Here is a 115,343-nt window from a genome sequence, read left to right as displayed (position 1 = left end):
AACGCGAGCGAAATGCCAGCATCTGGATGATGACGCTTGCTGAATTGCCGATGCTGCACGCGCCCCAGCTCGGTTCGGAGCATAAGCATGCCTGGTACCGATGCTATTTCTATATCAAGCCCGAGATGCTGTCCCCCGGATGGTCGCGCGACGAGTTGATTGCGGCTATCAATGCGGCCGGCGTCCCATGCTTCTCGGGAAGCTGCTCTGAGATCTATCTTGAACATGCCTTCGCGGACGCCGGGGTAGCGCCGCCCGAACGTCTGCCGATCGCACGGCAGCTCGGTGAAACGAGTATGGCTTTTCTGGTCGACCCGTCCTGGACGACCGAGGAGACCATGGCTGCCGCGTCGACGGCGCGGTCAATCCTTGTTACGGCTTCGCGCCAGCTCGAGGCAGCATGACAAAGGAACGCGCGATCAGGAAGGATGAAACCGTTCTAGCGTCTTCTCTGGCAGAGCTGCAGATAGTGACGTCGTCAGCAGCGCGGAACCTCACCCTTGCCCCTACAGAGCGTGGTTTGCTCGGATTCGAACTGCCAGCCGCGGTTCGATTTTATCAGCAGATGATGCTCATCCGGCTCGTGGAGGAGCGCTTGCTCGATCTTTTTTCCCAAGGTCTCCTGTTCGGCACGACGCACACGTCCATTGGACAGGAAGCCAATGCGGTCGGCGTGATAAACGCTCTTGACCGGGACCGCGACATTGTCTGGAGCAACCACCGCTGCCATGGTCATTTCATTGCCTATTCGGGCGAAGTCGAAGGCCTGATAGCCGAGATCATGGGGCGTGTAACCGGCATTTGCGGCGGACGCGGCGGCAGCCAGCACCTGTGCTTCCGCAACTTCCACTCCAATGGCATCCAAGGAGGCATCGCACCCGTCGCAGTTGGTAGTGCGCTGGCGCGAAAGGACGAGGGCGCCGTCGCAGTGGTGTTCCTCGGCGACGGCACGATGGGCGAGGGAGCCGTATACGAGAGCCTGAACCTTGCGTCTGTTTTCGCCGCCCCGGTGGTCTTTGTGATCGAGGACAACGAGATCGCGCAGACGACGCCCAAGCATCTGACCGTCTCCGGTTCGATCGTCGCCAGGGCCGAGCCGTTCGGCGTCCGCACATTCGCCTATGACGGCAACGATCCGATCGCGATATATGAGCTCGCCCAAGAAGCCGTAGGCTATGTACGCGCCGAATCCCGCCCTTGCTGGCTCTACTTGCGAACCGAACGGATCGGCCCCCACAGCAAGGGAGATGATACGAGGCCGGCGGAGCGTCTTGAGCAAGCTCGAGCCAGAGATCCCATACCCCCGATGCGCCAGCGCGTTGCCAACGCCGATGAGATTGACGCCTACTGCCTGAATGTCGTGGACCGCGCGGTCGAATCCGCCGCCGCGGCCGCCTTGGCGCGGGGTTGATCCATGCGTGTCGTCGAATCGATCAATCGCGCGCTACACGATCTCATGGGAGCCGATCTCCGTCTGGTGATTTTGGGTGAGGATGTTCTTGACCCCTACGGTGGCGCCTTCAAGGTCACCAAGGGTCTTTCGTCAGCCTATAAGGACCGTGTCTGGACCACGCCGATCAGCGAAGGCGGCATTGTTGGCATGGCGGCAGGCATGGCCATCAAAGGCCGGCCAGTGATCGTCGAACTCATGTTCGGAGACTTCATAGCCCTTGCTGCCGACCAGATCATCAATCACGTCGCCAAGTTCCGTTGGATGTACAACGACCAGGTTGAGGTCCCCGTCATCATCCGCGCTCCCATGGGCGGACGGCGCGGCTATGGGCCGACGCACTCGCAAAGCCTGGAAAAGCATTTTTGCGGCGTGCCCGGGCTGACGGTGCTTGCCACTCACGAGTATGCCGATCCTGGTACGCTTCTGCATCGGGCCTTCGCGTCGCGATCCCCTCACCTGATCATCGAAAACAAGGTGATGTATTCCAGGCCCGTGCTCGGACCCGACGCGCTTCCACGCCCGGCGGATGCAGATGTCGTGATCCTGACATATGGAGGTTGCGTCGAGCACGCTGTCGCGGCCGCAAAGAAACTCGCGCAAGAGGAGGAAATCGCGACCACCGTGGTGGCCGTCGAACAGCTGTCGCCCTTCCCTGGCGATGAGGTCCGAAGCCAGGTCGGCAACTGCACGCGTGTGGTCGCGGTGGAGGAAGGCTCTCCCGGCTGGGGCTTCGCGTCGGAGTGTGCGCGCGCGCTGATCGGCCGGGTCAGGCACTTCAGCGCATTGACCGGGCCCGATCACCCCATTCCCTCAAGCCGCGACTGGGAGGACGATCTGCTGCCGGGTGTGAACGCCATCCAGGCGGCCTGCATCGAGCTGTTCCAGAAAGGCTAAGCGTACATGACCGTGCTTGTCGAAGCCCCGCGGGTTAACGCCAACGAGGACAATCTCCAGCTCATCGAGATTCGGGTCGCACAAGGTGAAAGGGTCGAACAAGGCACCATTCTTTTCGTGCTTGAGACCACCAAGGCCGCAGTCGAGGTAGATGCTCCGGAGGCAGGAACTGTCGGCCTGCTGGACATCAAGGTCGGTGACTTCGTTCCTGTCGGCGCAACGCTTTGCAAAATCATCGACGAAAATTCGAATGTCGTTGTCGGGGAGACCAGCGCGGCCGATGTCGGGGCCAGCGAAGTCGCGATAACGGCTAAAGCCCGCAAGGCCGCATCCGAGCTCGGGGTCAACCTTGCGGACGTCATTCCGTCCAATGGCCGCATTGGCGAAGCCGAGGTGCGCGCTGCTGCCGGTCGCCGATCCGCCGCCAAGAGAGCCGAACCGGGCGAGCCGAGTTCCGTCGCTTTCTCCAGGCGGGCCGTCATCATCGGCGGCGGCGGCCACGCCGCCTGTTTGATCGATGCTCTCGATGGTGCCGGATACGATATCCTGGGCTGCACCGATCAAGCGTTGCCCGCCGGCCACCACGTCTGCGGCGGTATTTCGGTGATCGGCACGGAAGACTGCCTGGAGCGTTTGCTTGCGGAGGGCACGCGCTATGCTTTCATCGGCATCGGAGGCGCCCAGTCAAGCCAGGTGAGGCGGGCAATGTATGAACGCGCCACCGCAATGGGCTTCGTTCTGCCGCCTGTGATCCATCCTTCCGCGATCGTCTCCAAGGCGACCAGGATTGGACATGGCTGCCACATTCTGGCCGGCGCGAGCATCGGTCCGCGCTGTACGATCGGTAACAACGTCATCGTCAATCAGGGGACTATAGTCTGCCACGACAGCGTCGTTCAGGACAATGCGCACCTGACACCAGGCGCTATCATAGCCGGCGGAGTGGGCATCGGAGCCTTGACCGTCGTGGGAATGGGCGCAACGGTGCTCCTGGGCGTCCAGATCGGCGCCGACTGCCTGATCCACAACGGCGCGCACATCAGCGCCAATGTCGCAGACAACACCATCGTCGACGCGCAGGGCCGCCGCCATCTCCGCTAATGCATGTCGCCCAAGGCGATCTCCGGCTCGAGAAAGCGACATAGCGGGGCGGTTCGACGGGGCGGCTCTCGTGGCTGCGGCCGAGGGTTCGCCAATTCCGATCGGTGTCAGTCAAGCCGTACTTCGGTTGCGGTCCAGCGATCGCCCGCAATCAGCATCGGGCCTGGGTTAAATCAGTCCCGCAATGCGGCTGTTAGTCATCCGGTGGAGTTTTTCTGCGGCAGCCCACTACTTTTGGGCGGGGGTGTCCTTCGAATTCCCGAGCATTGCGAGACCTGGGATGGTGTACGGTGAAATGGTCTGCGGGATCCAACTTGAAGGCTCAGATGACCGTTGCACATCTCCATCCTCAGAACTCATCGGGTCCGCAGCATTTTCCCGTCGAAGCGTCAGCGAAGCCGGCTGGCGACAATTCGTTCAATGTAGCCGCGCATGGGTTGCGCGGCATTGCTTCTCTTATGGTCTTCTTCGCTCACCTCCTGGGCGGCACGGCGGAGCACGTCTACGCCTCCAATTCGGCCTATGTCGACCGCATTACGCCCTTCTGGAATTTCGGCACCTTCGGAGTCTGCCTTTTCTTCGTAATCAGTGGCTTCGTCATCCTGCCCAGTGCGATACGCTATAGTCCCGCTCAGTTTGCTGCCCGACGGTTCCTGCGCCTCTACCCTCTGTTTTTCGCGCTAAGCCTGCTTTTCATCTTGCTGAACGCAACCACCAACTTTTATCCCGAAACCAACAATCTCACAGCGGTTCTGGCAGGACTGACATTCCTGAACCTTGCAACCCATACCGAGCAATTGACGCCGAACGCGTGGAGCCTGACCTTCGAGGTCTGGTTCTATGTGTTTACGGCAGCGTTCGTTTTCCTGACGGTTCGTCGCCCAACCAGACTCGGCACAATTGCGCTCGGTCTTCTCGCGGCGCTCTTTATCGCCCGGTACCCGATCGCCTTGTATTTTCTTGCCGGCGGGCTGATCCGCCTTGCCTACGATCGATTTGAATGGGTAAACCGGGGCCGCCATCGGCTTGCCGAGAGCGGGGCGCTGGCAGCTTGCGTCTTTCTCGCCAGCCGCGGCCATTACGACTATCACTGGTCCGATTTCCAAAATGCCGAGCTTCCCTTGCTCATGGTCGCGACGGGGCTCTACTTCTGCCTTGCAGTGTCGCGGAACAGCTTGACGGCACTACTCCTTGGCAATCGGCTGCTTCGATACTTCGGAACGGTGAGCTACAGCCTGTATCTGGTGCATCCCTACACGTATCTTCTGACACGCTCGCTGTTTTCCCGCGCCCATCTTTTTTCCGGCAATGTTGTCCTATCGATGAGCGCCTTCATTTTGGCGGCGGCGGCGATCACCTGGGTGCTGACGCATTTCGCGAACCGAACGCTTGAGCTGTGGCCCTATGAGTTTGTCTATCATCAGAAGATCTATCGCTCGGCCTCGCAGCCAAGCGCGATGCGGCTTTGGCTGGCGTCAAATGCCAAACGTGCGGCATGGCTAAGGGGGTAGGATCGCCGTTGCGCGGCGGCCTGCGGCTTTTGAGGCGGATAGATAGCAGACTGGTCGTAACCACTGTTGTTAGGCTGCAAGCAGGGATGAGGACGAAATGCATCCATTTGTCATCGACGCCAAGCCTCAACCTATTTCAATTGATCCCGCTGACGCTGCCGTACTCGTCGTGGACATGCAGAATGACTTCGGCTCCAACGGTGGAATGTTCGACAGAGCCGGAATCGATATCTCCGGGATTCAACGGGCTGTAGGCCCTACTGCCAGCGTAATAGCTGCCGCTCGCGAATTGAGCATGCCCATCGTCTACCTGAAGATGGGATATCATCGCGACCTCTCGGACCTTGGAACGTCGGACGCCCCCAACCGTATTCGACATCTCCAGATCTTCGGGGTGGGCGCGAACATGACAGCCCCGGATGGCAGCGAGAGCCGGATTCTGATCCGCGACACCTGGGGAACAGAGGTCGTCAACGGCCTCAAGCCACAGGCAGGGGATGTCGTCCTCTATAAAACGCGATTCAGCGGTTTCTACGAAACCGAACTCGATTCTGTTCTGAAATCCGCAGGCGTCAAACACCTCATCGTGACAGGATGCACGACCAGCGTGTGTGTGGAATCGACAATTCGGGATGCCTTCTTCAGGGACTATCGCTGCATACTGCTGACGGATTGCACCAGCGAGCCCATCGCTTGGGACGCCCCAAGGAGCAATCATGATGCCTCGATCACGCTCGTTCAGATACTCTTTGGATGGATATCGACGTCCGACCAATTCCTGAAGTCGGTCGCAGAGCGAGTTCACGGTCGTCTTGAACTAGCCGAATGAGCAGGCGAAGCTGCCTATCAGTCGCCTTGGAGCACCGCGGCTGCCGCTCAGGGCCAGCGTAGATCAAGCCCAAACACAACCGACGTCCCGACCACTCTCGAAAGGTGCCCCGACGCATCGCCTACGATTTAGTCGTCCGACTTTGCCACAAGATCGGCGATACGGGATACATCAGGCACGTAAAGCTCTTTGGCGTGGCGCAGCACGAGTCCGATGTTTTGCAGGTAGCTCAACTCGCGTGCCACCGCCTCGCGGTGGGTGCCAATGCGGTGGGCCAGATCCGTATGGGTCGGGATAGGAGAAATCCTCGCCGAACCGTCGGCTCCGATGTCTTCAGCGCATAAGCGCAGCAACTCCTTATGCACCCGGGACCGAACGTTGAGCGTCGAAAGCTCAACGATGTGCTCGACAAGCACCTGCTGACGTTCCACCAACAATTGTACAACCGCATGCAGGGCTTCAGGATCCTGCTTGACTATGTCCAGAAAGGCACGACTGCCGATCGAAGCGATAGTGCATGGTCCCGCCGCTTCGACCGAATATGGCATCTGGATGTCGCCGCTCAAGGCAATTCCGTTAACAAGCGAGCCACGATGCGCAGGGGGGAGCGACACAATCTTGCCATTGCGGGTATAAACGAGCGCTCGAAGCTCGCCCTCGAGCAGAAAAAAAAGCCGGTCGACACTTTCGCCGGCCGGGACCAGGACGTCCCCTTCATTGAGATGCAACCAACGACAGCGGCGGTCTATCTCGATCAGCGTGGACGACTTAACATTGCTGAAATGCTCGATATTTTTCAAATCCGGCCCGTGCATATGGTTGGCATCAGCTACGGAGGTGATCTCCCCGTCAGTCTGCGGGCCTGGATATCGAACGGGCGGTTGTTTCATCCTGGGTAGCGCCCCCTTGCAAAGGTTCGCAGCCGCTTCCGTTGCGGCTGCTCCCCAAACTCAAGCAAATCACATCTACTAAAACGGTCCGTCAAGAACCATTACTCGTTGAGTGAGGCGGCACCCATATTTCAATTCCGTATGGCAATCCCTTCATACGGCGTTGTGTTGAGTATGTAGGCGACTTCGGTACGGTTTCTCGCACGAAGTTTTTTCATGACATTCCGAATGTGTACCTTGACCGTACTTTCACACATGTTGAGCTCGTACGCGATGACCTTGTTCGCCTTTCCTCGACGCAATGCCTCGATGACAGACATCTGACGCGAGGTAAAAGTGTTGTCTCCGTGCGGCTGCTGCTTGGTCGCGGACTGACCGTCGGTGACGGCGCGTCCTGAATGAAAGAGAACACTGGGCGGGACGAAAGTTCCGCCCGCCGCGACAAGCTGGATGGCCTTGGCGGCCACCTGCAACCTGACGCTGGTAGGAATATAGCCACGCGCGCCGTTTTCGACCACTTTGAGAATGTCCTCAAAGTTCTCGATATCCGATAGGATGACCACCCCTACCTCGGGCCTGGTCGCTTTCAGATGGCCTATCTGGGAAAGATGATAGTCCGCCTGGGAGTTCGACCACATCACACACATCAGGACCGTCGAAACTCTCTGCGTTTCTTCGGGATCCGCCATGTCGAACGCTTCGACCGACGCGTAATGCTGGATATGAAATGATGGCTCGATGATTTCGAGGCTTCTGCTGAAGCAGTCACACATCAAAGGCCGGCCATCGATGATTGCAATCTCGATTCCCTCTCCCGAGGACGGTGAGAGACGATTGACGTCGAGAATAGATGGATATTGATCAAGATCAGTTTTGTCCGTCCGATCATTCGCAGGCAAAAAACTTGTCATGACTCACCCCCGCGCAAATCTCGCCCCAACGGAGATTTCGCTTTTAAACCCATACCTTAACACTTTAGTAATAGCTTGTGGACCGGAGGTGGTGGTGTGACAAAACGCACAGCGCGGCCAAAATTTCGGTTTCCTCAAGCAATCAAAGTGAAAAAGTCGTGATTGCAGTATTATAGTTGGCTTCGAAGTCCATGCGCTTACCAATAGGGGGTAGCTACGGAAGTAGCGGTCATCCAGAATCGTTACGACAAAGAGCTGAACAGGGGCGGCTATGTGAGCCGTTGGTCAGACCTTCGCTCAAAACGCGCACACTTTCTCGGCAAAGCGTAAAATTACATTCAGGAGCCGGCATATTCCATATGGCGGACCTGCGGCATGAGACGTCGCAGCCTGCTCCCTTTCCTCGTCGATTGACCGCTTTGGCGAAGGTGGAGGCGAGCTTATTCGAGGCTTTGCCGCAAGTGCTGGCCCAGTCTGATAGCGAGCGCGACAATGGTGAGAGTGGGCATGTCGTTGCCTCCGGTCGGGAAGACCGAGCTGCCGGCGACGAACAGATTTGCGAGGCCGTGCACCTGGCACGAACTATCGACCACGCCGGTTCGCGGGTCGTCGCTCATCCTCGTCGTGCCCATGTGGTGTCGAACCCAGTGATATGGAATGTCTCGCTCCCCCGCCGGGTCTTTGTCCTGGCCTGGATGAATGGCGCTTCTATGCCCCAGCCGCTTCATCTCTTCAGTGATGATCGCCTGGACACGCTCAAGCGTCCGTCGGACGAGAGGCCCCACGTTCCATTGCAGCTTCACACGGGGCAGACTGAACTCGTCGAGCCTTGTATCGAGCGTGACGCGGCTTGCCGGATCCGGTTCTTGTTCCAGTATCGTGTCAAAATGAAAATGCCTTGCACGCCGACGTGAGTGCCAGATCCGTTCGAAACCTGCCGATATTGCTCCCGCCGGATGCATCAGGATAGTTCGGCCGCATTTGATAAGGTCGCGATGCAGCCGGCCTCTCCGCAGCCAGAAGGCAAGATACTGCAAAGCTTCGGAACCATCCATATGATTGACGCAAGGCCCAGGCTTGATCCATGTGCGGGAATCGAGGAGGCGCTCGCTTGCACGTATTTCGGGCCGCAGCGCCAGTCCGAATGCATCATTGGTGCCGCGGTTTTCAGGCGACAATCCGGTCGTGCGGGTCCAAGGCACGTGGAGGTCTATCATGTTGTCGGGCTGGCTGACTTGCAAGCTTCCCCATTTTACCCGGGGATGCTCCATGAAATAGCGGCCAACCAGGTCATACTGGTTTCCTATGCCATTCGGCGCCTGTCGGTTTGAAACAAGGAGCAGGCGCGCGTTTTCGATACCGCCGCAGGCCAGCACGAAAAATCGCGCACCAATCTGGAACCGTTTGTTCGGCGTACTCGCTACCTCGATGGAGCGAACCCGCCTTCCGCAGTCGTCGGTGTCGAGCCGCAGCGCCGTGGCATGCAGCACGACCTGGACGTTTTTTGCGTCCTTAAGCTTCTTGCGAAGCGTTGCTCCGAGATCCGGAGTGGGACTGAGAAAGCAGCGTTCCGAAAAGAGCGGCCCGTTTTCAGGCATGACCGCGGAAGTCGGCCAATCGGTCAGCAGGTCGTCGATTCCGAGCAGGCGGGCTGCGGTCTCATAATGGGGTAGTAATGATTTATGGTCGACGGGCCAACCACTCAGGGGTATCCAGGGCCGATGCTCGAAATCGCCATGATCCAACATCTTGCACCATCCGCCCCAACCAGCCTTGCCTGTGCTCCCGCCGAACTGACGGAGGCGGCAAAGGTCAAGAGCTTCGTAAGGTTGGCCCACGGACAGCCCGCGCGACAGCCGTTGGCGCCAGTGCTCGTACGTCATGCCACCGCTTTCGATGACGCATATGCGATGCCGCGTGCCTTCTAGTTGTGATGCTATCGCCAGGCCTGCGGCACCCGCTCCCACGATGCACACATCCGCCTCCAGGCGCATGCCTTGCGGAAAGGCGTTGCAATCTTCAATCATGGCGTCGATCGGGCATGATGTCGATCGGGACCAGCAATTGCACGCCTGTGAGAGCGTGGCCATTTGCGCCTTGCCCCCAGCCCCATTTGGCTGTTGGTCCCGCTGGCATCGGGCGGGCACGTCAAACTTGTGATCCGAAGAAAACAAATGCGACGACACGACCAACGACGCGAGAACTGCCGGAGCCTCGCCCTGTGCTCCATTCGGTTAGCCTCTGGAAGTTCGGCCACTGGCATTCCGTTGTCCAAGCCTGATCCTCTTGGCTGCCTCCGAGCGCAACGCAGTTAAATTTGGCGCCACAATCGGATAATCCGGCGGCAAGCCCCATTTCTGGCGATATTGCGCTGGCGTCATGCCGATGGATGTCAGATACCGCTTCAAGGATTTCATGCGGCGCCCGTCCTCCAGGTTGACGATGAAGTCAGGGGTCACCGACTTGCGGATCGGCACGGCTGGAACAGGTTTCGGTTCGGGCTGGTGATCGCCCACGGCAAGCTTTTGCAAGGCACGGCCGACATTCTGGATCAGGTCAACCAGATCGGAAGGCGACGTCCGGTTTTTCCTGACATAGGCCGAAACAATATCAGCGGTTAGCTCAATGTGGTCGGCGGGGTCAGAATCCATGAGTCCGCTCATTGCCTGAAGAAGGCTATCTTCCGTGGCCGAGGCGCGGAGCACGTTCTGCATCGCTCATTGAAGGATTGCCCACCGTCACAGGAGAATGCTCCTGATGCCCCGCTCCTTGCATGGCCCAATGCCATCCCCAGGTGCCGTTTGTGTCAATTGTCCCTTGGCGGCAGCCGATCCATCCAAAAGTGGTACCGCTTGGCAATCCCGATCCCGTGATGGCAGCGGCGAAACCGGCAACGCCGGCGGCACAGCTAAGCCGGCAAGACCGCACTGATCCGATGCCGGCGCGCACATGTCGCGTGCCGGTATCGACCGTCAAATCGATATCCAGCGCCGCCTCTCTGCGACGGCTCGACTTGTTCGCTACGGCTCGACTTGTTCAAGGCTGTCGTGTCTGGAGCTTCATGGCGCGCTTGAAGTCACGATTGTCCACGCGGACAGCGCAAGACATCTCCTGGCCCGTAAGCCTTGAACAATGCTTGCGCCTTGCACTGCGCATGTGCGCTTGGCGGCGCGGCTTGACGAACCGCTCTTTCTACCACTCCGAGCCGGTATAGCCCGCAGCTTCCTTCCACAATGCGAGTGCGATGCTTGGCGAGCGGCCTTTCACTTCAATGTCTTTGCCGCGGTACTTTCCAGCCGCAATCCACACTGTCTTTGAACGCTGATAGATGTTGATGTCGAGGGCGCTGGCTAGAGCTTCCCAGTCCCTGCGTCTCGAAAAATCCATCCGACCCCCATCTCTCCATAATGTGGAGCAGTAACGAACATGGCGGATGAGAGTTCCCAGATCGTGAGGACTTCACCATTGGTTTGCGCAAATGGGTCGCACAGCGGTGAAAACTGCCTCCGCTGGCTACGCCAGCGGAGTATTGAATTGGGCGATATCCCCAGGCTGGAGCTATTTGGCCGCCTTTGCCGTCCTCTCCGCACCCACCAGACTGCCAGCGGTTTTTCACCAGATCCGCAGGTGCCACCCGATCGGGCCGGCCTCGGACGACCCGGTCTTTGTCCGAATCGGCAAAACGGCGAGATGAAAGAAGCCACTGAAGCACTCAGTGAGATTGTCAAAAGAATGTTTTTGATCATGATAAGCCTCCAAAAGAGGGCATTGCTTATCCCGTGGAGATGGATAGTTTTTCCCGAAGAATATCGGGTATATCTCGATTAATTCTTTGCAACCTTTAAATGATATGGGACTCTGCGTGTATGTACCTATTATACAAAGAGAACCCTCACACGCTGATCTTCGCCTTGGCCCCGAACTGCAGACTGGCCATCAATGGATCGGCATGCGGGTAAGGGAAACGTAACGGCTGAAGCATGCAAAGCTTACGTGATACAAATTGTTGTGAACGCCCGTCTTCGTAAAATGGGTCTACATTCTTGGATGCGCGCGCATAGGTGAGGTCTTTGGCATGGGGCCGTTATCGCGAAGGACGTTTGCACAGGGAACGGTTCTGGGCCTGTTACACTGGCTTGGCTTTACCAACCCTGGCAAAGCGGCCACTCAATCTTCAGCTGGCGTAACGCTTATCGCCCGCGGCAGACCTGCGGCAACGCTCGTTACTTCGGATCAGCCGAGTGGCTCTGTTCACTACGCCGCCACGGAACTCGGCTGGCACATAAAAAAAGCGACCGGCATCCAACCTGCCATCACAACTGAAACCCATGTCTCGCCGGCTGGCCTGCGTAACGCCGCCCATATTTTTCTGGGCGACACCCGGTTCGCCCGGGCAGCCGGAATCACATTCGGCGCATTGGCGCGTGAAACCTGTATCATCCGAACCGTCGGCAACCATCTGTGCATCGCCGGCCTCGATCATCCCGGCAGTGCACTCGACCAAAACACGTCCGCGGGCACCCTCTTCGGCGTGTACGAGTTCCTTGATCGCTATTTCGGTGTCCGATGGCTATGGCCAGGTGAACTGGGAACGTTTGTCCCAAAGGCACAGTCCTTGGTGATCCCCGCGCTTGATTACGTCGTTACGCCCCGGTTCATGCAGCGTCGCGTGCGCGCTGGGGCTGGCTTCACGAGCGAAGAACATCCCGAAATGGGTTTCACCGCAGCAGCGGCGAAAGAATATATGAAAGCCCAGGCCACGTTCCTGCGTCGCCACCGAATGGGCCGCAGAGTACCCACGAACTACGGTCACGCTTTCGTCGACTGGTGGCAGCGGTATGGCACCGAGCATCCCGAATGGTTTCAATTGGTCAGAGGCAAACGGGGCCCGGTGAGGCTGGGCGCTCGCTTCTCGATGTGCATTTCCAATCCGGGCTTGCGAGAAGAGATCGTCTCGCAATGGCGTGAGCATCGGAGCGCCTCTGCGGGACAGCCAACTTTCGTCAATGCGGTCGAGAACGACATCCCGGGGCAGTGCGAGTGCGAAATATGCAAAGCGCTGGATGGCCCAGAGCCGCCTGACTATCGAAAGTTCATTCCGTCGAAGTCGAAGATCGCCAGCAAGCCTTTCGTATCGGACCGCTATGCGCGTTCATGGCAAGCCATTCAGCGGATAGCCGCGAAAGACGACCCTAACGCGGTCGTGGTGGGATACGCCTATATGAATTACTTCGCGGCACCGACATCGGGAATCAAGTTGAACCCGAATATCCTGATCGGGTTTTGCCCATCGGCCTGGTACTATCCACGCAGCGGCGAAGAGCAGGACTGGATAAAAGACCAGTGGCGCGGATGGGCGGCAACGACTGCCCAGGTGTTCATGCGCACCAACTATTTCCTGGATGGCTACTGCATGCCGCACATATTCGCCGGCCAGTTCGCCGACGAGTTTCAGAACGCGGCGCGAAACGGGATGGTCGGAACCGATTTTGACTCGCTGACAGGCCATTGGGCGACGCAAGGTCCAAATCTCTATTTGTTGATGCGCCTGCAGACACATCCTGAGACTGCCGTGGAGTCATTGTTGTCGGAATATTATTCAGCCTTCGGACCTGCGGCCGACGACGTCAAAAGCTATTTTGATTATTGGCAGGCGTATACTTCGAACGCTCGCGCCCAGCTGCGGGAGGGGTTCGAGGCTCTTGGAGCATCTCGTTGGCGAAGCTGGGCGAAGGCGGCGCACGCTGTCTATCCAGAGGAGAGTTTCGCGCCGGCGGAAGCCTTGCTTGACAGGGCGGCCGCCTCCGCAATCCAAGATCCGGAAGCCTCAATGCGGGTGAAGTTCCTTGAGCTGGGATTGCAGCATGCGAAGCTGTGCTCGCGAGCGGCCAGCAAGCTCACGCTCGGCGATCCGCAATCCACCTATGAGCGCGGGAAGCCGGAACTGGAAGCGTTGCTGCAATTTCGGCGATCATATGAGCATATGTGGATATCCAACATGAATCACTGCGCGTGGGTGGAGAGCCAGAGTTGGATCCTGCGAGGCTTTGCGATTCAGTCTCCGGACCTTGATCCGGAATGATCCACCTATTTGAAGGAGCGGTCGCGAGAAGCTAGCTGGCCAAGCCACGCGACATCGCGCCCTGGCCAGCTAGGGAGAGGTGGTCGGCGTTGTGCCAGGCACTGCCGACTGTGCTCAGCGCAGTCGCGGGAGCGCTTCTGTCCATGAACGGGGGGACTGCGTCAAGACAGGCGACAGACGCGACAATCACCTCGCAATTTTTCCTCAATCGCCGGAGAGGACACGTCGTGCTGCGCGGAAGTCGGTGCCTGGCTCTGGTTTCCCGATGTGAGGCCGAGACTTGCCGGACTGCATTTTTCCTGTGCGGCTTTGAGCTGTGTTAACGTTGCCCTTGAACCGGTGAATCGGACCGAGGGGACTAGGGTCCGAAACCCGATTTTCATCCTGTTTGGCTGACACCTCCCATTGTTTTGGGAGCTGTGAACCACCTGGGCATTTCGCGATTCGAAGGCGAACCTTCAACCGCGCCCTAGAGTATTGTTAGGCCCAGGTACTTCCCACCTCCCTTTATAGAACACGGGAAGTCTGTAACCTATGACTGCAAATTGTAAGCTGACAGTTTGGGGCTACTCCGTTCGGATACCGTGTGTTGCCGACGGCAAGGGCCGCGGCACCGATGGCAGCGGCAATGGCCATGCTCAACCGGCGCGTTCATCGGATCCCCGGTACCCAAGGTCAACGTCACAAGAGTCCGCAAAGTGTAGCCAGGAACATGGAACAACCGCTCTCAGCAGCAGTTGTCCGGTTCAGGAGGCAATATGAGCGCGACGATCGAGTTCTTTCGAACCTGGCTGCAGGAGAATGTCGGAAACCTGGCGACCGACACGCAAGTCAGCGTCGCGGTGTTGGCCCAGCAATTCGAGCAGGATGCGGACGCCGCAGGATACGGGCGCGAGGTTCGCGAAGAAGATATCGGCAACATAGAGGACGCCATCCAGCAGGCCCTCGACAAGGCGAACGCAGCCAACGGCCGGCAACCAGTTCCGGAGGAAGATGGCTCGCTTACGCCGATTATCCAAGGTCTTGAGGCTGCGGAGCCTGAACACTCAGCGTCTGCCGCCGGTGACGGCCGTAAGGAAGGAAGCTGACGAGCGCGTACAGCCGAATACCGGATCGTTAGTCCGGCGTATCGGGCTGGGTCGATCAGCGAGGGAAGTCGCGCACAGGATGATCTTCTTCACGAGCGATACTCATTTCAACGACCCACGCATCCTGCGAATTGATCGGCGGCCGTTCGGCTCGCTGGCAACGCATGACGCGGCGCTGATGAGCCTCTGGAACGAGACCGTCGGCTCGGACGACGAGATCTGGCATCTGGGTGATTTTGCCCGCCCGAAGGCCGGCATCGAAAACATCCTGTCGCAGCTCAACGGGCGCAAGCACCTGATCATCGGCAACAATGACGGAAGCGATGCAACGCTCGCATCTGGCTGGGCCAGCATCCAGCACTATGCGGAACTGGTGGTGGACGGTACCCTCCTCGTCCTGTGCCACTATCCGTTTCGGACCTGGAATCAGATGGGCAAGGGATCGGTGAATTTGCACGGCCATTCGCATGGCAAGCTGAAGCCGCTTACTCGCCAGCGTGATGTCGGCGTTGACGTGTGGAATTTCCGGCCGGTTTCCCTGCCGATCCTGCTCAGCAAGCACAACCGTCGATCAGGCTGAGCGTGGCCCGTCGCCACTGACCGGCAGTCGTCCTTTATACAGTTCTGGATGTGCTTCGCTCAGCATCAAAGCCGGACAAGAATGAAGATCGATCACGATTTTCCGTTACAGGAACAACAAGGACGGCGCTCCGTTGGGAAAGTGATCGCAACAAGCGATTTAACCAATGGAGGCACTTATGATGAAAACGATCTTGGTCGCATCCGCCCTGTCCTTAGCGCTCGCCACATCCGCCCTGGCCCAAACGAGCGGCTCGGGCAATGCCGGCGGTACCGCAGGCGGCGGCATGAACAACAGCGGCACGAGCGTCAACGGCTCCGGCAGCACCACGGGGACCGTCACAACTGATCCGAATGCGACGAACTCAACCACGACAACACCAAACGGCATGAATGACCGTTGCAAGGACACTGCGGGCAATGACGTCGACACCAATACCGCCAGCGGCACTGCCACCTCGCCGTCCCAAAATTGCAACAAATAGTTCCGCCAGCAGAATTCAGCTCAGGCCCGGCGATGACCGGGCCTGAGACATCATGTCGAATCGCAAGGCTGGGCCTATCGAAAGACGGAGTGCATGACCGCTATAGCGTCTTGGAGCACAAAGTCTTGAGCCTCTCAGTCGCACCCGATCGGCAGCGGTTTCGTTTTGCCGGTCAACCTGGCTCCCAGCGTCAGGCTGTTCGGGAAGCCGCTCACGAACGTGTTCATCGCGGCAGCGGACATGGGATGGGAGGCAAGGCGTGCCAACAAGGCAGCCACGCGAATGCGGGTGGCAAATTGGCTGTTCCAGACCTTCGAATAGCGGCGGCCAACAGCAATCCTCGCCGCCCGGTCCCAACGGCCGAACCTGGCCAGTTCGTTGGCTAGCAACCAGCCTGACTGCAGGGCCATCGATATGCCTTCAGCGATGATGGGATGGGACTCACCGGCGAGGTTGCCCACCCGAAATATGTCGTCGGCAAAACGTGGACGAATGCCAGGCCGTATGGGACCTGTGGCGAGCCATTCGCCATCGAGCGTGGCATTCACGATCGTGGAGGCGACACGGGGACACGAAGCAAGGATATGGGCATGAACAGCTTGGGCTGCCGACGAGACGTTGCCTTTTTCGCGTAGCCTGATCAAGACGTCGCGGCGCATGCAGCACGACAGCGACATCCTGTTCCGGTCGGCCCAGACCATGCCGCCATAGCCGCCCGGAAATGCCAGCAGGGGCATGAGGTCGCGGTCGAGCTCAGCGCCGGTGAAATGAGCCTTGAATCCGAAAAGATCGTGCGGCGCGTTGGTTTTCGGCAGGTTCGTCGGAAGCCTTCCTTGTTCCCACGAGCCATGCGCGGCAATAACGACCGGCGCAACGAGAACTCCCTGATCGTGCTTGCTTTCGATCCGAACCATAGCGTTGTCACCATCGGTGGTGATCTCCGCCGCCCGCCAAGGCTGGAACACGTCGGCTCCGGCATCGCGAGCCGCATCCAAAAGCATGCCATCCAGAACGTCGCGCCCGAGCGCGCGTCCAAATGCATCTCCCGCGGCCCGCGGCATGCCCGCATCCGTGCCGGGACCCGATGCAAAAAGTGCAACCCGCTTGACCTCCGGACCAGCTTTGGCGCGAACCGCGGCGCCTCCGCCCAATCTATCCAATAGATCCAGATTGACCGCAGACATGAATTCCCCGCAAACTTTGCGGCGCGGGAATTCACTTCGCTCGACGATGGCAACGGCGCGCCCCTGGCCGCTCAAAGCCAAGGCCACCGAAGAACCACTTGGCCCGGCGCCTATGACGATGGCGTCGTACATCATGGCAAACCTTCCGAAGCGCGGTCGACGGCAAGGAAGGCATGGGTAAACGGTCCAATTCTGCGTTCTGCACACTGGCGCCTGAAATCCGGGGGCCATAGGCTGGAAAGCTCATCACCCGCAAAACCGGCGCGGACGCTTGCCGCCGCATCGTGCAAAGTCACCTCGTTCGCGCCGATGACATGCAGAAGCGAACAGGCTCTTAAGGCAATGGCGTTTCGGCTCGGCTCGGTGGCGAGAAACACTGGCGCCAGAGGGCGAATCGCCAAAAACAGGCGTTTCAGGGCTGCGTCCGGAAAATGGTGCAGAAACAAGTTGGCCGATACCACATCGAAGGCGCCGGCTCGGGGGCTTTCGATCCATTCGAAGACATCATCGATGATGGTTTCGACCCGCCAACCAAGTGCGTAGAAATCAGCGAACCGCCTGTCTGAAATGAGGTTGAACTGGTCAAGCATGACCAGGTCGACATCTGTCCAGCGCCGGGCGAGGCGCTTTGCGACGGAAAGCATGAATGCTCCATCGCCGGAACCAATTTCCAAAAATCTGGTCGGGCTTTTGCGCACGCTTGCCTTCAACAGGCTGGCCATGATCGCGCTCTGAAACATCAGTGCGTTTATCCAGGCGAGATCACGCCGCGAACCGACGGCCCTTGGATCGTCGGGAGGCAAATTGTCGAGCAGTTCCCGCTCGATCCGACGATGGTCGAGATCATTGGCCATTCAGGTATCGCCGGCTGTGTGGAACATCATCGTCTCGGTCGTCAGGCCAGGTCCGAATGCCATGGCACAACCCACACGGTCTTCCTTTGTGGCCTCGCGCAGCATTCGCTCGAGTACGAACATGACGGTAGCAGAGGACATGTTTCCGTTTTCACGAAGGACCTCGCGGGAGGTCGACAACGCATCGGAACGGAGATTCAGCGCGCGCTCCACTGCGTCGAGAACGGAGCGGCCGCCCGGGTGGACGGCCCAAAGGTCGACGTCTGAAACGCTCCTGTTTCCCAGAATGCTGCCTATGTGTGTGCCGAGTGCATGGTGGATTGCGGCGGGAACCTCTCCCGACAACACCATGTCGAAACCGTCGTCGCGTATGTTCCAGGTCATGAGGTCGCGGCTGCCGCCATCGACGAGCGCGTGAAAACTATCCAGTCCTATGCCAAAAGGACTGGCGCTTACCGACGCAGCCGAGCAGCCATCGCCCCACAGGCAGAACGAGAGCAGCTTTTCAAGGTCGGAGGTCTCCTTGAGGTGAAGCGTACAGAGTTCGATGCTGACCACCAGAACCCGGGCCTCGGGTTCCGACCGGATGATGTGTCGTGCCTGCTTGAGTGCGTTGATCGCTGCATAGCAACCCATGAAGCCGAGGATTGTGCGCTCGATGGAGGTCGGCAGGTTGCACCGGGCAATTATTTCCAGATCCAGGCCGGGGGCGGAAAACCCCGTGCAGGTGGTGACGATCAAATGTGTGATACGGCTCCTGTCCTGACCATGAAGGAGCTTCTCCACGGCCTGTTCAGCCAGAGCGGGCGCTGTGGCCGCGAACATCTCCATGCGCTTTGCCGTGCCTGGAAACGCGCCGCGTTTGAAAACACCCTCCAAATCGACACTTGGGCCTTCAGGATCATCGGCGGGCGCAAAGCACGAATAACGATGCTCTATTCCGCATCTGTCCGCCATGCGATCAAAGATCGCCCGGCGACGGGGATTTGCCGTCAACTGGGAACCGGCAAATTGAAGAAAGAAGCGGTGAACGCCATTCTCCGGAACGGCTGCCGCAATCCGGTTGATGAAAGCTTGAGCGGGCATTTTTTCCTCGGCCTACAGCTTTAGGCTGGTGTACCGCGGGCGGTGACTACGAACCCGACCGGGTCGGGACCAGCCCCTGAGAGGTGGTAAACACCCTCATAAACGTTCGGGACAGATGAAAGCTTCCCTCGTCCTCGACGATTTCCAAGGTGCCGGCCAATGGCGGCACCAAGCGCAATTGGAGGCATCCTCGGCGGCGCAGGCGGGCGAGCGTCGAATGTGGCACCGTACGCAACGGATGCCGCATTCGCATCAGGATGGATGGCACCGCGGCCGCCATATAGCCAGACGAGTCATCCATTCCTTGACCGGCCAAGGCCTTGGCCAGTCGACCGCGATCTCGGTCGGACCGGCGGGTTCCCCGGACCACCAGGGATCGTCAAGGCGGCTTAGCTATCATGGCAGCGGGGACAAACCGCTGTCGAATGGCCGTGCGCGGAGATACCCTATTTGGCGTTTTTGGCCCCGCCGATCTCCTTGTCCCACTTCTCGAACATGGCAACCAGCGGTTTGGCGTCGAGCGGCGGTTCGATCGGGTTGTCGGCGATCATCGCGGCATATTCGGGCCGGCCGAAACGCTTGATCGTGTCCTGGCTGTCCTGCGGCGCCATCTCTATCGGCACGTCCCTGATCGAAGGGCCGGGGTACATGTAGCCGTGATCGTACATGAATGCCTGCTGCTCGGGCTCAAGGATGAAGGCGATCAGTTGCAGGAGAACGCCGAGCTTTTCGTCGGAAACGCCCTTTGGGATAGCCACATAGTTGGCGTCGCTGACCCAGTGGAAGCCCTTCAGGGTCGCAATCTTGTAGTCTTCGGGAACGATGCCGAGATAGCGCGGATTGATGTCCCATCCGGTGGTCGTGGCGATGATGTCGCGCGTGCCGTCACCCAGTTCCTTCATGGTGACGGTCGTGCCGGAGGGATAATAGTCGATGCAGTCGTTCAGTTCCTTGAGATAGGCCCAGGTCTTCTCCCAGCCGTCGATAGGATCCAGCGGATCCTTGTCGCCGAGCAGGTATGGAAGACCCATGACGAAGGTTCGGCCGGGGCCGGAATTCGCCGGGCGCGCATACATGAACTTTCCCGGATGCGCCTTGCACCAGGCAAGCAACTCTTCAGCGGTCCCAGGAAGGTCCTTGACCCGATCCGGCGCATATTCCAGGAGCGGGCCTGACGGATACCAGCTATCGACGAAGGCTTGGCCCTTCGCCATCTGCTGCATGGCATAGGCGCCCGGTAGGTAGCGCTCGTCGAGCTTGGGAAACATATCGGCATAGTCAGGCAGGATCTGGGTCCACAATCCCTGGTCGATGCCCGCGGCAAGGGCGTCGTTACCGGTGAGCACGAAATCGATGTCCAACCGGCCTGCCGCCTGCTGGGCCTTGAGCTTGGCGGCAAGTTCGGGCGCGGGCGCCTGCGTGTAAACGAACTTCGAGATCAGTTCCGGATGGGTCTCGGCGAACTTTTCAAGCGCCCGCTGGCTGAGTTGCAGGTCGCCGGCAACGTCGACCACATTGATGACCAGCGGTTCCTTCGGCTTCGGGAACTCCTTGGCAAGCACGAAAACCGGCCTTGCCGCCGCGGCAACGCCAGCACCCAGGATCGTTAGAAGGGCATTGCGTCGGGTTGTCATTGGTGTCTCCTCCCTTTCTAGGTTGCGTGGACGGTTATTCGCCCACGGTGTCCGGCACTTCGCGAAGCAGAGCAGCCGATTGCGGATCGAGAAACAGGTGGCAGTCGGCATGCCTGCGCAAGATACCGGCCGGCACCATCGGCGAGATCGGCGCTTCGACCGTATCGCGCACCGCCTCGGCCTTGCGGCGGTCCGGCACCGCCAGCACGATCAGACCGCTTTTCATGATCTGGTTGACGGTCATGGAGATCGCCCTGTGCGGAACGTCTTCCAGCGTCGGAAACCAGCCTTCGCCGAACTGCTGGCGGCGGCAGCGGTCGTCCAGCGTTACCAGGTGGAACGGTGCGGTCGTCTCGAAGTCCGCGGGCGGATCGTTGAAGGCGAGGTGGCCGTTCTCGCCAATGCCCGCGAAGGTCACATCGATAGGGTGCCGGGCAATCAACGCGCTGATGCGCGCCACCTCGGCACCTGGATCCGGCACGTCCCCGTCGATGAAATGAAAGGCCCCGAGCGACGGCAGCAGCGCGGTGAAGCGCTCCTTGAGATAGTGCCGAAAACTGGCCGGATGCGTATCCGGCATGGCGACATATTCATCGAGGTGAAAGCCGGTGACGCGCGACCAGTCGATGTCATCCCGCTTCACCAGCGCGGCAAGCACCTCGAACTGGCTGGCGCCGGTGGCGACGACGATATTGGCCGCGCCGCGCACCTCGATCGCGGCGCGGATCGACTGCGCCCCCAGTTCAGCGGCAGCGGCGCCCAGCAGCTTTTTGTCCGGTTTCACGTAAATTCGCATGATCACTCCGTGGTTGTAAGTCGATCGAGCCCCGCCGTGGCTCGCTGCGAGCACGGGGCCTGGGTTGTCGCCCTGATGACGAATTCGGTGACGAGATTGATGCGCTTGTGAGCGAGCGGCTTGCCTTGCAGCATAGCGACGAGAAGCTCGACCGCCTGCCTGCCGGCCTCCGCGCAATGAGTTGCGATGGACGTCAGGGGCGGGAAAAGGGTCGGCGCGAGTATGCCGTCGCAGCCGATCACGCTGTAGTCGCCCGGCACCGACAGGCCGCGCGCGGCAAGCCCGGCCATGATGCCTTGCGCCATGACATCGTCGAATGCGAGTACGGCGGTCGCGCCCGTCAGGACGAGTTCATCGACGCAGGCCTGGCCGGCCTCGAAGCTTGGCCGCGAGGTCGGAACCCGTACGATCTCAACCCCAAGCTCGACGGCCCTCCTGGTCACGGTGCCGTAGCGCTGGCTGTTCGACCAGGAGAATGCCGGCCCGGCAACATAGGCGATCGATCTATGGCCCAGCGAAACCAGATGCTCCAGCGCCTGCCCATAGCTTGGCCCGCTATCGACCAGAAGCCGTACCATGCCGGGAATGTCGCGGTTGACGAGGACGCAAGGCCGCCTCCGCGCATGTTCAAGGATCTGTTTCGTGTGCAGGCGCGAAGAGGCGATGATGAAACCTTCTACCTGCGCCGACAGCTTGGTCAGGAGAATGTCTTCCACATCCGGCGTCTCATCAGAATCGCCGATAAACGTCGCATAGCCACATTCGCGGGCCGTCGCCTGCCCCCCACGCATCATCGCCGCGAAGAACGGGTTGGTGATATCGGGCACGATTAGCGCGATGTTGCCCATCCGGCCGGTGCTTAGTGCGCGCGCGGCATGATTGGGGACATAGCCGAGCCGCGCGGCGACCGAGTGAACCCGCGCGACCGTCTCGCGACTGAGAAGTTCCGGCCGGCTGAAAGCACGCGAAACGGTAGCCGAAGAGACGTTGGCAGCGTCCGCCACCTCGCTCAGCGTCGGTGTTGAAGATGAATTGTTCCGCTTTCGGTCAGGCATGCGCGCCCCTATGCAAGCGCTTGCATGAAAGCGCTTGCACGAAGTCGTGTCAAGGATTGATTGGCCTAGAACAGGTCGGATAGTCGGGCTGTCCCCCGAGGCACTCCTCCACAGGCGGAAACCGACCTAATGCCGACCGACGTCAGGGATAGGGCAGGATCGGCGCAGGCGGACCGAAGCCGCGCCGATCACGGTAGGCATTGCCGCGCTGTCAACCCTTCGACTGGAGCGCGTGGATCACGCCGCGCAGTTCCGCCAGACCGCGCAGGCGACCTATCGCCGGATAGCCGGGATTCACCGTTTTTGTGAGATCATCCAGCATGCGGTGGCCGTGGTCGGAGCGGAAGACGATGGTGTCGTGCGGTTCCCGTTTGCCGTCTTCGGCCAACAATTCGCGCAGTACCGCAACCATGTCCACGTCGCCGTCCAGATGCGCCGCTTCATGGAAGGTGCGGCCATCGCCTTCGCGCTTGGTCGCCCGCAAATGTGCGAAGGGGATGCGCGACGCGAAGTGCTTCGCCATCGCCGGAAGATCGTTGTCGGCGCGCACGCCAAGGCTTCCGGTGCAAAAGCACATGCCGACGGCCGGCGACGGAACTGCCTCGAAGAGCGCGTTGTAGTCGGCGGCGGTCGAGGCCACCCGCGGCAGACCAAAGAGCGAGCGGGGCGGATCGTCCGGATGCAGCGCAAGCCGGACGCCGCTGCTCTCTGCGGCGGGCGCGATCGCCGCCAGGAATTCGGTGAGATGGTGGCGCAGCCGGGCGGCATCGATGCCCGCATAACGCTCCAGCCGGTCGCGAAACTGCGGGACCGTCAACGGCTCCGTGGTCGAGCCCGGCAGCGCACTGGCGATGTTGGCGACGAGGGTCGCGGCCTCCTCTTCGCTCATCGCCTCGAAAACAGCTTTCGCCCGCTCGCGGTCCTCGTTCGAATAATCGGCTTCGGCTCCCCTGCGCTGCAGGATGTGGAGGTCGAAGGCTGCAAACCGGTCCTGGTCGAAACGCATCGCGGTCGCGCCGCTTGGCAGTTCGTAATCGAGATCGGTGCGGGTCCAGTCCACCAGGGGCATGAAATTGAAACAGATGATATGGATGCGGTTGGCCGCAACCGCTTCCATGCTGGCGATCCAGGCCTCGATCTCGGCTTTCGCCTCGCCGCCGTGGCGCTTGACAGCGTCAGGGACCGGTATGCTTTCAACGACCGACCAGACAAGCGGCGAGCGGTCGGACGGCGTATCCTCGATCATCGCCTTGCGCGTCGCCACCTCCGCCTTCGTCCAGGCACGCCCGATCGGGACTTCGTGCAACGCCGATACGATATCGGTGGCGCCGGCCTGACGCACCGCATCAAGCGGAACCCCCGCGTCCGGCCCAAACCATCTCCATGCCTCGCGCATTCGTCATTTCTCCAACTATTTCAGGGCTGGTCGGCTCAAATAAACCAGTCGGGGTAGGCGTCGCGCAGTTGCTCGACATCGGGAATGACAGCGCCCAGATGGATTCGCATGGCCTCACAGGCAGCCTTCACGTCATGCGCCGCTATGGCGTTGCGGATGACCGTATGCTCGCCGATCACATGGTCCATGCGGCCAAGCGCCGGCAGCGTCATGCGTCGCGCCCGGTCGATCTGCACCTTGACCGGCTTCAGATAGTTCCAGATGCCGGAATAGCTGGCTATTCGGGCAATCGCCTCGTGAAAGGCCTCGTCGGCCTCGTGAAATCCGTTCATGTCCTGTCGTTCGGCAAGGAACCGCTGCCGCGCCAATATGTCGTCGAGCTTTCCCACATCGTCGCCGTTTGCGCATTGCGCGGCCTTTTCGACCGTGGCGCCTTCCAGCGCCTTACGGATGACGACGGCTTCGGGAATGAGCGAGATCGGTATCGGCGCGACGAAGGTTCCCGACTGAGGATAGATATTGACCAGCCCGTCTTCGACTAGGCGAATCAACGCCTCGCGCACCGGCGTGCGGCTGACACCGAAACGCTCGGTCAGCACCTTTTCATTCAAGGCGTTGCCGGGCTTAAGCTGCATGGATACGATCGCCTCGTGCAGTTCGCGGTACACTGCGGACGCAGCCGTCGTACGCACGATGCCCGGCCGACGCATCTTCGTTCGAACGGAGACGGCGTCGCGGTCGGAGCCCGCAATGCCCGCATGCGCCTTTGCTGATGTCATTTCTCGATCCCCGATCTTCAATCAGTTGACATATTAATATATTATTCCTTACTGTTCGCCAATATCGGAACGCCGCTTCATCCCAAATTATGATCGCGCGCATTCAATCGCCCCTCCCTTCCGAACGCCGCTTTCGCGGCTCGACCGCAAGGATTTTGCAATGCCGCTCCATCCCGACAGGCTTTTTTCGCCTGATCCTACCGTCCGTTCCATCGCCAGGCGCCTCTATGAAGGCGTGCGTGCCTTGCCGATCATCTCCCCGCACGGCCATACCGAGCCGGATTGGTATGCGTATGACCTGCCGTTCCCGGATCCGGCCACGCTGTTCGTCAAGCCCGACCACTACATTTTGCGCATGTTCTATTCCCAGGGAATGCGCATGGAAGATTTCGGCGTCCCACGACTGGATGGGGGCCCGATCGAAACCGATCCCCGCAAGATCTGGCGCCGCTTCGCCGAGAACTACGCCCTTTTCCGCGGCACGCCGACACGGCTGTGGTTCGAGCATTCGCTGGCAACGGTCTTCGGAATCGAAGAGCGGCTCGGCGCGAAGAATGCCGACCTTCTTTATGATCGCATCGCCGAACAGCTCGAACGGCCGGAGATGCGCCCGCGCGCGCTCTACAAGCGTTTCAACATCGAAGCCATCTCAACGACGGACGCCGCCACCGATGCGCTTGCCGCGCATGATGCGATCAAGGCTTCCGGCTGGGACGGCCAGGTTGTGCCAGCCTACCGGCCAGACGCCGTCGTCGACCCTTCGCGCAAGGGTTTCCATGCCGAGGTGGAGCGGTTCCTGGCGTTGGCCGGAACGCCGGCCAGCTATCCCGGCTATCTTGAGGCGCACCGAATCCGCCGTGCATATTTCAAGCAGCGCGGCGCGACGTCCACCGACCACGGCCATCCGAATGCCCGCACCGCCGACCTGTCGAAGGCGGAAGCAACGGCTCTGTTCAACCGGGTGCTGAAGGCCGATGTTTCGCCCGAGCATGCCGACCTGTTCCGCGCGCAAATGCTGACCGAAATGGCGCGCATGAGCGTCGAGGACGGCCTGGTCATGCAAATCCATCCCGGCTCTTTCCGCAACCACAACCCGCAGATTTTCGCCGAGTTCGGCTTCGACAAGGGCGCAGACATTCCCACCGGCACCGATTATGTCCACGACCTCAAGCCGCTCCTCGACGCGTTCGGCAACGACACGCGCCTGACATTGATCCTGTTCACACTGGACGAGACGGTCTATGGGCGCGAGCTTGCGCCGCTTGCCGGGCATTATCCGGCGCTGCGCCTCGGGCCGCCCTGGTGGTTTTTCGACAGCCCCGAAGGCATGTACCGGTTTCGCAAGCTTACCACGGAGACAGCCGGCTTCTATAACACGGTGGGCTTCAACGACGACACCCGTGCCTTCTGTTCGATCCCCGCGCGGCACGACATGGCGCGCCGCGTCGACTGCAATTTTCTCGCGGAATTGGTGGCTGACCACCGGCTCGACGAGGACGAGGCGCAGGAAGTGGCGCACGATCTCGCCTACCGCCTGGCCAAGAAAGCCTATAGGCTCTGACCATGGCGCAGCGGCTTTCCAATCGGACCTGGGTGACCTGCCGGCCGGGATCGGGCGCGCGGACCGCAAAGATCGGCTTGGCTGCCCAACTGGCCGCCGTCTTCCTGCGGCTGAAGCAGGTCCTCGGCACCGATCTCCCGGCCGAGCCCATTTCGCAAGCCTGGGAACCGTATTGACCGATCTTTTGAACGACGGCGCCGCAGCCACCGTGGCATGATTGGCGCAGCGGTTCATGCACGGAGCAGAAAGCGGTTGTTTTTGATGACTGGTAGATTAATATATCAAAATTGAAATCCTGCCGGACAAGACAGGACCAGCGGAGGAGTTGAAGATGATCAAGATCACTCGGCGACAGGCGGTCGGCGGATTAGCCGGCATGGCGGCGCTTCCGGTTGCGCGCGCGTTTGCCCAGACCGCCAAGCTGCCGACCGCGCCCGTCACCATCAATATCGTCGATGTCGCCGGCAATCTGGCGCTAACCCAGAAGGCGATCGAGAATTACAAGACGGCCAAGCCGGAACTGATCTCGAACATTGTCTTCACTAAGGCGCCCGCCCCCGAGCTTCCCGGCAAGATCAAGGCGCAGCAGGCGGCGAACCGCGTCGATATCGACCTCGTGCTTACCGGAACGGATGCGCTGTCGGCAGGGCTCGAGATGGACCTGTGGGTCAAGCTGCTTCCTGATGATTCGGGCGCCTTGCCGAAGCTGGCCGATATCTATCAGGAGCCGGCAGCGCGCATGCAGACGCTGGCCAAGGACCACGGCGTCGTCGTCACCTACTACCCGTCCGGGCCGCTGCTCGAATACATGCCCGACAAGGTCAAGACAGTGCCGACCACGGCGGAGGAGCTTCTGGCCTGGGCCAAGGAGAACCCGAACCGGTTCCTCTATGCGCGCCCGGCCAATTCCGGCCCCGGCCGTACCTTCCTGATGGGCCTCCCCTATCTGCTCGGCGACAGCGATCCAAAGGATCCGGTCAAGGGCTGGGACAAGACCTGGGCCTATCTCAAGGAACTGCACAAATACATCGAATATTATCCGACCGGCACCGGGGCGCTGATGAAGGAACTCGGCGAAGGCACGCGCGACATGACGGTGTCGACGACGGGCTGGGACATCAACCCGCGCGTTCTCGGCGTCGTGCCGAAGGAAGCCAAGGTTGGGGCGCTGAAAGGCTTCCATTGGGTCGCCGACGCCCATTACATGTGCGTGCCGAAAGGGGTCAGCGACGAAAAACTCGCCGTGCTCAAGGATCTGATGGCATTCCTGCTGACGCCTAAACAGCAGGCCTATACCTATGACGAGGGCTATTTCTATCCCGGCCCGGCGGTCAAGGATGTCACCCTCGACATGGCGCCGCAGGAAAGCCAGGATGCGATCGCCGAATTCGGCCGCACCGAATATGCCGACCTGATCGCCAACAACCCGATCGAACTGCCGCTGGAGCCAGCTTCGATGGTCACGGCATTCCGAATCTGGGACGAACAGGTCGCCGCCACCGCGAAATGACAAACCTTTGATTGTCAGCGCATAATAGGAACCGGCATGCCGCCCGGTTCGCCTACAACAATGGGGCTACGAACGGATGCTGCTCGCCTCGTCGAAATTCGACGAACTCCGCCTCGATCATATGAGTCGAAAATTCGGCAGTATGAGCGCGCTGAGTGACGTTTCGCTGACCGTGCGCAAGGGGGAATTCATCGCCCTGCTCGGACCTTCGGGCTGCGGCAAGTCGACCGCACTGAACTGCATCGCCGGACTGCTTTCCACCACGGGCGGCAGCATCTATCTCGACGACAAGCGCATCGACCAGCTTAAGCCGGAAGACCGCGGCTTCGGCATGGTCTTCCAGAACTATGCGCTGTTCCCGCATATGACCGTCAAAGCCAATATCGGCTTCGGCCTGAAGATGCGCGGCACGCCCAAGACCGAGATCACGCAACGCGTCGACGAGGCGCTGGGACTGGTGCGGCTGGAAACGCAGGGCCACAAGCTGCCGGGTCAACTGTCAGGCGGTCAGCAGCAGCGGGTCGCCATCGCCCGCGCCATCGTCATCGAGCCGCCGCTGGTGCTGATGGACGAGCCGCTCTCCAACCTCGACGCGAAATTGCGCATCGAGATGCGTGCGGAAATCCGGCGCATCCACAACCAGCTCGGGGCCACCACCCTTTATGTGACGCATGACCAGGATGAGGCCTTGTCGCTTGCCGACCGCATAGTCGTGCTGCGCGATGGCCGAATCCGGCAGGTCGGCGCTCCGCGGGACCTCTATGAGAGCCCGGACCATCTCGACGTCGCCGAATTCATGGGCTACCGCAACCGGCTAACCGGCAAGGTCACCCGGCGCGACGGCGACATTGCCACGGTCGAAGTCGGCGGCGTCAGCCTTTCGGGCAGAGTGCGCGACGATCTCGCGGTTGGCGCGCACGCCGTGATCGCCGCCAGGCCGGACGATGTCACCGTGAGCGACAAGGGCGTCGGGACGCTCGATGCGAAGGTCGAAACCATCGAGTATCGCGGCCGGGAATTCGTCGGCACGGCACGCACCGAGGGCGGCCTCGAGCTGATTTTCCATGCCAGCCAGGCCGCGTCGGTCGGGAACACGGTTTCGCTCTCGATCGATTCTGCCCATGCCCTGATCTACGCGGCCTGAGGATGGCGATGTCGACGCTCGATCATACGCCCTCTCCTTCTCTGCGCCAGCGGCTGGCCTTGCACGGGATCGACGGCGTCACCCTTCTGGTGCTTCCGGCCGCCTTGTTTACGCTGGCGATCTTCGTCTATCCCTTTGTCTACGGCCTGCTCCTGTCCTTCCAGCCGAAGGAAGGGGGGCTCCTCGCCAACTACCAGCGTTTCTTCACCGACCCGTTCCTCTACAACACCATTGCCACCACGCTGTGGCTGGCGGTGCCGGTCACCGTTATCAGCCTGGCGCTGGCGCTGCCCATCGCATTTCGCGTTCGCCTGATGACGCACCAGCGCATGCTGACCACCATCCTCGTGCTGCCGGTAACGCTCGGCACGGTGCTGGTAGCGGAAGGCCTGCTCAACTATCTGGGACCGCAGGGCTGGTTCAGCCGCACGCTGATGTTGTTCGGCGTCATCAGCAGTCCCGTGAAACTCACCAACAATTACTGGGGTGTTTTCGCGTCGCTGATCATCACCGGTTTCCCGTTCACGTTCCTTTTGACGCTTTCCTATGTGACAGGCATCGATCCGGCACTGGAACAGGCAGCGGCGACCCACGGCGCGCGCTCCTGGCAGCGGTTCCGCTATGTGTTCCTGCCGCTGCTGATCCCCGGCCTGGCCATCGCCTTCCTGCTTTCATTCGTACAGGCCTTCGCCGTCTTTCCGTCGGCGGTTCTGCTCGGTGCGCCGGCCGGGCCGACCCGGGTCATCTCGATTGCAGCCTACCAGGCCGCCTTCGAGCAATATGACTACTCGATGGCCTCGGCAATCGCGATGATCATGGCCGGTGTGCAGTTGGTCATCGTCGTCGCCATCCTGATGCTGCGCAACCTGTTCTATCGTGGCAGCACCGCAGGCGGAAAGGGCTGACATGATCCGCGACACAACCATCGCCGCCAAGCTCTGGATCACCGCCATCTGGGTGGTGGTGGGTTTCTTCGTACTCAACCTCGCGGCGATGATTGCCACGGTCATCCTGTCGTCCTTCGGCACGCGCTGGCTGGGCACATGGATTCCTGCCGGCTTCACCACCCGCTGGTATTTCGCCGCCTGGGCGGAATTCCAGCTCCACGATATCCTGATCGTAACCTTCCAGATCGCCTTCACCGTGGTCGCGCTTTCAGGCCTGCTCGGCGTGACGGCGGCCTATGCGCTGGCGCGGCGCGATTTTCCCGGCAAGAAGCTGGTCATGCTTCTGTTCCTGCTGCCGCTTCTGGTCCCGCCGATCACCTTCGGCATTCCGCTGGCTACCGTGCTCTACCAATCGGGGGTCGGTGGCACCTTCTGGGGCGTGGTGCTGGCCAATCTCGTGCCGACGGTTCCTTTCGTCATCCTGGTGATGATCCCCTTCATCGAGCAGATCGATCCCAAGATCGAGGCGGCCGCGCGTGTCTTCGGCGCCAACACGTTCCAGCTCTTTCTCCATGTTCTGCTGCCGATGCTGATGCCGGGCATCTTGGCGGCGCTGCTGCTGGTGCTGGTGCGTACCATCGGCATGTTCGAACTGACCTTCCTGACAGCCGGGCCGACCAGCCAGACGCTCGTCGTGGCGCTGTACTATTCGGTCTTCGCCTCGGGCGTTCGCGCGGTGCAGTCGATCGACGCGATGGCGGTGGTGTATATGATAACGACGCTGGTCTGGCTGCTGATCGCATTGCGCTTCGTCAATCCGACGCAGATTGTAGCGCGGGCAAAGCAGCAGCCCGCCTCCGCCTGAAACAGGCTTTTCTTTCCGCCGCATGATGGCGGCGGAAAGCCACTCTCTCCAGGAATCCTGGAGCGTTCGAGGTTCGAAGGAAGCGCTCTTATACGGGTTGGTTGCTGGCCGGATCCGCACGGATGAGAGCTGCGATCAAGCGCTGTGTCTGGAGCGCCTCCTCACCCGTCACGACCGGATCGCGGTCTTGCGAAATCGCATCGGCGAAATCGTCTATCAGCGCACGATGCGCGTCATGGGGGAAGTCCATGATGGCTGCGCCGCTGCCTGTCTTCCCCTCCGCCTCGACGCGCTCTTCGCGCCCGTCGAGCCAGCCGACGCTCAGCGCACCGCCAGTCAGCGTGGCCGTGCCGAGCGAGCCGACAAGCTCCATGGTTTCAGGCGAGCCCGGATAGGCCGCCGTCGTGGCGAGCAGCGAGGCCGGCGAGCCGTTGCCGAGCCGCATCAGGGCGGTGACGTAATCCTCAGCCTCCATGCGGTGCAGGCCGGTCGTCCGCACCTGCGAAGCCACCACCTCGATCTCTCCCAGCAGAGAGCGGAAAAGGTCGATGGCGTGGATGGCCTGCGACAACAGCACGCCGCCCCCGTCCCGCGCGAAGCTGCCGCGGCCGCCGGTGTCGTAGTAGGCCTGCGGCCGCCACCACGGAACCCGAAGGCTGGCCGCCTCCACCGTGCCGATGGCGCCGGAAGCCAGCACCTGGCGCAGCCGCAGGCTGGCCGGCCGGAAACGGTGCTGCAGGACGACGCCGAGGCGCAGGCCGGCCCCGCGGGCCAGCGTGACCAGCTTCTCGGCGCGCGCTAGCGTCGTTTCGAGCGGCTTTTCGACAAGCACGTGCTTGCCGGCGGCAAGGGCCAGCTCGGCCACCGCCAGATGTGCGTTGGCCGGCGTCAGCACCAGCACCGCCTGAACCTCGGGATCGGCAATCGCGGCCGCAATATCGGTCGTCACGGGAAAGGAAAACTGGTCGGCAAAGGCTTCTGCCGTCGCCTGGCTGCGGCTGGCCGCCCATTTCACCTCGATCCTGCCAGCAAGATCGACGAGGCTCTTCGCATGCGGCAACGCCGCCGGACCCAAGCCGATCATGGCGACACGTAGCCTGCTCATCGCGCGTTCCTTTCCTGCCCCGTCACGACGACCGCCGCCGCCTGCGCCTCGAGCGCCAGCCGGCAGACCGTGAAGACATGCTCCTGCGTCATCGCCGTTTCGGTACGCTCGCACACGTCGGCAAGCAGGCGCTCGAAATAGGATATCTTTTCGCCCGACGCATCGAAATGGCGCGTGCCCTGGCCATCGACGAGGAATACGTGGTCCGTGCCAGGTTTGCCGGCTATGTCGACATATTTCCTAAGTTCGATCGTGCCCTTGGTGCCGAGCAGGATGAGCCGTCCATCCCCCCAGGTCGGCAGCCCGTCGGCGGTGAACCAGTCGACGCGGATATAGCCGCTCGCTTTGTCTCCGCGCAGGAGGATGTCGCCGAAATCCTGGAATGCTGGAATGTCAGGAGCGCCAAAATGGCCGACCGCACTTGAAACGACATTCGCGTCGGCGCAGCCAGTATAGAACAGGAACTGATCAATTTGGTGCGAGGCGATATCGACCAGGATGCCGCCGTAATTCACGGGATCGAAAAACCACGCCGGGCGTAGCGCACGGTTGAGCCGGTGCGGCCCCAGGCCCGTCACATGGATGACTTCGCCGATGGCGCCCTCCATCGCCAGCTGCGTCGCCAGCGTCGAGGCTCGGGTCAGGAGGCGCTCCGAAAAGCAGATCGAAAAGATGCGTCCCGTCTCACGCACGGTCTGCCGCACGGCGGCAAGCTGCTCGAACGTGGTCAGGCCGGGCTTGTCCGCAAGCACGTCCTTGCCATGCCACATGGCCTCGACGGCAATGGCGGCCCGGTCGGAGGGGACAGCCGCGGTAACGACGAGGTCGATGGCGGGATCCTCGATCAGGCGCCGTCGTTCGACCGGCGCGATCCGTGGAAAACGCTCGGCGATGCCGGCGGCAACCTTGGGATCGGTCGTCGCGGGATCGTAGCCGGCGCACTCGGCGCCGGCATCCAGAAGCCCACCGATCAGGTCATAGACGTGACGATGATCGATGCCGATCACGGCAAATCGCATTGGTCCGCTATTTCATCTTGTTGGCACCGACCTCGCGGTCCCATTTCTCGAAGGCGGCGACCAGTGCTTCCGGCTTTAACGGCGCTTCGACCGGGAACTTCCTGATCAGCTCTTCATATTGTGGGCGGCCGAACTCTGCAATGGCGTCCTGGCTTTCCTGCGGCGCGGCGCTGAGTGGTACCCCCTTGACCGCTGGACCGGGATAGAAATAGCCCTTGTCGTAGGTATAGGCCTGCTGCGCGGGTTCGAGCATGAAGGCCATGAGCTTGACCAGAACCGCGACCTTTTCCTCCGCGACGCCCTTGGGAATGCACATGAACTGCGTATCGGGCACCCAATGCGTGCCTTCGAGCGCAAACGTCTCGATCTCCTTCGGCACGATGCCCAACACACGCGGGTTGATGTCCCAGCCGAAGGTGGAAACGATCATGTCGCGGGTGCCCTCGGCCAGCTCCTTCATCGTCACCGTGGTGCCGGAGGGATAGTAATCGATGCCTTCATCCAGCGCCTTCAGATAGGCCCAGGTCTTCTCCCAGCCATTGATGGGATCGGAAGGATTCTTGTCGCCGAGGATGTAGGGCATGGCCATCAGGAAGGTCCAGCCCGGTCCCGAATTGACCGGCCGCGCATAGCAGAATTTGCCGGGATTGGCCTTCACCCACGCCAGCAGTTCGTCGGTGTTCCTGGGGATGGTCTTGACCCTGTCCGGCGCATATTCGAAGAGTGGGCCCGACGGCGAATAGACGACGGCGACGCCTTCGTTCTGGCCGAAGTTCTTCTGCATCATCAAGGCGCTGTCGAGATAGACGTCCTCAGCCTTGGGCAGCACAGTGGGGTATTTCGTCCACACGTCGATCCACAGGCCCTGGGTGATGCCGTCCGACATGGCACCCGGCCCCGTCAGCACCAGGTCGATGTCGACCCGGTTGGCCGCCTGCTGCGCGGCGAGCTTGGCCGGCAGTTCGGGGGACGGCGCGCGCGAGAACGTGATCTTGGAGACGAGCCCCGGATTTTCCTTGCCGAATTTCTCGATTGCCGCCTGGGTAAGCTGCAGATTGCCCGCGACATCAATGATGTTGAGCGCCACCGGCGAAGTGGGCAGGGCAAGCTCGTCGGCGAATGACCTGCCAAAGGGCAGCGCTGCAAACCCGGCCAATCCGCCGAGCGCCTGGCGGCGTGAAATCGTGAACATCGTCGTCGTCCTCCTCATTTATCTCCTTGAAAGAGCGGCATCTCCACACTTTCATCCCGGCTCTCCCAGACGAATGATATATTAGTCTATTAGTATCGAATGCAACGCAAATGACGCCCCGCTGCGCTGAAGGTCCCGTCGCGGACAGGCCGCGTCAGGCCGCGCCTGGCATGCTGCACTATCCTAGCGCCAGCCCCTCGACGCGGCCGGCCTTTGGCGAAGCATCAGGATTTCTTTGCGCCGACCAATTCGTCCCACTTTCGGAAGGCGGCGATCATCTTTTCCGGCGGCAGCGGCAGCTCGATCGGGTTGTCGGCGATGAGGCTGGCATACTCGTCCCTGCCGAAACGTTTGACGATGTCCTGGCTGTGCTGCGGCGCCATGGAGACAGGCACGTTCTTCACCGCCGGGCCGGGGTAGAGATAGCCCTCATCGTAGGAATAAGCCTGCGCTTCGGGCGTAAGCAAAAATGCCATCAGATCAAGCACCACGGCGAGCTTGTCGTCGGAAATGCCTTTCGGAACGCACATGAAAAAGGCGTCCGAAACCCAATGGAAGCCCTTGAGCGTGCCGATCCTTGCCGATTCCGGCACGATGCCGAGGGCACGTGGATTGATATCCCATCCCGTGGTCGAAATGATGATGTCGCGGCTGCCTTCCCCGAATTCCTTCATGGTGACGCCGGTGCCCGCGGGATAATAGTCGATATACTGGCCGATCTCTGCCAGATAACCCCACGTCTTCTCCCAGCCGTCGACGGGATCCTGCGGATCCTTGTCGCCGAGCAGGTAGGGGAGACCCATCATGAATGTGCGGCCAGGGCCGGAATTGGTGGGCCGCGCATACATGAAGCGGCCCGGATTGGCCTTGGCCCAGGCTAGCAGCTCCTCGACCGAGCCGGGAACCTCCTTCACCCGCTCAGGGGCGTATTCGATCAGCGGGCCGGAAGGATAGTAGTTGACGACAACGCCATATCCCGCGCCCTGCTTCTTGTGCAGGGCCAGTGCGGCCGGTTCGTAATTGTCCTCGATTTTGGGAAACTTGTCGTTGAAATCAGGCAGAATCTTGATCCATGTGCCGTTGGCTAGGCCTGCCGCCAGACCGTCGGAGCCGGTCAGCACCATGTCGATATCGACGCGGTTGGCTTCTTGCTGCGCGCGCAGCTTTCCGGCAAGCTCGGTCACCGGCGCCTTGGTGAAGACGATCCGTTCGGTGCGCTCGGGATATTTCTTGGCGTAGTTTTCGAAGGCCGGCTGCGAAAGCGCCAGCGCGCCGCCCACGTCCATCACCGAAATGACGACCGGCGATGCCGGCAATTTGGGTGACTGCGCCCAGGCCCGCGTCGTGCCGGCGAGGAATGTACCGCCAATGCCGCCAAGGATGGTGCGGCGATTCACCTTGAGTTCACGAGCAGTCATGGTTGTCTTCCTTCCCATTTTGTCGTTTGCCGGTCGTATTCGCGTTCTTCTTCTCCGACGCGCGCATGGGTGATGGTCATGTCGGGCGCCCACTCGATCTCGCTGGCGGGCACGCGAAGGCCATGCGCGTCCAGCACCGGCTGCAGCAGCGCCATCACATTTGCCGAGGCCATATCGACAGCCTGTGCGAAACCGGCGATGCCCCAGCGCACCAGGTTGCGCACGGCGTCGTCCAGTCGCAGCGCCGACCCGGCGAGCCCGATGCCGCCAGGAACGCGGACCGAGCCATCGGCGCGGCTCTCGACCCGCATTCCGGCAAATTCGTAAGACCCGTGCGGCGCACCGGCCGCCGAAACGGCATCGGTAACCAGGACCGACCGGTCCAGCCCTTTTGCCCGGACCAGCGATTTCAACGCGCCTGGCGGAACGTGAATCCCGTCGGCGATGAATGTCGCGGCGAGACGGTCTTCGGCCAGTTGGGCAAACAGGGTATTGTCCAGTTTCGGCAAGGTTTGCGGCAGCCCGTTGCCGAGATGGGTGGAAAGGACAGCGCCAGCCGCCGCGGCCTGCGCCACGAGCTCAAAACCGCAAGCCGAGTGGCCGATCGAAACAAGAATGTTGTGCCGGTTCATGGCCCGTATGAAAGCAATGCCACCTTCCACTTCGGGAGCCAGCGTCGTCAAAAGGATCGGGCGCTTGAGCAGCGACTGCAGACGCTCAATGAGCGCAGGATCCGCAGCGGTCATCGCCGAGGCGGGATGGCATCCGGAATAACCCGGGGCGGGATTGAGGAACGGACCTTCCAGATGATAGCCGGGGCACATGAGGGGACCGAGGCGGCTTTCGGAGACAGCCTTGTCGAGAGCGCTGAACCGCGCCGACAATTCGTCCGGCCTTGCCGTGATGATCGTCGGCAGGCACGCTGTCACGCCGCACGCCAGGAGGGCCTCCAGCGCTTCGTCGAGTTCCGCCGCCGTCAGGGTCCCCGAGTTGAAATCGACGCCGGCGAAGCCATTGACCTGCATGTCGACCAGACCGGGAGTAATCATGTTGCGGCCGATCGCCAAGATTCCTTACGCGGAGAGTACACGGCTTGATACCGCTTGCAAGCCATTTTTGAATAATGTTATCCAAAAATGCGAAAGGAAAAGAATCCGGGCATGTTGACGCTCTACACCGCGGATTTCGAGGACGCCCGCCAACGCGACTGCGCACGCGTCATCGCCAGCCTGCACGAAGGCGGCGGCAAATCCCGCGCCGCACTTGCCGCCGAGTTGGACATGACCTCGATGGCGATCTCGCGCGCCATCGCCGACCTCGTCGGCAGGGGCATCATCGAGCAAAGCGTCGGCCAGGTGAGCGGCCGTGGCCGCCCACCGGCGCAAATCGTTTTGAACCCCGGTTGCGCGGGCGCGACCGTCCTTCTTGTTTCCAGCCAGGAACTGGTTGGCGTCCTTGTCGATTTCCGCGGAAGTGTCCTCGCCCGGCAAACCGCCCATGTTCCGTCCGACGCCGATTCGGCCCGCATGACCGCGACGATGCGTGACCTTGTCGCCGGTCTGCTCGGCAGCTGCCCGTCTGGCATGCGTCATGTCGGAACGTCCGTTGCCGTTTCCGGCATCGTGGACGTGAAGACCCGGACGTGGATATTGACCTCGCGATGGCCGAACGTTCGCGATTTCGACGTCGGCAAGGCGCTCGATGGCATCACGCCGCGCGTGTTCCTGTTTCGCCAACTGGATGTCGAATTGAGCGCCCGATACGCCGTGCCGGGCATGGAACGACTGGAAGGCGCCTTCATTCTTCATTGGGGTTGGGGCATCGGCCTGGCCTATCGCGGCAGCGACGATGCGCCGATGCGCCAGGGCGGCCCCTTCGGCGAAATCGGCCATTGGCGTTTCAACGTGCTCAAGGATCGCCCCTGCGGATGCGGCAACCGGGGCTGTCTCGAAACAGCAGCTTCGCTGTCAGCCCTGTTGCCGGTCATACGGGAGATATATCCGTGGGCTTCAGGGGAGGAGGAACTCCTCTCCAGCCAAATCGAGACGATGGAGCTGACGGATATTCCCGAAATCCGGGTCGCCGTCGATCTTATGGCGCGCGCGCTGGGGAACGCCTGCAGGCTGCTTTTCCCCGAGAAGGTGTTCATCACCGGCCCGTTTACCTGCAATGCCGGACTCTACGAACTTCTACGCTCCCGCTTCGAGGCGGAAGGATTGATCGGCACCTTGCGCCTGCCGACCCTGATCTCCGATCGCTCCAGCCTGGACTACGTCGTCCAAGGCGCCGCGCAACCGCTTCATGAAATCGCCGTTCGCGTGCTGCTCGGCACACCGCAGGGGAAACCGAATGGCGCAGGGCGGACCCGGCGGAATGGAAAGCGGCAAAGGCCGATGCCCTGACACGAAGCATCTGAATGATTCACGCTGCGGGTTCAGAGATCCGGGAGCAATCTCGATGCCCCACACCTCTCACGTCCTGTGGAGAATGCTGCGACGCCGCTCGGGCGAAGCTCACTGCCTCGCGGAGGTTTTCGAGCCGGTTCTCACTAGCGAGCCGCACAGCGAACAGCCGCATTTAGCATGTCGCCGGCGTCTCCTTCTTTAGGCCAGGAGCGCATTCCCGCGACGTTCCATCTCCGCCGGATCGAGGTCCTCCTTCCACGACAGGAGCACCCAGACGTGGCCGAAGGGATCGCGCACGGTGGCGGAACTGGCGCCATAGAACATATTCGTGGGGGGCTGAATCTCTTCCGCGCCAGCCTTAACCGCGCGCCGTAGCAGGGTCGCGTTATCATCAGTGAAGATGTGAAGGCCAGCTGTGCAGCGACCAAGTGTCCGCGGCTCGCCGTAAAGTCTCTCGTCCGGATCCCCGATCATGATCACGACTCCGCAGATCAAAATCTCGGCGTGCATGATTTGCCGTCTGGGTGGGCAATTCAGAACAGTTCCATCGCTCCGAATGCCCGCTCATAGAACGCGATCCCATCCGACGCCCCGTCGACATAGATGTGAGGGACAATCGCGTTTCGATATCTCTCTGGTCGTTCAGTCATCTCGGTGTCCTCGCGCCAAATATCAGAGCGCTCGCTTGCGGTGCACAAGCCGGCGAAACGCTCTTTACAGGACCCGGCGGAAAGCCCGCCTCAGTTCGGCCACCGCACCGCCGGAGACCATCAACCGTGCGTCGACACGATCCGTTCCGGGTTCCACGCGATCATCTGCTCGACTGCCGCCGAAGCCGCCGCCGGCTCGACTTGAAATTCCTCGAAAATCGAACGGTACCTCTCTTTTCCAACATGGCAGGTCGGCAATCATCCAGGCCGACTCCAACCTGGAGACTGTCCTGATATTTTCCGGCGATCAGCGGCTGGTGCGCCAGAAGGAGATACGGTCCTGCAAGCGATAGCCCTGGATAATCGCCGGCATGAACCACGGATTGCCGAAGGCGGTCGGAAGTCGAACGCCGTCCGCGGCTGCTCGCCCCTAGACGCCGAGATGATGCTGCAGCAGCCCCGGCTGTGTCTTGAGCTCGGCGGCCGGGCCCTCGTGGGCGATATGGCCGTTATTGATGATATAAACGCGGCTCGCGAGCGCCAGCGTCGCGGCGATGTTCTGTTCCACCAGCACGATTGTCTGCCCTGCCTGGGCCAGTTCGCGGCAGGCGCGCACCAGATCGTGCACAATGACTGGAGCAAGTCCTTCGAAGGGCTCATCAAGCAGAAGGATCTTCGGGTTGCGCACCAATGCACGGGCTATGGCCAGCATCTGCTGTTCGCCACCCGAGAGATCCGTGCCACGGCTGGTGCGCCGTTCCTTCAGCCGTGGGAACATCGTGTAGATGCGTTCCAGCGGCCAGCGGCCGTCGGCGGTCAATCCGGCCAGAATGATGTTTTCCTCGACGCTCAGGCTGCCGAAGATGCGCCGATTTTCGTGCACGAGCTGCATGCCTTCCCGAGCGATGCTGTGCGCCTTCCTGCCAACCAGCTCAACCCCGTCGAGCTCAACCGAGCCGGCTCGTGGCGTCACCACGCCCATCAGGCTCTTCAGCGTCGTCGACTTGCCCGCGCCGTTGCGCCCGAGCAGCGCCACGACCTCGTTTTTCTCGACCCTCAATGAGACGTCGAACAGAATGTGACTGTCGCCATAATAGCTGTTCAACGCCCTGACTTCGAGCAGGCTCATGCCACCTCTCCATGTACCCCGCCGAGGTAGGCTTCCTGCACCTTTGCGTTGGTCTTGATCTCAGCGGGCATGCCTTCGACCAGTACCCTGCCCTCCTGCAGGACGGTCACTTTCTCGACCAGCTCGAAGAGCGAATCCATGTCGTGGTCGATGATGATCATCGTGCGTCCACGCGCGATTGACTTGAGCAGCGCCACGGTCTCGACGCGCTCGCGCGGGCTCATGCCGGCAAGCGGCTCGTCAAGCAGGAGCAGGCTCGGCGACGTCGCCAGCGCAAGGCCGATTTCCAGCCGCCGCTTCTCGCCATAGGCCAGTTCCGAAACGGGCCGATCGAGCCGCGCCGTAAGGTTCACCAGCGCCGCCGTTCGCTCGACCTGCTCATTGAGACCGGGAACGCTGTGGATACTCTTGAACAGGTCAAGCCGGAACTTTCCACGCGCCTCGCCCAGCGCGGCAATCATCAGGTTCCGCCGCACCGTCAGGCGGTCGAACAGCTGGTTGATCTGGTAGCTCTTGGTGAGCCCGAGCTGGCACACCTCGGACACACCCATGCCCGTAATGTCGCGGCCGGCCAGTATGATGCGGCCGGAGGTCGGCGCGATCTCGCAGGTGAGCATCTTGAAGAACGTCGTCTTGCCCGCGCCGTTGGGTCCAATGATGCCCCTTATCTCCCCATGGTCGACGCTGAAGTCGATGTCGCTGTTGGCTGTGATACCGCCATAGCGTTTGGTTAGGCCCTGCACCTGCAGGATCGGTCCGGATGCTGGCGCAGTGCCATGCCGGCGCGCCGGCATCGGTTCGACGACGGTCACGACGTGCGGCGCACTCTCGACCGCGGGATTGGCCCGTTCGATGCGCTTGCGGCCGCCGGTCAACCCATAGAGATCGACGATCGCACCGACGATGCCGCGCCGCAGGAAGCAGACCAGCAGCACGAAAACGATGCCGAGCACCAACTTCCATGTGGCGCCGAGATGCAATGTGTTCTGGAAAAAGTCGCTCAGATAGAGCCACACCGTCGCGCCCACCAGCGGCCCGAACAGTGTGCCGGCACCGCCGATCGCCGTCTGCATCACGACCTGGCCAGACGTGTCGAACATGAAAGCGTCCGGCGGCATGAAGCCCTGCATGACGCCCAACAGGCCGCCGGCAAAGCCGGCATAGATCGCCGCAACCACGAAGGCCGTGAGCTTGTAGCCGTGTATGTCGTGGCCGAGCGCCGCGGCGCGGAGCGGATTGTCACGGATCGCCGAAAGGATCGCGCCAACCGGCGAGCGTACGATGCGAAGTGCGACGACAATGCCCACGAAATACCAGAACGCCAGGAAGGTATACATCGTCCAGTCGGTGTTGAATTCGAGTACCGTGAAGCCGAGGTTGACGACCGGGGTTGGCACGCCAGGCAAGCCGTTCTCGCCGCCTGTGAATGCCGAGAGCGGATTGAACTCGACAAAGAAGAAGACTTCGGCGATGGCCACCGTGATCATGGCGAAATAGATGCCGGTGCGTCTCAGGGCGATCAGGCCGATCACATAGCCGACGACACCCGACACGACGGCGCCCATGACGATGGCAGCCATGACATAGGAGAAGCCGGTTTCAGTCAGGAGATAGGCGGCGAACATCCCGCCAGTACCGTAGAAGGCCGACTGGCCGAACGACAGCAATCCCGTGTAGCCGAACAGGATGTCGAAGCCGATCCCGAACAGGCCCCATATAAGGATACGATTGATCGTGCTGGGCGAAAAGCCGAGATGGGGCAGCACGAACGGCGCCAGGACGAGCGCCAGCGCCGTCAGAAGCTCGACAAGGAAGGGATGTTTGATGTTCATGGCGACCGCGTCTACTCGCGCCCTGCCGTGCCGAGCAGCCCGTGCGGGCGAAGCACCAGCACCAGAGTCATCGCCACGAACAGCATGACATAGGAATAACCGGGATTGAACATCGAGGTGATGCTGATGATTTCGCCGGCGATGAGGCCGCCGAGGATCGCGCCCGGAAAGGAACCGACGCCGCCGATCACCACGACCACGAAGGTCTGGACCAGTATGGCTTCCCCGACATCGGGCGCGATCGACACCACGGGTGCGTTGACAATGCCGGCGAAGCCGGCCGCCATGGCTCCGATGCCGAAGACGAGCATGAAGATCTTGTAGACGTCGATTCCAAGCGAATCGACCATCACCGAATCCTCGATGCCTGCTCGCACGATCATCCCGATGCGGGTGCGATAGAGCACGACATAGAGCATCAGCAGCGCCAGGGCGACGATGCCGAGCAGCGCCAATCGGTAGGTGGGATAGACCATGAAGCCCAGATGGGTGATGCCGACCAGCGAGGTGGGCGGCGGCACCGTGCGCGAGAGGCTGCCGAAGAAGAAGCGGACCGTCTCGACGAAGACGATGCCGAGCCCGAACGTGACGAGAAGCTGGTCCTCGAGCGGCCGCGCGTAAAAATGGCGAATGATCAGCCGCTCGATCAACACCCCGACGATCATCACGAACAGCGATCCGGCCGCGACCGCGGCGAGGAATGAACCTGTGTAGGTATAGGCGAGCCAGCCGGCATAGCCTCCGAGCATGAACATCGCGCCGTGGGCAAGGTTCAGGACGCCGAGCGTCCCGTAGATGATGGTCAGCCCGGAGGAGATCAGCGCCAGAAGCGCGCCGAGCACGAGCCCATTGAAGCACTGCGAGATGAAATTTGCCCAGTTGATCACTCTGCGCCCACCTTAATCATGAAAAATATGCCCTGCCCTCGCGCCAGCAAGGGTTTGGCAGACAAGTCGCGAACAATCGACATCCCACCGCCGACCGCCGGGAGACGAACCGTCTGCGTCCAGCCAGAGCCAGTCCCGGCGCGAGCGCCTTCTCCACCCGTGGCGGGCGGAGAAGGCGCTGCGGGATATCAGGTGTAGCTGCCCAGGTTGCAGCCGAACTCGTCAGGCTTCTGCATCAGCGGCGCGCCATCGACCACCTCGACCACGTTCCAGTAGTCGTCGTCGCTCTTCATGTCCTTGGGGTCCTTACCCTGGACGAGTACGACCGGTCGCACGCACTGATGGTCTTCCGGCCGATAGTGAACGTCGCCGACGAGTGAAGGGATGGTCTCACCCTTCTCGTATTGCTTGATGACGTCCGGCGGATAGAAGCTACCGGCCTGCGACACCATGCGCGCCCAATGAGCGAAGCTGACATAGGCATTTTCGGCGCCCCATTCCGGCCGATAGCCGAACTTTTGCTGGAACGCGTCCACAAACTGCTTGGCGAGCGGATACTTGTCCTGCAGGGTCCACCAGAAATCGGTAGCGGCAAAAACCCCGGCTGTCAGTTCGGGGCCCACTTCCTTGGCAAGGAAGGGTATCTGGTAGGGGATGACCATCTTCATGCTCGGAGTCAGGCCGAACTGCTTGGCCTGCTGGATCGACAGCACTGCGTCGCGGCCCCAGTTGACGTTGACAATGAATTCGGCGCCTGAATTGGCGATGTTGGTGAGATACTGGCTGAAATCCTGGGTGCCCAACGGCGAGACCTGGTCCGTCACCATCTCCCATCCGCCCTGAGAGGTCAGGTAGTCGTTCACCGACTTGGTGACGGTGTGACCGTAAGTGTAGTCCGGCGTCATGAATGCCGCCTTCTTTCCCTTTCCGTAGGTCTTCAGAAGGATCGGGCCGATCGCGTTGGCTGCGGTCTGGCCGTAGAAGTTCTGGCGGAAGCCGTAGCGGACACAGTCCTTGCCTGTTGTGTCGTTTGAGCCGGAGATGCCCGCGACGTAGAGGATCTTCTCGCGCTGCGCGAATTTGTTGAGCGCAACCGCGACCGCTGATGAAGTCGAGCCGGTCATCAGGATGATGTTGTTTTGGTGGATGAAATTCTGCTCGAGCTCGACGGCCTGATTCGGCTTGGCCGCGCTGTCGGCGGACAACAGCTCGACCTTCTTGCCGAGCAACCCCTTGTCGACTTTCGGCGCCAACGCCTTCATCAACTCATGGCCGTTGTTGATGTGGTCGACCGCCAGCTGCCAGCCCTTAAGTTCATCAGCACCCTGCACGGCATAGGCACCGGTAAGGGGCACCGCGGCTCCGATGTAGACGGTGTCGCCCGCCGACCCGGCCGGCCAGGTGCCTATCGCGGGCTTGTCGTCGGCTGCAAAAGCCGCAAAGCTGGATAAGGGCAGAACGGCACTACTGAGAAGACCTGCGCCCGCGTGCAGCATGGTGCGGCGGGATATATTGGAAGTATTTTGATCGTCGAGCGGCATCAGCTGTTCCTCCTTAGCGTGGAGCCGTCGGACGGCTCTCATTTGTTGTTCCCGGAAACCGGTTTTTCCAGCGAAACGCTGAAAATGGCCTATTTGCATGGGCATTCGCAGTGGCGTAGGCCTACCAGTCAATACAACTTTCGTTTGATAATTCTGTTCATTGATCTGGATTAATAAGCATAGGAAAGTTTCGTTGAAGGTCATGAACATTTGGAGCATGGCATGCCGCTGACCGGCCACCCGATTGTGACCCGACTGACACGTGCAATGAAGCTGGATTCGCTAGACATCAAACGTCTTGAGGCAATCTTCGAGCACGATCTTACCATTCGGAAACGGGAGGAACTCGTCGTTCACGGCTCCGAGTTCCGAAACCTGTGCTTTGTTAAAGACGGCTACGCGATCCGCTACAGGTTGCTGCGCAGCGGCAGGCGGCAAATCCTGAAGCTCATCCTGCCCGGTGATGTCATTGGATTCCCGGTCAGCTTTTTCGATCGATCCACTTGTTCGGTCGTCGCCGTGAGCGAACTGACCTACGCCGTCTGCTCATTCGACGCGTACATTCGTCTCTGCTACGAGCAGCCCCAATTCGGTCTGGTGTTAAGTTGGCTCGCCGCCCAAGAGGCAGCGACTTATGCGGAACACATCGTCAATCTAGGTCGGCGCACTCCGATTGAAAGGTTGGCGCACCTTTTGCTGGAGATTCACGCGCGTCTCCTGGAAGTCGAACGCGCCGACGAAGCAAGTTTCGATCTGCCGTTTTCACAGGAAATCATGGCGGACGCGCTCGGGTTGAGCGTGCCCCATCTCAATCGCATCATTCAGCAATTGCGCGCCGAACAGCTTATCACCAGCAACGCGCGCTTCATCGACTTGACTGATCTTGCGGGCCTTCGAAGACTGGCTCAGTACCAGCCGATGTCCCTCGTTCCGATCCCGGTGCTGAAGCAGCGGGAATGAAAAGCGTCCCGTCGATCATATTAGCACCCTGCGTGAATTCCTTCACATACAAATCTCACCCGCGGCGTACAAGAGATGACAGAGCAGGCAATTTAGTCTCTCTTTCGGACAGATCATAAAGAAAATAGCAAAGATCAAGCCCGAAGAGGAAGTTGGTTTTTAAACTAAGCCAATTTCGTTCTCATCACGAATTTTGTGATGCCATCAACCAAAGGGAGAGAAACATGTATAAGATCATTACAGCTGCGTCTGCATTCTTCATCCTCACGGTGCCTTCGTTCGCGATCGACTCGACCTTCGTCCACAGTCTGCGAGCCGACAATGGTGACTTCGAAGCCCCAGGTGACTTGAAGGGTCAACATTCATTGGCTTCAGAAGAAGCGGTGTATGGCTTCCCGACCGGGTCGATCGGATTGCCTGGTGGCGCTTCGAACTCCAAGTGCATGGGGGTCAGCCCACACCAGTACGATCCTGTCAGCCCGGACTGCCGGAATTGATCCAGATAAGAGCGGTGGCTAGCGCCACCGCTCTGCCTCCTTGAGCGGGTACCGACTGACCGACGGACTATTAAGAAAAGCCCGACCATAGATCGCGCGACAGCGGTGGCAGGTCCAATCGCCTGGGACGGCGTCAGGATGCTGAACGGAGGTTCCCAGTTCGTCACCACGACAGGTGGAGGACTATCCCTTCATGCCGATCCGGTCTTCGTTGCGCAATCTGATTCGCGGCTCTGATGCGCGCGCCGATTGCGAATGGCGACATCAGTCATCGTCCTGTGACTCGGCAATGTGACGAAGCGCACCGGCATTCGTTATGCGCAGGCCACCACGCTTGATTGCGATAATCGAACGGTTGCGCCAATCGTTAAGCGTCTTGTTGACGGACTCGCGCGTGGCGCCCAGGAACTCCCCCAGTTCGGACTGGGAGATCGGTATCCAACCTGAGCCATCCGCCATAACGCCGGCCAAAAAGGCCAGTCGCTTTGCCAGCCTGGCCTCAATGCCGAAGAAAGCCTGATCGCCAAGTTCGCCGCTGACCCAACGCAGCCGTGCGCACAAAAGCTCAATCATGGCGCGTGCCAGAGGTGGAGTTTTTTCGATCCGATCGAAGAGCTGCTTCCGACCGAGCGAGGCCAGATCGCAAACGGTCAGGCAAGTAGCGGTTGCGGTGCGCGGGCGCCCGTCGAGCGCGCCGATCTCTCCGACCAAGCTGTGCGAAAGCTCGATATTGGCCACCAGCTTCCGGCCTCCCGGCGAATACATCGAGATCTCCACCGTCCCGCTCATAACCCCGTAAATACGATCGGATGGATCTTCCTGGACGAAGAGAATCTGGCCCGCCGCGTGGCGTTCAACCTTGCAGCCGCCGAAAAGAAGATCGAACAGGCGCGGATCGATCCGTGCAAGGCGCGGCAGATCATTTCTTTCGTTCGCGCCGCCAAAAGCCATGTCGCCCCCAAGTTGCCGATCGGATAACTCCAACGCAGGAGAGTATCTTAGGTCTTGTCTTGCCGGCGCCTCAGCTCGGCCGCAATGATCGACTGATCCCTGCGTAACGAGAGGCGCCGTGCAGCCGCGAGTGCTTGCCGCCAAGTAGAGACGGCGCGGTCACCGCGCCCGTCCAGCCAATGGGCCACGCCGACCCACAGCCCATACTGAGCGGTGCCGACAGGAAACGCGCGGCGGTAACGCTTGAGCTCATGCAGCGCTTGGCGCTCCCAATGGCGCCACTGGTCGTACTCGCGCGAGAGGCCTGCCTCCCTGCCGCGCAGAAGCACTTCGCACACGCCGGCAATGCCGGGCAGTGTGCTGTGCACAGTCGGGCGACGCATCTCGCGCAGCAGGCGTAGCGTCTCGACCACAGCCCGAAGGCTCTCAGCATGGAGCCCGACCCGTGCAAGCGCGAGCGCAAGCGACCCTTTGGCGGAGACCAAGTCGGCGAGATCGGCGGATCCGACCATAGCGGACGTGGTCAGCCGAAGGATGTCGACCGCTTCACGGGGGCTATCCGTGTGGAGCACACACAACGACTTGCATCGGAGCGCCCAAATCTCTTGCTGGAGGTTTCCGCTGTTCTGCGCGCGGGAGAGCAGCGCCTGGGCGGTGTACTCCAGCGCACCCGATTCACCGCGGTAGTACATTGACCAGAAGCGCATGGCCTGGGCGTTGCACCAACTTAGTTGATCGCCCGCCTTTAGACACAGCTCTTGAGACTGATCCAGACGACGATCTACCATCAGCCAGTCGCAGCGGCCGATGCGCCAGAGCGCATCGAGATTACACAGGTGGGCATGGACCGCTGGATCGGCGAGCGCAGTCACCACCCGTTCTGCCCTTGCCATGAAGTAGTTGCAAGCGCGCCGGCGCCCCAGAATTCCCAGCCCGCATGCCAGTTGGGCGGACGCGATCACCATCTCCATGGTGAGCCCCGTGCGCTCCGCATGGGCGACAGCCGCGACGGTGTGGGAAAACGCTCGCGAAAAGCGAAGCTCGAAATAGTCCACGACCGCCGCCTGGTTAAGGCAGCGAGCTAGTTCTCGCTCCCAGGAGTCCAGCACACCACCCTGAGTTGACCGTAGCGAAGGAGGGAACACTTGTTGGAACGCGAGCCGCATTCCACCCCCAAGCAGCCGCATCAAAAGGGCTGCCGAGGAACGTGGAACCGGCGTGCCCGCCAAGGTGAGGGCGCGCCTCACCGAAATGCCCTGAGCATGGAGGTCGCCACGACTGTAATGGGCCTCGCCGAGCTGCCTGCGCCAACGCACCGACTGAAGTCTTTGCTCAGCACTCCAAGGCTGCTTCGACTCGTATCTCAAGCAGATTTCCAGAAACGCCTCGACCTCTCGAAACGCACCGACCTGCAGCGCCTTGATTGCTGCCAAATTGGCATATCCAACTGCCTTGAAATTGTTTCCGGCGGCCTCAAAATGCTGAACGAGGGCCGCGACATCCGCGCCCATGGCGGCCGACTGGCTCGACTCGATCCAAGCGGCCAGAGCTGCATGAAGTCGCTGTCGCACTTCACTGGGAATTGAGCCATAAACGACGTCTCGGATTTGATCATGACGGAACTCGTAGTTCCCTGATCCAGTGCCCTGACGCACGAGATGCGCCGCCACGAGCGACTCGACAGCTGCACCCACACCGTCGTGATCCAACTCGCCCTCGAGCAACGTCGCCAGGGCCTCGCCGGTAAATGAACGCCCGATCACGGCCGCAGCCCTGAGAACGTGCTGGACTGAGGTCTCCAATCGATCAACGCGCTCCCGAATGACCCGATCGACACCTTCGAAATATCGAAGGCTCTCGAGCGGGCGGATCGGACACCACAAACCATCGCGTATGGCGATGAGCCCCTGGCTCTTTAATGTCAGCGCTATCTCCTCGGCGAAAAACGGATTGCCACCGGCTAAGGCCGAGACCCGGCGCGCCAGTTCGCCATGTGGGGGCACATCCCCGAGCGTGCGGGCGACCAGTTCGCAAATCGACGCCTCGCTGAGTTCCTCAAGATCCAGGATACGACACAGGCGCGCGGGATCGTCAGGTTCCGTTCCGGATGTATTCCTTCTTGTGGCCTCGGCTCGCCTTCGTAGGTTTTTTAACTCCTCCGGAACTTCGTCCGAGCGTACGCACAGGACCAGAAGCAACGAGGACAGAGATGAGAGAACCCACTCGACGAGGCGCCACGATGCCGAATCCAGCCACTGACTGTCCTCCAGGACCAATGCCAACGGGCGCGGTGCCAAGTTATCCATGAGATCACCCAAAAGACGCATGGTGGCATCAGCGCGATGAAGTCCCTCCAGATGTCGCGTCCCGTCGTTTTGGGGAATTTCGATGCTCAGAACATCACCTAGCAAGGGCAGTCGCCCAACGAGCGACGAGTTGCCTTGAACCCGTTGTGTGACGACATCAAGCACCGCAAATCCATCGCTGTCGGACGGTAGGCCGAGAAGGGACACAAGCACCCGCCGCCATGGCAGGAGCGATGTCCGGCGATCGTCACGTTCGGCGCGCGCGGTCAAAACCTCGATTGCGGTTGAGCGCAGTTCGTCCGTGAAAGCTCTGATCAAAGCGGTTTTTCCAATGCCCGACTCACCCAAGACAACGAGCAAACGCCTGCCTCCACGGCGGGTCTCCTCGAACGTACGTTTCAGGAACTCCAGCTCGCTCTGCCGACCAATCAGCGGACTAAGAGGTTGGACCGGGGCGCGCGGATCCATGGGACAAAATACCGTTGCCATGTCCCCAAGTCCGTCCAGTTGCAACGTGCCGTGTTCTTCGAACCAAAACGCCGTCCGGCTGGCTCGCTCTGTTGGTGCATCGCAGAGAACGTTTGCCGATGCCGCCGTCATAAGCCGCGCCGCCCGATTCACGGGCGCGCCGATCACCATCAGCTGGCGCCGGCGTGCGCTTCCGACAACACTAAAAAGCGCATCGCCGGTAGCCACGCCCATCGACGCGGAGAGGCCCAAGCGTTGGGCCGTCAGACGGATCGCGCGAGCAGCATCGACGGCACGGCAAGGATCGTCGCGGTGGAAACTGCCTCGCGCTCCGAACGTCGCAAAGAAAATCAGACCTTTGTCGTCGAAGAGCAACTCGCCGGCCGGCCCACCGCGCGAACGCAGATCCTCCTGGAGGGTCGCGCATAGCAATTGATAGCGCGCAAGCGCCTGAGGTTGACGATGGTCAAGTCCGGCAATTCGCGCGAAAAGGGCGGTGATCGGCCTAATCTCCGCCAGGGCGTCTAAGCGGGCGGTCGTTGGACGATCTTCTTCGGAACGGATGGCAACGGCGCTGTCCGCGGCAACTGAGCGCAAGTCGGCTTCGGACAGCAGGTCCCTGAGCTGCAAAGGCAAAAACCTTGCCAGCCAGCCCGGAGGCGGAGAAGCCAGCGTAGGCCGACTGCGCCGCGATTGAGACGGCTGCGCAAGGGCCAAGTTGGCTTTGTCGGAAAGTACATATTCCCATCGGCGCGCAGCCGCTTGGGACTGAGCGGCCTGCATGATGGCATCTCCGCCTGCAAAGAGAGTCCAGACCGGCTGACCGCCTAAAGCCGCCGCCCAGAGGGCCCCCGCCCCTACTCCAACATGCAGCGCGGGTGCGATTTCAGCTGTTCCGTCCTCCAAACGCTCGTTCTGGCCGCCGCAGATTGCCTTGGCACAGGCTGTCGCCGCTCGCACCGCGCTTTCAAGTCCGCGGACATCCGCCGACCAGTAGGCTAGCAGTTCGTCGCCGGCGAGGTACAAAATCTCGCCTCCACGATTGTATACTTGCTCTACGCATCGCGCGTAGGAGTGACTAAGCAGGCTCGGGATTCTTTCAAGTCCTTCTTGCCCCCGTCGTGCTAGTTGCTCGACCAAGGCCGTGTATCTGGACACATCGACAAACACCACTGCAGCCTGGAATTCGACGGCTACTGGGCCATCCGCTCGAAGTGCGTGAATTCTACCGAGTAATTCCAGCGGCAGAAAACTCTCAAGTAGCTCGCAAGTACCCTCCATGGGTTCCTTCCCGCAGCCGTGCCCATGGTTTCAGGGCAGAGAAAGGCACCGCCGACCGCGCACTTCCTAAAGGGAATGAATATCGCCCCGATAGATTGCGTGACTTCCTGACGTTACACCAAATTTCGTATATGATTGATATCTAAATTAGGGAGGACGCATTGCCGGTACACATCAAGGCAGCGCCGGAGCCGCCACGTGCGACGGCTTGGCTCTCGCACCGACTCGAGACATTGGTCCACGATTTTCCGCAGATCGCCGATACGGAAAGGGCAACTGTCAAGGGCGGATATGACTTTGATGTTGTCATCGTTGGCAGCGGCTATGGCGGCTCGGTGGCTGCCGCCGAACTGAGTAGCTGCAAGGATGTGCAAGGCCAATCTTTAAAAATCTGCGTGCTCGAACGCGGCAAGGAGTACTTGGCCGGAATGTTCCCTTCGCGATTGGCCGATCTGGGTGGCCACATCCGCTTTGCCACCCCCTTTGCGAAACGCCAACGCGGCGTGTTCGATGGTCTTTACGACTTGCGCTGCAGCGACGACGCGGTAGCTCTCGTCGCGTGTGGCTTGGGTGGAGGCTCATTAATCAACGCCGGCGTGATGGAGATGCCGCTGCTGGAGATTTTCCGGGAAGCACGCTGGCCCACCAAAATCCGCAGGGATACGAATCTCGAGGAGACGGGTAAACGGCTGCGCGATTGGCTGGGAGCCAAGCCGATACGTGTCACCAAGCCTTTCCTGGCCAAGTCCGAAGCAATTAGAAATTTGGCTGGTGGCAAAGCACGGCCCGCTCACATAACCGTCGCTTCCGATTGCCACACCAACCACGCCGGGGTCGCGATGAGCAAATGTCGCCGTTGCGGCGACTGCGCCACTGGTTGCAACTACAATGCCAAAGAATCCCTCGACCTGAATTTGTTGCGGCTGGCTCGACAAAGCGGAGTACGAATCGTCACTGGCGCCACCGTCTTGCGCGTTTTGCGCGCGGGCGAAGGATGGCAGTTGGACGTCAATCACACCGACGGCCATCTACGCGATAACCAGCGGAAGCCGTTCGCGCTGCTGGCGAGGCGCGTGATCCTTGCAGCAGGCACATTCGGCTCGACGGAAATTTTGATGCGCTCGCAAATCCGCGGGATAAAGTTCTCCGATCAGCTGGGAAGCAAGTTCTCCGCCAATGGTGACATGCTCGTCGTTGCCCATGATTTGGCGGCACGGGTGAATGGCGTCGCTGATGAAACCGAGGATCCGGCCCCAAACACCAAAAGCGAGGATTGCGGTCGCGCGGTCGGCCCGACAATAACCGCAATGATCGATCTGCGCGACGGCAACGCGGCTACTGACCTGGTAATCCAGGATCTTGCCGTACCGGGACCGCTGCGCCGCCTGTTTGAGGAAAGCGCCACCACATTCGATGTGCTCAATCGCGTCGCCGATGGCGACTGGGCGAAGCATGAGCCGGATCCTTCACGAGTAGACGACGCAGCCGTCAATCCTGCCGCCATCACCAACTCCCTGGTGCTGGCCATGATCGGCCGCGACGACGCGGAGGGAGCACTTGCGCTAGGGCCCTCGATGCAAAACAGCGCCGATGAGATGCAAGGCGATCCTGAAAAAATGCGCGCCGACGGGATGCAAAAGGATGCTGAAAAATTGCGCGCCGACGGGATGCTCACGGTGCGCTGGCCGGAGTTGCGACTGGACCCCCGGCTGGAGAACCATCATGCGCGCCTTGGCAAGTTGCTTCGAGAGTCTGGATTGGGCGGACGGCTGGTGAACAACCTGTTGTGGCGACCTTTGTCCGACAGGCTCGAAGCCGTGTTCGGTCGCCAACGCGGGCCGCTGCTGACGGTGCATCCCCTTGGGGGCTGCGCCATGGGTGACGACGTTCGCCAAGGCGTGACCGATCATTGCGGCCGCGTGTTCGATGCCGCTGCGGTCGGCCTCAGACGCACTCACGAAGGGTTGATCGTGCTCGATGGCTCGGTCGTGCCCACGTCGCTGGGCATCAATCCCGCCTTGACCATAGCCGTTCTGGCATTGCGAGCGATCACCGAGCTCAAGGAGGAATGGCAACTCAGTGGCGGCCGTTTGATCAATGCACCCTTGCCTGGGAACTCTCGTGGCGAAACGCGGCCGATATATTCCACGCCGCGGACGAACCCTGCGCCTACGCCTACCAGCATCGAACTGACCGAACAGGTGCGCGGCAAGGTCCCTCTGGCTATGCGCGGCAACGGTGTGAAACCACACATGGTCGAACTGACGCTAACCACCAAGCCGGTGGTGCTCACCGATCTCTACGCGCTGCAAACGCCCCGTGGACGGTGTTTGCCGATTGCCCATGGTCGGCTGCGCATTCTGCGTGCAGGAAAGGAGTTCGACCCCATTGCAGATCAGGCCTATGAAAGCCATGTTGCGCTCGAGGCGGAGATCTCGGGATCGCTCCACCTGTTCGATCTGGAAAAATCGCGCCCCGTGCCCCGAATGCTGCGCGCTATCCTTGCGTGGGCGCTCAACCGCGGGATGCGCGACTTTGCTTACCGCTTGGTCCGCCAGGGCCAGGAATGGTTGCGTTTCACGCCGCCTAGCGGAGGGGCATCCCATCTCAGACTGCTCGACATTCTGCACCTGTGCTCGCGTGCGGGCGGGGTCCGCCTGATCGAATACGATTTGCACATCGACAAGGTTGTCGAGCCGGAAGATCTCGGCACGGGCGCGAGGTTCGACAGCTCTCTGTTCACGCAGAAGAAAATCAGAGCGGTGAAGCGGCTCACCTATGCGCGCGGCGCCAGCCCTTGGCAGCAATTGATGGAGATGTCGGTCGAAGTTTTCCCGCAGATGAGCAAGACCGTCATTGGCAGGAAGCTACCGTCGCTAGAGCTAAACAAACGATACCTGGCGCGGCAATCGGTGCCTCTGCTGCGGATAGTGGGGCAGCAAGACCGTGTCGCGGCACTGGCAGATCTGGCCTCTTTCATACTCTACGGTTTTCGCGTCGTGCTTCAGATACATGCACTGAGTTTTCGCCGCCCCGACCCGCCATCTGCGCGTGAACCACAACGGTTGCCCGGGGCGGTGCCGGGCTTACCTGCGCCCCAAATCGACTGGTTGACCTTGAAAGGTCAGCTCAGCCCGCCGATCCGCATTCGCCTGGCCCGCTATGACGGCAGTTCCGCAAAGGTGATCGAGAAGGGCGTCCCGAAACGCCCCGTCTTGCTCATCCATGGTTACAGTGCGAGCGGCACCACATTTGCTCATGCTGCCGTACCCGGCAACCTCGCTCAATCGCTGTGTGATGCTGGGCGCGATGTCTGGGTGCTCGATATGCGATCGAGTTCAGGCCTGACTACCGCCACAGGCGGTTGGTCTTTTGAGGAGATGGCGGAGAATGACATTCCGATCGCCGTCCAACACGTGCTGGCTGCGACAGGGCAGGAAAGGCTCGATGTCGTCTGCCATTGCATGGGCGCGGCAATGTTCAGCATGGCAGTGCTTGGCGAGCATGATCGAAGGAATTTGCACAATAAGATCGGGCGCGTGGTGTTTTCGCAAGTCGGCCCGGCAATGCTGTTGAGTTCGGCAAATGTGCTCGCCGCATATGTGATGCGATATGTACGTTATTTTCTTCAACTTGAAGACTATGTGTTTAGTCCGCATGGCGATATCTCGCTCGCCGGTCAATTGCTCGACAGAGCGCTCTCGGCAATGTGGCTGCCGTCCGACGAGTATCGGCGCGAGAATCCCCTCTGGCCCCCAGGCAAAGCGACGCCTTGGGTCGGCACAAGACATCGGATGGACGCGCTCTATGCACGCACCTTCTCGCTCAACAATCTCTCTGACCTCGTACTCGACCACATCGACGATTTCTTCGGCCCGCTCAGCGTCGAGACAGTCTCGCAGGTCATACATTTTGCTGGCTTCAACACCGTGACCGATCGCGCCGGCATAAATCGCTATGTGCTGCCGGACCGGGTGAGGGATCGACTGAGATTCCCGATGATGTCGATCCATGGAGCGGAAAACGGTTTGGTCGCCCCCTCAACGCTAAGACTGATGCGAAATATGCTCAAAGGGGCCGGCGTGCCGCATTTGAACTCATCTCTGCATGCGGTCGAGGCGGTGCAATCGGAGGAAGAAATCAGGGATCTTATTGACAAAAGCGGCCAGTTCCTGGCGCTCGGCCAACCGTCCTACCTGACCTGGTGCATTGCCGGCCACGGTCATCAGGATTGCCTGATCGGCAAAGACGCCTCGTCGATCTGCGGCGTTATAGCGAAATACCTAGGAATGCCGGATATCTCCGATATGCCGGGGCCCTTGGAGGAAAAGCCATGACGCATTCTCTCCCCTCTGAAGCCAGGGCGCCCGCCTTCGGGGTGCGCGTAGAGGTCGAGGCGGGCAAGATCCTGGTGCAAGCGGCCGATAGCGGAGGGCGGGGCTTGCCTCATGCAGCTTTCATTGTTCCCGTCTACGCAAAGGGCGACCGCCTGCACATGATCGGTCCGCCGGTTACGAGCCGCGGCGACGAGAAAGGACAGAGCGACGATAGCCTCTATAATAGTCTTCCGCATTACTATATTAAGCAACCCGCATCTCCTTACGTATTTGAAGTTCCGCTCCATGAGTGGCCTGAAGCGCAGCAGGTACTGGTCTTGCTGCTGTACGTTCAGGCGCAGGGTATTGGCGGCTTGGCTCGGTTACCGAAACTGCCCGACGCGGCGGGATCACCACCTGAAATCCTCGACACAGGTTCGCATGCCAAGAACGCGGTGAAGAGGGCCGCCGAGGCTATTCGGTATGCGCTCGAGACTGACACATTGGATGATTTGCGAGGTGGCCTGATCGTCGGCAGGCCTGGAAGGTCGCACAGAAGCCATCGGCACAAGAGCGATGCCCGCGCGGTATCGAACCTTTCATTCGCTCTCGCAAGTTGCCAATACCCCAGTGATTTCCTCGACCACATGCCCGACGGTCAGCATGCGACACGAGGGCCCGCGGATGCGTCTCTGCTCGCGCTCGGCGATCTACTGGGCAAACCCGGCGCCCCAACGTTGCTGCTGCTGGCCGGCGATCAGGTATATATCGACGCTACGGCAGGGCTTTTCGACCCTAAGGTAGTCAACGACCGATTCCGAATACCCTACGAACGCCGGGGCCAGAGCCGCGGTGTGAAGGCGGTGATGCAGCGCTTGGACATGGCGGTTGAAATGATGCTGGACGATCATGAGATTCGCGACAATTGGGCAAAAGACCCCGACCCGGCGATGCGCAAGAATGATATCGTCATAAAGCCTGGGAAGCTGGCTTACTTCAGGTACGAACGTGGCAAGACCGAGGTGCTGGAAAAGCGCCTGCCGGCACACATCTGGCGAGACGATTTAACCCACAACGGTATGCCATTCTTCCTTTGCGACACGCGCACCGAACGTCAAGGACGGACGGTTTCGAACTGGTGCGAAGCGCGGATCATGGGTTCAACGCAATTCGCCAAACTTTGTGAATGGCTTACCAAGCCTGAACACACCGAAATGCCCAAATTTGTTCTCACATCCTCGGCAGTGCTGCCGCGGCGGCGGGAGGTGGCCGAGGCCCCCACTTGTGCCTTGCGTTCGGACGCGTGGGATGGATACCCGTTTTCCTTACATAAACTGCTCAGGTTCGTGTGCAACAAGGAAATAAAGGGACTGGTATTCCTGTCGGGTGACGAGCACGTGAGCAGCCTGGTCACCGCTCGTGTAACAAACAGCAAAACCGGCAAGCAGAGCATCCTGCATTGTATCCACAGTTCGGCGCTGTACGCGCCATATCCGTTTGCGAACGGAACTGCCGACAATTTCCAGGCCAATGAGACTTTTTGCTTTCCCGATCCCGATCCTGAGCAGGGGCCGTATTGTTGCGAGGTGCAGACAAGTTTCGCCCCTGGCGACGGTTTCGCGCTTGTAACGACATGCCGCCGCCGTTCGCATTGGCGTCTGGATGTCAAGTTCCACGACAGGGGGGGGCTCAAGGAGAACGGAACCTTCACGCGCGACCTAGAGTAATAGCTGCGCGTGAAATAAGGCTTCACTCAGTTTTTCTCACTATACCAAGCGGCCCGCGCTCGATCAGGCGCGGCGGCAGCTATTTATCCCGAGATAATCGTCTCTGAGGCCGCATGTCCAAACGATCGCCTGCCCTTTGCATGAGCCTGTGTAGCCGCTCCCCATAAGGAAACGTCGCCATGAAGCGAAAACGCTTGGCCGGCAATCGGTCTCCTCAATCGACAATGGTGGCGGACAGGGTCCGCCACCATTGTGATAACAGGCCACGATAGAGGCCTGCCCGGATTATTTCCCGGCGGCAGCCGCATTCTTTACCCAGCCATCGAACTCCGACTGATTTGCGGCAATCCAGTCGTTGGCGATCTTCTTGATCTCGGCGTCGGTCTTGTTGCCGGCCCCCAGATCGCCTTCCCACTGGCTCCAGATGTCCAGCGACCATTTCGCTTGTTCGATGAATTTCTTGGCCGCCGGATTGTCAGCCAGGAACTTCTTGTTGGCGAGCGTGCGCCAGTTCCATGGGCCAACCGCCATGCGGCATGGGTTCTGCCCCCCCGCACAGCCAACCACGTCCTTGACCTCGTGCGTCTTCGGTTTCGATACGCCCTCGGGAAGAGCGTCATACGGGATCGGCAGCCACACCACGTCCTTGCCGGGCTTCAGCCGATAGACGATCCAGGATGGGCTCCAGGTGTAAAGAAGGATCGGCTCTCCTCGGTCGGCCCGTGCAAAGACCTCGCCGATCAGCGGCTCGTATTTGGCGCGGATGGAGCGCACCGTATCGCTCAAGCCGAACTCCTTGACCTGGAAATCGACGACGTCACCGCACTTCCAAGCGGGATCGCAATTCACCAGATTGGCTTTTCCGTCACCGTCGGTGTCGAACAAGGCGGCGATCTTCGGGTCCTTCAGTTGCGAGACATTGGTGATGTTGTTGGCTTCGGCTGTCTTCTTGTCGATCATGTAGCCGTTGATGCCGCCGCCCGCGATCGTGCCTTCATTGATCAGTTCGACCGTATCCGAGATCTGTGCGATGGCGGGCTCGGCCTGCGGCCAGTTGATGTCGCCGGTCATGTCGAGGTCGTCCTGCGAAATGGCCTGCAGGATCGCCGACATGTTCATGGTCGACAACTTTACGTCGTAACCGAGTTTCTCGAGGCCCGCTATCAGGACCTGGTCCTGAATATAGTTGGCGCCCAGGCTGTCGGAGGACGTGAAACGAATGGTCTTGCCTTCGCCAGGCTTATCCTGCGCAAAACTCTGCCCACCCATCATGGTTGCTGCAACAGCCATGGCGCAGGCCAGTCTCAGCCCTTTGCGGTATCGATAATTCGCCGACATGTATTCTCCCCTTGTTGTGATATTTGTTGCGTCGTTCCGCCTGATCGAGACGGTGTTCAAACCTGCTGGTGGTTCGTTTCGAAACTCCCCGCTTCCTCATTTCGGGGACGCAGCAACTGAGCCAGGGCGGCCCGGATGCCCCGGGTCGGTCCGGCCTTGTCCTGGTTGGCCAAGCCCTGCGTGATGCGATCGAGGATCATGGCTAGCAGGACGATGGCGATGCCGCCGACGGCAGCCATGCCGACATCGAGACGTCCCAGCCCCTGCAGGACCACAAGTCCGAGCCCTTCGGCCCCGATCATGGATACGATCACCGACATGACCATGGCCATCAGCACCGTCTGATTGAGGCCGCCCAGAATGGTTGGCAAGGCCAATGGAAGTTGGACTTCCCAGAGAAGTTGGCGATCGGTGGCACCGAAAGCCCGCCCCGCCTCGACCATCTCCTTGTCGACAAGACGAATCCCGAGATTGGTGAAGCGGATCAGCGGCGATATCGCCGCCACGATGACCGCGACTGCCCCAGGCACCGTTCCGACGCCGAACAGCATGACCACCGGGACCAGGTAGACGAAGCTGGGCGTCGTCTGCATGACATCGAGCACCGGCCGCACGATGGTCCAGGCGCGATCGTGGCGCGCGCACAGGATTCCGATTGGAATGCCAAGAATGACGCACACCACGATTGCCGTGGCGATGAGCGACAGGGTGGTGATCGCTTCCGCCCACAGGCCCATGAAGGCAATCAGGGTCAGCGAAAGCAGCGTGAATATAGCCACGCCACGCGATGCGGAGCGCCATGCGATGAGGGCAAAGATCCCGATCAGGATCGGAAACGGAATGGCATGGAGTCCATGGTCGATCGCGGTCAGAAGGGTCTCGACGGGCCACTTGATGGTCTGGAAAAGTGGCCGGAAATGCATTGCCAGCCAGCGGACGCCGACCTGGATCCATTGGTCCAGCGGGATGACATAGAGATTATCGACATCCAGCATGATCAGGCCTCCGCTCCCCGGGATTGCGAGGAAGCCGCCGCCGGAGCGCCAATGCGGGACAGGATCTGGAGTGGATCGACACGCCCCAAATATCGGCCGCCCTCGTCAACAACGGCTATCGGCCGGTCTCGATGGCACAGGCTGGCCACCACCGACAGCTTTTCCGTGCCGCATACCGTCTCATAGTCCTTGCTCATCAATGATTGGATCGCCGAACCATCGGCGAGGCGTGGCAACTGGCGTGGTCCGACGACACCCACGACCTGCATCGAATCGTCGACGATGAACACCGGTTCGCCCTCGGCATCGCGGCCGCCAAACGCACGTCCGTCTAGCCGGAGCGGACTGCTTTCCACCATCACGGAACTCGCATCGAACAGATGGGCCCGGTTGACGTCGCGGGTGAAGGCGGCGACGTAGTCATTCCCGGGCTTGGTCACGATGTCCTGCGGAACGCCTTCGCGCATCACCATTCCATCCGCCATGATGGCGACCCGGCTTCCGAGCTTCAGCGCCTCCTGGAAATCATGCGTGATGAACAGGATGGTCTTGTGGAAAGTCCTGTGCAGGCGCAGCAGTTCGTCCTGCATTTCGCTGCGGATGAGTGGGTCCAGCGCGCTGAAAGCCTCGTCCATGATCAGGACATCGGCATCCGTGGCGAGTGCGCGGGCCAATCCGACGCGCTGACGCATGCCGCCGCTCAGCGTACCGGGAAGATGATTTGCCCACGAAGCCAGCCCGACGACCTCCAGCACCTCCATCACCTTCTTCCTGCGCGCGGCGGCTGGCACACCGCGCAGTTTCAGGCCGAACTCGGCATTCTCCAACACCGTTCTGTTCGGCAACAGGCCGAAGTGCTGGAACACCATGGAGATACGCGTCCGGCGGATTTCGCGCAGCCGCGCTTCGCTGGCGCCGGTGATCTCCTCGCCATCGATAAGGATGCGCCCTGCATTCGGCTCGATGAGGCGATTGATGCATCGCGCAAGCGTCGACTTACCGGAGCCGGACAAGCCCATGATCATGTAAATCGAACCGACGGGAACGGACACCGACACGTCGCTCAAGCCGACGACCTGCCCGGTCTTCTGGAGCACAGCTTCCTTTGTCTCGCCAGACTTCAGCATGGCCAAAGCCGATTCCGGCGATCTGCCGAAAATCTTGTACACGCCCTCGACCGTTATGCGATCCGTCACACCTGTCCTCCACTCCTGGCCTGGCGGACGATAGTCAGCACATTCCAGAGCCACGATCCCGATTAATGAAGATAGAACTGCACCCGCCGTCTTCCCCCGTTCGGCAGGATACCCGCCTAGCCCAATGCTACGAAGGAAAGCATACGGCTCGCGGGTTCGATGATATAGGCTCTCCGCTACCCGGATAGGTATAATCCGGGACGCCTGTATGGAGGAACGGCGTGCTGGCTTCGCTTAAAAACCCTGCCCTCATGGTCGTGGACATGCAGAACGATTTCGTGCGCAGGCATGCGCCGATGGAGGTTGCATCCGCGCGCGAAACCATACCTTCGATCAGCAGACTCATTGCGGCGTTTCGCGGCAACGGCAAGCCGGTGGTATTCACGCGATACGTTGCCGACTCCCTGTATCAGGCCCTCGCCGGCAAGCTGACCTGGATCAAGCTGACCGATGCGCCGACCCATGCGTGCGTACCAGGCTTCATGCGCTCCTACGGCGATGTCGAGGGCATGCGGGATGCCGCGGAGGTGATTGACGAGCTTGCGCCACAGGATGGCGATATCGTGCTGGACAAGGTCTATTTCAGCGCCTTTCATGCCACGGATCTTGCCAAGACGCTCAAGCTGCTTGCGGTGGACGGTCTGGTATTCGTCGGCACGGTAGCGGAGATGTGCGTCGAAGATAGCTGCCGTCACGCCGTGCATTTCGGTTATCCCACGATTGTGGTGGAGGACGCTGTTTCTTCCAACCATCCGCCCAGCCGGCAGGCCATGCTCGATGCTTTCGCACGCAACTACGGCTGGGTGATGACCACGGACCGGCTCCTGGATTCTTTCGCGGTCGGGCAAGCGGGAAGCGAGGTCTTGAACCTACCGCAGCGGTGAAAAATCGGTCGGGATCAGGATTCGGTTTTCCATCGTTTCGATATTCTCGGTGAGCTTGACCGTAAACGCCCGCCACGCGGGATCTTCGGCCAGCCGCTGACGCCGCTCGGCGCGGTCGTTCAGGTCGCTATAGCCCCATAGATGCACGACATGGTTGAGAGGTCCGATCTCGGTGCGGAAATAGCCGATCAGGTTGCCCAGGATCGGCTGCTGGATGGCAAGGCCTTCCTCGCTGATAAGCTGCATGTATCTGGCGAGACGGCCGGCCCTTATCTTGTAGATGCGTTCCTCGACAATCATGGCGCGACAGCTCCCATCAGGCGATCACCCGCGACTTTTCCCTGCCCGCTTCCTTCTCGCGCATCGCAAATACGGGCATCACTTCCTTGATGAACAGCGCCAGCGATTTCTTCTGCACCTCAAACGGCAGGTCGAAGGCGAGGCCGAGGCAGAACTGGTCTACGCCCGCCGCTTCATAGACCATCAGCTTTTCGACCACCTCGTCCGGGGTGCCGAAAAGGAGATTGTCGCGGATCGACCGCGGATCGTAGTCGCCGCTGTTGCCAACGGTGTCGTAAGAAACCGCTTCAGGAAAGCCGTTCTTCACCGTGCCGATGTTCTGGAACAGGTTCTCGAAGCTGCGCCCATATTGATAGCTGTAGCGAACCGGCAGTTCCCAGTCCTCGGGACGTTCATACACGCAAGTGCGGCGCAGCATCATGAACCGCGGTCTCGGCACTTCGGGATGATCCTGGACCGCCTTCTTGAACTTGTCGCCGAGAATGCCGATTTCCGCGACCGGCCGCGACAACGGCGTGGAGAGGATGTTGTGGCCATTGCGCACCGCCCAATCGAATGTGCCGGGGTCACGCGCCGCCACCCAGATGGGCGGGTTGGGTTGCTGCAAGGGCTTCGGCACCGAGGTTGCCAGCGGGAAGTGGTAATACTTACCCTCGTGGGCGTAGTCGCCTGCCCATAATTTCTGGACTGCCGGCAGCAGTTCCTGCATGTAGGCGCCGCCTTCCTGTTGCGGGATGCCTCCCGCCATACGGTCAAATTCATACTGATAGGCGCCGCGGGCGATGCCGAATTCCAGCCGCCCTCCCGTCAGGTGATCGCAAAGCGCGGCCTCTCCCGCGAGACGGATCGGGGTCCAGTACGGCGCGACGATGGTGGCGGTGCCAAGCCGGATCTGTTCGGTATGAGCTCCCCACCAGACCAGCAACTGGAACGGGCCGGGCGCGATCGTGAATTCAATCGTGTGATGCTCGGGCGACCAGGCGGTCTCGAAGCCGCCGGCATCGGCCATACGCACCAGTTCCAGCGTCTCAGCCGCCACCTGGCGCATATCCTTGTCGGGACTGAACCTCTCCATGTTCAGGGAAACGGAAAATTTCATGGCAATGACCTTTTCGAATATTAGGGAACCGTCGGATGAGCGTCAGCGCAAACGGATTACGAACGGGTCCTGCGTGGCGCCGGAGTAGTCGATGACGACATTCTTCAGGCGGGAGAACTCGCGCATGACCTCGAAGCCCCCGCGCTTGCCGTAACCGCTCTCCTTGAACCCGCCGGAGGGTGACATGTAAGCAGCCGAGCGATACGTATTGACCCAGACCGTGCCGGCATCGACGTTGCGCGCAAAGCGAAGCGCCCGGTCGATGTCGCGGGTCCAGACACCCGCCGCCAGCCCATAATGGGTGTCGTTGGCAAGCCCAATCAATTCGCTTTCATTGTCGAACGGCACGACGCCCACGACCGGGCCGAAAATTTCGTCGCGCATGAAGCGCATGTCGTTGCGCGCATCCGCCAGAACCGTGGGCTCGTAATACCAGCCGCCGGAGAGGTCGTCCCGCCGCGGCCGGTGGCCTCCGGCAACCAGCCGCGCGCCATCGGCGACGCCGTAGTCCACATACTGCTCGACCTTGTCGAGTTGGGCAGCCAGCGCCAGCGGACCGATTTCCGTGTCCTCATCGGTCGGATGGCCGATACGCACGCGCCTGGTACGATCCGCCAGCTTTTCGACGAATGCGGCATAGATGGATTTTTCGACGAAACAGCGCGAGCCTGCGATACAGGTCTGCCCGGCAGCGGCGAACACGCCGGCAACCACGCCGTTCACCGCGCGCTCGATGTCGGTATCGGCGAATACGACATGAGGCGACTTGCCGCCCAGTTCCATCTGACACGAAACAAGTCGGCTGGCAGCGTTGGCGGCGATGCGGCGGCCGGTTGCCGTACTGCCCGTGAAGGCGATCTTGGCGACATCGGGATGCAAGGTCAGCGCTTCGCCCGCCGTAGCGCCCTTGCCGGTAACGACATTGAAAACGCCAGCCGGGAAGCCCGCTTTTGCAATCAGTTCGGCGAGGGCAAGGGTGGACGCGGAAGTATGCTCTGATGGCTTGACCACGACCGTATTGCCAATTCCCAGGCAGGGTGCGAGCGTGCCGGTCAGCAGCATCAGCGGTGAATTCCACGGCGAGATCATGCCCACCACGCCGATCGGCTCGCGCAGCGTGAAGTTCAGCATATCGAGCTTATTGACCGGTATGGTCTCGCCATGCAGCTTGTCGGCCATTCCGGCGAAATAGAGGTAGCTGTCCGGCGCCGCGCGCAGTTGCACACGCATCTCTTTCAGAAGCTTGCCGTTGTCACGCGTCTCGATGGCCGCGAGTTCATCGGCGTGTTCCGCGATGAGATCGGCCAACCGGCGCAGCAGCTTGCCGCGATCCGTCTGCGTCAGCCTGCGCCAGGCCGGATCGTGAAACGCTCTTTTGGCTGCCTGCACGGCGGCGTCGACATCATCCGCCCCGGCGTCGGCAACCTCATACCAAGGCGCCGCGTTCGTCGGATCGTAGCTCGGCATGTAGCGGCCGGACCGCGGCGCGAGGCGCTCCCCGGCAATGAAAAGATCCTGGCGCGATCCTTCGATCACCTTCAGCGTCAGGTCCATCATCTCATCCCTTCGCGGTTTCTCGGTCGCCGGCCAAGCCGTTAAGCGACCGCCACGGACGCGGGGCGCCGTCTATCATCGCCACCCGGCCGCCATCGCTGGAATCGACGTAGATCCCGAAGCGAGAGTCCGCGCGCTCATGCAGGTAACGGCGCAGCGTTGCGCGTATCTGCCTGATCGGAATGCTGTCCCAAGGCAGCTCTTCATGGGCAAAGAACCTCAGCGACGGCGACAAATCCGGAATTTCGCCAGGCGGGCCCGCGAGCGCGCCACGGTAAACGACATAACCGGGCTGCTGGTCGGCCACATCGAAGACCGAATAGAGAAACGCATCGCTGGTGAGCGGCGCAACCACGCCGCCGCCTTCGAAGCTGAGCATGTCGCCCGGCTTACGGTGCGTTGCCGTCGGCAGTTCCCAGCCTCCGGCGCCATCGTCGCGCAGCAGGATGCGGCCGTCATGCTCGACCAGGTAGCCGATGATCATGCGATGGGAAGGCGTCCAGCCAGGCGGCATCGGGTCTTCCACGCAGACATAGCGCCCCCGGCAAAACCCTAGCGGAGCGGCAGGGCTGGTGCCGAAAGCACGCACCCGGCCGATCAGGATCACATGGTCTCCCGCCTCGATACGGTCATGCACCGTGCAGTCGAACCAGGTAAGGCTGTCGGTGAGCACCGGCGAGCCCGTATGCACGGTAGTATGGGCTATCGTCTCGAACTTGGAGAGTGACTTCGAGGCGAAGAGGCTCGCCACCTCCTTCTGGCGCTCGTGCAGTACGTTGACGGCGAAGCCTTCGGCCGTGTTGAACGCCGGAAAGCTGCTGGCGCTCTTTCCTATGCAGACGAGCAGCAGCGGCGGCTCAAGGGAGACTGAGGTGAAGGAATTCGCAGTCATGCCGCGCGGCGAACCATCTTCGTCCCGCGTCGTCACCACCGTGATGCCCGTGACGAAGGTGCCGAACGTTCGCCGCAGTTCCACTGGATCGATCGTGCTCAGCTCTTTTTCCCTCTTGTCCGTCATGCGTCCTGCCTCTCCAGGAGGGTGGAAGGATAAAGGGACGTGAGAGAGGGTCTTCCTGCTCTACGCAGGAGAGGCGGCAGTCAGACTCCTAGGACACGAAGCAGAGACCGCATCAGACAGGTTGCTCCCGGGCAATGGTCTCGTTGAGGCGTATTGCCAGTTCAAGCGCGAACCGACGTTCGGGTGAATCGATCTCGATGCCAAACAGTTCCTGGATACGGTTCAGGCGGTAGCGAAGCGTTGTAACATGCAATTCCATCGCGTCCGCGCAGGCCTGGCTGCGGCAACCGTGCTCCAGAAAGACGGTCAGGGTCCTGATATAGTCCGTTGCATGCGCCTCGTCGTGACGCACGACCGCGCCAATGGCGATATCCACGAACGACCTCACTTCCTTGCTGTCGGCCGCCGAAAGCAGCAGCGGAAAAGGACCGAAGTCCTGGGGCGCAAGCAACCCGGTACGGTTGAAGCGGACGGCAAGACGGATCATGCGCTCGCATTCAAGCCATGCCTGGGGATAGTCGTGAATGCTCGAACAGGTCTTACCCGCCACGATGATCGGCTTGGTGCCGATCAGCCACTGCGTTTCCTCGATCAGCTTGCGCACAAACGTCTTGACCACCGTGTCCGCGTCGCGGGGCGCGTCGGGAATGCGGCACAGAATGATCTCGCCCAATGCGGCGGCGGTCGCCTGCGGCGCCAATTGGCCGGCGAGCCGCATGATGGAGCGGTGCAGTTCGGGTATAGTCTTGCCCTTTTCCGGCACAGTTTCCGGGAGGCCGATCGCGACCAGCCTGGCGGTGGCGTTTACGTCAATGCCGAGCCGGCGCGCCCGCGCCGTCAAATCGTCCACGTTGCGCCAGTTGCCGGAAACGATTTCCATGAACAATTCGCTGGAAGTCTGCGATTCCGTCTGGAACCGTAAATGGCTCCGCATCAACTGAACGCTGAGCGCGAACCGAGCGCTCTGAAGAAGAAGATGATCGAGGTCGCCGAAATTGGCGTCGAGCGAAAACACGATCAGCGCCCCTACCGTCTTGCCATCCACGACCAACGGCTCCACCGCCGCCGGCAGGTTGAGGTGATGGCCGCCGCAGTTCAGGTACAGCTTGCGCATTTCAAGCCCGGCCTGGTCCGAGATATCGCGAGCAAGACGGAGAAACTGGCGGCTCATGCAATCGTCCATCTCCTCGCGCCAGCGGTCGGTGTCGATGAGGTCCGGCTTGGGCGAACGTCCGGCAACGACCAGGTTGGCAGTCAGATCCACCACGACGATTGCGTTCGGCAGGAAGGTTTCGACCATGGAAGCCGCGGATGCGACGGAACCGTCCGACAGGACCTGGTGCATCAGGGAGGAATGCGCGGCAAGTGCGTTTTGGAGTTGCGCGGCGGCAGCATGTTCCGCCCTTAGCCTGTGGGCCTTGTCCACGGCTATGGCGCCCAGATGGACGATCGTCTGCAGGAATGCGAGATCGGCCGCTGACAGATCGACAACGTCGCGCGACTGCACCGACAAGACCATCGCGCGGTCTTCCATGTCCCGGCAGCCCAGAGGCAAAACCACGACAGTGCGATAACCGCGCTGGATTGCCTCTTCCCGATAGCCCGGAAATTCGATGCTCTCCTGGGCATCGCGAATGATCACCGGATCATTGCGGGTCAACGCGATGAGGGATGGACTTGTCGCCAGCGTCCAGCGGTTGCGATAGGACTTCGTCAACTGGCTAGGATCATGCCGGGTCACGACCACAGCATTGCCATCCGCCTGATCGATGCTCATCACCGCCGCCATCGACCAGGCATCGTGCTGGCATGCCGCATCGACAAGGTGCTGCAGCGTTGTCTCGAGGTCGACGCTGGAATTGATGAGGCTGGTCACGTCGCGCAGGACGCGTGACAGCGGGCGATCCAAAGCGCTCAACAGAACCTCGCTGCTTGCCGGTACTCGATCGTTACATAGCCTTCCTGGTCGATGGCGCGCCACAGTCATATTCGTTACCGGGGGTCATGCCGCCGCCATATGGCCGGCATGGATAGGATCGACCTTGCCGGCTGTTCGCGAAAGGTTTGGCAGGCCTTCAAAGCGACATGATGACCGACTTGGTCTCCGTATAAAGGTTCAGCCCTTCCTGTCCCCGTTCCCTGCCCCAGCCGGATTGCTTGAAGCCGCCGGTGGGTATCGCCGCGTCCACCGAGCCGTGTACGTTGACCCCGATCCGGCCCGCGCGAATTCGCCGTACCATCTTGTGGGCGACGCTCAGGTCCCGCGTCCAGACGCTGCCAGCTAGTCCGAAGATGCTGTCATTCGCCTGCCGCGCGATCTGTTCCAGGTCGTCGTCATCGAAGCTCATGGCGCACAGGACAGGACCGAAAATCTCTTCCTGCACCACCGCCATGTCGGGTCGGGTATCGGTCAGCACCGTCGGCGCAATGAAGTTGCCTTCATTGCCTATCCGCGTGCCGCCAAACGCCACCGTTGCACCGGCGCTCCTGCCCTGCTCGATATAGCTCATGACGCGGTCGCACTGGACCGGGGAAATGACCGGCCCCATCTGGACGCCTTCGCTGAGGCCATGACCGACGCGGATGTTCCCCGCCCGCTGGCCGATCCCATCCACGATCTGGTCGAACACCTTCTTGTGGGCGAACAGCCGCGATCCTGCGGTGCAGACCTGGCCGCTATTGGCAAAAATGCCCTGCGTGACACCGGGAATGGCAACCGACATGTCAGCATCGGGAAAGACGATGACGGGCGACTTCCCTCCCAATTCGAGCGACACTTTCTTCAAATTGCCCGCGGCAGCCTTGACGATGATGCGGCCGACCTCGCTGGAACCCGTAAAGGCAACCTTGTCGATCTGGGGGTGCGAGGCTATCGCTGCGCCCGCCGTAGGTCCAAAACCGGTCACGATATTGATCACGCCGGCGGGAATGCCGGCCTCCTGGACCAGTTCACCGAAGCGCAGCGCCGTCAGCGGCGTCTGCTCCGCCGGCTTGAGCACGATCGTGCAGCCGGTGGCCAGCGCCGGCGCTGCCTTCCAGGACAGCATGAGCAGTGGCGCATTCCACGGAATGATCTGCCCGACGACGCCGACCGGCTCGCGCACCGTGAAGGCATGGTACTTGTCCGGCGCGGAGATCGAAATGGTTTCCCCTGTGATCTTGGTCGCCCAGCCCGCCATGTAGCGGAACATATCCACGCTCAGCGCGACGTCGGAATTCCGGGCATTGGCAAGCGGCTTGCCATTGTTGAGAACCTCCAGTTCGGCCAGTTCATCGGCGTTCTGTTCCAGCAGATCCGCCAGTTTCCAGATGAGACGTCCACGTTCGCTGGGCGTGATGCGGCTCCATGGGCCTTCTTCAAAGGCCCGCCGCGCAGCTTTGACGGCATTGTCGATATCGGCGGCGTCGCCCTCCGGAACCTGTGCAATTATGCGTCCCGTGCCCGGATCATACGTGTCGAAAATCTTCCCGGACTGAGCCGGCACCCATTTTCCATCGATAAGGAGTTTTTTCTCCTGGCGTAAAAAGGACGCCGCCTTCTCTCCAATTCGGAACTGATCAGCATGTGTGTTCATCGAATTCTCCATAGGTATCGGGAAGCGCCTTGCCCGGATTCGTTCAAGGGCGTCCATCTGAAGCGCCCTCGTTAAAGCTTTTCACTCGATCACGAAGTGGTCGGGTCCGACCGCGCGAGGCTGCCGCTTCGGCGGAATGAAATCGAGCGGCCGCACGGGAGACGGCAATTCCGTCACCGGCTTGCCGATCAAGCGGTGCCTGTCCGCGGCCGGCTCTGGGTTCGGCACCGCTGCCATCAGCTTCTGGGTATAGGGATGTTTCGGATTCCCTATCACCTCGCGGCTGGGCCCGATCTCCACAATCTCGCCAAGATACATGACCGCCACGCGGTGGCTGACACGTTCGACAATGGCCATGTCGTGACTGATGAAGAGGTAGGACAACCGCAGGTCCTCCTGCAACTCAAGCAGCAGGTCGATCACCTGCGCCTTTACCGAAACGTCGAGCGCCGAGACGGCCTCGTCGGCTATAATGACCTTCGGGTCGAGCATCAGGGTCCGCGCAATGCAGATTCGCTGACGCTGTCCACCGGAAAACTCGTGCGGAAGACGGGTGATCATCGACGGTTCGAGGCCGACACGCTCCAGAAGATGTTTCGCCTTGTCCAGGGCCTTGGCCCTGGTCGCCAACCCATGGCATAGCAGGGGCTCCGCCAGGATCGCACCGACGTTTTGCTTCGGGTCCAGGGAACTGAAAGGATCCTGGAAGATCATCTGCACATTGCGCCGGAGATCCGAAAGATCGGACCTGTTGTCGCGCCGCACCGTGCGTCCGTCGAAGACCACCTCGCCGGAATCCGGAGGATTGAGAAACAGGATGCTGCGTCCGGTCGTCGACTTGCCGCAGCCGGATTCGCCAACCAGCGACAGCGTTTCTCCAGGCATGATGTCGAAGCTCAGACCCTCGACGGCATGGAGACGCCCCACCTTGCGACGCATCGCCCCGCCACGCACGTCGAACCGGGTCACCAGCTTGCGCACGCTCAAAACCGGCTTCGGCACAGCATCCTTGGCGGGCGCGCGGTAGGAGCGGGCGACGCCTTGCCCCAGGCGGGGGACCGCGTCGATCAGCATCCTCGTATAGTCCTCGCGCGGACGCTCGAAAACGTCCTTTACTGCTCCCGTCTCCACCACGCGTCCCTTGTGCATGACCATGACGCGGTCGGCGATGTTGGCCACTACGCCCATGTCATGCGTGATGAACAGGATCGCGGTGCCGGTATCGCGCTGGACCTCGTTCAGGAGATCGAGGATTTGCGCCTGTATCGTCACGTCGAGCGCTGTTGTCGGCTCGTCGGCGATAAGCAGCTTCGGCGAGCACGCCAATGCGATGGCGATCATGATCCGCTGCCGCATCCCCCCGGAGAACATGTGAGGATAGTCATTGAACCGCCGCCGCGCGTCAGGAATGCGAACGCGGTCGAAAAGCCGGATGCCCTCCTCCCGCGCCTCGGCATCGCTTAAGGGTCGATGCTGGCGCAGCATTTCCTTGATTTGGGTGCTGACCTGCAGAACCGGGTTCAGGCTCATCATCGGTTCTTGGAAGATCATGCTGGCAATGCCGCCACGCACCCGCCGCAATGTCGATGTCGACGCCCCCACCACTTGCTGGCCATCCACGATGACCGAACCGGTCACTTGGGTATTGCCGGAAAGCAGTCCCATGATCGTCATGGAGGTGACGCTCTTGCCGGACCCCGACTCGCCGACAAGCGCCAGCGTCTCGCCAGCATGGATGGCCAGATCGACATCATGCACCACCTGATGCTTGCCGAAAGCGACGTTGAGGCCTTTTACCTCGACCACTGGATCGGATTTCCGTTCACTCATGAGTTTGGCGCCGATGCAACAGTGAAGCCCGCCTGCGAGCGAGAGCGCTCCGAAGTTGGAGCCCAGGTGAGCATTTCGAGCGCGTACAGCGCATCCAGCGTCTCGCGCGACAGGGGAATGCCCTTCTGGTGCGCCATGGCGATCTTTTCCCGAGGCCGAACGACAACGTGCCCGGACGCCTTCAGTTCAGGCCTGCGGGCGCTGACCATGAGAAGCGCGCAGCCCGGCGTCAGCCCGGCGGCGTCGATCGATTCCAGAACCGCCGTGTCCTCACCGAGGAGCGCCGCCAGGGCATCCCGGCCCCGGCCCGAATAAAGCACACCCTGTGCGTCGGGTTCAGCCAACAGCCAGTCGAAGGTTCCATCCCTGGCGATGATGCCGATAGAGGAGAGATTGTAGTCCATCGCACCGACCAGCGTGGCCGGAACAAGCGACAGCTCGGTCGCCGCCAATATCCGGCACATTTCCCATTTGGCGCCGCCTGCATGCGCGGCGAGAGCATCGATCGCGGCAGGTCCCGTTTCCAGAAATGAAACGCCGGCGGCGTCCAGCATCGTGAGCCCGTTCGATTTCCGGTAGCGGAAGCCATGGGAGGGCCGCGGTCCCGCCTGGCGAATTTCATCCAGAATAGCCGGATCGAGCGCCGCACCTGTTGCAACGAGATGAGCGCCCCGGTCAGCGGTTCCGAACGCGTAGCCCAGCGCCCTGAGCGACCACGGCAGGACGCGAGTCAGTTCGGAATAGGCAACAAACATGCTCGTGCTCACAGGGCGACCTCATTCTCATGCTTGCGAACCCGGGAACCCGGCCTGCCAGGCTCGAGGAATTCCGAAGGCAGCGGCTGGTCTTGGAAGAAAGTCCCCCGCACATAGCGGATGCTGAGCGGCGTCGAGCCGCGAATGCCCAGCGACGCAAGGAAAAACCGTATGAGATCGGCGGGGACGAAATCGCGATGCGCGAGCGGATCGCGTATTTCCGCATAGAGCAGGCCATCCAGATATTGCACCCGCGAAATGGCGTAATGCAAGTCCGGATGGTCGAGGACGACGTCGCCGGCGCGCTCCTTGTCACCACGGCTGACCAGCACCGCCGCCAGCCTCTGGATCAATCCGATATGATCGATGAAGGATTCGAAACGCTCGTGCGGGTCGATGACCCGCTCGCCGCGCCTTTGTTCGCCATTGTCGATCGAATGGTACCAGAAGTGCTGATGGGTTTCGGCAAGCGTGCGGTCGGCGGTGAGAGCCCAGACGTAGTTCCTGCGCAGGATCTCGCGCAATTCAGCGACCGTCATTGCTGGCTGCAATTGCCGCTTGCGGGCTGCGCCGATCTGGAAATAGGGCGCGATGGCGTCACAAAAGTCCGGTACCACGTCGAGAAGTACGCTGTGGAACTGCTCACTGGTCTCGCCATCCATGACTTCTGCGACGTGCGCAGCAACGTCGCCCCAGCACCGAAACTGTCCTTCGCGCAGGCTTGCCGATATGCGTGTCAGGTTCTCGATGATGGTTTCGTTGGCCACCACGTAGTCCTGCGTCTGTGGGTCGGTCTGCGCATAGATGCGGATGGTGCTCTCTATCGAGCCGCGGACAACTGAAATGCTTCCCGCATCGACCGGCAGGCTTTTTGCGTAGCCAAGAGCCGCCTCGCGTACGGTCACCCATGTGGCGACCCAATGCGGCCAGCGCTGGAGGGCAACGCACATGCCCTGGCCTGAGGAGTTGCCTATTCCAAGCCCGCGCGCGATCGAAATGTCGAGCTGCGCTGCGTCCGGATTGCGCCGCCGCGCCACGGCATTGACGAGATCGATGGAGACGAGCCGCACCAGGTAGATGGCGAAGATATCCGCAAAGAACGGGTGCGCCAGCGGATGCCCCTCGGGAATGCCCGGATAGGAAACCGTGCCATTCCGGCCGCTGCTTTGAAAGCCACCGTTCCGCATGAGATAGGCGATGCCGAGCTCGGGGGCGGGCTGTTCGCCGCGGGACAGTGCTTCGACTACGGCGTCGAAATGCCGGCTGCTGCGATTGGCCGGGGTCCAGCCGACCACATCCGAATCCGTACGCATCTGGCCTTCAGCCTTGATGTCGAACGTTTCAAATTCCCGCTCGATACGCTGTTGGCTGGCAAGATTGACGAAGAGCGCGCCGAACATGTCACGGTCCGCGCCATCGGAGCGGCGTCCGACTTTTTCGATTCCGTCCCATGGATATGCTCGGGCAATATAGGAGAAGGAATGGCCTTCCGCGTCGATCCGGTAGACGAATCTCGCCGCGCCGTCATCGCCGCATTCCGCCGAGATCATCCTTATCTGCCAGCGTTCGCGAACGATCCTGCGCAACAACATGTCGGCAAAACTGACGCGCGAAGCCTTGAAGCAGCGAAGGTTCTCCACACGCATCAGAACATCCGCCGGCCGCATCCATCGCCGCGCTTTCAGGGCACCTTCCCGGCCGGCAAACTCCTGCAGGCGTTGTTCTATGAATGCCGGCAGCGGCGGCTCGATCTGGTTAGACGTCATTTCCCTGTTCCAATCAGCGATCATTGCGGGACGCGGCCTCGTTCATGCTCGACCCGACAAGATAAAATGTGAAAACTGTAAGGGCGACGGCAGCGCCCGGCCCCAGGCTGAGCAGCGGCAGGATCGGCAGGAACATCGAACCGTCGCGTACCATGCCGCCCCAGTCCGGAGCCGGCGGAGGAACGCCCAGCCCCAGGAAGCTGAGGCTTGCGGAGGTGAAGATCGCGAAGGCCACATTGATTGCGAACTGCGCCCACACCACGCGCATCGTGTTTGGCATGATATGATGGCGGATGATCCAGAAAGAGCTTGCGCCCGTGGCGCGCGCAGCTTCCACGAAGACCATTTCCCGGACGACGAAGACCTGACCACGAACCAGCCGGGCGACCGTCGGCGCGGTGACGACACCCAGCGTGACCGCCAGGTTGACCACCGATGGCCCGAGCATCGCGGTGATGATCAATGCGAGAACGAGCCCCGGCAAGGCGATGAAAATGTCGATGATCTGGACGAGGACAAAATCGATCCAGCCACGGAAAAATCCGGCGATCAGGCCAATGGGGGCGCCGATCAGCACAGCCACTATGGCCGCCGAAGCGCCCACCTGCAGTGAAACCCTTGTTCCGTAGATGACGCGCGACAGCACGTCCCGGCCAAGTTGATCCGTGCCAAGGATGTTTTCAGCCGAAGGCGGGCCGAGGACGTTTACCGTCGTGGCGGTCGGGTGCAGGGGCGCGATCAAGGGCGCGAACACCGCGATCAAAGTGATGATCACCAGAAGCGTCAGGCCAAGGACCAATCGGAATGGAAGTTTTCTCATTGGATGCTAAGCCGATGTTCGCACGAGCGGATTGACGAGGCTGTAGGTCACGTCCGCCACAAGGTTGAGGATCATCACGCCGACGATGATCACCATTCCAACCGACAGCATGACAGGAAAATCCCGGGACGAGATCGCTTCCACCAGAAGCCGGCCCATGCCCGGCATCGAAAAGACGGTTTCGGTGACGACCGCGCCGCCAACCAGTTGTCCAAGCGAAAGACCGGCATAGGTGATCAACGGCAATATGCTGTTGGGCAGAATGTGCCGGTAGGAAATGCGCGCCTCGGACAGCCCCTTCGAACGCGCGGCCTGGATGTAGAGGCTGCCTTTCACCGACTGGTATTCGGCTTTATAGACGAGCGTGAAGGAGCTGAAATAAAAGGTCGTAAGCGTGATGACGGGCAGGATCATGTGGATGAGATGCTGCCCGGCGCCCCGTGACCACGGCGACCATCCGGTCGTCGGCAGCCAGCGGAGCTGAACCGAAAAAAGGTAGATCAGCAGCAGTCCGAGAAAGAAATTGGGCACGGTGATGCCGACGATGCTGACGGCGGCGGTGAGCCGCTCCACCAGCTTTTTCATGAACGTCGCCGAATTGATCAGCGTGGCCCCCAGGAATGCGATGAGGATCGCCCAGGATGCCAGCTCAAGCGTTAGAGGAAGGGCATCCGCGATCATTTGCGCGACAGGCTGTTGGGTGGAATAAGACCGGCCCAGGTCGCCCGACAATGCGGCGCTGATCCAGTTCCAGTAACGCGACAGGATGGGCTGGTCGAAGCCTAGCTTCGCGTTGAGTTCGGCGATCGATTGAGGGGATGCGTTCTCCCCCAGCATGATCGCCGCCGGCGTCCCCAGAAAGGACGTCACCGACGTGAACAGCAGAAACGTCAGAACGATAACGTTCGGAACCATGATCGCTATGCGGGAAAGTACAAGCGCAAGCATGCCGGCCTCAGTTCATCGCGAAGGATTGAAGAAACGTCTCCGGGGAGCCCGTCTCGCAAAGCGGGCGGTTGGGGCACATCCGATGGGCGGCGGTCATAATGGCGATCAAGTTCCTCTACCGGTTGCAGGCGGGACCGGGTCCACCCGCGCCAGACGCCGCGGCGCGGCGCGCCGCGGCAAAGCATGAAGATCAGGCCTGCGTTTTCCAGACGTAACGGAACCGCGGGATCTCGTCCGGCATCGGAGCGAACCCTTTGACGGTGTTGCGCATGGCGTTGAATTCGATGCTGAACCCGACGGGCATGTAAGGCAGATCGGCAGAAATCTGACGCTGGATCTTTTCGTACAATTCCTTGCGGCGCGCCTGATCGGAAATTACCCGCGCTTCATCGATCCATTTGTCCACTTGGTCATTCTTGTAGCCCGTGGAGTTCGCGGTGCCTTTGCTGGAGAAGAGATAGTGGATCAGGCCGTCGGGATCCGCCCGTTGCGTCCAGCGCATCGGCGTGAAGCGTATCTCGCCTGAGACCGCCTTTGCGTAGTAGTCGCTTTGGGGGACCGGCTCGAGCTCAATGTTGAGGCCGATCGCGTCGAGGTCTTCCTTGGCAAGTTCGGCAAAGCGTCGCAGCGTATCGCCGCTTGGCGCAGCAAGCTTGATGGTGGTGCCCTTCAGGCCGGAATCAGCCACGATCTTGCGCGCCTTTTCCGGATCGTATTCGTAGTGCACCAGATCGGTTGGGGTCCACCACAGGCCGTCTGGCGTGAAGCTGTCGGAAATCTTGCCTTGCCCCGCCCATATGATCTGGTTGATGCGGTCGCGGTTGAGGCCATGCGCGATGGCCTGGCGCAGTTCCGGCTTGTTATATGGCTCGGCGTCCCACCGCCACTGGTAGGAATACCAGACGCCACCCTTCGACGGCACAAGCTCGATGTCCGGGCTGGCCTTGGAAAGGCGCGTATCCAACGGATCAAGCTGGCTTATGAAATCCAGTTCACCGATGGCCATGCGCTGAATGCCGACGACGTTCGTCGGAATGTCATGGAAGGTAATGCCGTCGAGATATGGCATTCCCTTCTGCCAATAGCTGTCGTTCTTGGTGAGCGCGATGCGCGACCCGCGGACCCATTCGCCGAAAACGAACGGACCGGTCCCGACAGGATTGGAACCGACGTCGCTGCCGTATTTCTTGGCCGCAGTTGGCGAAGCCATCAGCCCTGCGCGGTCGGCAAACAGCGCCAGCAGCGGCGGATAAGGTTCCTTCATGTCGATGGCGACGGTGAATTCGTCCAGCACTTCGACATTCTTGACGCCTTCCAGCAACTTGAGCTGCGATGAGTTGCCTTTCGGATCGAGACGTGCATCAAGGTTCCATTTCACGGCCTCGGCGTTGAACGGTGTGCCGTCATGGAACTTCACGCCTTCCTGCAGCTTCAGGACCACGCGCTTGCCGTCGTCCGAAAACTCCCAGCTTTTCGCCAGGGCAGGCTTCAGGGAGAAGTCCGCCTCGGTCTCGAGAAGCGTATCGAATATCAGGAAAAGGATCTGCCGCTCGGTCCATTGCGACGACTGAAGCGGGTCGAGCGTGCGGACGTCGCTGATGAAGCCGACGTTGAGCGTGCCGCCGGTGACCGGCTGGGTATCTTGAGCCAGCGCTACCGCCGGCAAAGAGGCCACGATTGCGAAGCCGCTGACGGCGGCCATAAATTGCCTTCTATCCATGACAAATCCTCCGTTGGTTCAGTTCCCGATATTATCGGCATTGCCGTTATTGGCCTCCGGGCAAGGACCCGGAGGCTTGCGCGTTATTTGCTCTCGGCTGGCAGCGGCCGGCCGGCCTGATCGACTCCCATGATCCGCATGTCGTTGAACCGATCGCCGATGCGATGGTGCGGACGCCCGCCGCTCGCGGCGCCCAAGGCGATGACGATCTCGTCATGCGCAGGCGCGTCGGGAATGGTGAATTCCACGGTCAGAAAATGAGCGCGGCTTCCCTTCTTCTCAGCGTCCTTGTGGGTCAAGGGAACGGTGAGCGCGGTGCCGGCGCCGGCACGCTTGTTCGTGAACGGGAGAAAGGAATCGCCACCAGCGGCGATGCGGAAGACATTGCCGAAATGCAGCGTGTGGATCAGGCCGGCCGCGTGTTCGACTTCGCCGTCCGTCCCGGTCACCGCGCACTTTCCAAACGCTTCTATCCTGTCCGGACCGCCCATGATCGCCACCAGGCGAGGCACGAGGGCATCCGTGAGAGCCTTGGCGTGCTCCATGATGTGCGGCTGCAGGTCCTCGACGAATGCCGATCCTGCCCAGGGATTGCGGATTACCGCCGCGCAGGCGGCCATGCGAAGCGGAACCGGCGCGACGCGCCCCCCTTCGATAAGCGTGTCCTCGACGAAATCGACGATCTTGCGGATCAGGACCCCAGTCATTTTTCCACTCCGCCGGCTGCGAGTTCGGCAAGCACGCGGTTGGCGATGCGATGGCATTCGACGCCGACAGGAACGCCGCAATAAATCGTGAGATGGGTTATCAACGCGTCCAGCTCGTCACGGGTGACCCCGTTGCGAAGGGCGCCGCGAAAATGCAGTTCCCACTCATGCATGCGGTTGAGCGCGGCAATCATGACGATGTTCAGCATGCTGCGGGTCCTGGCATCCAGCCTGTCGTCACCCCAGGCCGTTCCCCAGCAATATTCTGTGATAAATGACTGAAAACCCTTGGAAAACTCGGTTGCCTTGCTCAGCGAATTTTCAACATATTCGCTGCCGAGCGTCGCCTTGCGCCGCTCCAGCCCACGCTCAAATAGCGTCTCGTTCATTCGTCTTCCCTTCATTTTCAGCGTGGACGCAAAAGGAACTCGCGGACATGGTCGGACACCAGCTTGGATGCCTCGACCAGGACGCTGTGCTTCAGGCCGGCCAGAATGCGTAATTCCGAATCGGGGATCAGCCGGTGCATCGTCTCGGCCATCCGGACATTCGACCCCTGATCGAATTCGCCCGTCATCACCAGCGTTGGCTGTCTGATCTCGGGAAGCCGATCCACCAGTTCGGTAAGGCCGAACACCCGATACGCCTCCAGGTAAGACGGCACGTGGACAGCCTTGAGCTCGGCAATTCGCCGCTCGATCACATCGGGATGGCGCTCGGCGAATTCCTTGGTGAACCAGCGGTCGTGCGCAGCACCAACTACTGCGTCCATACCGCCGTCGCGGATCATCTGCAGGCGCGCCACAACCTTCTCACGTTCGGCGGGGGTGCGCCCCGCAACTGCGGAAAGAAGCACGACGCGCTCAAACCGGTCCGAATAGGAACAGGCCAGTTCTTGCGCGATCAAGCCCCCCAATGAAAAGCCGACCAGATGGGCTTTGCGCACGCCGGCGTCGTCCATCACCCGAACGATATCGGCGGCAAACTTCTCGACGGAATATTCCGAATCGATGTGCGCGGACTGACCATGACCGCGCAGGTCGGAGCGAATAATGTCGAAGCTGCCCTCCAATTGGAGGCTGACGTCGTCCCAGCTTTGCAGGTTGGCGCCGACACCGTGCACCAGCACGAGAGGATGGCCCTTACCGCTTCTCTCATAGGCGATGAGATCGTCTTTGGTGCGCATCGGCGCCATCCCAGGTCCCTCGTTCGAACTCGATTTTTTTGGTATACCGACAGACAGGCATATGGTCAACCGTATTTGAATCGGCTACTTGTGATGAAAGAGTCGAACGCGTAGCTGTCATGGAAGGAACGACGGGAGAGGACGCCGCGATGCATGAATGGACGGACTGGTCGATTGCGGATTCGCCGACATTGCGCGAGCAGACCGTTGTCACGCTGCGCGAGGCGTTGTTCAACGAAGTGTTCAAGCCGGGTGACAAGCTGGTGGAACGGAAGCTCGCCGAGCAGACCGGCGTAAGCCGCACAAGCATTCGGGAAGCGCTGAGCCAGCTTGAGTCCGAAGGGCTTGTGACTCGGGTAGCCGGCAAGGGCATGTTCGTGACCCGCTTGTCGGAACGGGAAGTCCGGCAGATCTACGAGGCCCGCGCAATCCTGGAATCGGCCATGGCGCGCCTGTTTGTCGAACGGGCCAGCCAGGAACAAATGGACGAATTGGCGCGGCGTATTTCGGAAGCAGGCGAAACCGACACCTCCGAGCTTGCCAGGCAGCATGCTGAGAAGCTCGACGCGGTGTGGGACATCATCATGCAAGGCGCAGGCAACGACATCACCAGGCAAATGACCTTTCTCCTGCATGGCCGCGTCACCTATCTGCGCACCGTCACCACCCGCGTCGCCTCGGCTGAACGGCGCAGGAATACGATGGCCTTGCTCCACGGCATTTTCGACGCGCTGCGCGCGCGCGATGCCGACCTCGCCGAAAAGCTCACGCGCGGGTATGTCGAAAGATCCGCGGCTTTCGCGCTGTCGCTGCTGCGGGACTCCGGGCAGAACGCCAAATCCTCATCACGCAAGCAACGGATCGACACATGAACTATGTCAGGCTCGGCAAGAGCAATCTGAAGGTATCCCGGCTATGCCTCGGCGCGATGGGATTCGGATCCGCGGGATGGCGGGCCTGGGTGCTCGATGAGAAGGCGTCGGCGCCGATCGTTGCGCGCGCCCTCGACCACGGCATCAACTTCTTCGACACCTGCGACTTCTATTCGGCTGGCGAGAGTGAACGCATTCTCGGCCAGATACTCGTTCTCAAGCAGCCGCGCGACAGCTTCGTCATCGCCACCAAGGCGGGAAACCCGATGGCCGCGCATTGCAACGGCCGCGGCTACTCCAGAAAGCACCTGTTCAAGGCAATCGACGATTCGTTGGTCCGCCTTGGAACCGATCACGTGGACCTCTTCCAGACGCATATCTGGGACAAGGACACCGACCTCGACGAACTGGTCGATGCCATGGCGGATATCGTGCGCGCCGGAAAGGCGCTCTATGTAGGCGTCACGACGATGCCCGGCTGGACACTCGCAAAATGCCGTGCGGCTGCCAGCGCACGCGACCTTCCGGCATTCATCTCGATGCAATGCGAATACAATCCCGCTCACCGGGAGTGCGAGCGGGAACTGCTTGCCTACTGCCGCCACGATGATGTTGCCCTGATACCGTTCAGCCCGATCGCGCGCGGCTTCCTTGCCGCGGATCGCCGCAATCCCGGCCAGCAGACGGCGCGCACGAAAAGCGACGACTATACGCAGAAATATTACCACCGCGACGGCGACCACGCCGTGCGCGAAGCCGTCGCTGCCGTTGCCGCCGACATCGGAAAGACACCGGCGCAGGTGGCTCTCGCCTGGACATTGGCGCGCCCCGGCATTACCGCGCCCATCTTCGGAGCGACCTCGACAGACCATGTCGACGAGGCAGTCGCGGCATTGGACATAGTGCTTACCTCCGAACATATCGACCGCATCGACGGGGCCTACGAGCCACGGCCGCTGAACGCCTCAGGCCACTGAATGAAGCACAATGCTTGCGGTAAGCTGATATGCTTGTGAAATTGCACTCGTTCGCGCACGTTTCAAAGGAGCAAATCCGCCGTGTATGATCTGCGAGTCCATGCTCCGCCGCGCCTGTACACGCAGGTGGCCGATACCATCCGCAACGCCATCGTCGTCGGAGAACTGGCGCCGGGAGAGCGGCTGGTGGAGCGCACGCTTTGCGAGCGCATGGGCGTTTCGCGGACGTCGCTCAGGGAAGCGATGCGCGAGCTCGAGAACGAGGGCCTTGTCACGAACCTGCCCAACCGGGGGCTTATCGTCTCTGTCGTCGATCCCAAGATCGCGAAGGACATTTTTGATCTTCGCGAGGCGCTGGAGGCGCTTGTATGCAGGTTGTTTTGCGAGAATGCGACTGACGATCATATCACGCGTTGTCGGGGCGTGTATGACGAGTTGATGGAAACCTATCGCGTCGGTGTGGCGCGCGAAATGATAGCTGCAAAGACTAGATTCTACGACGTCTTGGTAGCGGGCGCGAACAATTCCGAGGCGGAACGGATGCTTCGCAGCATCCATATGCGGGCCTCACAGTTGCGCATGATTTCTCTTTCCGATGCAGAGCGGCGAAAGGCATCTCAGGAAGAGCTGGCAGCCCTGCTCGACGCCCTTGTGAATCGCAGGGCATCGGATGCCGAGCGGCTTGCAAAAAAGCATGTACGCAAAGCCGCCCAGTTCGCGCTCGGGATGATCGAACAGCTTGAAAACCAATCCGTCAGCTGATCGGCGGCGCTTGAAAGCGCGAGACGCCGCCCGTCCGCCGCTACCCGCGGCGACGGTGAAGGAGAATTATGTCGTGGCGGGCGGCATCCGTACGCGCTATTTCGAAGCTGGCAGCGGACCGGCCGTGATCCTGCTGCACGGCTCGTCACTGGCGATCGATGCCTGGTCCACCTGGCACAACACCATCCCGGCACTCGCGCATGACTTCCGGGTGCTGGCGCCCGATCTGGTCGGCTTCGGTCTCTCGGATGCGCCGGTGGACGGGAAACACGTTCCCCGCCTCGAAAGGCGGCATCACGTTTCAGCCTTCATCGAAGCGCTCGGCGTCACCCGATGCGCGCTCGTCGGCCATTCCGAAGGCGGTTTCATCGCGGCAATGCTCGCCGTTGAAAAGCCAGGTCTGGTCGATAAGGTGGTCGTCGTGAGCAGCGGTGCGACCTCCCCGCGCCTCGGCGGAAATGAGGACCACGCTTGGCAGGCAGCAGCGGCAGCAGCGTATAATGTGCTCGAGGGATGCGACACCGAGGAAGACTTTCTGCGAACCAATGCGAGGCTAAGCACGAAGAATCCGCCGGAGTTCGTGGAGCTGCTAAAAAAGAACTACCGCCTGGCCTGCGAGTCCGGTCAGTTGGAGCGCTTCAAGCAGGCTGCCCGGAAAAAGGACGACACCGAATATACCCAGATCCAGGAGGACCATCTCCTTCCGCATTTGCCCACCATGCAGGCCAAGCTGTTCATAGCCTGGTCAGGCTGCGACGAAACCGTGCCGGTGGCGCGCGGCATCAAGCTGCTGGAACGCGCGCCGCAAGCCGACATGCACATTTTCGCCAATGCCGCTCACATGGTCATGATCGATCGCCCACGCGAATTCAATGGAGTTGTCCGGGACTGGCTTGGCAGCTAGCGCCGGTCAAACCGTCCAGCTTATGACCCACAGCAAGTCGTCCCAAGAGGCCCGCCATGCCGCGGGAGGATGTCCTCGGGCGTGCGCCCTCACTCCCTCGCCACCAGGTAACGCGCTTCCGAGTCATAGAGCAGCCCGCCATAGTGCTGCCCGAGGTCGGACATGCCAGCCGTGGCGCCCACCACCTCCTGGCCGCGTGCCGTAGAGCCGCCGGTAATGATGAACGAGGGCGCGCGGCATCCACGGCCATGTTTCGCATAATCCGTTGACGGAAGGCTCAAAGTCCGCGTTCGGCATGTTGCCGCCCGGCAGCGGCACACTCGCGGTCCAGTCGCCCCCCATCTGCGGAAAGATATGTTCGAGGCGATGGGCCGCGCTAGGCCAATTTCCGGAAGGTCGTGATCTTGCCGCCGAAGACATTGAACAGTGGCGTGCCCCCGGTCTCGTCAACGTCGAAGACGTAGTCGCGCGTAACCGCCGAAGGGTTCCCATTGCCGTCGTCGAACAACAGCCGCACGCCCCAGAACGCATACAGCAAGTCCTGGGGGCGCAGCTTCTCTTTGAAGTAGCGGTTCACGGCCGCGCTCAAATACTCGATCTCGGTCTGGTCGATCTGCACCGCTTCGGCAGCACCCTCATAGGCGCGGCAATTAGAGGTGCGGCTACGGTCGCGATTTTTATCTTGATATTTTTATCAAGCTGTGAAATTTTTTTCAATTAAATGCTGGAGGAAGTTTTCCGCACCTCAGAATGCCCTGACAATGGGCATCGGACGGAGAACACGATGGGAGGTTCAATATGCCGGTCCAAGCCGTTTCAACCGAGTGAGCCTTTCCTGCGGGAGACGCCGCGTCCTGGACCTAAAAATCCGACGTCGTCGTCACACCTTCACAGGCAGGGGAAAGAATGCGTCCGCCTTCAGGCGCTTCTTTCGACACGACGAGATCAACACCGCAAGACGCGGCAAAGGTTCCAGAACGTCCGATGACGCGAATAGTGCAGATTTCCGATACCCATCTCAGCCCTGGTAAGCGGCATTTCCTTGCCAACAGCCAGCCGCTCCTCGACTGGCTGAAGGAAAGCGATGCCGACCTCGTTATCCATACAGGCGACGTCACCGTGGATGGCGCCGATGTCGAGGAGGACATGCGCTATTGCGCCGAGATGATGGACTCCATCGGACTGCCCTATCTCGCCGTGCCGGGCAATCACGACGTGGGCGAGCCCAAGCATCTCTATCAGCCAGTCAACGCAGAACGCCTGGCCCGCTGGCGACGTCATTTCGGGCCGGACTGGTGGCATCGCGACATCGAGGGCTGGCGCCTGATCGGACTCGATTCGATGCTGTTCGGCAGCGACGAGCCGGCCGAAACGGAGCAGATCGCGTGGCTGGAAAACGCCATGCGCGAAGCGTCCGGGCGCCGGATCGGCTGGTTCACCCATCGCCCGCTCTTCATCGGCGAGCCGACCGAAGGCGACGTTGGATACTGGGCGCCCACTCCCGAGCCTCGCGCGCAACTGCTCGACATGGTGCGCCGCTACGACGTGGCCTTCGTGGCCAGCGGCCACCTGCACAAACTCTACGATCGTCAACTCGGCGGCGTCCGGTACCTGTGGGGGCCGTCGTCCGGCTTCCTCGTCGAGGCGCACTTGCAGCCGGAAGGGATGGCCGGAGAAGCCACCTTGGGCGTGCTCGTCTACGACTTTTCCGGGTCCGATTTCACCGTGCGGCCTCATGAAATTCCGGGCCTCACACCCTTTTTCATCGGTGATGTCGTGCATGAGGTCTATCCACCGAGATAGCGCCTCTACCCAATTGTTCGCGAAACGGAGCAACCCCAGTGGCTGCAGTGGAAATAAAGAACCTTTCGAAGTCCTTCGGGCCCCACCGGGTTCTCAAAGACATCAACCTGTCCATCAACGATGGCGAGTTCCTGACGCTTGTCGGCCCCTCCGGCTGCGGAAAATCGACGCTCATCCGCATCATCGCCGGCCTCGAGCCGCAAACCTCGGGCTCGATCCTCGTCGATGGCGCGCCGATCGATCATCTGAGGCCGCATGAGCGGCGCATCGCCATGGTGTTCCAGAGCTACGCGCTCTACCCGCACATGTCCGTCTTCAACAACATGGCGCTGCCCCTGACGATGACCGGGCTTAGCCTCTACGAGCGCCTGCCGCTCGTCCGCCTACTCTCGTCCCGGCGCCGCAAGGTGATGCAGGAGATCGGCAAGCAGGTCAGGGGCATCGCGGCGCAACTTCAGATTGAACCTCTTTTAGAGCGCAAGCCCGCCCAGCTCTCCGGCGGCCAGCGTCAGCGCGTCGCGCTCGGTCGCGCCATGGTGCGCCAGCCCGCCGCTTTCCTGATGGACGAGCCACTTTCTAACCTCGACGCCAAGCTGCGCGTCCACATGCGTAGCGAGCTGGCCGAGCTTCACCAGAGACTCGGCGCGACATTCGTCTACGTCACGCACGACCAGGTCGAGGCGATGACTATGTCAAGCCGGGTCGCCATGATGGAAGGCGGAGACATCCTTCAACTCGGCACGCCCGACGAACTCTACGACAGGCCGGCCAACGTCCAGGTCGCCCAGTTCATCGGCAGCCCGACGATCAACCTGATTCCCGTGACGGTGGGGGTCGGTGGGCGGCTGGAATTGCTCGGAAAGCCTCTGCCGATCGGCACCGCCCTCCCCGCCGGAGAGAAAGCGACGATCGGCGTCCGCCCGGAAATGATCCTGCCCGGCGCGGTCTCGGGCCAGTCGGCGGACCAGGTCCCGCTTCCGGCGAAGCTGCGGCGCAGCGAGCATCTCGGCTCCGAGAAGATCCTGCATTTCGATGTTCCCTCGCTCCCTGGGATCTTGGTGACCTCGCGCATAGGCGCGGGCGTGCCGGACGGTGAGGTCGAGAACACCGAACTCTTGTTCCATCCCTCGGCCTGCCATGTCTTCGATGCCGCCGGAAACCGCGTGGAACCCCAAGTTTCCCAAGACGCGGCCACCGCCGCCAAGGGAAAGCTGCGCCTCGCAGAGGGAGCGCGCGCATCATGAGCCTGACCGCGGTACCCGCTCCGCCCGCCCGGCCCGGTGCCCGGCAGGCCTTCATCGAGAGGCTGGTCGCCGGCGGCTTCGCGCTGCCTGCCCTGCTTTTGCTGGTGCTGACGATTCTCGTGCCGCTCGGCGTGCTCGGTTATCTCAGTTTCACCGACTACGAGCTCGGCGAGGTCGATGTCCATTATGTCGGCCTGCAAAACATCACCGACGCGCTGACCGATCCGGAATTCCGCCGCGCACTCAAGAACACGCTCGTCTACGTCGCGATCGTCCTGCCCGGCTCGGTGATCCTGTCGCTGCTCGTCGCCGTCCTCGTTCACCGCCGCAAGCGCACCCGCTCACTCTACGAAATCATCTACTTCCTGCCTGTGACCTCGACCTTCATCGCCATGGCGACCGTGTGGCAGTTCCTGCTGCACCCCAGCCTCGGCCCGGTGAGCGCGGTGCTGCGCTGGCTCGGCATCGGCGAGGTCGCCTTCCTGAGCAATCCCTCGCTGGCGCTGCCGACGCTTGCCGTGATCGGCATCTGGCAACTGGTCGGCTTCAATATGATCCTGTTCCTGGCCGGCCTCTCGACCATTCCAAAGGACCTCTACGAAGCCGCCGAGATCGACGGCTGCGGCGGCGAAATCGACCGCTTCCTGACGATCACGTGGCCGCTGCTGGGACCGACGACCATGTTCGTCATCGTCACCAGTTCGATCACCGCCTTCAAGGTGTTCGACACGGTGGCGGTGCTGACCCATGGCGGTCCGGTGGGATCGACCGAGGTCCTGCTCTACAAAGTCTACCTCGAAGGCTTCCAGTACTTCCGCATGGCGTATGCGTCGGTCCTCACCTTCATCTTCCTCATTTTCATTCTGGTCTTCTCGATCCTCCAGACCGTCGTCATGGACCGCAGGGTGCATTACTGATGACCGACACAACCATCACTGCTCCCGCGATGACGGGCACAACAACCACACCAGCTGGCTCCGCCGGCCGGCGCTTCGCCTCTCTGTTCATCACTCACGGCATCCTGATCACCGGCGCGGCCTTCATTCTCCTGCCTTTCCTGTGGATGCTGGTGACCTCGATCAAGCCGCCGGAAGAGGTGTTCAACGCCCAGCTCAGGATCTGGCCGAAGCATTTCTACGGCTTCGAGAATTATGCGATGGCGCTGACCAGCGCGCCGCTGCTGCGCTTCGCTCTCAACGGCGTCATAGTGTGCGGCGGCATCCTCATCATCCAGCTTCTGGTCGCCATCCCATGCGCCTACGCGTTGGCCAAGCTGAAGTTCCCGGGCCGCAACCTGCTTTTCGTCCTCGTCCTGCTCGGCCTATGCGTGCCCGAACAGGTGCCGGCGCTGCCGATCTACATCGCGCTGGCGAAGATGGACCTGCTGAATACCTATTTCGCCATGATGGTGCCCTTCTTCCTCTCAGTCTTCGCGATCTTCCTGTTCAGGCAGTTTTTCCGTTCCTTCCCCGACGACATCATTCATGCCGCGCGGCTCGACGGGATGAGCGAGTTCGAGATCGTGTGGCGCATCGTCACGCCCAGCGCCATGCCGGCGATCGCCGCCTTCGCGGTGTTTTCCTTCGTCGCGCACTGGAACGACCTCTACTGGCCGCTAATCGTCATATCCGACGTCAACCTGGCGCCGCCGCCGCTCGGCATGATGTTCTTCTCGGACGCCGAAGCCGGCACCAATTACGGCGCACTGACGGCCGCCGCGACCATCCTGACCGCGCCTCTGCTGCTCGCGTTCCTGTTCGCACGCCGCCGCTTCATCGAGGGCGTCACGATGACCGGCGTGAAATAAAACTGACAACTGGCGCGGCTAGAAGCCCGGTCGCGCCGTTCCCCCACACCTTTCGCGGGGCAAGGCGGCATCATCGCCTCAAGAGCATCGGGCAAATCGCATAACCGGAGGAAAGCCTTAATGAAATTCCTGTCAAAGATCATCGCGGCCTCGGCCGTATTGCTGGGAGCGGCGTCGACAGCGCTGGCCCAGTCTCCCGTGACGCTCGACGTCTACTACGCATTCCCGGCCTTCGCGAAGTTCCATGAGCCGCTGGCCGCGGAATTCATGAAGGAACATCCCGACATCAAGATCCAGTTCCGCGCGCCGGCGGCCAGCTACGACGAAGGCCACCAAGCCATGCTGCGGGCCTCCATCACCAACAACCTGCCCGACGTCTATTATTCGGGCTATCACGTCCTGCATGAATTGGTCGGCAAGCTGAAGGCGCGCAACCAGATATTGGACCTCGGCACGATGATGGACGCTGAGTCGAAGGAATGGCGCGACGCCAACTACGCCGACAACATTCTCGACCTCGGCCGGGTGGACGGCAAGCTCTACGGACTGGCCTTCAACGCTTCCATGCCGATCATGTTCTACAATGCCGACCTGGTTAAAAAGGCCGGCGGCGATCCCGACAACATGCCTACCGACTGGCCGGGCATTATGGAACTCGCCAAGAAGATCAAGGCCACCGGTTCCGGCATCGCCGGCCTCGCCTACAATATTCATGACTGGCCCGACGAATGGCTCTGGGACGCCATGTTGATGCAAGGTGGGGGCGAGCTGACCAAGGACGGCAAAGTGGCCTTCGGCGACGAGCACGGCCTGAAGGCGCTGGAATATTTCCGCAGCTTCGTCACCGATGCCGGCATGCCGTTGATCGACTGGGATCAGTCGCGCCAGGCCTTTATCGCCGGCCAGATTGGCATCTTCTTCGATACGCCTGCCCGTCTCAGCCAGGATACCGAACTGATCGGCGACCGATTCAAGCTGCGTACCGCGGTCTTCCCGGTCGACGACAAGGAAAAGGGTGGCCTGCCCACAGGCGGCAACGCGGCGGTGATCACTGCCTCCGACCCGGCAAAGCAGAAGGCGGCCTGGGAATTCCTTAAATTCGTCACCGGCCCCAAGGCGCAGGAGCAGGTCGTGAAGATGAGCGGCTACCTCCCGACCAACAAGGCCGCCACCGGGACCGACTATCTCGGCCCGTTCTACGAAGCGAACCCGAATTACGCCACCGTTGCCAAGCAGATGGCACTGTCGCGCCCGTGGCCCGGCTATTCGGCGGGCAACACGGTCCGCATCTGGCGCACCCAGCGCGAGATCATCAGCAAGGTCATGAGCGGCGACGTATCCATCAAGGACGGGCTCGACAGCCTCGTCTCCGAAACACAGGCACTCATGAAATAAGTCGCCATGCCACGCGCGCCGGCCTGCTTCGGCTGGCGCGCCCTTTTTAAGGTGGCGCCGATGTGGCGCCCTTCTTGTGTCAGCCCTCCCTTCACACTGCCGGACCTCCCGATGCTCATTGCACAGATCAGCGATTTTCATATCCGACCCGACGGCCAGATGGCCTATGAGGGTCTCCAGACCAACACCATGACTCGTCGCGCCATCGCGACCGTCGCCGCGCTCGATCCGGCGCCCGATTGCGTCCTCGTCACCGGCGATCTCGCCGATTGCGGTCGCCCGGAAGAGTATGCGCTGGTCGCCGACATGCTGTCGGCCCTGCCCATGCCCGTCTTCGTCATTCCTGGCAACCACGACCGGCGTGAGACAATGCGCGAGGTGATGGCGCCGAAATTCCCCTATCTGAGCCAGTCGCCGGATTTCCTGCATTATACGATCGAGGACCTTCCGGTCCGCCTTATCGGGCTGGACACGGTGCAGCCGGGCGAGGACGGTGGTGCGATCTGCGAGCGGCGCGAAGCCTGGCTCGGTGAGCGTCTCGCCGAGGGCGACGGCCGCCCGACCTTCGTCTTCATGCACCATCCGCCCTTTCCCGTCGGCGTGCACGGCATGGACATCATGATGTGCGTCGTCGGCGACGGCTTCCGCGACATGATCAGGTCCCACGCCGAAATTGAGCGGGTGGCCTGCGGGCACTATCACCGGCCCATCACCACGCGCTTTGCCGGCACGGTCGGCTTCGTCGCGCCGGGCGTCGCGCACCAGGTCGCGCTCGATCTTCGTCCGGGCGAGCCCAATCGCTTCATCTTCGAACCGCCGGCTTTCGCCCTGCACGCCTGGTCGCCGCAGACCGGTATCGTTTCGCACGTCGTCCCGATCGGCGATTTTGGCCCCGCCCACGATTTCATCACCGATGTCGACTACCCCGGGAAAAACGAAACATGAGCGACTACCGTCAAATCCTGAAAGACGCCGATGCCGTCGCACGCAAGGCAGCCGCGACGTTGATGTCGATGCGCGAGGAGCGCCTCGACGTCACTCGCAAGGAAGGGCTGGACATTGTCACCGCCGCCGATCTCGCTTCGGAGCGCATTGTCATCGACGGGCTGCGCGCGCTTACGCCGCAAGCTTCCATCCTGTCGGAAGAAGCCGGCACGACGGGAATCTTGGGCGAAAGCCGCTGGATCGTCGACCCGCTCGACGGCACGATAAACTACGCGTCCGGCCTGCCGTGGTTCTCCGTCACCATGGCCTATCAGGAGCAGGGTGCGACGAAGGTCGGCCTGACCGTCGCGCCCGCCGCCGGCTTCGAGGCGCACTACACCTGCGAGGGGATCGCGACCGTCAACGGCAAGACGGCCAATGTGTCGACAACTGCAAGACTGGCCGATGCGGTCATTGCCGTCGTGCTGACGTCGCACTTTTCGGCCGAGGAGGTGGCGCGCACCGCAGAGATCGTGCGGCGGCTCGGCGTCGGCGCGCGCGGCGTGCGCGTTATCGTCTCAGGGGCCTTTGAATATTCGATGGTCGCCGCCGGCCAGCTCGATGCGGCGGTTTCGATCAAGGCCGACGTCGTGTCCTACGCGGCTGCCATGCCGCTGCTACGCGCAGCAGGAGGCAAGGTCACCACGCTTTCAGGTGTCGACTCCACAGACGAGGACACGCAGAAGGTCGGCTCGAACGGGCTCATTCACGACGAACTTCTTGAAGCGCTACGCGGCCTGTGACACCTGGCGCGCAAACCGGAGCGAGCATGCAAGACACATTGATCATATTCGACTGCGACGGCGTGCTGGTCGACAGCGAACCGCTGGCGGCGCTTGCCTACGGGCGGGTCTATTCGAAACACGGCATGGAACTCGACCCGCAGGCGGTCCTGCAATGCGTCGGCATGAAGCAGACCGACATCCTGGAGCGCATCAGGCTCACGACCGGCCATCGTCTTGAGGAGCATCAGACCACGGATTTATGGGACGAGGTGAAAGCGCTCTTCACCGAAAGTCTGCAGCCGATGGCGGGCCTGAAGCCCTTCCTTGAACAGCTGTCCAATCCCCGCTGCGTCGCCTCATCCTCCTCGCTGGAACGGATACATCACAGCCTTTCGGTCACAGGGCTCGCGAGATTCTTCGGCGAGAACATATTCTCATCGTCAATGGTCGCGCGCGGGAAGCCCGCCCCCGACATCTTCCTGTTCGCCGCGGATCAGATGAGCATCGAACCGAAGCACTGCGCGGTTGTCGAGGACTCGCCTTTCGGCGTGCAGGGCGCAGTCGCCGCCGGCATGACGGCGATCGGCTTCATCGGCGGCGGCCACACCTATCCGGGGCATGCCGAGAAACTACGCGTGGCCGGCGCCCGAACCATCTGCGCCGACTGGGACGAAGTCGCGCGCGAACTCGTTTCTCTGGAGTTGATCGCACCCGTCTCCGTGTAGATTTCAGGCCCAGCGAAAGCCGGGCAGCAGATAATCCGGCACCGCCCTTTCCTGCTCAAACACCGTCGAAAGCGCCGCGTCGCCGAATGTAACAGATAGGTAGGATTCCGTAATTGGGGCCGGAACAAGAGCTGTTTCAGAATCTGCTTAAGGTCGAACGGAGAGCGAACACCCGGATGTTCGCTGTGGATGCGCGATTGCCAGCGAACTTTCGAAACTACCTGCCGGTGCCAGAGGTACCGCTCACATGATCATTATCAGGTAGCCGAAGTTGGTCCAAAAGGGGCCGTGCCGTTGACGATCACCGCACCGGCTGAGCCAACGAATCGTCCAATTGCACCGTCGCCGCCACGCCCTGACGAGCGCGAGGCCGCCTTAGATTTCTTTGCTTTCTCTTTTTCACTTGACGCGGTTCTTCGTTTGAAAGCGCACCCGTCACGCAGTCGACCACGTTGAACGCAACAAAGTCCGCTTCCAATTGCTCGGCGAGGCCCGCCGTATCCTCCCTGGGCTTGTCATGGGTGTCGTGCCAGAGCGCGATTCCGATGCGTGCACGCGGTGCGAGTCGCCTCAAGCGCCTCACGACGAACACCGCGTGTTTGAACGAATCGCGGTTGAGGAAGCCCACGACGACTGCGTCGCGAGCTTCAAGCGGAAGTTTCCGGATCCGCGCGGGGAGGAGGTCACGGTGGCTCGCGGCCACGCAATCCGCACCCTCGATCGAAATGACCTGCGCGAGCATCGCAGCGGCCACATCGTCGAGGTCTCCGCGCCCGCCGATACACAGCACTGACTTCCCAGCACCATCCGGGAGATCAGGCGCAAACTCGGCTTGATCCTCATCCTCTTCGCCCGGATCCGCGCTCGCGCCTTCTTTTTCCGCGTGCTCGTCTTCTTCCTCTTCTTCTTCCTCCGCGGCGATCTCGTTGAGGTTGGCCACCAGGGTGCGGGCGTTTTCGGCAAGGTTCGCCAACTGACTTGCCGTCAGTGCGCCCCGAGCCCGGTCCTGTTCACCAAGCAGCAACGCCGGAATCGCAACCGTGCTGTGGAACTCGATCAGGTATTTCTCCTCGAGCATTTCTTCCGCGTTGTCGGTGGCTTCGTCGATATCGTCGGCAAGAAGCCGCTGGTACAGACGCTCCTTCGGGTCAAGCACCGGCTCATCGCCAAACAGGATCTGCAGGAATTCGAACTGGGGCACGTGCCGTCCAAGCACGACAAGGCAGACGGTCAACGGCGTCGACAGCACCAAGCCGACCGGGCCCCATAGCCAAGCCCAGAAAACGGCGGCTACGATGATCGCCAGCGGCGAGAGGCCCGTGTGCGAGCCGTAAAGCCAGGGCTCGACGATGTTGCTGATTACGAGCTCTGCCAAGATGAAGAGAGCGCCAGTCCATACCAGTAAGCTCCAGCCGGGAGCCACTGCGAAGGCAAGAAACAAAGGTATCACCGCCGCGATAACCGGACCGATAAAGGGTACGAAACGCAAGACAACGGCCAACATGCCCCATAGCAGGGCATTGGGAATGCCAAGAAACCAAAGACCTATCGCAAGGGGCACGCCGTAGACGATGTTCACGACCAATTGCATGAGCAGATATTGTCCGACGCGACTGCCTGCATCCTGCAATGCCTGGGTCGTGCGATGGAGATCGCTGTAGCCCACAAGGCGGATGAATCGATCCCGCAATTCTTCACGCTCGAGCAGCATGAAAATCACCACGATGATGACAAGGCCGGTCGTGGCGAGTGGTCCGATCAGCGGCTCGATGATGTTCCTCAGCGTCTCTATCGGACGCTGGGGCGAGAATATCTGAACCAGAAGCGGATCCTGCTGCTTCGTGGTTTGCTCCACATCTGCCTGCCCGCTGGATTGGGATTTGTTTATCTCAGTGTTGACGCGCTCGAACACCTTGCCGAGCCGGCTGATAAGGCCGTCTTCGGATCCTGTTTCTTTCAAAGTCCGAATCTTCTCGAGGATGTTGGATTGGTATGTCGGAATGTCCTGCGCGACCTGGCTCACCTGCGTGGCAACGATCAGGCTGAACAGCGACACGAGGACGAAGGCCGATGCAACCGCGCCAAGCACAGCGATCATTCGCGGCAGCTTCAACTTTCGGAGCAAAGAAACAATCGGCGCCAACGCAAATGTGAGAAGGACCGCTATTGCCAATGGCAGCAGGACCTCCTTGGCGACGTAAAGAATGGCGACGGTAGCAATCATCGCCACGACGGTTGCCAACTTCGATGTCATAAAAGCAGGGGGCATGATGGGACCTATCTGCAATCTCGCGATTTAGAGGACGGCCATGGCCTAACCGCGCAAAGCGTGCGCTGGTCCATATACTGGCACCTCCTCAGCTTCTGGCCAATGACCTGGTTCGTTACACCGCATGTGTGATGATCTCGAACTTTTGCAGGGCATGTAGCCCAAAGGTGTGGATCATCGGAACATCCGCAGCGTCCCTCGCAGGCCCAAAAGATTTCTTTGGCGGCGTGCTTCCTACCCGGCTGGCAATGACCAAGGTCATCACGCATGGCGTGACCGGCGCGTCCGTATTTCGGCCAGGTGACTGGCCAGCGGAATTCGCTGAACGGATCAGCGCTGCGGTTTTGCCGGGCTACAACACGTTCTCCCGAGCCGACACTTTGAAAGCGGCGGATTCTCGGCCGCAGCCGACGCTACCGTGCATTTTCAGGATCCCGACGAGGGTGCCATCACGCGCTACACGGCGGTTACGCGGAAATCCGTTTAGCGATGATCAAGGGAGTGATTGACGAACTCAAAAGCAGGCACCGAAAACCGGTCGAAGCTCGAGTTTGGAAAAGGGCGGCAAGCCGATCGTCGATGGCGAACTCGACTTGGATGCGCTCTCGATGGGGTCGCCGGTTCGACGGCAGACGGCCGTCATATCGGCTTGCCTGGAATAAAGGAACATGGGGGGAGTCTTTTGTTCGGGAGTTACAGAACCGGATCGATGGGAGCGACTGAAAATGAGACAAGACATTGTGGCTGGCGCGAAGTTCCCCGACTACGTTCTTCCCGACCACACCAAGACACCACGGCGGCTGTCGGACCTGCAGGGCGACCAGCTGATGATCGTGATGCTGACGCGTGGGTTCTTCTGTCCGAAAGACCGGCAGCAAATGCTCGAACTGGTGCGGTTTCACTCGCAATTGGTCGTCGGCTACACACAGCTCGTCACGATCACCACGGATGATTGGCATACGACCAACAATTACCGCCAGCAGACCTCCGCGCCCTGGCCCTTTCTTTATGACGAGGAACGGCTCGTGCAGAAGGACCTGGACATCAAGGAATACACCGACACCACGCACGACGTGATGATCCCGCACACGATCGTGCTCGGGCGGGACCTCGAAGTCTTCAAGGTCTACAACGGTTACTACTACTGGGGCCGCCCCTCCACCGCCGAATTGCACGCAGAACTGCGCGAACTGGCGCAAAGGACCTATCGCGACTGGGACATCACCGAACCCGAGCTGCGGGAGAAATGGAAGAAAGGCGATAAATCCGACTTCTACCCCTATGGCGGGAATTCCATCTCCATGGACACACTCATGCTCCAGATGGCCGGCGCGGTCGACCAATATGCCGGTCGGGCAAAGAGAAGCTGAACGGAGGAAGCCAGCATCGCTCGCGGCGGTCTTCTCCCAGTCACGCTTTTTGTCCAGCCGCGCTTGGTAAACGAACCTTTTTCCGATCCGGGCCTGCTACTGGATTTCCGCTTCCGCAACAGGGCCATCCTTTTCTATCTCGGAGAGCTTTCGACGCTTTCGCTGCGCGAAATCCTGCGAATCTCGCACGTCTTCGTGACGCATATGCACATGGATCACTTCGGCGGTTTCGACAGCCTGAGCAGGCTGTCGCTTTACAGAGCAAGCCCGGAAGTCCACGGTCAAAATTTTATTGAGCAAACCAGTTGTTTAGAGGAAAGCCGATGGTACCGTTGGCTGGGATCGAACCAGCGACCTCCGGATCCACAATCCGGCGCTCTAACCAGCTGAGCTACAACGGCACGTTTGCCTGAGCGGGATCGGCGGAACGTAGTCCCCTCGAGTGCTCTGTCGTTCGGCGATGCGTCCTTACGGGCTTATGGATTTTAATTCAAGGCTTTTGCAAAGCAAAGGTCACTTGCCCACATGGAAGCGGATCTGCCGACAAGAAAAAGGCCGGCGGGAGGAGGTGCCGGCCTTTTCCTGTTACGAGCCAGCGGGAGGAGGTGCTGGCTGGTCACCCCGGAGGCGGAGGGAGGAGGTTCCGCCGACCGGGTATTCGTTGATGGCTGCCATCATACACACGATCATTTCGAAGAAAATGCGACCTTTTGTTACATCTTCTGATCATGCGCAAATATTAGGCGGCCTTGATGTCCTTCATCGCCTTCTCGAAAACGGTCTTGATCGGCTTGGAGACATCCTCGGCCGCCTTGGAGGCGACGGTCTGGAACTCCTTGGCTTGCTCGACGGTCATTTCGACGCGCTTGCGCAGGAACGCGGTCTGCAGCTCCACGACTTCCGACAGCGATTTGGCGCCGATCAGCGCCTCGAGATGCGAAAAGCCCGCTTCGGCATTGGCGCGCAGTGCGGCAACGGTCTTGAGCGACAGGTCGCTGGAAACGGTCTTGGCGGACTCGTATGTGGATTCCAGGGCCTTCTGGGTCTCCTCGGCGCCAGTCTTGAGCTTGGCGTAAGCCTCCTTCGACTGCTCAACGCCCTTCTCGGCGAAAGCGCGGATCTGGTCGGTGGCTTTGGAAGCGTCAAAGCTCGGGAATTCAACGTTTTCGATGGTCTCGGCAGTCTTGGTCCTGGACATTTTCCATCCTTTTCAGCGGTAGCGGCTTTGACGGAAAGCCGTCTCGTTCATGTATGATGGCAATATAAAGGCAATTTTTGTGCATTGCAATATCTTTGTTGCACTGCACCATAGATTCCCGTCTCGGCCGTTAACCAAGAGCCGAAATTCAGGCCTATGCACGTTCTGGCTTGTGGACCTTCGCGCCGCCGGCTTTTATTAACAAAGCGTTAACTGCAAAAATGCCCGCTGCATGAGGATTTCGCCAGCGCATGCCGTCCGAATATTCCTTTCTTGACGTCGCCGTGCTCGACGCGGTCCGCCAGCGCTTCGCCGCCGGCGACGCGATCGCGATCCTGTCGGCGAATCTGGAGCAGGTGATCTGGGCCAATGGACCGGGTGCCGCGGTGTTCGGCTATCCCGACATCGAAAGCATCATCGGCGCCGAGGCACGGCTGCCGCTGATCGCCCGCCGCCAGATCATGGCAACCAGTGGATTTCCCGACATCGGCAGCGACCGAAGCATCACGGTCAGGCTGGCGACCGGCATGACCAGCCGCGCCATCGGCTTCCTTGCAAGCGCTGTGACGCTGCCCGACGGCGAGAACGCCATCATGCTGGCGGTGCGGGCGGCCCAGACCGGCTCGCGCAGTGCGGCCGAAATCGCCGGCAGGGCCATCAGCGGCTTCACGGAAGATGGTCATTTCATCGCCTTCATCGACGCCAGCGGCAATGTCGAAGCGGCATCGGAGAGCTTTTCGCAGCTCGGCATCGAGCCCGCGACGCTGGCCGCGCTGGTGGCCGACGTCGCGAATGAGGGCGACCGCATCGTCAAGCGGCTGGTTCCGGGCGGCGGCACATCCTATCCGGCGGGTCTCGCCCGGCTGACGCCTGAGCGGCATTTGCTGGTGGTGATCGACGAGAACAGGCTGGACGACGGTGCGCCTGGGCAGGGAACTCCAGCGGCCGAGCGTTCCGAAGAACGTGACCGCTCACAGGCCGTCGCCAAGGATATTTCGGAACCGGCAGCGCGAATCGCTGCCGAAGCGGCCGTGCAGGAGCCGGAGGCGGCAGAACCCGGACAACCGGCGGCAAGCGGCACGCCGGCACAGCACGACCATTGGTATTTCAATGCCGGCGAGGACGGGAGGCATGCGCGCGGCCCAGCCGCGCCGGACGCCGAAGCTGCACCTTCGCCGGCTGCCGCCGAAGGTCCAGCCGAGGACGCGAAGCACGATGCCCAGGCTCCAGTTGTTCCGGCAGCCCCGGCCGCCAGGACCGTGGACCGCACGGCGGCGCCGCTGCGTTTCGTCTGGCGAACCGACGCCGAGGGCAGGTTCAGCGCGCTGTCGCCGGAATTCGCCGACGTCGTCGGCAAACCGGCCGCGGACGTCATCGGCAGGCGCTTCAGGGACGTCGCGGCGGCCTTCGGGCTGGATGCGTCCGGCGAGATCGCCGGTCTCCTGGAGCGGCGCGACACCTGGTCCGGCCGTTCCGTGTTGTGGCCGGTCGTCGGCACGGACCTGAAGATCCCCGTCGACCTGGCGGCCCTGCCCGTCTATGGCCGCAGCCGTGCCTTCGAGGGTTTCCGCGGTTTCGGCGTCGCCCGCGCCGGCGACGCCGTTGTCGATCCTGAAGCGATCGGCATGGCGCTGGTGTCCAACAGCGAGGCCCCCCAGGCGCCGGAACCGGTCGAACCCGCACCCGAGGAGCCGAAGGCCGAGGAGTTGAAGCCATCGGACCCGTTCCGGGGCGAGGTGCCGGCGCTGACCATCGTGCCGAAGCCTGAACGCCGCTTTGCCGACAAGGTGATCCGTCTGGCCGAACATCGCCAGCCGGCTAACGACAAGGGTCTGTCGACCCTGGAACGCAGCGCCTTCCGCGAAATCGGCGAGCGGCTGAAGAAGGAAAGCAGCCCGGACGAGCCGGAGGCTGAAAGACCGGGTCCGGACGATGCCGGGCAACCGGAGGCGGCAACGCCGGCGGGGCCGTCCGAGAAACCAGCGGACGCCCGCAAAAACCTTGCGCCAAAGGGCGAAGCCGCACCGGCTGAGCCGTCCGAAACCGATGTCGATGCCGAGGATGCAGAGGATCTCGCCCGGCTTGATGGCGAACGGCCGGACAAAACGGCTGATGAGGAGCCCGCCGACACGGTGGCCGGAGTGACGGGTTCGCTGCTCGACTATGCCGAGCGGAGCGAGGAACCAGCGCCGATCGCCGACAACAATGACGAGACCCCGGCTTCCGAACCGGCGGCGGCGCAGACGGAACGGGAGAGCGAAGAGCCCGTCGCGGCGGCAGGCGAACCGACCGTCGCCGGCGCCAACGATGACATTGCCGACGACGAGAGCATGACATCGGCCGATTTTCGCGATGCCGAGGACAGTGAGGACTGGGTCGGGGACGAGGAAGCGTCCGCATCCGATGAGCAGGCCGCGACCGCCGAGGGGGCCGCCGGCACAAGCGACGCGGTGGAGGCTCCGGTCGAGCGGCCACGCCTCAAAGTGCCTCCGCTCAAGCTCGAAGGGTTCGTGCCGTCGGCCTTTGCGGTCGGAGACGAGAGCAAGGCTCCCGACACCTCGCTCCTGAGTAAGCTGCCCGTGCCGCTGCTCATCCATTCCGGGGATGAACTTCATTACGCCAACGAGGAGTTTCTCGTCCTGACAGGCTATGAGACGCTCGATGAACTGGCGGATGCCGGCGGGCTGGGCGCGCTGTTTGCCGACCCCTATGGCCATGATGGCGCCGCCGAGGGCGCCGACCGGGCGTTGCGGCTGAAGACGCATGGCGGGCAGGAATTTCCAATCGAGGCTATCCTGCGCTCGGTGCCGTGGCGCGACGGCAAGGCGCTGATGCTGGTGGTGCGCCGTTCGGGCGAGGATGAGGCACCGGCGGCACTGCATGCGGCCGGCGACGAGCAGACGCAGCCCGATATTTCCGAGCTCAAGGCGCGCATCGCGGAGATGCGCACCATCATCGATACCGCCACCGACGGTGTCGTGCTGATCGGCCGTGACGGCGCGATCCGTTCCATAAGCCGTCCAGCCGAGGCGCTGTTCGGCTTCGACAGCGACGACGTGACCGGCAAGCCGTTCGCCTCGCTGTTTGCCATCGAAAGCCAGCGCGCAGCGCGCGATTATCTCGACGGCCTGTCCGAGCCCGGCGTGGCGAGCGTCCTGAACGACGGCCGCGAAGTCATCGGCCGCGAGGCGCAGGGCCGCTTCATTCCGCTGTTCATGACCATCGGCCGGCTGCCCAACGACAGCGGGTTTTGCGCGGTGGTGCGCGACATCACGCAGTGGAAGAGGGCCGAGGAGGACCTGACCCAGGCGCGTGCGATGGCCGAGCGCGCCTCCTCGCAGAAGACGGATTTCCTCGCCCGCATCAGCCACGAGATCCGCACGCCGCTCAATGCCATCATCGGCTTTTCCGAACTGATGGTGGACGAGAAATTCGGGCCGGTGGCCAATGACCGCTACCGCGATTACCTGCGCGATATCAACCGATCGGGCAATCATGTGCTCGATCTCGTCAACGACCTTCTCGATATCTCCAAGATCGAGGCCGGCCAGCAGGAAATGGCCTATGAAGCGGTGTCGCTCAACGACACACTGGCCGAGACGGTGGCGATGATGCAGCCGCAGGCCAACCGCGAGCGCGTCATCATTCGCTCCAGCTTCGCGTCGCGACTGCCGGAAGTGGTGGCGGACCTGCGCAGCGTGCGCCAGATTGCCCTCAACATCCTGTCGAACGCCATCCGTTATACCCAGGCCGGCGGCCAGGTGATCGTCTCGACCGCCTATGAGACATCAGGCGATGTCGTCATGCGCGTGCGCGACACCGGCATCGGTATGAGCCAAGCCGAGATCGAGCAGGCGTTGAAGCCCTTCAAACAGATCAATGCATTGAAACGGGGGCGCGGCGACGGCACCGGTCTCGGGCTGCCGTTGACCAAGGCGATGGTTGAAGCGAACCGCGCCCGTTTTATCATCACCTCGACGCCTGGCGAAGGAACCCTGGTCGAGATCGCGTTCCCGTCGACGCGCGTGCTTGCGGAATAGGCAAGCTCCCGTCCATCCAACCGCCTGAAAAAGAAAAGGCGCCCAACAGGACGCCTTGAAAGATGGGATTTGCTGTCACAACGGGGGCTTGAGCGAATTCAGATCCTCCGGGGGCTGAGGAACGGGATTTCTCCCTCAAGTTACGTGCGACTATCGACGCCGGGCCTTAACAAGTCCTTACCAGGTCCCGAAAAAATTTACGAATGTGTACCACTCGTGAAATCTAGGTAAATTCGCGCGGCAGATTTGATTAACCATGCCGGGCGGGGCGGTCACTCGGCCAATTGCGGCAGGTTTCTGAACAGCTCGAGCGCCTCGGGATTGGCGAGCGCCTCCTTGTTCTTGATGGCGCGGCCATGCACGACGTCGCGCACCGCAAGCTCGGTGATCTTGCCCGATTTGGTGCGAGGAATGTCTGACACGGCGATGATCCTGGCCGGCACGTGGCGCGGGCTGGCGCCAGCGCGGATTTTCGCCCGGATGCGCTTCTCCAGATCCTCGTCGAGCTGAACGCCGGCGGCCAGCCGCACGAACAGCACCACGCGCACGTCATTGTCGAAATCCTGGCCGATACAGAGCGCCTCCAGGATTTCCGGCATCTGCTCGACCTGATTGTAGATCTCCGCCGTACCAATGCGCACACCACCCGGATTGAGCGTCGCGTCGGAGCGGCCATGGATGATCATGCCGCCATGAGCGGTCCACTCGGCGAAGTCGCCATGGCACCAGACATTGTCGAAACGCTCGAAATAGGCAGCCCGGTATTTCTTGCCCTCGGGGTCGTTCCAGAAGCCGATCGGCATTGCCGGGAACGCCTTGGTGCAGACCAGTTCGCCTTTCTCCTGCCTGACCGGCTTGCCGTCGTCGTCCCAGACGTCGACAGCAAGGCCGAGGCCTGGTCCCTGGATCTCGCCGGTCCATACCGGTTCAGTCGGGACGCCGAGGACGAAGCAGGAAACGATGTCGGTGCCGCCGGAGACCGATGCCAGATGCACATTCTTCTTGATCCCGTCGTAGACGAAGCGGAAATCCTCGGGCGACAGCGGCGAGCCCGTCGAGGAGATGGCGCGCACGGTCGACAGATCATGGCTTTGGATCGGCTTGAGGCCGGCCTTGCGTACCGAATCGATGAATTTCGCCGAGGTGCCGAAGAAGGTCATCTTCTCGGCGTCGGCGAAGTCGAACAGCGCATTGCCGTTGGGATAGAAGGGCGAGCCGTCATAGAGCAGCAGCGTCGCGCCCGAAGCGAGGCCCGACACCAGCCAGTTCCACATCATCCAGCCGCAGGTGGTGAAGTAGAAGAAGCGGTCGCCGTCGAGCAGGCCTGCGTGCAGGCGATGTTCCTTGAGGTGCTGGATCAGCGTTCCGCCGGCCGAATGGACGATGCATTTGGGAATACCGGTCGTTCCGGACGAGAACAGGATGTAGAGCGGATGCGCGAACGGCAGCCGCTCGAAGGTGACCTGCCTGACCGCGAAGGGCGACAGCGCCTCTTCCATCGCCACGGCCTTATCGATCGTATCAGCGACATCGGCCGAGGTGCCGAGATAGTCAACGACCACCACCTTGCGGACAGTGTCCAGCTTTGCGGCCACCGCGGCGATCTTGTCGGCGACCTCGATCGCCTTGCCGTTGTACCAGTAACCATCGGGAACGATGAAGACGACGGGTTCGATCTGCCCGAACCGGTCGAGAACGCCCTGCTCGCCGAAATCCGGTGAGCAGGACGACCACACCGCGCCGATAGAGGCGGTCGCGAGCATCGCGGCGACTGTTTCCGGCATGTTGGGCATCATCGCAGCGATACGGTCGCCTTTCTTGACCTTGAGCGACAAGAAGAGTTGCTGGAAGCGCGAGGTGAGCGCATGCAGTTCGTTCCAGGACAGCCGGCGCTCGACCTTGTCCTCGCCGCGAAACACGATCGCCTCTCCTGCTCCGGTCTTCTTCAGGAGGTTCTCGGCGAAATTCACCATCGCGTCGGGAAAGAAGGCCGCTCCCGGCATCTTCTCGCCAGCGACGAGCACACGCTCGCTTTCGGCGCTGCCCTTGTCGCCGACGATGCCGCAAAAATCCCAGACCAGGCTCCAGAACGCTTCGCGGTCCGCCACCGACCAACGGTGAAGGTCGGCATAGGAAGTCACGGATATGCCGCTTTTTGCAGCGGCGGCCTTCATGAAGGCGGTCAGCGGCGCAGCGTCAATCTGGTCCTGCGTCGGGGTCCAGAGTGGTACTTCGGCAGCCATGATGGGTCCTCCCAGGATCGCCACCGCTTATGCATATTGCGCCGCAGCAGAGCAAGATTTTGTTCGGCCGAGGCGTCCAGATGTGCGCAAATGCCATCGCCGGGCCATAAAGACTTGAAATGCCTCGACCCTAAGTCGTAGTGACGACTAGAAGTCGTAGTGACGACTGGAAGTCGTGGTGACGACCGGGTTTACACCCGCCGGACGATTTTTGTCGGAACGAAAGCATACGGGGCGATATGCCATCATCTTTGATCCGACGCGGAACATGGGCGATCGGCGCTGCCGTGATCGTCATCGCGCTGGTGGTCGCCGCCCTGCCGCTGATCGCTTCGACGCGTATCGTGCGCGATCGTATCGCCTGGGAATTGAGTGCCTGGAGCGGTTTCCGGGTTGCCATCGAAGGCTCGCCGCGCATCGAGGTCTGGCCGAACTTCCGGGCGATCCTGACGGATGTGACGCTTTCGAAGTGGACCGACGTCGACGCACCGCCGGTCGTCGAGGCCGAACGGGTCGAGGTCGACCTCTCGGCCATGGCGGCGCTGCGCGGCGACGTGGTGTTTTCCACGGCGCGGCTGGTGCGGCCGACGATCAGGGTCCAGCGCACGGCGAGCGGCCTGTTCCTGCCCACCGCTCCGACCGGCGGCCGCATCGCACGCGCCATCGACGTGGCGCGCGGCGTGGTCGGTGCGGACCCCGCCAAACCCGATCTTGACAAGCTACCGGCCGACACTTTCGGCACGGTGGAGTTCAGGGACGGCCGCATGGTGGCGTCCGTCAACGGCAAGGACGAAGAGGTGCTGAGTAGCCTGAGCGGCCAGGCGACATGGGCGGCGATGAACAGCAATGCGACGCTCTCGGCGACCGGCATCTGGCGCGGCGAAAGCGTCGCCGTGGATGCCGCATCGCCGAAGCCGCTGGTGTTGTTTGCCGGCGGCATGGCGCCGCTCACCCTGTCGTTCAAGGCGGCGCCCGCCACCTTCTCCTTCGACGGCACGGCCAGCATGTCCGAAAACGCCTATTTCGACGGCCAGGCCAAGTTTTCAGCGCCCTCGCTGCGGCGTGTGCTTGAATGGTCGCAGGCCGATATCGCGCCGGGCGCCGCGATCGGCTCCGTCAGCATCTCGAGCAAGGTGACCGCGACGGCGGGGCGCGTCAAATTCGAGAACACCGCACTCTCCCTCGACAATAACCCAGGCATGGGTGCGCTGGACCTGTCGCTTGGCGACGCACAGCCGGTGATCTCCGGCACGCTCGCCTTCGACACGCTCGATCTGAGGTCGTTCCTGTCCGCCTTCACGCCGCTCGGGCCGGCAAGCGGGGCAGGTCCGAGCGAAGTCGACACGAATTTCGCCGACCGGGTCAATCTCGACCTCAGGCTGTCGGCGGCGCACGCCACGGCAGGCTCCATCCAGCTTGCCGACGTCGCCGCCACGGCGCAGGTCAAGGATGGCCTGTCCGTTTTCGACATTTCCGATGCCTCGGCCTTTGGCGGCAACATCCAGAGCAGCCTTCGCTTCGACCGCAAGCCCGAGGGCAGCCAGGTCGAGATCCGGCTGCTGGCTTCCGATATCGATGGCGGCGCTTTCGGCACGGCGGCCGGGATGACGCGGCTGGTGCCGGTCGGCACGGGGACCGTGTCCGTCATCCTCAAAGGGCCCGGCAGGACCTGGGACTCGATCTTCGAAACCGCCGACGGCTCGGTTTCGGCGACCTTCGGGCCAGGCGCGCTCAGCAAATTCAACCTGCCGGCCTTTCTCAAGCATACCGAACAGGGCGGCTTCTTCGCACTTGACGACGTCTCGGACGGGACACTGCCGATCGATGGCGCCGAACTGAAGGCCACCATCTCGAAAGGCGTGGCGAGGCTGGACAAGGCCGAAGCCAATTCGGCGAAGTACAAGATCTGGCTTTCCGGCATCGCCTCCTATGCCGGACGGGGGCTGGCGCTGTCAGGCGGTGTCATCCAGCCGGACCAGGTCGCCACGCAGGCAAACGGCCAACAAGGCCCCAAGCAATCGTCCTTCTTCGTTGGGGGGACATGGAGCACGCCGTTCATTTCGCCGATCAACCGCGGCGTGTCGGGCGAATAAGCAGCCTTTCGGCCTCGTTGTTCAAGCATGATCTCTGGACAAACGGAACCGTTTGTCCGCGAAAACCGGTTCCCACTTTTCGGGATCATGCTCAGCCTATTCGGGCATGATCTCTGGACAAACGGAACCGTTTGTCCGCGAAAACCGGTGCCCACTTTTCGGGATCATGCTCAGCCGCGTTGGGCGGCCTGCTCGTCGCGCTGGCGCTGGACCTCGCGACGCTTGTTGGCAAGCGAAGCGACGATGACGCCGACCGCGACGACCGCGATCAGAATGGTGCAGGCGGCGTTGATCTCCGGCGTCACGCCGAGACGAACCTGGCTGTAGATCTTCATCGGCAGCGTGGTCGCACCCGGCCCCGAGGTGAAGCTGGCGATGACCAGGTCGTCGAGCGAGAGCGTGAAGGCAAGCATCCACCCCGACACGATCGCAGGCAGGATGACGGGCAGCGTGATCTGGAAGAATGTCTTGACCGGCGGCGCGCCGAGATCCATCGCCGCCTCCTCCAGCGAGCGGTCGAAGGAGACAAGGCGCGACTGCACGACCACGGCGACGAAGCACATCGTCAAGGTGGTGTGTGCGAGTGTGACGGTGAGGAAGCCCCGGTCGAGGCCGACAGCGACGAAGAGCAGCAACAGCGACAGGCCGGTGATGACTTCGGGCATGACCAAAGGCGCGAACACCATGCCGGAGAACAGTACCCTGCCCCGGAAACGCGTGTAGCGTGTCAGCGTCAGCGCCGCCAACGTGCCGAGCACGGTCGCCGCCGTGGCCGAAATGACGCCGACGCGCGCCGTCACCCAGGTGGCGTCCATGAGGCCCTGATTGTGGAACAGCGACACGTACCATTTGGTCGAAAAGCCGCCCCAGACGGTGACCAGCTTGGATTCGTTGAAGGAGAACACGATGAGCAGCACGATCGGCAAATAGAGGAAGGCGAAACCGAGCACGATCGAGGTGATGTTGAAGCGGCTCCAGCTGCTGTTCATTTGTCCTGCTCCTGCGCCTTCGCCTGGGCTTGCTGGAAGATCATGATCGGGACCGTCAGCAACAGCAGCAGGATGACCGCAACGGCTGAAGAGACCGGCCAGTCGCGATTGGCGAAGAACTCGTTCCACAACGTCTTGCCGATCATCAGCGTCTGCGAACCGCCAAGCAGATCGGGAATAACGAATTCGCCGACCGCCGGAATGAACACCAGCAGGCAGCCGGCGATGACGCCGGGCAATGACAGCGGGAACGTGATCTTCCAGAATGCACTGGTCGGCGGACAACCAAGGTCCTTGGCCGCCTCGATCAGCGAATAATCCATTTTTTCCAGCGACGAATAGAGCGGCAGCACCATGAACGGCAGGTAGGAGTAGACGATGCCGATGAAAATCGCCGTATAGGTGTTGAGGATGACCAGCGGCTGGTTGATCAGATGCAGCGACAGAAGCAACTGATTGAGCAGCCCCTCGGGCTTCAGGATGCCGATCCAGGCATAGACCCGGATCAGGAACGAGGTCCAGAACGGCAGGATGACCAGCATCAGCAAGGTCGGGCGGATCGTCGCCGGCGCGCGGGCTATGCCGTAGGCTATGGGATAGCCGACGATCAGCGTCAGCACGGTCGAGATCGCCGCGATGATCAAGCTGGTGACATAGGCGTTGAAGTAGAGCGCGTCCTGCGTCAGCCAGGCATAGTTGTCGAAGTTGAGATCGCGAAAGCCCGCGAAGAAGCCGGAGACGCCATCGCTGAAATCAAGCACCGGCGTATAGGGCGGCATGGCGATCGCCGTCTGCGACAACGAGATCTTGAAGACGATGATGAAGGGGACGAGGAAGAAGAACAGCAGCCAGAGATAGGGAATGAAGATGACGAGACGGTTGACGAAGCCGGCGCCCAGCCGCGCCAGCAACGGTTTTGCCGCGGCCGGTAGGGCGGCGTCGGTGGCGGCGATGTCGGACATGTCAGCCCCCTACCGCGTCAGTACGACGCCGGCATCCGGCCGAAAAGAGACCCAGGCGCGGTCGTTCCAGGTCAGCGGGTCCTCGGTGATGCGCGCCGCGTTCAAGGCGCTTGCCCGCACGAGTTGCCCGTCGTCCAGCCGGACGTGATAGACGGTCATGTCGCCGAGATAGGCGATGTCGTAAACCTCGCCCTCCAGCGCATTGACGCCATCGGCCGGCTTCTTGGACGACACCTTGATCTTCTCCGGCCTGATCGCGAAGACGATATCGGCGCCCGCGGCGGCGGCATTGCCGGCATTCTCGACGAGGATCTGGGCGCCGGTCGCTCCGGTGATGCGCGCCGTCTTGTCCGTCCGTTCGGCAACCTTGCCCTCGAACATGTTCACGTTGCCGACGAAATGCGCGACGAAGCGCGACGCCGGGGCCTCGTAGACTTCCGCCGGCGTCGCGACCTGCATGACCTCGCCCTTGTCCATGATGGCGATACGGTCGGCCATGGTCATGGCCTCTTCCTGGTCGTGGGTGACGACGACGAAGGTGAGGCCGAGTTCCTGCTGAAGGTCCATCAGTTCGAACTGCGTCTCCTCGCGCAGCTTCTTGTCGAGCGCGCCGAGCGGCTCGTCGAGCAGCAGCACCTTCGGCCGCTTGGCGACCGAACGGGCGAGCGCGACACGTTGGCGCTGGCCGCCGGAGAGCTGGTGCGGCTTGCGCTTGGCGAACTGCTCGAGCTTGACCAGCTTGAGCATCTCGGCGACGCGCTTTTCGACGTCTGGCTTGGCCATCCCTTCCTGCTTGAGGCCGAAGGCGATGTTGTTCTCCACAGTCATATGCGGAAACAGGGCATAGGACTGGAACATCATGTTGACCGGCCGGCGATAAGGCGGGATGCCGCGCAGATCCTGGCCGTCGAGCAGGATGCGGCCGGCCGTCGGCTCCTCGAAGCCGGCGAGCATCCTGAGCAGCGTCGATTTTCCGCAACCGGAGGCGCCGAGCAGGGCGAAGAACTCGCGCTCGAATATGGTCAGCGAGAGATTGTTCACGGCGGTGAAGTCGCCGAACTTCTTGGAGACGTTGTCGAACTGAATGTATGGCTTGGCGTTCGGATCGTTCCAAGGCGCGAAATCCCTGCGGATGCTGCCAAGCGATTTCATGTGCCACTCCGCTGCTGTTTTGCCCCATCGAAAAGAAGGAGACCCGGCAGGGTGACTGCCGGGCCTCCTCGGACTGACTACTGACCGGTGACGATTTTGGTCCAGGTGCGCGTAATGACGCGCTGGGTCTTGGGATCGTAGGGCGAGATCGTAAAGAGCTTCTGCAAGGTCGCGGCGTCCGGGTAGACAGCGGGATCCTCCAGAAGCGCCTTGTCTACGAATTGTTGGGAAGCCTTGTTGCCGTTGGCATAGAGCACGGCGTTCGACGATTTGGCGATCACCTCCGGCTTCATCATATAGTTCAGGAACTCATGCGCCTCGGCGACATGCGGCGCATCGGCAGGGATTGCCATCTGGTCGAACCACATTTCGGCGCCTTCCTTCGGCACGGCGTAGCCGATCTCGACGCCCTGCTTGGCCTCCTCGGCGCGGTTGCGCGCCTGGAACACGTCGCCCGACCAGCCAACCGCCAGGCAGATATCGCCATTGGCCAGAGCGTTGATGTATTCGGAGGAATGGAACTTCCTGATGTAGGGCCTGATCTTCATCATCAATTCCTCGGCCTTGGCAAAATCGTCCGGCGACGTGGTCTCAGGATTGATGCCGAGATATTTGAAGGCGGTGGGGAAGATGTCGGTCGGCGAATCCAGGACATAGACGCCGCAATCCTTCAGTTTGGCCAGCTTTTCCGGATTGAAGAACACGTCCCAGCTGTCGATCTTGTCGGTGCCGAGCGCTGCCTGCACCTTCTTGATGTTGTAGCCGAGGCCGACCGTGCCCCACATGTAATTGATCGAATATTCATTGCCGGGATCGTATTTGGCGGTCCGTTCCGAAACCGTGTCCCACATGTTGGAGAGGTTCGGCAGTTTCGACTTGTCGAGCTTCTGGAACACGCCGGCCTGGATCTGGCGGGCAAGAAAATTGCCGCTCGGCACGACGACGTCATAGCCGCTGCCGCCGGCAAGCAATTTGGTTTCCAGGATCTCATTGGAATCGAACGTGTCGTAGACCACCTTGATGCCGGTCTGCTTGGTGAAATCGTCGATGACCGTGGGGTCTATATAGTCCGACCAGTTGAAGACATTGACGACGCGGTCCTCGGCGTGGCCGCCGAGCGTAAAGAGCGCCAGAAATGCCGAAGTCGCCGAAAGCCAGAGCGCTTTGCGGATCATGCTATTCTCCTTTGGTGAGTGTTCCATCGCCGGCGCGTCGCGGTATCCGCGCGGCCGGGCATTTGCTTCAGACTATTGAGCTTTCCAGGAGGCGACAAGCGCCAATTGCCGCGCCGCCGGCTGTCGCAAGCGATGCTCGCGCGCCACTGTCCTGGGCTGGAAGGAGTCGCCGCATCGTCAGAAGCTTTCGCCGCCGCGCAGGCAGAAATACTGGGATGTGATCCGGTCTCGATCGGGTCGCCGGGGAGACTTGGCAAGATAAGCCTGTCTTGTTGTTGCCGTGGTCCCAGCCTGCCCGCGCGGCAGCGAACTTGTCAATGGCAAAGCTAGGGCGCCGCATCAATTCGGCGACGGCACGCCGGTGACCCCTGCCCTGACTGGCCGCGTCTGTCGCTTGAACTCCAGTCCGATATGGACGAGCAGCGCCGTGACCACCACCGCGCCGCCGACGATGGTGCGGCCCGACGGCACCTCGGAGTGGATCAGCCACACCCATATCGGCCCGAGGATCGGCTCGAACGTACCCAACAGCGCGGCGACGGCGGCCGGGATCAGCCTCGCGCCGGTGGCGAAGAAAGCGAGGCCAAGGCCCAGATTAACCACCCCGAACACGAAGAGAAAACCCATGTCGATGCCCGATACGGCGAAGGTCGAAGCCTGCGAGGCGGCAAAACCCGCCGCCAGGATCGTGCCGAGGCAGGTCGCCGGCGTCATGCGCACGCTGGAAAAGCGCCGGGTGATGACCGTGGCGATCGAGAACATGACGGCGATCAGCAGCGCCAGCCCGTCGCCCATGGGCGAAACGGCGCCATCGAGCGATTCCGACACCATGATGGCGACACCGGCGATGACGGCGGCAATCGCCAGCCAGGTCGCGACCGCCACTCTTTCGCGAAAGAGCGCCCAGGCAAACAGCGCCGCAAGCAGCGGCACGCCGGCCTGCATCAACAGGATGTTGGCGACGGTGGTGTAGGCAAGCGCCACGACAAAAGAGGTCGACGCGGTGGCGAAGCAGAAGCCCACGGCAAGGCCAGGCAGGCCCATGCCGCGAAACGACCTCAGCATGCCGCGCCAGCCGTCACGCCAGACCATGAAGCAGAGCAGGAAGGCGGCCGCCCACACGGAACGCCAGAACACCACCGTCCAGCTGTCGCCGGCGGTGATGAAGCGGGCGATCGTGCCGCCGAAACTCCACATCAATGCCGACAGGAACACGAGCAGGAAGCCGATGCGCTCCTCCCGCTGCGGGACGGTCGATGAACGAGCGATCGGCGATGATGCTGTGTCGGTCATGGGTACGACTGTCGATGTTTGAGAACGGCACAATGCGCAAGGGACGACAAAAACGTACCTCATTCGCGTAACGCAAAGGCGCGTGCCCGGCGTGATCCAGAGACCGCCGGCGATTGTGGCAAGTCCGCCTTGCGAAGCGTCACTGGAAATCGAAGGCGCTCAGGCCTGTCACCATCTCGTCGAGGCCAAGCGGGCGCGTCACCGGCGGCTCGGCGCGCGTCAGGCAGCCGACGCGCTCGCAAAGCCGGCAGGCGGGCCCGACCGGCGTCGCCGCTACCGCGCCAGCTCCGCCTTTTCCGGCCGTCGGGCCGGGAAGTGCCGCACCGTAGACGATGTCGTCGCGAAAGCCGATGTCGCACCCCAGCAGCAGCGCAGTACGGCGCGGCCGCTCGGAGAACGCGCCTTGCGGCCCCTCCAGCGTGCGGGCGATGCAGAGGAACTCGGCGCCGTCGGGCATTTCCACCGCTTCCACGAAAATCTGGCCGGGCTGGCTGAAGGCGACGTGCACGGGAAGCTTGGGACAAGCGCCACCGAAGCGGCTTTGCGGAAAGCCCAGGCTGCCGGCTTTGCGGAAGCGATTGCCGGCATTGTCGATCTCCAGCATGAAGAACGGCACGGCCGAGGCGCCTTGCCGCTGCAGCGTGGTCAGCCGGTTGGCCGCCTGCTCGAAGGAAACGCCGAAGCGCGAGCGCAGCACGTCGATATCGTAGCGGGCACGAACGGCCGCCGCGTGGAAAGCCTGGTAAGGCATCATCAGCGCATGCGCCGCGTAGCGCCCGAGTTCGAACCGCGCGAGGCGGCGGGCCTCATCTGTGGACAGTTTCAACGCCTGGATCTCGCCGGCTATCGCGACGGTCATGCGGATCAGGCATGCCTCCATCGCCATTTCGCGTAACTGGTCGAACGGCGACAGGCGCTCGGACAGGAACAGGCGCTGCGAATGGCGATCGTAACGGCGGCGCCAGTTCGGCATGGTGGCGACCGGCAGCACCTTGACGACGATGCCGTATTCGCGCTTCAGCCAGCCCTTCAGCGCAGCAGACAAATCATCGCCGGGATCGAGCACCGAAGTGAACGCTTCCGCCTCTTCCTCGATATGCGCAAAATGGTTCGGCCGACGCTCGAAAATCTCATGCACCTCGTCGATCGGCAGGCGGGCGCTGGAAAGCGCCGTCACCCGCCCCTCGCGCGCAAGAAGCTCGTTGAGATCGGACAGGCGCTCGGCCTGTTCGCGATAGGCACGGAACAGTTTTATCACGGCCGCGGAGGCATTGGGCGCGGCTTCGGCAAGCTCGATCAGTTCCTGGTCTCCCGGCAATTCGCCAGCCAGCAGCGGATCGGCAAACACTTCCCTCAAGGCCGCGACAGAGCCGCCCGCTTCGCCCTGCAGCTCATGCGGATCGACCTTGTAGACGGACGCCAGCTTCAGGATCAACTGCACCGTCAGCGGCCGCTGGTTGCGCTCGATCAGGTTGAGATAGGATGGCGAGATGCCGAGGCCTTCGGCCATTGCCGTCTGGGTCAGGCCCTTGGCGTTGCGGATGCGGCGGATACGCGGCCCGGCAAATATCTTCTGGTCGGCCATAGGGCTCCTTGACAGGAATTTACATTGCCGTCGCTGCTACGCTTCCATGCGATTTTTACAATAATTACAAATTTACCTCGCCTATCTGTCAAACACAATACAGATTTTCCCTTATTGACGGCCTGACTCTTCGATTTCCATGGTTCTTTTCGCCTCGCGCTGTAAATTCGGTCACATTCGAACGCGGCGAGGAATGCCGCCGAGCCGCAAAGAAACAATCCTCCGGAGTAGAGCATGACTGATTTTTACAACCTCGTCCCCTCGGCCCCCGAGGGCCGCTTCGATGGCATCGAACGCCCCTATTCGCCGGAGGATGTGACGCGACTGCGCGGCTCGGTGCAGATCCGCCAGAGCCTGGCGGAAATGGGCGCCAACCGGCTGTGGAAGCTCATCCACGAGGAGGACTTCGTCAACGCGCTCGGCGCCATGTCCGGCAACCAGGCCATGCAGCAGGTGCGCGCCGGGCTGAAGGCGATCTACCTGTCTGGCTGGCAGGTCGCCGCCGACGCCAACACCGCCTCGGCCATGTATCCGGACCAGTCGCTCTACCCGGCCAACGCTGCCCCCGAACTCGTCAAGCGCATCAACCGCACCTTGCAGCGCGCCGACCAGATCGAAACCTCCGAAGGCAAGGGGCTTTCGGTCGATACCTGGTTCGCGCCTGTTGTCGCCGATGCCGAAGCCGGTTTCGGTGGGCCCCTCAACGCTTTCGAGATCATGAAGGCGTTCATCGAGGCAGGTGCCGCCGGCGTCCATTACGAGGATCAATTGGCATCGGAAAAGAAGTGCGGCCATCTCGGCGGCAAGGTGCTGATCCCTACCGCGGCCCACATCCGCAACCTCAATGCCGCACGCCTGGCAGCCGACGTGATGGGCACGCCCACCCTGGTCGTGGCGCGCACGGACGCGGAAGCGGCAAAGCTGCTCACCTCCGACATCGACGAGCGCGACCAGCCCTTCGTCGACTACGACGCCGGCCGCACGGTGGAAGGCTTCTACCAGGTGAGGAACGGTATCGAGCCCTGCATCGCGCGCGCCGTCGCCTACGCTCCCCACGCCGACCTGATCTGGTGCGAAACCTCGAAGCCCGACCTGGCGCAGGCGAGGAGATTTGCCGAGGGCGTGCACAGGCATCACCCCGGCAAGCTGCTGGCCTATAATTGCTCGCCTTCGTTCAACTGGAAGAAGAACCTCGACGACGCCACCATCGCCAGGTTCCAGAAAGAGCTCGGCGCCATGGGCTACAAGTTCCAGTTCATCACGCTGGCCGGTTTCCACCAGCTCAATTACGGCATGTTCGAACTCGCCCGCGGCTACAAGGAGCGGCAGATGGCAGCCTATTCGGAGTTGCAGGAAGCCGAGTTCGCGGCGGAGGCCAACGGCTACACCGCGACCAAGCACCAACGCGAGGTCGGCACCGGCTATTTCGATGCCGTGTCGATGGCGATCACCGGCGGACGGTCATCGACCACGGCCATGCATGAATCGACCGAGCACGCCCAGTTCAAACCGGCTGCGGAATAGCAAACCAGGGATCTCGGCAAACGCCCAAGGGCATACAGCAAGGAGAAGACCAATGGCATCGATAAGCCGCGTCAAGGAACGGGCCGAAGAGCAGTCGACCACGATGAGCATCGACCAGCAAGCGACGATCCGCATGCTGGCCAACGATCTGCACCGGCTCAACCAGTCGGTGATGAAGGCGGTGGAAGCCGGCGTCTCGGTCGAGCTGGTGCGCTCGGCACGACACCATGGCGGCGACGGCAATTGGGGGGACCTGTTGATCCCGGTCATCGTCACGCAGCAAAGCCATGGCTGATCGAAGATCGCGCAGGCCCGCCTCTCACCTGCGCAGTGTATGCGCAGGTGAATTTTATTTTCATGCAACCAAGGAATGGACAGAGCAGTACAGTACTGTTGCTTGAATTGACTGCTGCGGGAATGCTTTCCCCAGCTTTTTATTTCGGCTTGACAGGGACCGCGATCTCACGCCAATTGTCGCCTGATTTCAACTCTGCATTGAAATGGGACGAGTTTCTTGGCTGACTTGGGTGCCCAGTGAAGCGTGACGACGAAAGCGCGAGACATCCGAATCTGGTGAGCCGGGATTCAGCCACGGAGACGATCCGTCAGACCTCGCAGGTGCTCGTTGTCGGCAAGTCGCCGATCAATCGGGTGGTGATTTCCAAGATCGTCGAGCGGTCCGGGCTCAAGCCGATCTCGGAATCACCCGACATGGCGGCGAAGACCTTGCGCTTGCTGGTCCTGGCCGTGATTGTCCTGGACGGCGGCGCCGATAACAGGGACTGCGACACTCTGATGCCCGGCATCGAGATGTTGCGGCGGGCTTCGGGTAAATCGCTCCCGCCCGTGGTACTGCTTTCAACCAAGAACGGCACGCCGGAGAGCCTTGGCCTTTCAAACGTCGTCGACGCGGTGGTGGCCAAACCGATTACGCCCGAGCGCTTGCAGCCGGTGATTGATCGGCTGGTCAACCGCTGAAGGCGGCAAGCAAGCCTATCCGGCGAGGCTTTCGATCAGTTCGGGCAGTTGTCCGAGATCGGAGATCTGCCGGAAGCGCGGTTCGGCAATGGGCGCTTCGACATGTTCAAGCACCCAGGTCAATTCATGCGGCACATGAACGCCCCAGCCGCCGGCCTCGATGGCCGGCACCACATCGGACTTCAGCGAATTGCCGACCATCATGCTCCTGGCCGGGCCGTCGCCATGGCGACTGAAAACGCGCGCATAAGTAGCCGCGTTCTTGTCGCTGACGATCTCGATCGCGTCGAACAGATCGCCGAGGCCGGACCCGGCCAGCTTGCGTTCCTGGTCGAACAAATCACCCTTGGTGATCAGCACGAGGCGATAGGCGCCGGCGAGCCGTTCCACCGTCTCGCGCGCATGCGGCAAGACCTCGATCGGGTGGCTCAGCATCTCGCGGCCGGCGCCGAGGATCTCCGATATGACCGAAGCCGGGACGCGGGCTTGCGTGACCTCGATCGCCGTCTCGATCATCGACAGCGTGAAGCCCTTGATGCCGAAACCGTAGACGGCAAGATTGCGTCTCTCCGCCTCCAGCAGCCGTGCCGAGATATGTTCCTCTTCGCCGTGATCGGCAAGCATGGCGGCAAAGCGCTTCTCGGTCATGCGGAAGAACTGTTCGTTCTGCCACAGCGTATCGTCGGCATCGAAGCCTATGGTGGTCAGTTCGCCGGTCTTCTGCATCGACGCATCTCATATGTGAACGAGGCTGAACCTAGTCTCGCAGCCGCGATTTTCAACCGCAACGGCCAATGCCGGCTGCTCCCCTTCCCTTCGGTCGCCGGGCACAGCTATACTCCTAAATCCGCAACCCAATCTGGTGAATGATGCCGCCTGCAAAAAAGGAAGTCCGTCCGTCGAGCCGCGGAGGGCGCGCCCGCACGCCTGCCTTCGTGAAAAACCTGCGTGGTGTGAAGAACTGGAAGGAAGTCAGCGAATGGCTGCAATGGCGCGGCATCGAAGACATCGAATGCATTACGCCTGACCAGGCCGGCGTTGCCCGCGGCAAGATGATGCCGTCAAAGAAATTCACCTCCAACACCTCGCTGGCGCTGCCTTCAGCCGTATTCATGACCACCATCTCAGGCGGCTATCCCGAAGACGGCAACGGCTTCCATTATCCGGAGGACGACGGCGACCTCAAGCTCATGCCGGACCTGTCGACGCTGACGGTGGTGCCTTGGGAGGAAGACCCGACGGCGGCCGTCATCTGCGACCTCGTCCACCAGGACGGCCGTTCGGTGGAATTCACGCCGCGCAACGTGTTGAAGCGTGTTCTGGCCGCCTATGACAGGCGCGGGCTGAAACCGGTGGTGGCGCCCGAGATCGAATTCTATCTGGTGCGCAAAAACCCGGATCCGGATTACCCGCTGACGCCGCCCGTCGGCCGTTCGGGGCGGGCGATCGGCGGCGGCGCCGGTTATTCGATCGCCGGCGTCAACGAGTTCGACGAGCTGATCGACGACATCTATCATTTTTCCGAAAGCCAGGGCCTGGAGATCGACACGCTCATCCATGAAGAGGGCGCCGGCCAGCTCGAGATCAATTTGCGCCACGGCGATCCCGTCGAACTCGCCGACCAGGTGTTCATGTTCAAGCGCACTATTCGCGAGGCGGCGCTGAAACACGAAATCTACGCCACCTTCATGGCCAAGCCGATCCAGGGTCAGCCGGGCTCCGCCATGCACATCCATCAGTCGATCATCGACAAGAAGACGGGCAAGAACATCTTCTCGGCCGAGGACGGCTCGGAAACCGAGGACTTCTTCCATTTCATCGGGGGCATGCAGAAGCATGTGCCGAACGCGCTGGTCATGTTTGCGCCCTACGTCAATTCCTACCGCCGGCTGACGCAGTCCGCCTCGGCTCCGGTCAACAACAAATGGGGCTACGATAATCGCACAACGGCATTCCGCGTGCCGCGCTCGGATCCGGCGGCGCGGCGCGTCGAAAACCGCATCCCCTCCTCCGACGCCAATCCCTATCTGGCAATGGCCGCTTCGCTCGCCTGCGGGCTGATCGGCATCACCAACAAGATCAAGGCCGAACCTCCGGTGCTGACCACCGCCAATGCCGACGAGATCGACCTGCCGCGCAGCCTGCTCGAAGCCGTCGACCTGTTCGAGGGGGACGAGGAACTCTGCGCGCTTTTGGGCAAGTCCTTCGCCGCGACCTATGCGGCGATCAAGCGCGCGGAATTCGAGACGTTCATGGAAGTGATCAGTCCTTGGGAGAGGGAGTATTTGTTGCTGAATGTGTAGGGGAGTAGGGGAGTAGGGGAGT

At 61.3% G+C, this 115,343-nt stretch carries 93 protein-coding genes, 1 tRNA gene and 3 pseudogenes (1 of these 97 running past the window's edge); 42 read left to right on the top strand and 55 right to left on the bottom strand.

Annotated features, from left to right (window positions below):
• The 6 genes from FJ940_RS24135 to FJ940_RS24110 form a co-directional block, all read left to right on the top strand.
• Nucleotides 1–404: the final stretch of a DegT/DnrJ/EryC1/StrS aminotransferase family protein gene (locus FJ940_RS24135; protein WP_140498446.1), read on the top strand. The gene continues 772 nt to the left of window position 1, outside the view; 404 of the gene's 1,176 nt are visible here — the last part of the coding sequence; its start codon lies off the left edge, out of view; its stop codon occupies nucleotides 402–404.
• Nucleotides 401–1,411 carry a thiamine pyrophosphate-dependent dehydrogenase E1 component subunit alpha gene (locus tag FJ940_RS24130; protein WP_140658153.1) on the top strand — a complete coding sequence of 337 codons (1,011 nt, stop codon included), beginning with the start codon at nucleotides 401–403 and terminating at the stop codon, nucleotides 1,409–1,411. Before FJ940_RS24135 ends, FJ940_RS24130 begins: the two co-directional genes overlap by 4 nt.
• Nucleotides 1,412–1,414: 3 nt before the next feature.
• Nucleotides 1,415–2,347, top strand: a complete 933-nt coding sequence (locus FJ940_RS24125) for a transketolase C-terminal domain-containing protein (protein ID WP_140498448.1) — start codon at nucleotides 1,415–1,417, stop codon at nucleotides 2,345–2,347.
• Between the two features lie 6 nt (nucleotides 2,348–2,353).
• Entirely contained in the window at nucleotides 2,354–3,448 is a 1,095-nt protein-coding gene (locus FJ940_RS24120; RefSeq protein WP_140498449.1) for a NeuD/PglB/VioB family sugar acetyltransferase, read from the top strand.
• Between the two features lie 326 nt (nucleotides 3,449–3,774).
• On the top strand, nucleotides 3,775–4,959 hold the full coding sequence (locus FJ940_RS24115) for an acyltransferase (RefSeq protein WP_140498450.1): 1,185 nt from the start codon (nucleotides 3,775–3,777) through the stop codon (nucleotides 4,957–4,959).
• Nucleotides 4,960–5,056: 97 nt separating this feature from the next.
• The gene (locus FJ940_RS24110) at nucleotides 5,057–5,788 is read left to right on the top strand and encodes a cysteine hydrolase (protein ID WP_140561291.1); all 732 of its coding nucleotides are present in this window, start codon (nucleotides 5,057–5,059) and stop codon (nucleotides 5,786–5,788) included.
• A gap of 128 nt (nucleotides 5,789–5,916) precedes the next feature.
• Here the strand turns inward: FJ940_RS24110 and FJ940_RS24105 are convergent, their stop codons facing one another.
• From FJ940_RS24105 to FJ940_RS24085, 5 genes are all read right to left on the bottom strand, one after another.
• Nucleotides 5,917–6,678, bottom strand: a complete 762-nt coding sequence (locus FJ940_RS24105; protein ID WP_140498452.1) for a Crp/Fnr family transcriptional regulator — start codon at nucleotides 6,676–6,678, stop codon at nucleotides 5,917–5,919.
• 131 nt (nucleotides 6,679–6,809) lie between these two features.
• Entirely contained in the window at nucleotides 6,810–7,589 is a 780-nt protein-coding gene (locus FJ940_RS24100; protein ID WP_140498453.1) for a response regulator transcription factor, read from the bottom strand.
• Nucleotides 7,590–8,029: 440 nt separating this feature from the next.
• Nucleotides 8,030–9,616 carry a GMC family oxidoreductase gene (locus FJ940_RS24095; protein ID WP_181171808.1) on the bottom strand — a complete coding sequence of 529 codons (1,587 nt, stop codon included), beginning with the start codon at nucleotides 9,614–9,616 and terminating at the stop codon, nucleotides 8,030–8,032.
• 207 nt (nucleotides 9,617–9,823) lie between these two features.
• The gene (locus FJ940_RS24090; RefSeq protein WP_318012505.1) at nucleotides 9,824–10,303 is read right to left on the bottom strand and encodes a MucR family transcriptional regulator; all 480 of its coding nucleotides are present in this window, start codon (nucleotides 10,301–10,303) and stop codon (nucleotides 9,824–9,826) included.
• Nucleotides 10,304–10,781: 478 nt separating this feature from the next.
• Nucleotides 10,782–10,976, bottom strand: coding sequence for a hypothetical protein (locus tag FJ940_RS24085; protein ID WP_140498455.1), 195 nt, complete (start codon nucleotides 10,974–10,976; stop codon nucleotides 10,782–10,784).
• A gap of 688 nt (nucleotides 10,977–11,664) precedes the next feature.
• Here FJ940_RS24085 and FJ940_RS24080 point away from each other — a divergent pair.
• The 4 genes from FJ940_RS24080 (at nucleotide 11,665) to FJ940_RS24065 (ending at nucleotide 15,823) form a co-directional block, all read left to right on the top strand.
• A complete protein-coding gene (locus FJ940_RS24080; RefSeq protein WP_140658149.1) occupies nucleotides 11,665–13,671 on the top strand; it encodes a DUF4838 domain-containing protein in 2,007 nt (668 codons plus the stop codon).
• A gap of 758 nt (nucleotides 13,672–14,429) precedes the next feature.
• Nucleotides 14,430–14,759 carry a DUF768 domain-containing protein gene (locus FJ940_RS24075; RefSeq protein WP_140658147.1) on the top strand — a complete coding sequence of 110 codons (330 nt, stop codon included), beginning with the start codon at nucleotides 14,430–14,432 and terminating at the stop codon, nucleotides 14,757–14,759.
• Between the two features lie 79 nt (nucleotides 14,760–14,838).
• Nucleotides 14,839–15,339, top strand: coding sequence for a metallophosphoesterase family protein (locus tag FJ940_RS24070; RefSeq protein WP_140498549.1), 501 nt, complete (start codon nucleotides 14,839–14,841; stop codon nucleotides 15,337–15,339).
• A gap of 178 nt (nucleotides 15,340–15,517) precedes the next feature.
• Nucleotides 15,518–15,823, top strand: a complete 306-nt coding sequence (locus FJ940_RS24065; protein ID WP_140498458.1) for a hypothetical protein — start codon at nucleotides 15,518–15,520, stop codon at nucleotides 15,821–15,823.
• Between the two features lie 134 nt (nucleotides 15,824–15,957).
• Here the strand turns inward: FJ940_RS24065 and FJ940_RS24060 are convergent, their stop codons facing one another.
• The 8 genes from FJ940_RS24060 to FJ940_RS24025 form a co-directional block, all read right to left on the bottom strand.
• Nucleotides 15,958–17,142 (bottom strand): FAD-dependent monooxygenase, encoded by a 1,185-nt coding sequence (locus FJ940_RS24060; protein ID WP_140658145.1) that lies wholly within the window; start codon nucleotides 17,140–17,142, stop codon nucleotides 15,958–15,960.
• Nucleotides 17,139–17,861: a class I SAM-dependent methyltransferase gene (locus FJ940_RS24055; protein WP_140658143.1), complete on the bottom strand. Its 723-nt coding sequence runs from the start codon at nucleotides 17,859–17,861 to the stop codon at nucleotides 17,139–17,141. The genes FJ940_RS24060 and FJ940_RS24055 overlap by 4 nt, the downstream gene beginning before the upstream one ends.
• Nucleotides 17,862–18,947, bottom strand: coding sequence for a type III polyketide synthase (locus FJ940_RS24050; protein WP_140658141.1), 1,086 nt, complete (start codon nucleotides 18,945–18,947; stop codon nucleotides 17,862–17,864).
• 446 nt (nucleotides 18,948–19,393) lie between these two features.
• Nucleotides 19,394–20,581 (bottom strand): extracellular solute-binding protein, encoded by a 1,188-nt coding sequence (locus tag FJ940_RS24045; RefSeq protein WP_140525310.1) that lies wholly within the window; start codon nucleotides 20,579–20,581, stop codon nucleotides 19,394–19,396.
• Between the two features lie 34 nt (nucleotides 20,582–20,615).
• On the bottom strand, nucleotides 20,616–21,377 hold the full coding sequence (locus tag FJ940_RS24040; protein WP_140658139.1) for a glucosamine-6-phosphate deaminase: 762 nt from the start codon (nucleotides 21,375–21,377) through the stop codon (nucleotides 20,616–20,618).
• A gap of 2 nt (nucleotides 21,378–21,379) precedes the next feature.
• Nucleotides 21,380–22,432 carry a LacI family DNA-binding transcriptional regulator gene (locus FJ940_RS24035; protein WP_140658137.1) on the bottom strand — a complete coding sequence of 351 codons (1,053 nt, stop codon included), beginning with the start codon at nucleotides 22,430–22,432 and terminating at the stop codon, nucleotides 21,380–21,382.
• A 211-nt stretch (nucleotides 22,433–22,643) separates the two neighbouring features.
• Entirely contained in the window at nucleotides 22,644–23,828 is a 1,185-nt protein-coding gene (uxuA, locus tag FJ940_RS24030; RefSeq protein ID WP_140658135.1) for a mannonate dehydratase, read from the bottom strand.
• 35 nt (nucleotides 23,829–23,863) lie between these two features.
• A complete protein-coding gene (locus FJ940_RS24025; RefSeq protein ID WP_140513573.1) occupies nucleotides 23,864–24,538 on the bottom strand; it encodes a GntR family transcriptional regulator in 675 nt (224 codons plus the stop codon).
• Between the two features lie 229 nt (nucleotides 24,539–24,767).
• Here FJ940_RS24025 and uxaC point away from each other — a divergent pair, with 229 nt between their 5' ends.
• The 6 genes from uxaC to FJ940_RS24000 all read left to right on the top strand — a co-directional run bounded on the left by uxaC (nucleotide 24,768) and on the right by FJ940_RS24000 (nucleotide 30,574).
• Nucleotides 24,768–26,168 carry a glucuronate isomerase gene (gene uxaC / locus FJ940_RS24020; RefSeq protein ID WP_140658133.1) on the top strand — a complete coding sequence of 467 codons (1,401 nt, stop codon included), beginning with the start codon at nucleotides 24,768–24,770 and terminating at the stop codon, nucleotides 26,166–26,168.
• A gap of 2 nt (nucleotides 26,169–26,170) precedes the next feature.
• Entirely contained in the window at nucleotides 26,171–26,344 is a 174-nt protein-coding gene (locus FJ940_RS28560) for a hypothetical protein (RefSeq protein WP_181167349.1), read from the top strand.
• 158 nt (nucleotides 26,345–26,502) lie between these two features.
• On the top strand, nucleotides 26,503–27,678 hold the full coding sequence (locus FJ940_RS24015) for an extracellular solute-binding protein (protein ID WP_140658163.1): 1,176 nt from the start codon (nucleotides 26,503–26,505) through the stop codon (nucleotides 27,676–27,678).
• A gap of 76 nt (nucleotides 27,679–27,754) precedes the next feature.
• Complete coding sequence (locus FJ940_RS24010) at nucleotides 27,755–28,822, top strand: ABC transporter ATP-binding protein (RefSeq protein WP_140581311.1); 1,068 nt, start codon at nucleotides 27,755–27,757, stop codon at nucleotides 28,820–28,822.
• 8 nt (nucleotides 28,823–28,830) lie between these two features.
• Nucleotides 28,831–29,727 (top strand): sugar ABC transporter permease, encoded by an 897-nt coding sequence (locus tag FJ940_RS24005; protein ID WP_140581312.1) that lies wholly within the window; start codon nucleotides 28,831–28,833, stop codon nucleotides 29,725–29,727.
• Nucleotide 29,728: 1 nt separating this feature from the next.
• Complete coding sequence (locus FJ940_RS24000) at nucleotides 29,729–30,574, top strand: ABC transporter permease subunit (protein ID WP_140498468.1); 846 nt, start codon at nucleotides 29,729–29,731, stop codon at nucleotides 30,572–30,574.
• A gap of 88 nt (nucleotides 30,575–30,662) precedes the next feature.
• Here the strand turns inward: FJ940_RS24000 and FJ940_RS23995 are convergent, their stop codons facing one another.
• The 5 genes from FJ940_RS23995 to FJ940_RS23975 all read right to left on the bottom strand — a co-directional run bounded on the left by FJ940_RS23995 (nucleotide 30,663) and on the right by FJ940_RS23975 (nucleotide 36,375).
• A complete protein-coding gene (locus tag FJ940_RS23995) occupies nucleotides 30,663–31,679 on the bottom strand; it encodes a Gfo/Idh/MocA family oxidoreductase (RefSeq protein WP_140581315.1) in 1,017 nt (338 codons plus the stop codon).
• Nucleotides 31,676–32,698 carry a Gfo/Idh/MocA family oxidoreductase gene (locus FJ940_RS23990; protein WP_140625461.1) on the bottom strand — a complete coding sequence of 341 codons (1,023 nt, stop codon included), beginning with the start codon at nucleotides 32,696–32,698 and terminating at the stop codon, nucleotides 31,676–31,678. Before FJ940_RS23990 ends, FJ940_RS23995 begins: the two co-directional genes overlap by 4 nt.
• Nucleotides 32,699–32,705: 7 nt before the next feature.
• Complete coding sequence (locus FJ940_RS23985) at nucleotides 32,706–33,890, bottom strand: extracellular solute-binding protein (RefSeq protein WP_140513467.1); 1,185 nt, start codon at nucleotides 33,888–33,890, stop codon at nucleotides 32,706–32,708.
• 224 nt (nucleotides 33,891–34,114) lie between these two features.
• Nucleotides 34,115–35,308: an extracellular solute-binding protein gene (locus FJ940_RS23980; RefSeq protein ID WP_140513465.1), complete on the bottom strand. Its 1,194-nt coding sequence runs from the start codon at nucleotides 35,306–35,308 to the stop codon at nucleotides 34,115–34,117.
• On the bottom strand, nucleotides 35,305–36,375 hold the full coding sequence (locus tag FJ940_RS23975; RefSeq protein ID WP_246671071.1) for an N-acetylglucosamine-6-phosphate deacetylase: 1,071 nt from the start codon (nucleotides 36,373–36,375) through the stop codon (nucleotides 35,305–35,307). The genes FJ940_RS23980 and FJ940_RS23975 overlap by 4 nt, the downstream gene beginning before the upstream one ends.
• A 93-nt stretch (nucleotides 36,376–36,468) precedes the next feature.
• Here FJ940_RS23975 and FJ940_RS23970 point away from each other — a divergent pair, with 93 nt between their 5' ends.
• Entirely contained in the window at nucleotides 36,469–37,710 is a 1,242-nt protein-coding gene (locus tag FJ940_RS23970) for an ROK family transcriptional regulator (RefSeq protein ID WP_181167348.1), read from the top strand.
• Nucleotides 37,711–37,911: 201 nt separating this feature from the next.
• Here the strand turns inward: FJ940_RS23970 and FJ940_RS23965 are convergent, their stop codons facing one another.
• The 5 genes from FJ940_RS23965 to FJ940_RS23945 all read right to left on the bottom strand — a co-directional run bounded on the left by FJ940_RS23965 (nucleotide 37,912) and on the right by FJ940_RS23945 (nucleotide 43,752).
• A complete protein-coding gene (locus FJ940_RS23965) occupies nucleotides 37,912–38,223 on the bottom strand; it encodes a VOC family protein (RefSeq protein WP_140658129.1) in 312 nt (103 codons plus the stop codon).
• A 570-nt stretch (nucleotides 38,224–38,793) separates the two neighbouring features.
• Nucleotides 38,794–39,492, bottom strand: a complete 699-nt coding sequence (locus tag FJ940_RS23960) for an ABC transporter ATP-binding protein (protein ID WP_140561318.1) — start codon at nucleotides 39,490–39,492, stop codon at nucleotides 38,794–38,796.
• Nucleotides 39,489–41,324, bottom strand: coding sequence for a branched-chain amino acid ABC transporter ATP-binding protein/permease (locus tag FJ940_RS23955; protein WP_140561320.1), 1,836 nt, complete (start codon nucleotides 41,322–41,324; stop codon nucleotides 39,489–39,491). The genes FJ940_RS23960 and FJ940_RS23955 overlap by 4 nt, the downstream gene beginning before the upstream one ends.
• A gap of 11 nt (nucleotides 41,325–41,335) precedes the next feature.
• Nucleotides 41,336–42,211: a branched-chain amino acid ABC transporter permease gene (locus tag FJ940_RS23950; RefSeq protein WP_140513455.1), complete on the bottom strand. Its 876-nt coding sequence runs from the start codon at nucleotides 42,209–42,211 to the stop codon at nucleotides 41,336–41,338.
• A 188-nt stretch (nucleotides 42,212–42,399) separates the two neighbouring features.
• Nucleotides 42,400–43,752, bottom strand: a complete 1,353-nt coding sequence (locus FJ940_RS23945) for a substrate-binding protein (RefSeq protein WP_140658161.1) — start codon at nucleotides 43,750–43,752, stop codon at nucleotides 42,400–42,402.
• A gap of 222 nt (nucleotides 43,753–43,974) precedes the next feature.
• On the opposite strand from FJ940_RS23945, the gene FJ940_RS23940 reads away from it, so the two are divergent.
• Nucleotides 43,975–44,712, top strand: coding sequence for a Crp/Fnr family transcriptional regulator (locus FJ940_RS23940; protein WP_140567246.1), 738 nt, complete (start codon nucleotides 43,975–43,977; stop codon nucleotides 44,710–44,712).
• A gap of 224 nt (nucleotides 44,713–44,936) precedes the next feature.
• Nucleotides 44,937–45,209 carry a hypothetical protein gene (locus FJ940_RS23935; RefSeq protein WP_140498482.1) on the top strand — a complete coding sequence of 91 codons (273 nt, stop codon included), beginning with the start codon at nucleotides 44,937–44,939 and terminating at the stop codon, nucleotides 45,207–45,209.
• Nucleotides 45,210–45,473: 264 nt separating this feature from the next.
• Here the strand turns inward: FJ940_RS23935 and FJ940_RS23930 are convergent, their stop codons facing one another.
• Nucleotides 45,474–46,160, bottom strand: coding sequence for a Crp/Fnr family transcriptional regulator (locus FJ940_RS23930; RefSeq protein ID WP_140558039.1), 687 nt, complete (start codon nucleotides 46,158–46,160; stop codon nucleotides 45,474–45,476).
• A 47-nt stretch (nucleotides 46,161–46,207) separates the two neighbouring features.
• Nucleotides 46,208–49,960 (bottom strand): adenylate/guanylate cyclase domain-containing protein, encoded by a 3,753-nt coding sequence (locus FJ940_RS23925; protein ID WP_181171807.1) that lies wholly within the window; start codon nucleotides 49,958–49,960, stop codon nucleotides 46,208–46,210.
• Between the two features lie 416 nt (nucleotides 49,961–50,376).
• On the opposite strand from FJ940_RS23925, the gene FJ940_RS23920 reads away from it, so the two are divergent.
• Complete coding sequence (locus tag FJ940_RS23920; protein WP_140658125.1) at nucleotides 50,377–54,552, top strand: GMC oxidoreductase; 4,176 nt, start codon at nucleotides 50,377–50,379, stop codon at nucleotides 54,550–54,552.
• On the top strand, nucleotides 54,549–56,258 hold the full coding sequence (locus FJ940_RS23915) for an alkaline phosphatase D family protein (RefSeq protein WP_140658123.1): 1,710 nt from the start codon (nucleotides 54,549–54,551) through the stop codon (nucleotides 56,256–56,258). The genes FJ940_RS23920 and FJ940_RS23915 overlap by 4 nt, the downstream gene beginning before the upstream one ends.
• 285 nt (nucleotides 56,259–56,543) lie before the next feature.
• Here the strand turns inward: FJ940_RS23915 and proX are convergent, their stop codons facing one another.
• From proX to FJ940_RS23900, 3 genes are read right to left on the bottom strand one after another with little or no spacing between them, the layout of a single operon-like run.
• Complete coding sequence (gene proX / locus FJ940_RS23910; protein ID WP_224519139.1) at nucleotides 56,544–57,596, bottom strand: glycine betaine/L-proline ABC transporter substrate-binding protein ProX; 1,053 nt, start codon at nucleotides 57,594–57,596, stop codon at nucleotides 56,544–56,546.
• A gap of 56 nt (nucleotides 57,597–57,652) precedes the next feature.
• The gene (locus FJ940_RS23905; RefSeq protein ID WP_140498487.1) at nucleotides 57,653–58,591 is read right to left on the bottom strand and encodes a proline/glycine betaine ABC transporter permease; all 939 of its coding nucleotides are present in this window, start codon (nucleotides 58,589–58,591) and stop codon (nucleotides 57,653–57,655) included.
• 2 nt (nucleotides 58,592–58,593) lie between these two features.
• Nucleotides 58,594–59,787, bottom strand: coding sequence for a glycine betaine/L-proline ABC transporter ATP-binding protein (locus tag FJ940_RS23900; RefSeq protein WP_140658121.1), 1,194 nt, complete (start codon nucleotides 59,785–59,787; stop codon nucleotides 58,594–58,596).
• Between the two features lie 221 nt (nucleotides 59,788–60,008).
• Here FJ940_RS23900 and FJ940_RS23895 point away from each other — a divergent pair, with 221 nt between their 5' ends.
• Complete coding sequence (locus FJ940_RS23895) at nucleotides 60,009–60,671, top strand: cysteine hydrolase (RefSeq protein ID WP_140658119.1); 663 nt, start codon at nucleotides 60,009–60,011, stop codon at nucleotides 60,669–60,671.
• On the opposite strand, the gene FJ940_RS23890 is transcribed toward FJ940_RS23895, so the two are convergent.
• The 15 genes from FJ940_RS23890 to FJ940_RS23820 form a co-directional block, all read right to left on the bottom strand.
• Nucleotides 60,657–60,971 (bottom strand): NIPSNAP family protein, encoded by a 315-nt coding sequence (locus tag FJ940_RS23890; protein ID WP_140498490.1) that lies wholly within the window; start codon nucleotides 60,969–60,971, stop codon nucleotides 60,657–60,659. The two genes, FJ940_RS23895 and FJ940_RS23890, sit on opposite strands and share 15 nt — an antisense overlap.
• Before the next feature lie 16 nt (nucleotides 60,972–60,987).
• Nucleotides 60,988–62,070 (bottom strand): LLM class flavin-dependent oxidoreductase, encoded by a 1,083-nt coding sequence (locus FJ940_RS23885; protein WP_140498491.1) that lies wholly within the window; start codon nucleotides 62,068–62,070, stop codon nucleotides 60,988–60,990.
• Nucleotides 62,071–62,112: 42 nt separating this feature from the next.
• Nucleotides 62,113–63,624, bottom strand: coding sequence for an aldehyde dehydrogenase (locus tag FJ940_RS23880; RefSeq protein WP_140625450.1), 1,512 nt, complete (start codon nucleotides 63,622–63,624; stop codon nucleotides 62,113–62,115).
• 4 nt (nucleotides 63,625–63,628) lie between these two features.
• Nucleotides 63,629–64,642: a flavin reductase gene (locus FJ940_RS23875; RefSeq protein WP_140498492.1), complete on the bottom strand. Its 1,014-nt coding sequence runs from the start codon at nucleotides 64,640–64,642 to the stop codon at nucleotides 63,629–63,631.
• A gap of 112 nt (nucleotides 64,643–64,754) precedes the next feature.
• Nucleotides 64,755–66,629 carry a helix-turn-helix domain-containing protein gene (locus tag FJ940_RS23870; protein WP_140498493.1) on the bottom strand — a complete coding sequence of 625 codons (1,875 nt, stop codon included), beginning with the start codon at nucleotides 66,627–66,629 and terminating at the stop codon, nucleotides 64,755–64,757.
• Nucleotides 66,630–66,717: 88 nt separating this feature from the next.
• Complete coding sequence (locus tag FJ940_RS23865) at nucleotides 66,718–68,274, bottom strand: aldehyde dehydrogenase family protein (RefSeq protein ID WP_281405887.1); 1,557 nt, start codon at nucleotides 68,272–68,274, stop codon at nucleotides 66,718–66,720.
• Between the two features lie 24 nt (nucleotides 68,275–68,298).
• Nucleotides 68,299–70,047, bottom strand: a complete 1,749-nt coding sequence (locus tag FJ940_RS23860; RefSeq protein WP_140498494.1) for an ABC transporter ATP-binding protein — start codon at nucleotides 70,045–70,047, stop codon at nucleotides 68,299–68,301.
• Nucleotides 70,044–70,802, bottom strand: a complete 759-nt coding sequence (locus FJ940_RS23855; protein ID WP_140658117.1) for a hypothetical protein — start codon at nucleotides 70,800–70,802, stop codon at nucleotides 70,044–70,046. The genes FJ940_RS23860 and FJ940_RS23855 overlap by 4 nt, the downstream gene beginning before the upstream one ends.
• An 8-nt stretch (nucleotides 70,803–70,810) precedes the next feature.
• Nucleotides 70,811–72,568: a hypothetical protein gene (locus FJ940_RS23850; protein ID WP_140513437.1), complete on the bottom strand. Its 1,758-nt coding sequence runs from the start codon at nucleotides 72,566–72,568 to the stop codon at nucleotides 70,811–70,813.
• Between the two features lie 13 nt (nucleotides 72,569–72,581).
• On the bottom strand, nucleotides 72,582–73,322 hold the full coding sequence (locus FJ940_RS23845; protein ID WP_224619722.1) for an ABC transporter permease: 741 nt from the start codon (nucleotides 73,320–73,322) through the stop codon (nucleotides 72,582–72,584).
• 72 nt (nucleotides 73,323–73,394) lie between these two features.
• Entirely contained in the window at nucleotides 73,395–74,336 is a 942-nt protein-coding gene (locus FJ940_RS23840; protein WP_140498498.1) for an ABC transporter permease, read from the bottom strand.
• 190 nt (nucleotides 74,337–74,526) lie between these two features.
• A complete protein-coding gene (locus tag FJ940_RS23835) occupies nucleotides 74,527–76,038 on the bottom strand; it encodes an ABC transporter substrate-binding protein (RefSeq protein WP_181171806.1) in 1,512 nt (503 codons plus the stop codon).
• Between the two features lie 101 nt (nucleotides 76,039–76,139).
• Nucleotides 76,140–76,763 carry an amino acid synthesis family protein gene (locus tag FJ940_RS23830; protein ID WP_140498500.1) on the bottom strand — a complete coding sequence of 208 codons (624 nt, stop codon included), beginning with the start codon at nucleotides 76,761–76,763 and terminating at the stop codon, nucleotides 76,140–76,142.
• Entirely contained in the window at nucleotides 76,760–77,152 is a 393-nt protein-coding gene (locus tag FJ940_RS23825; protein ID WP_140498501.1) for a carboxymuconolactone decarboxylase family protein, read from the bottom strand. The genes FJ940_RS23830 and FJ940_RS23825 overlap by 4 nt, the downstream gene beginning before the upstream one ends.
• A 17-nt stretch (nucleotides 77,153–77,169) precedes the next feature.
• Nucleotides 77,170–77,949, bottom strand: coding sequence for an alpha/beta fold hydrolase (locus FJ940_RS23820; protein ID WP_181171805.1), 780 nt, complete (start codon nucleotides 77,947–77,949; stop codon nucleotides 77,170–77,172).
• 149 nt (nucleotides 77,950–78,098) lie between these two features.
• Here FJ940_RS23820 and FJ940_RS23815 point away from each other — a divergent pair, with 149 nt between their 5' ends.
• From FJ940_RS23815 to FJ940_RS23800, 4 genes are all read left to right on the top strand, one after another.
• Nucleotides 78,099–78,821 (top strand): GntR family transcriptional regulator, encoded by a 723-nt coding sequence (locus tag FJ940_RS23815; RefSeq protein ID WP_181165366.1) that lies wholly within the window; start codon nucleotides 78,099–78,101, stop codon nucleotides 78,819–78,821.
• Nucleotides 78,818–79,798 (top strand): aldo/keto reductase, encoded by a 981-nt coding sequence (locus FJ940_RS23810; RefSeq protein ID WP_140513428.1) that lies wholly within the window; start codon nucleotides 78,818–78,820, stop codon nucleotides 79,796–79,798. Before FJ940_RS23815 ends, FJ940_RS23810 begins: the two co-directional genes overlap by 4 nt.
• 81 nt (nucleotides 79,799–79,879) lie before the next feature.
• Entirely contained in the window at nucleotides 79,880–80,560 is a 681-nt protein-coding gene (locus FJ940_RS23805; RefSeq protein ID WP_140513426.1) for a GntR family transcriptional regulator, read from the top strand.
• Nucleotides 80,538–81,464: an alpha/beta hydrolase gene (locus FJ940_RS23800; RefSeq protein WP_140567215.1), complete on the top strand. Its 927-nt coding sequence runs from the start codon at nucleotides 80,538–80,540 to the stop codon at nucleotides 81,462–81,464. The genes FJ940_RS23805 and FJ940_RS23800 overlap by 23 nt, the downstream gene beginning before the upstream one ends.
• 92 nt (nucleotides 81,465–81,556) lie before the next feature.
• Here FJ940_RS23800 and FJ940_RS28895 read toward each other — a convergent pair.
• Nucleotides 81,557–82,107, bottom strand: a pseudogene (locus FJ940_RS28895) (glycerol-3-phosphate dehydrogenase); the annotation flags it as partial.
• Nucleotides 82,108–82,460: 353 nt separating this feature from the next.
• Between FJ940_RS28895 and FJ940_RS23790 the strand changes: the two are divergent.
• The 8 genes from FJ940_RS23790 to FJ940_RS23755 all read left to right on the top strand — a co-directional run bounded on the left by FJ940_RS23790 (nucleotide 82,461) and on the right by FJ940_RS23755 (nucleotide 90,147).
• Nucleotides 82,461–83,267: a metallophosphoesterase gene (locus FJ940_RS23790; RefSeq protein WP_181169853.1), complete on the top strand. Its 807-nt coding sequence runs from the start codon at nucleotides 82,461–82,463 to the stop codon at nucleotides 83,265–83,267.
• A gap of 38 nt (nucleotides 83,268–83,305) precedes the next feature.
• Nucleotides 83,306–84,511, top strand: coding sequence for an ABC transporter ATP-binding protein (locus tag FJ940_RS23785; protein ID WP_140525274.1), 1,206 nt, complete (start codon nucleotides 83,306–83,308; stop codon nucleotides 84,509–84,511).
• Nucleotides 84,508–85,428: a sugar ABC transporter permease gene (locus FJ940_RS23780; RefSeq protein ID WP_140498510.1), complete on the top strand. Its 921-nt coding sequence runs from the start codon at nucleotides 84,508–84,510 to the stop codon at nucleotides 85,426–85,428. Before FJ940_RS23785 ends, FJ940_RS23780 begins: the two co-directional genes overlap by 4 nt.
• 29 nt (nucleotides 85,429–85,457) lie before the next feature.
• Nucleotides 85,458–86,318: a carbohydrate ABC transporter permease gene (locus tag FJ940_RS23775; protein ID WP_140525325.1), complete on the top strand. Its 861-nt coding sequence runs from the start codon at nucleotides 85,458–85,460 to the stop codon at nucleotides 86,316–86,318.
• A gap of 120 nt (nucleotides 86,319–86,438) precedes the next feature.
• Nucleotides 86,439–87,713 (top strand): ABC transporter substrate-binding protein, encoded by a 1,275-nt coding sequence (locus FJ940_RS23770; protein WP_140513416.1) that lies wholly within the window; start codon nucleotides 86,439–86,441, stop codon nucleotides 87,711–87,713.
• Nucleotides 87,714–87,824: 111 nt separating this feature from the next.
• A complete protein-coding gene (locus tag FJ940_RS23765) occupies nucleotides 87,825–88,658 on the top strand; it encodes a phosphodiesterase (protein WP_140498512.1) in 834 nt (277 codons plus the stop codon).
• Complete coding sequence (locus FJ940_RS23760) at nucleotides 88,655–89,440, top strand: inositol monophosphatase (protein ID WP_140561359.1); 786 nt, start codon at nucleotides 88,655–88,657, stop codon at nucleotides 89,438–89,440. The genes FJ940_RS23765 and FJ940_RS23760 overlap by 4 nt, the downstream gene beginning before the upstream one ends.
• A gap of 26 nt (nucleotides 89,441–89,466) precedes the next feature.
• Nucleotides 89,467–90,147 (top strand): HAD family phosphatase, encoded by a 681-nt coding sequence (locus FJ940_RS23755; RefSeq protein WP_140567202.1) that lies wholly within the window; start codon nucleotides 89,467–89,469, stop codon nucleotides 90,145–90,147.
• A 301-nt stretch (nucleotides 90,148–90,448) separates the two neighbouring features.
• On the opposite strand, the pseudogene FJ940_RS23750 reads toward FJ940_RS23755, so the two are convergent.
• Nucleotides 90,449–92,395, bottom strand: a pseudogene (locus tag FJ940_RS23750) (AI-2E family transporter); the annotation flags it as partial.
• Between the two features lie 746 nt (nucleotides 92,396–93,141).
• Between FJ940_RS23750 and FJ940_RS23740 the strand changes: the two are divergent.
• Entirely contained in the window at nucleotides 93,142–93,786 is a 645-nt protein-coding gene (locus tag FJ940_RS23740) for a redoxin domain-containing protein (RefSeq protein WP_140498517.1), read from the top strand.
• Nucleotides 93,787–93,849: 63 nt separating this feature from the next.
• Nucleotides 93,850–94,020 (top strand): annotated as a pseudogene (locus tag FJ940_RS29075) (MBL fold metallo-hydrolase); the annotation flags it as partial.
• Nucleotides 94,021–94,110: 90 nt separating this feature from the next.
• Here FJ940_RS29075 and FJ940_RS23730 read toward each other — a convergent pair.
• Together FJ940_RS23730 and FJ940_RS23725 are read right to left on the bottom strand one after the other, a co-directional pair.
• Nucleotides 94,111–94,187, bottom strand: a tRNA-His gene (locus tag FJ940_RS23730).
• A gap of 338 nt (nucleotides 94,188–94,525) precedes the next feature.
• Nucleotides 94,526–94,984, bottom strand: coding sequence for a phasin (locus FJ940_RS23725; protein WP_140498518.1), 459 nt, complete (start codon nucleotides 94,982–94,984; stop codon nucleotides 94,526–94,528).
• A gap of 251 nt (nucleotides 94,985–95,235) precedes the next feature.
• Between FJ940_RS23725 and FJ940_RS23720 the strand changes: the two genes are divergently transcribed.
• A complete protein-coding gene (locus tag FJ940_RS23720; protein WP_140658109.1) occupies nucleotides 95,236–99,024 on the top strand; it encodes a histidine kinase dimerization/phospho-acceptor domain-containing protein in 3,789 nt (1,262 codons plus the stop codon).
• Between the two features lie 272 nt (nucleotides 99,025–99,296).
• On the opposite strand, the gene FJ940_RS23715 is transcribed toward FJ940_RS23720, so the two are convergent.
• Nucleotides 99,297–101,267 (bottom strand): acetoacetate--CoA ligase, encoded by a 1,971-nt coding sequence (locus FJ940_RS23715; protein WP_140498520.1) that lies wholly within the window; start codon nucleotides 101,265–101,267, stop codon nucleotides 99,297–99,299.
• 239 nt (nucleotides 101,268–101,506) lie between these two features.
• Between FJ940_RS23715 and FJ940_RS23710 the strand changes: the two genes are divergently transcribed.
• A complete protein-coding gene (locus tag FJ940_RS23710) occupies nucleotides 101,507–103,360 on the top strand; it encodes an AsmA family protein (RefSeq protein ID WP_140498521.1) in 1,854 nt (617 codons plus the stop codon).
• A gap of 170 nt (nucleotides 103,361–103,530) precedes the next feature.
• On the opposite strand, the gene FJ940_RS23705 is transcribed toward FJ940_RS23710, so the two are convergent.
• The 6 genes from FJ940_RS23705 to FJ940_RS23680 all read right to left on the bottom strand — a co-directional run bounded on the left by FJ940_RS23705 (nucleotide 103,531) and on the right by FJ940_RS23680 (nucleotide 110,516).
• Nucleotides 103,531–104,349 carry an ABC transporter permease subunit gene (locus FJ940_RS23705; protein ID WP_140513402.1) on the bottom strand — a complete coding sequence of 273 codons (819 nt, stop codon included), beginning with the start codon at nucleotides 104,347–104,349 and terminating at the stop codon, nucleotides 103,531–103,533.
• A complete protein-coding gene (locus FJ940_RS23700) occupies nucleotides 104,346–105,311 on the bottom strand; it encodes an ABC transporter permease subunit (protein WP_140658107.1) in 966 nt (321 codons plus the stop codon). Before FJ940_RS23700 ends, FJ940_RS23705 begins: the two co-directional genes overlap by 4 nt.
• Nucleotides 105,312–105,320: 9 nt before the next feature.
• Nucleotides 105,321–106,463, bottom strand: coding sequence for an ABC transporter ATP-binding protein (locus FJ940_RS23695; protein ID WP_140513400.1), 1,143 nt, complete (start codon nucleotides 106,461–106,463; stop codon nucleotides 105,321–105,323).
• Nucleotides 106,464–106,540: 77 nt separating this feature from the next.
• Nucleotides 106,541–107,638: a polyamine ABC transporter substrate-binding protein gene (locus FJ940_RS23690; protein WP_140513398.1), complete on the bottom strand. Its 1,098-nt coding sequence runs from the start codon at nucleotides 107,636–107,638 to the stop codon at nucleotides 106,541–106,543.
• 339 nt (nucleotides 107,639–107,977) lie between these two features.
• Nucleotides 107,978–108,931 carry a DMT family transporter gene (locus FJ940_RS23685; RefSeq protein WP_140525264.1) on the bottom strand — a complete coding sequence of 318 codons (954 nt, stop codon included), beginning with the start codon at nucleotides 108,929–108,931 and terminating at the stop codon, nucleotides 107,978–107,980.
• Nucleotides 108,932–109,070: 139 nt separating this feature from the next.
• Nucleotides 109,071–110,516, bottom strand: coding sequence for an XRE family transcriptional regulator (locus tag FJ940_RS23680; protein ID WP_140498527.1), 1,446 nt, complete (start codon nucleotides 110,514–110,516; stop codon nucleotides 109,071–109,073).
• Nucleotides 110,517–110,750: 234 nt separating this feature from the next.
• On the opposite strand from FJ940_RS23680, the gene aceA reads away from it, so the two are divergent.
• The 3 genes from aceA (at nucleotide 110,751) to FJ940_RS23665 (ending at nucleotide 113,018) form a co-directional block, all read left to right on the top strand.
• Nucleotides 110,751–112,040, top strand: coding sequence for an isocitrate lyase (gene aceA, locus FJ940_RS23675; RefSeq protein ID WP_140498528.1), 1,290 nt, complete (start codon nucleotides 110,751–110,753; stop codon nucleotides 112,038–112,040).
• Between the two features lie 52 nt (nucleotides 112,041–112,092).
• Nucleotides 112,093–112,335 (top strand): hypothetical protein, encoded by a 243-nt coding sequence (locus tag FJ940_RS23670; RefSeq protein WP_140498529.1) that lies wholly within the window; start codon nucleotides 112,093–112,095, stop codon nucleotides 112,333–112,335.
• Between the two features lie 239 nt (nucleotides 112,336–112,574).
• On the top strand, nucleotides 112,575–113,018 hold the full coding sequence (locus FJ940_RS23665) for a response regulator (RefSeq protein ID WP_140498530.1): 444 nt from the start codon (nucleotides 112,575–112,577) through the stop codon (nucleotides 113,016–113,018).
• A 15-nt stretch (nucleotides 113,019–113,033) separates the two neighbouring features.
• On the opposite strand, the gene FJ940_RS23660 is transcribed toward FJ940_RS23665, so the two are convergent.
• Nucleotides 113,034–113,744 (bottom strand): HAD family hydrolase, encoded by a 711-nt coding sequence (locus FJ940_RS23660; RefSeq protein WP_140498531.1) that lies wholly within the window; start codon nucleotides 113,742–113,744, stop codon nucleotides 113,034–113,036.
• Nucleotides 113,745–113,884: 140 nt separating this feature from the next.
• Here FJ940_RS23660 and FJ940_RS23655 point away from each other — a divergent pair, with 140 nt between their 5' ends.
• Nucleotides 113,885–115,321, top strand: coding sequence for a glutamine synthetase family protein (locus FJ940_RS23655; protein ID WP_181168616.1), 1,437 nt, complete (start codon nucleotides 113,885–113,887; stop codon nucleotides 115,319–115,321).
• Nucleotides 115,322–115,343: the final 22 nt, after the last annotated feature.

The sequence above is a fragment of the Mesorhizobium sp. B2-3-7 genome (assembly GCF_006442695.1).
Classification (GTDB): domain Bacteria; phylum Pseudomonadota; class Alphaproteobacteria; order Rhizobiales; family Rhizobiaceae; genus Mesorhizobium.
The sequence above is the reverse complement of the archived record's forward strand: the minus strand, read 5'-3'. Positions and strand labels throughout refer to the sequence as shown.

Excerpts from the sequence above, each read along its gene's own strand:
- FJ940_RS24130 (WP_140658153.1), top strand. The coding sequence starts at position 401 with ATGACAAAGGAACGCGCGATCAGGAAGGATGAAACCGTTCTAGCGTCT.
- FJ940_RS24125 (WP_140498448.1), top strand. The coding sequence starts at position 1,415 with ATGCGTGTCGTCGAATCGATCAATCGCGCGCTACACGATCTCATGGGA.
- FJ940_RS24120 (WP_140498449.1), top strand. The coding sequence starts at position 2,354 with ATGACCGTGCTTGTCGAAGCCCCGCGGGTTAACGCCAACGAGGACAAT.
- FJ940_RS24115 (WP_140498450.1), top strand. The coding sequence starts at position 3,775 with ATGACCGTTGCACATCTCCATCCTCAGAACTCATCGGGTCCGCAGCAT.
- FJ940_RS24110 (WP_140561291.1), top strand. The coding sequence starts at position 5,057 with ATGCATCCATTTGTCATCGACGCCAAGCCTCAACCTATTTCAATTGAT.
- FJ940_RS24105 (WP_140498452.1), bottom strand. The coding sequence starts at position 6,678 with ATGAAACAACCGCCCGTTCGATATCCAGGCCCGCAGACTGACGGGGAG.
- FJ940_RS24100 (WP_140498453.1), bottom strand. The coding sequence starts at position 7,589 with ATGACAAGTTTTTTGCCTGCGAATGATCGGACGGACAAAACTGATCTT.
- FJ940_RS24095 (WP_181171808.1), bottom strand. The coding sequence starts at position 9,616 with ATGATTGAAGATTGCAACGCCTTTCCGCAAGGCATGCGCCTGGAGGCG.
- FJ940_RS24090 (WP_318012505.1), bottom strand. The coding sequence starts at position 10,303 with ATGCAGAACGTGCTCCGCGCCTCGGCCACGGAAGATAGCCTTCTTCAG.
- FJ940_RS24085 (WP_140498455.1), bottom strand. The coding sequence starts at position 10,976 with ATGGATTTTTCGAGACGCAGGGACTGGGAAGCTCTAGCCAGCGCCCTC.
- FJ940_RS24080 (WP_140658149.1), top strand. The coding sequence starts at position 11,665 with ATGGGGCCGTTATCGCGAAGGACGTTTGCACAGGGAACGGTTCTGGGC.
- FJ940_RS24075 (WP_140658147.1), top strand. The coding sequence starts at position 14,430 with ATGAGCGCGACGATCGAGTTCTTTCGAACCTGGCTGCAGGAGAATGTC.
- FJ940_RS24070 (WP_140498549.1), top strand. The coding sequence starts at position 14,839 with ATGATCTTCTTCACGAGCGATACTCATTTCAACGACCCACGCATCCTG.
- FJ940_RS24065 (WP_140498458.1), top strand. The coding sequence starts at position 15,518 with ATGATGAAAACGATCTTGGTCGCATCCGCCCTGTCCTTAGCGCTCGCC.
- FJ940_RS24060 (WP_140658145.1), bottom strand. The coding sequence starts at position 17,142 with ATGATGTACGACGCCATCGTCATAGGCGCCGGGCCAAGTGGTTCTTCG.
- FJ940_RS24055 (WP_140658143.1), bottom strand. The coding sequence starts at position 17,861 with ATGGCCAATGATCTCGACCATCGTCGGATCGAGCGGGAACTGCTCGAC.
- FJ940_RS24050 (WP_140658141.1), bottom strand. The coding sequence starts at position 18,947 with ATGCCCGCTCAAGCTTTCATCAACCGGATTGCGGCAGCCGTTCCGGAG.
- FJ940_RS24045 (WP_140525310.1), bottom strand. The coding sequence starts at position 20,581 with ATGACAACCCGACGCAATGCCCTTCTAACGATCCTGGGTGCTGGCGTT.
- FJ940_RS24040 (WP_140658139.1), bottom strand. The coding sequence starts at position 21,377 with ATGCGAATTTACGTGAAACCGGACAAAAAGCTGCTGGGCGCCGCTGCC.
- FJ940_RS24035 (WP_140658137.1), bottom strand. The coding sequence starts at position 22,432 with ATGCCTGACCGAAAGCGGAACAATTCATCTTCAACACCGACGCTGAGC.
- uxuA (WP_140658135.1), bottom strand. The coding sequence starts at position 23,828 with ATGCGCGAGGCATGGAGATGGTTTGGGCCGGACGCGGGGGTTCCGCTT.
- FJ940_RS24025 (WP_140513573.1), bottom strand. The coding sequence starts at position 24,538 with ATGCGTCGGCCGGGCATCGTGCGTACGACGGCTGCGTCCGCAGTGTAC.
- uxaC (WP_140658133.1), top strand. The coding sequence starts at position 24,768 with ATGCCGCTCCATCCCGACAGGCTTTTTTCGCCTGATCCTACCGTCCGT.
- FJ940_RS28560 (WP_181167349.1), top strand. The coding sequence starts at position 26,171 with ATGGCGCAGCGGCTTTCCAATCGGACCTGGGTGACCTGCCGGCCGGGA.
- FJ940_RS24010 (WP_140581311.1), top strand. The coding sequence starts at position 27,755 with ATGCTGCTCGCCTCGTCGAAATTCGACGAACTCCGCCTCGATCATATG.
- FJ940_RS24005 (WP_140581312.1), top strand. The coding sequence starts at position 28,831 with ATGTCGACGCTCGATCATACGCCCTCTCCTTCTCTGCGCCAGCGGCTG.
- FJ940_RS24000 (WP_140498468.1), top strand. The coding sequence starts at position 29,729 with ATGATCCGCGACACAACCATCGCCGCCAAGCTCTGGATCACCGCCATC.
- FJ940_RS23995 (WP_140581315.1), bottom strand. The coding sequence starts at position 31,679 with ATGAGCAGGCTACGTGTCGCCATGATCGGCTTGGGTCCGGCGGCGTTG.
- FJ940_RS23990 (WP_140625461.1), bottom strand. The coding sequence starts at position 32,698 with ATGCGATTTGCCGTGATCGGCATCGATCATCGTCACGTCTATGACCTG.
- FJ940_RS23985 (WP_140513467.1), bottom strand. The coding sequence starts at position 33,890 with ATGTTCACGATTTCACGCCGCCAGGCGCTCGGCGGATTGGCCGGGTTT.
- FJ940_RS23980 (WP_140513465.1), bottom strand. The coding sequence starts at position 35,308 with ATGACTGCTCGTGAACTCAAGGTGAATCGCCGCACCATCCTTGGCGGC.
- FJ940_RS23970 (WP_181167348.1), top strand. The coding sequence starts at position 36,469 with ATGTTGACGCTCTACACCGCGGATTTCGAGGACGCCCGCCAACGCGAC.
- FJ940_RS23965 (WP_140658129.1), bottom strand. The coding sequence starts at position 38,223 with ATGCACGCCGAGATTTTGATCTGCGGAGTCGTGATCATGATCGGGGAT.
- FJ940_RS23960 (WP_140561318.1), bottom strand. The coding sequence starts at position 39,492 with ATGAGCCTGCTCGAAGTCAGGGCGTTGAACAGCTATTATGGCGACAGT.
- FJ940_RS23955 (WP_140561320.1), bottom strand. The coding sequence starts at position 41,324 with ATGAACATCAAACATCCCTTCCTTGTCGAGCTTCTGACGGCGCTGGCG.
- FJ940_RS23945 (WP_140658161.1), bottom strand. The coding sequence starts at position 43,752 with ATGCCGCTCGACGATCAAAATACTTCCAATATATCCCGCCGCACCATG.
- FJ940_RS23940 (WP_140567246.1), top strand. The coding sequence starts at position 43,975 with ATGCCGCTGACCGGCCACCCGATTGTGACCCGACTGACACGTGCAATG.
- FJ940_RS23935 (WP_140498482.1), top strand. The coding sequence starts at position 44,937 with ATGTATAAGATCATTACAGCTGCGTCTGCATTCTTCATCCTCACGGTG.
- FJ940_RS23930 (WP_140558039.1), bottom strand. The coding sequence starts at position 46,160 with ATGGCTTTTGGCGGCGCGAACGAAAGAAATGATCTGCCGCGCCTTGCA.
- FJ940_RS23915 (WP_140658123.1), top strand. The coding sequence starts at position 54,549 with ATGACGCATTCTCTCCCCTCTGAAGCCAGGGCGCCCGCCTTCGGGGTG.
- proX (WP_224519139.1), bottom strand. The coding sequence starts at position 57,596 with ATGTCGGCGAATTATCGATACCGCAAAGGGCTGAGACTGGCCTGCGCC.
- FJ940_RS23905 (WP_140498487.1), bottom strand. The coding sequence starts at position 58,591 with ATGCTGGATGTCGATAATCTCTATGTCATCCCGCTGGACCAATGGATC.
- FJ940_RS23890 (WP_140498490.1), bottom strand. The coding sequence starts at position 60,971 with ATGATTGTCGAGGAACGCATCTACAAGATAAGGGCCGGCCGTCTCGCC.
- FJ940_RS23885 (WP_140498491.1), bottom strand. The coding sequence starts at position 62,070 with ATGAAATTTTCCGTTTCCCTGAACATGGAGAGGTTCAGTCCCGACAAG.
- FJ940_RS23880 (WP_140625450.1), bottom strand. The coding sequence starts at position 63,624 with ATGGACCTGACGCTGAAGGTGATCGAAGGATCGCGCCAGGATCTTTTC.
- FJ940_RS23875 (WP_140498492.1), bottom strand. The coding sequence starts at position 64,642 with ATGACGGACAAGAGGGAAAAAGAGCTGAGCACGATCGATCCAGTGGAA.
- FJ940_RS23870 (WP_140498493.1), bottom strand. The coding sequence starts at position 66,629 with ATGACTGTGGCGCGCCATCGACCAGGAAGGCTATGTAACGATCGAGTA.
- FJ940_RS23865 (WP_281405887.1), bottom strand. The coding sequence starts at position 68,274 with ATGGACGCCCTTGAACGAATCCGGGCAAGGCGCTTCCCGATACCTATG.
- FJ940_RS23860 (WP_140498494.1), bottom strand. The coding sequence starts at position 70,047 with ATGAGTGAACGGAAATCCGATCCAGTGGTCGAGGTAAAAGGCCTCAAC.
- FJ940_RS23855 (WP_140658117.1), bottom strand. The coding sequence starts at position 70,802 with ATGTTTGTTGCCTATTCCGAACTGACTCGCGTCCTGCCGTGGTCGCTC.
- FJ940_RS23850 (WP_140513437.1), bottom strand. The coding sequence starts at position 72,568 with ATGACGTCTAACCAGATCGAGCCGCCGCTGCCGGCATTCATAGAACAA.
- FJ940_RS23840 (WP_140498498.1), bottom strand. The coding sequence starts at position 74,336 with ATGCTTGCGCTTGTACTTTCCCGCATAGCGATCATGGTTCCGAACGTT.
- FJ940_RS23835 (WP_181171806.1), bottom strand. The coding sequence starts at position 76,038 with ATGGCCGCCGTCAGCGGCTTCGCAATCGTGGCCTCTTTGCCGGCGGTA.
- FJ940_RS23830 (WP_140498500.1), bottom strand. The coding sequence starts at position 76,763 with ATGACTGGGGTCCTGATCCGCAAGATCGTCGATTTCGTCGAGGACACG.
- FJ940_RS23825 (WP_140498501.1), bottom strand. The coding sequence starts at position 77,152 with ATGAACGAGACGCTATTTGAGCGTGGGCTGGAGCGGCGCAAGGCGACG.
- FJ940_RS23820 (WP_181171805.1), bottom strand. The coding sequence starts at position 77,949 with ATGCGCACCAAAGACGATCTCATCGCCTATGAGAGAAGCGGTAAGGGC.
- FJ940_RS23815 (WP_181165366.1), top strand. The coding sequence starts at position 78,099 with ATGCATGAATGGACGGACTGGTCGATTGCGGATTCGCCGACATTGCGC.
- FJ940_RS23810 (WP_140513428.1), top strand. The coding sequence starts at position 78,818 with ATGAACTATGTCAGGCTCGGCAAGAGCAATCTGAAGGTATCCCGGCTA.
- FJ940_RS23780 (WP_140498510.1), top strand. The coding sequence starts at position 84,508 with ATGAGCCTGACCGCGGTACCCGCTCCGCCCGCCCGGCCCGGTGCCCGG.
- FJ940_RS23775 (WP_140525325.1), top strand. The coding sequence starts at position 85,458 with ATGACGGGCACAACAACCACACCAGCTGGCTCCGCCGGCCGGCGCTTC.
- FJ940_RS23770 (WP_140513416.1), top strand. The coding sequence starts at position 86,439 with ATGAAATTCCTGTCAAAGATCATCGCGGCCTCGGCCGTATTGCTGGGA.
- FJ940_RS23765 (WP_140498512.1), top strand. The coding sequence starts at position 87,825 with ATGCTCATTGCACAGATCAGCGATTTTCATATCCGACCCGACGGCCAG.
- FJ940_RS23760 (WP_140561359.1), top strand. The coding sequence starts at position 88,655 with ATGAGCGACTACCGTCAAATCCTGAAAGACGCCGATGCCGTCGCACGC.
- FJ940_RS23755 (WP_140567202.1), top strand. The coding sequence starts at position 89,467 with ATGCAAGACACATTGATCATATTCGACTGCGACGGCGTGCTGGTCGAC.
- FJ940_RS23740 (WP_140498517.1), top strand. The coding sequence starts at position 93,142 with ATGAGACAAGACATTGTGGCTGGCGCGAAGTTCCCCGACTACGTTCTT.
- FJ940_RS23725 (WP_140498518.1), bottom strand. The coding sequence starts at position 94,984 with ATGTCCAGGACCAAGACTGCCGAGACCATCGAAAACGTTGAATTCCCG.
- FJ940_RS23720 (WP_140658109.1), top strand. The coding sequence starts at position 95,236 with ATGCCGTCCGAATATTCCTTTCTTGACGTCGCCGTGCTCGACGCGGTC.
- FJ940_RS23715 (WP_140498520.1), bottom strand. The coding sequence starts at position 101,267 with ATGGCTGCCGAAGTACCACTCTGGACCCCGACGCAGGACCAGATTGAC.
- FJ940_RS23710 (WP_140498521.1), top strand. The coding sequence starts at position 101,507 with ATGCCATCATCTTTGATCCGACGCGGAACATGGGCGATCGGCGCTGCC.
- FJ940_RS23705 (WP_140513402.1), bottom strand. The coding sequence starts at position 104,349 with ATGAACAGCAGCTGGAGCCGCTTCAACATCACCTCGATCGTGCTCGGT.
- FJ940_RS23700 (WP_140658107.1), bottom strand. The coding sequence starts at position 105,311 with ATGTCCGACATCGCCGCCACCGACGCCGCCCTACCGGCCGCGGCAAAA.
- FJ940_RS23695 (WP_140513400.1), bottom strand. The coding sequence starts at position 106,463 with ATGAAATCGCTTGGCAGCATCCGCAGGGATTTCGCGCCTTGGAACGAT.
- FJ940_RS23690 (WP_140513398.1), bottom strand. The coding sequence starts at position 107,638 with ATGATCCGCAAAGCGCTCTGGCTTTCGGCGACTTCGGCATTTCTGGCG.
- FJ940_RS23685 (WP_140525264.1), bottom strand. The coding sequence starts at position 108,931 with ATGACCGACACAGCATCATCGCCGATCGCTCGTTCATCGACCGTCCCG.
- FJ940_RS23680 (WP_140498527.1), bottom strand. The coding sequence starts at position 110,516 with ATGGCCGACCAGAAGATATTTGCCGGGCCGCGTATCCGCCGCATCCGC.
- aceA (WP_140498528.1), top strand. The coding sequence starts at position 110,751 with ATGACTGATTTTTACAACCTCGTCCCCTCGGCCCCCGAGGGCCGCTTC.
- FJ940_RS23670 (WP_140498529.1), top strand. The coding sequence starts at position 112,093 with ATGGCATCGATAAGCCGCGTCAAGGAACGGGCCGAAGAGCAGTCGACC.
- FJ940_RS23660 (WP_140498531.1), bottom strand. The coding sequence starts at position 113,744 with ATGCAGAAGACCGGCGAACTGACCACCATAGGCTTCGATGCCGACGAT.
- FJ940_RS23655 (WP_181168616.1), top strand. The coding sequence starts at position 113,885 with ATGATGCCGCCTGCAAAAAAGGAAGTCCGTCCGTCGAGCCGCGGAGGG.